Source organism: Kaistella sp. 97-N-M2 (assembly GCF_021513235.1).
Lineage (GTDB): Bacteria > Bacteroidota > Bacteroidia > Flavobacteriales > Weeksellaceae > Kaistella.
In genome coordinates this window covers 2,421,298-2,536,640 of sequence record NZ_CP090976.1, presented here as the reverse complement: position 1 = coordinate 2,536,640, position 115,343 = coordinate 2,421,298, and the positions used below count along the sequence as shown (strand labels likewise).

Sequence of the window (115,343 nt, the reverse complement as noted above, 5' to 3'; positions counted from 1 at the left end):
ACGCAGAGGACACTAATTGTGAAAAATAATTATTTATGCATATTTTGCACTTATAATTCAATAAAAATGCCATTTATATGGATAAACAGTTACTGAAATGGATGCGCAATGTTGTTTTATCGTTTCTGGAGGTTGCGGAATGATTTCCAGCGGTTGATATATCGTTTCTGCACGTTGCGGAATGATTTCTTTACGTTGCGGAATGGTTTCTTTGCCTTGCGGAATCATTTCTCTACGTTGCGGAATCATTTCTACAGGTTGATATACGATTTCTGTGAACCTTTACCATTTTTTTTACAATTCTGTAACCTTTTCCGCGAGGCCGAAAATGTTGCGAAAGTAGAACTTATTAATAGCGTTCGTTCAAACAGCCGTTGGACTAACTTTTATTTCGCCACCAACCGCTTTTAAAACTTTCATAATTGTAGAAAATTGCCCACTCTGCAGCCCTGCTTGAACGGTGCTCTTTTCTACGCAAGGAAGTGAAGCAAAAAAAGCGGGAGTACTTCGACAGGGTCAGTATAAATTCCAGACGGAAATGTCTGCCACAAAAAATCCAGATATAAAAATTTAAAGGATTGCTTCGCTCCGCTCGCAATGACGCCAAACGAAAAAGAACTCCAGCGTTACACTGAAGTTCTTGATAAAATATTTTAGAAAACTTTAAATGTGAATTACCTCGCCGTAAGCGGCGGCAACAGCTTCCATCACGGCTTCCGAAATCGTCGGGTGCGGATGAATAGATTTTAAAACTTCATGTCCGGTAGTTTCCAGTTTACGCGCTACAACCGCTTCCGCAATCATATCGGTCACGCCGTCGCCAACCATATGACAACCGAGCCATTCGCCGTACTTGGCATCAAATATTACTTTGATGAAACCATCGGTATCGCCGTTGGCAGTGGCTTTTCCGGAAGCGGAGAACGGGAATTTACCAACTTTCAGTTCGTAGCCTTTTTCTTTCGCCTGTTTTTCGGTTAAACCAACTGAGGCTACTTCCGGATGCGCGTAGGTACAACCCGGAATATTGCCGTAATCAATTTTTTCTACATGAAGCCCTTTGATCTTCTCTACACACGTGATTCCTTCGGCAGATGCAACGTGCGCTAAAGCCTGAGTGGCCAAAATATCGCCAATTGCGTAATAGCCGGGAACAGAAGTTTCATACCATTCGTTGACCAAAACTTTTCCTTTATCCGTTTGAATTCCCACTTCTTCGAAGCCCTGACCTTCAATATTGGAAGCGATTCCCACAGCAGATAGTAAAATATCTGCTTCTAAAGTAATGTTTCCGGTCGCGGTTTTCACGGTAGCTTTTACGCCGTTTCCGGAAGTATCCACCGATTCGACAGAAGCGTTGGTCATGATTTCGATCCCGGATTTTTTCAGAGATTTCTCCACGTGTTTCGATGTGTCTTCGTCTTCCACGGGCAGAATGTTCGGCATGAATTCCACAACGGTTACTTTCGTTCCCATGGTGTTATAGAAATCAGCGAACTCAATACCAATCGCACCTGAGCCGACAACGATCATGGATTTGGGCTGTTCTGGCAGAACCATCGCCTGACGGTATCCTATTATTTTTTTTCCATCCTGTGGAATGTTTGGCAATTCACGGGAACGCGCGCCCGTAGCGATAATGATATGCTCGCCGGAATATTCCGTGGCTTTTCCGTCTTTATCGGTTACAGAAACTTTTTTGCCTTTTTGAATTTTGGCCGTTCCCATAATAACGTCGATCTTGTTTTTCTTCATGAGGAAGGCGATTCCCCCACTCATTTTGGTGGCCACGCCTCTACTGCGCTGGATGACTTTAGAAAAATCGAAACCGGGATTTTCTACTTTATTTAAACCGTATTGTTCGGCTTGTTGCAAATATTTAAAAACGTGCGCGGATTTTAGCAATGCTTTGGTTGGGATACAGCCCCAATTCAAACAAATTCCACCCAGGCTTTCTTTTTCGATAATGGCAGTTTTAAAACCTAGTTGTGCGGCTCTGATCGCCGTAACATATCCACCCGGACCACTCCCAATGACAATAATATCGTAGTTCATTATTTAAAAATTTGATGCGAATTTACGGAATTTTTTATGAATTTTTCATTCAAAACCGTGCAAGATTTGGAACGAAGAGAGACAATACCTAATGATTCCGATGCAAAAACACGCCTTGACTGCGCAAAAATTTTAAAATTCGAAATTGAGGCAGATATTTTGAATTGATTTAGTTATTCTTCCAACCACTTGCTCCAGAAAACTATAGAAATTTGTGTTTTGAGCGTTGAGTTTTTGCAGTCTGGAGCGGTGCGGCTGAAATTTTTTAAGGATTCCCAAATATACAGTTCTGCCACAAGACTTCCTTACGGGATACCATAAAGCGGTATGTTTTCTCCTAAAATTTAGAATTATTACTGAAAATGCAGGGAAGATATTTTTATATGATTCCCCGATCTTTGCAGATCGCGATTAAATGTTCGTTGCTTTTAGCAGAAAAATTTTCCTTCAGATAATTCAACGTTTTTTCAATTGAACTTAAACTGTTTGGTTTGATCTTTTGCCGCTTCAGCATTTCCGACATATTTTTTTGAAAAACGCCTTCGGAAAGAAGTTTTATAAGGTAAAACTCCATCAAAGTGAGTTCCGAAGGATCCGCCTTTCTTTGTTTGGTCAGCTTCTGCCTGGAAATGCGGGGTTGCTTGTAAGCAATAGAATCGATTGCCGGTTTTGCGTCAGCTTCTTTTGATAAATTGGATACTTCGTCATCATAATAGCCAAAACTTTTTTTTGCAGGTTTTACATCGATTAAATCTTGTGAAACGGTGGAAGTTGCACTTTCGAAATCTTCCGAGGCGGGAACTTTTTGTAGCATATTTTTGTGTTTGAGCGGAAGAAAATCGAGAATATTAATTTTTTTTCCTTGTGTTTACATCAAAAGTAAGATTTCTGTTTCGACAAAAAATACGGTTTTCCCTAATCGCAGATCATTTTTTTTCCTGACAGGCTTTTCATCATCCTGCAAAAAAGGCTTCTTTAGCGGGTTTTTAATTATATTAATTTTTTTTTAGTTTAAATCACACAAAAAAAAGAGCGAAGGACATCCTTTCGCTCTAATATAAAACTCATTTGGTCTCCTCTGACCAACTTTCTTTTAATAAATTTTCGGGAATTTCTCCGGATCTACTTCGTTGAACAACGCATATACTTTCTCCACCATATCATCAACACTTGGTTTGCTGAAATAATCTCCGTCGCTCGCGTACGGCGGCCGGTGATTTTCCGCGGAAATCGTCAATGGATCAGAATCCAAATATCTAAAGGCTTTTTGTTTTTCTAAAATCTGCTGCAAAATAAACGCAGAAGTTCCGCCTTCTACATCTTCGTCGATAACGACCAGACGGTTGGTTTTCTGAATGCTTTTTAAAATATCGTGCTCTAAATCAAACGGAATTAAAGACTGAACGTCGATCACTTCCGCCGAAATGCCAATCTTTTCCAGTTCCAAAGCCGCTTCCATCACCAATCTCCAGGTAGAACCGTACGTCACCAACGTAACATCTTTCCCTTCTTTCGTTACTTCGATTTTTCCCACCGGAACGGTAAACTCTCCTAAATTGTCCGGCTGTTTCTCTTTCAAACGGTAGCCATTTAAGCATTCAACAATTAAAGCGGGTTCGTCGCTCTGCAGCATGGTATTGTAAAATCCGGCTGCAATGGTAAGATTTCGAGGCACCAAAATTAAAATTCCTTTCGAAAGGTTGATAATTCCAGCCATTGGCGAACCTGAATGCCAGATTCCTTCGAGTCTGTGACCCCGCGTTCTGATAATGACAGGCGCTTTTTGTCCACCTTTGGTTCGATACTGAACGGTAGCTAAATCGTCGCTCATTCCCTGCAGACAATATAAAATATAATCGAGATACTGGATTTCGGCAATCGGTCTTAAACCACGCATTGCCATTCCGATCCCCTGACCGAGAATGGTAGCTTCGCGAATTCCGGTGTCGGCAACACGAAGTTCGCCGTATTTTTCCTGAAGTCCTTCGAGACCTTGGTTAACATCGCCAATATTACCGGCGTCTTCGCCAAATACGAGTGTTTCCGGATATTTATCGAAAATTTTATCGAAATTATTTCGAATGACCAAACGTCCGTCCACCATTTCAGAATTTTCCGAATAAACGGGTGCAATTTGTTTTACATTTGTGGCTTTCCAGTCGGAATGGGAATAGAGATGGGACGAATAGTTGTCTTTTTCTACCGTGTAAATCTCCTCGAATTTGGTTTGAAGGTTTTGTCTTTCGGCTGAATTTTTTCCTCTTGTTAAAAGGAGCGATTTTCTAACCAAATGAAAGATGTCTTTTTTTGCAACAGAAATTATTTTTTTGAACTTTTCAATTTCAGTACCAATTTCCGGATTCGCGCTTTTTAAAGCTTCCACCAAAGGAATAACCGAATTTTTGAGGTCTGAAATGGAGTTCTGATAATTTTCCCAGGCTTTTTTCTGGCCTTCTTTTACAAATTTCTTGGCGTCAGTTTCTATTTTTTCGAGCTCGTCGTTCGTTGCAAGCTGTTGTTCAGAGCCTTCGATTTCAATGGAATAATTAAGAATCCACTCTTTAAACTGAACCAGACCGTCGAACTCGGTTTCCCAGGTAAGACGTTCTGTATTTTTATATCTTTCATGCGAGCCGGAAGTTGAATGGCCTTGCGGTTGCGTCACTTCAATCACATGTACCACGACGGGAACGCTTTCTGTGCGTGCAAAATGTTCGGCGCGCGCATACGCATCTAAAAGTGCGGGATAATCCCAGGCTTTTACCTGAATAATTTCGCAACCTTGGTTTTCGCCTTCATTTCTTTGAAATCCGGAAAGCATTTCGGAAATATCGGCTTTCGCTCTTTGATTTTGCGTCGGAACCGAAATTCCGTAGCCATCGTCCCAAATAGAAACAATCATCGGTACCTGTAAAGCACACGCCGCATTTAAGGTTTCCCAGAAATGTCCTTCCGCTGTCGACGCATCACCGATGGTTCCAAAGGCTACTTCATTTCCGTTGCTGGAAAATTTTTCTGACCCTTCAAACTTTACAGATTTATAAATTTTGGAAGCCTGAGCCAAGCCGAGGAGGCGCGGCATTTGTCCGGCAGTGGGCGAAATATCGGAAGAGATGTTCTTTTGTTTCATTAAATCCTTCCAGCTTCCGTCTTCGTTTAAACTTCGTGTGGCATAATGACCGTTCATTTGTCGGCCTGCCGAAGCGGGTTCGCGCGCTACACTTGTATCTGCATATAACTGTGCGAAAAAACTTTCGACTGTTACCGCATTAATCGCTAAGGCAAATGTTTGGTCGCGGTAATAACCGGAGCGAAAATCGCCGTCTTTGAAAACTTTAGCCATCGCTAACTGTGGCAATTCTTTACCGTCACCGAAGATCCCAAATTTTGCTTTGCCGGTTAAAACTTCTCTTCGTCCTAAATAAGACATTTCGCGGGATATTCTTCCCAGTTTATAATCTTCTAAGATTTGGTTTTTGAAGTCCTGAAAAGAAATTTGCTGGGTTTCGATATAGGTAGTTTCCATAGAATGCTGAATTTTTACAAATGTACGAAAATATGAAAACTCTGTAAAGACTAATTATTGGAAAAGTCTCGATGACGAGTAGGCATAAAAAGATTCTTCCGCGAACAAATCGCGGAAGAACCAACACAAATGATGAAAAAAAAATATTTAGTTTAGGGGGTTATTTTTTAGGTGGGGGCGCAATCTCTCCTTCAAGGTTTGAAGTTTGAGAACTATTATTCTCCGTGCTTATATTATTATCTGTATTTTTGGCCTTTACATTATTGGAAGAATCCTGTACTCTTTGTAAAGTTGCTGTTTCTTCCGGGGAAAATACTTCGTCTGCTTCTCTACATGAATTTAATGTAAGTGTAGTAAAAACTACTGAAGCGATAAGTGCTAATTTTTTCATTCGTTTTATTTTTACAAATGTATCACTGTACACCCCTACAAAGCAATAAAACCAACCCTTACTTTATAAAAAATGACAGGAATTTTGTAAATTATATGCAGGATTTTAAAAAAATAAGCAGTATTATTGTAAAACGAATGATGAAAAATGATTTATCTCCCTAACAATCATTTTATTACGGTTTTATGAAGTTGAAATATATTTTCTCCCTCCTTTTCCTTTTAACTGTCAACTTTTTTACAATATTTCATGCTCAAGGTGTGTCAAATTCCAATTTGAGCAATGAAGAGATTGAAAAAAAAATAGATTCGTACAGTAATGATCCTACAAAAATGTGGGAACTAATAAATTTTTATATAGAGAAATCTAAGAAAGATAAAAATAATGAAGCATTATTTTATGCTTATCGCTATGCCAGTATGTCTACTGGTTACCCTTCGAATATTAGATACGCAGACAGCGCGTTAATTACCAGTAAAAAATCAAAACTAAATAAAAATTTAATTGATGCCTACCTTAATCGAGGTAATATTAGCATGTCCGAAGAATTTTATGAAAAGGCACTCGATGATATTTTGGTGGCCAATAAATTATCTCAAAATTCGGGGAATGACTATATCTTTAATAAGACCATCTATTATATTGCTCAAAACAAAATATATCTGGGGCAGTACGAAGATGCCAATAAAGAACTTATAATATGTCTTAAGTTTTTTAAAGAAAATTTGAATAGTACAAAATCTTTAGGCAAAAATTATGAAATGTACTACATCTATTCCTTAATGAGCCTTATCGACTCCAATACAAAATTAGGAAAATTCACGGCAAATAAGTCCCTCTTAAAGGAAGCGTTTAATTACTTAAAAGACAACCAATTACCTCAATATATACCATATTTTATTTCATCGGAAGGTACCAATGCCTATTATTCAAAAGATTACGACACTGCCATCGCAAAACTCTCTGAGGCTATAAGGTTATATAATGATCAGTGGGACCACAATACGGAAGTTTTCTACTTAGGTCTCTCCTACTGGAACACGGGTAAAAAGAAACTCGCCATCAAATATTTAGAGGAAATCGATAAACATTACGATAAAACTAAAAAACTGGATCCTCAGTTCAGGTCAGCCTACGAGATATTGATAAAATATTATAATTCCACAGGCAATACGGCCAAACAGCTGGAGTATATTAATAAACTGATGTTTCTGGACAGATCCTACGAGAAAAATTACAAATATCTTTATCAAAGAATTGTTAAGGAATACGATACGAAAAAGCTCGTCGCCGAGAAAAACCGGATCGAAAATACTTTAGAAACGCAGCGAATCATTTTCATCGCCGTATTTTTGATCCTGGTTGGAGGATTTTTATTCTTTGGGTTACAGATTTATAGGGAAAAACAAAATTATAAAAAACGGTTCGATGAAATATTTGCGCAGCAAAGCGATGCAAAACATCTGGATGAAGTTAAACCAACTCCAGATTCGGCCGATTACGAAGATCAGCAAAAAACCGACTACGAATTTTATAATAAAATTGCAGGTCTTAATCCTTTGTTCGTGGAAAACATTCTGAAGCAGCTCGAAATTTTTGAAAACGAAAATAAATATCTCGACACCCAGATTTCCCAAAAATCTTTGAGTGAAGAGCTTGGAACAAATTCAACCTACTTTTCGAAAATCATCAATACCTATAAAGGGAAAAATTTCGCGCTGTATATTAGCGATCTGCGCTTAAATTATATCATCGATCATTTAAAAAGTGATGTTAAATATCTTAATATGGATGTGAAAGAACTGGCTGCAATTGCAGGATTTTCCAGTGCCGAAAATTTCTCGGCAAACTTTAGCAGAAAGTTCGATTTAAAACCATCCGTGTTTATTAAAATGATGAAAGATAAATTGAAACCCGAACACAGCTAAGCCGCAGATTTTTATTGCGAAGGCGATACGACTAACTTCATCACGGTAACAACCATAAAAAAATCGAAATCTTCTGCAAGATTTCGATTTCTGTAAAACGTAAAATTTAAAAAATATGAAATTAATTTTGGAGGTTATCTTTAAGATCTAAATCGCTCTTCTGCAAATAAGCGTCGATGACTTTAAAGGCTTTTTGCTCGTCCTGCAGATTTACCATTAATTTCATGGTGCTTGCAGTAGGTGTTGTAGTGAAAGACATATACTTATCGTTCAAAAAATTGGAAATGTTTTCCGCATCCAGTTTCGATTTTATTAACTGAATTTCTGAAGGTTTTTCGCTTTCAAATACAGACACTCTTGTTTCTCTTTCCATAATTCTTTCTATTTTGAATTTTAAAGTTACAAAAAAATTATTGTTATACTCCAATTTGGAATTAGGAAATATAAAAGAATTTGGGCAAATTCGTTAGGTGATTGCCCAAACGCTTTGCTGTCTACATTCTATTTAAGCAAATATCAAATTTATCCAGGGCCATTTGAATTTCTTCTTTGGTCACATTTAAATGCGGACGGAAGCGGATTGCGCTGGTTCCACAGGATAAAATAATCATTCCCTCGTCGTACAGCATTTCCCGCATACGGTCGCGCTGCTCGCCGGTTGGTAAATCGATGGCGCACATTAAGCCGCGTCCGCGTGGATTTGAAAGCCAATTCGGATATTTTTGCGCAAGCTTTTGCAAACCTTCCAGAAGATATTCGCCGACAATTCTGGCATTTTCGACAAGGTTTTCTTTTTCGATGACTTCCAAAATAAGCTGAAATCTTAAAATATCGATAAAGTTTCCACCAAAAGTGGAATTGATACGGGAACTTTCCCGGAAGACATTGTTGGGAATTTCGTCGAATTTTTCTTTGTTCGCCAAAACACCACAAACCTGTGCTTTTTTACCAAAAGAAATAATGTCTGGTTTTGCACTGAAATGTTGAAACGCCCACATTTTTCCCGTGAGTCCGATGCCGGTTTGCACTTCATCAAAAATAAGTAAAACCTCATTTTGATCGCATATTTCGCGCAGACCAACAAAAAATTCGTCTCGGAAATGATGGTCGCCACCTTCCGCCTGAATGGGTTCGATGATAATGCAGGCTACTTTGTTTGGATTGGAAAGGATTGCCTCTTCAATATTTAACAAGGCAAGATTTTCTTGTTTTATTGTTTCGGCTAAATTCTCTTCGGTTATCGGAAAATTTAAATGGGGATTAATAATTCTGGGCCAGTCGAATTTGGGGAAATACTGATACTTTCGTGGATCTGAAGTATTGGTCAAACTCAGGGTATAACCGCTTCTTCCGTGGAAGGCCTGTTTGAAATGTATACAGATGCCGGCTTCCAAATCCATTCCTTTTTCAAAATTTTTGCGGGTTTTCCAGTCGAAGCAGGCTTTCATCGCATTTTCAACGCCCATGGTGCCGCCTTCGATAAAGAACGCATACTGCAATTCTTTTGGAATAGCAACTCTTTCGAAAACATCCATAAAATCTGCAAATTCTCTGGAATATACATCGGCCAGGGTGGGTTTGTTGACGGCCATTCTGCCAAGCCAAGCCGATTTTTCCATCAGATAAGGATGGTTGTAACCGATGGATGCCGAGGCGAACATGGAGAACATATCAAGATAATCTTTTCCTGTAACACTGTCGTGAATATAGCTGCCGTGGGACTTTTCGAAATCCATCACGAAATCGAAACCGTCGGCCAGCATGTGTCTGGCGAGGGTTTGCTTCACTTCGTTTGTTGGTTGTGGATGACTTGCAATTGCGTCGTTCATATTTTTAGTTTTTTTTGAGCGTTATGAATAATTAAATGATCACTGAATTTTATTTCGAAACCCCATTTGCAGCCCGACCTGAGTGGAGCTCTTTTTTATCCGCCGCGGCGGGTAAAAAAAGCGGGAACGGAGGGCGGAAAAAGCTGCCCAAATTATTGATATTATTTTACAAATCGAATTTAATTCCCTGGGCTAAGGGCAAACTGTCGGTATAATTAATAGTGTTTGTCTGGCGTCTCATGTAATATTTCCAGACATCAGAACCGGATTCTCTGCCGCCGCCGGTTTCTTTTTCGCCACCAAAAGCGCCACCGATTTCCGCACCGGAAGTTCCTATGTTCACATTGGCAATTCCACAATCGGAACCGACCTGAGACAAAAACAACTCTGCCTGCCGCATATCCGTCGTCATAATGGCAGAACTTAAACCCTGCGGAACATCATTCTGCATGGCGATGGCCTCTTCCAACGTTTTATATTTCATGATGTAAAGAATTGGAGCAAAAGTTTCGTGCTGCACAATTTTAAATGCGTTTTCAACTTCCGCGATGCACGGTTTTACGTAACATCCGGATTCGTAATTTTCTCCGTCCAAAACGCCACCTTCCACAACAAATTTACCACCTTCAGCTTTGCATTTTTCGATGGAATCCTGATATTGTTTTACCGCATCCTGGTCGATCAAAGGTCCCACATGATTATTTTCGTCTAAAGGATTTCCTATTTTCAACTGTCCGTAAGCTTTTACCAAACGGTTTTTTACTTCGTCAAAAATTGATTCGTGGATAATGAGTCTTCTGGTTGAAGTACATCTTTGTCCCGCTGTTCCCACCGCACCGAAGACAGCACCGATGATCGACATATTTAAATCGGCGTTTTCGGTAAAGATAATCGCATTGTTTCCGCCTAACTCCAGAATGGATTTGCCAAATCTTTGCGCAACGTTTGTACCGACAATTCGGCCCACTTTGGTGGAGCCTGTGAAGGAAATAAGCGATACATTTTTGTCGTTCACCAGCATTTCTCCAATTTTATGATCGCCCACGAGCATGGTAGAAATTCCTTCCGGAAGCTCATTTTCTTTTAAAACTTCAGTAATTATGTTTTGACAGGCGATTGCACAAAGTGGTGCTTTTTCTGATGGTTTCCAAATGGTTACGTTTCCACAGATCCATGCGAGCGCCGTATTCCAGGACCAAACCGCCACAGGAAAATTAAAGGCGGAGATAATTCCCACCACGCCCAACGGGTGATACTGCTCGTACATTCTATGCCCAGGTCTTTCGGAATGCATCGTATAACCGTGCAGCTGGCGCGAAAGTCCTACTGCAAAATCGCAGATATCAATCATTTCCTGAACTTCACCCAAACCTTCCTGCAGGGATTTGCCCATTTCATAAGAGACAAGTTTACCTAAATCATCTTTATATTCCCGTAATTTCAGACCAAACTGACGCACCAACTCCCCTCTTTTAGGAGCCGGAATCATTCGAAATTCTTTAAAAGCTTCCTTCGACGTTTCTATAACCTTATTATAATCATCGGCCTTGGCCGTCTTAATTTTCGCGATCAGTTTTCCATCGGTGGGCGAATAGCTTTCGAGCAGATCACCATGGGCAAAAAAATCGCCGCCAGAGGAAACGCCGTTATTTTCAGTGGATATTCCCAGATTTTTAAGTGACTGTTCAATTCCGAAATCATTCATTTTTTTGGACATACATATATTTTTGAGTTGTCTTTAAAGATATGAATTTTGCGTAAGGCGAAAAAATCTAAAAGTATTTTAATTTAAATTTAACAGATTTGAGGGTTTCTCGCGCAGTTTATAAGGGAAGACATTGGTTTGATTAACCAATCATAATTATTTAAGACTAAAATAAATAATTATATTTGGGCAAAGCTGTGATATGAAAAATCAACACCCCAGAGACGACAAAAATTCGAAAATGAAAATGTGGTTCAAACGCGTAGGAATTGGCGGTCTGATCTTTTTTACTTTAAAAGGAATCGCGTGGCTTTTCGTGTTTTATTATGGTGCGGAAATGTTTCACGATTGCGCCGGGAAATAATTATCGAAATCGACGGGAGCATCAACTTAATTTAGATGTTAAAACTTCTGCACAGGATTAATTTTAGAAAACTCTTTACTTTCTTCGCAAACGAATGGGCCCTTTTAATTTTGACGGCATGTCCGTTTCCACGACATTTCCCTGCAAAACCTCAAGTTTTCCCGCCGTCACCAGCAGATCGGCCACGTCGCGAACCAAATCCATTTTGCTGCGCCACTCCTCCGGAAACAATTCCCTTGCGACTTCCGACGGACAGTAGGTTTTTCCGAAACCGCGTTCTGCTGCAAACTGAAGATGTGCGTTTTTTATTTTGTCTGCCTCAGATACCATCAATCAGGCTTTGTAACTTCACTTTCACTTTTCAAAACCTTGTCACCGTCTTCCTGTTCAATCAAAAGTGCTTTGTTACCCTTCTCACCGTTACGCGTAACGGTGGAACCTTTGATGGTTTTGGTGATGCTTTCAGTATAAGTTTCAATAACTTTTCCGGTGGCGGTGCCACTGCCCCAATTCCACTTAACTTTTGTGCCTTTTTTAATCATCTTTTAAAATTTAGATTTTAAAAATTATGGGATTTTAATGAAGTTTCAGTTTCCAGCTTTCTTTTTGAATTTTAAAAACAACATTTATTTTTGGATCCTCTCCAAAATAGGCGACTTCTTCTTCCCCCACATTTTCTGCGCCCAACCTTTCCATGGCTTTTATAGAGCGGATATTGGTTTTTCCAACGTGGAAAATCACGGTTTCAACAAATTGAAAAATATAATCTAACATTAATTTTTTAACGCCTGAATTGATGTTCTTACCCCAAGATGAAGTCCCGTAAAACGTATAGCCGATAAGAATGCTTTTATTTTTTTCGTCGTAATCGTAAAATCTTGTACTTCCCAACACTTCCTCCGTTCCTTTATCGAGGACTAAAAAGGCACCTTTGCTTTCCATCGCACCCTGAAAGAAATTTTCGAATACTTCTCTTTTGTACCGCTCTTTGTTAGGATGTTGTTCCCAGACTGTCGGATCTGAAGCTACATCAAACAACTCCTCGAAATCATGTTTTTCCAGCGGAACCAAACTGATTGTTTCATTTTCTAAAGTGGGTTGGACGGAGAAATTCATAAAGATGTTTTTTCAAAGATAAAAATTAGTTCGGGCAGAAGCCAATAAATTTCGAAAAAACAAAGCGGCTGAGGGCTTTTAAAAGTCAATAATTGAGATAAGGGAGCGAATTCCCATAATTAAATGATGCATTTCATACTTCTAATTCAACAATATTTAAAACCCGATTTGCTGCAAATGAAACATTTTGGTAACCATAGATACAAGCAAATAACACTAGTGCGCTATGCTTAAGATTTAAAAAAGAATGGCTTTTTCCAATTCCAATAACTTCTGTTTCCGCCAAATGCCACCTCCATAACCGGTTAGCGTGCCGTTACTGCCTATCACTCTATGACACGGTATAATTATGGAAATTTTATTCATGCCGTTGGCGTTAGCAACCGCACGAACTTTTTTCGCATCTCCCAAAAATTCTGACTGTTTTCTGTAAGTCCAGGTTTCACCATAAGGAATTTCCATCAGAGCTTTCCAAACACTTTTTTGAAATGCTGTTCCCACGGGAGAAAGAGGAACGCTGAAGCGGGTTCGTTCACCAATAAAATATTCGGAAAGTTCTTTTTCCAGAGTCTGAAAATGTGGATTTTCACCCAAAACAATGGTCGCGTTGAGAGATTTTGCCAAATCTTTAAATTCGGTTTCCAACATTTTGCGGTCCGTAAATTCGAGCATACAAATTCCTTCTTCAATCGCGGCGGCGTACATGGTTCCAACAGGCGTTTCGATACGTTTTAAATCGATAATTTTATAGGATTTGGAGTTTTTCGGAGACACACCAAAAATTGTTTTAAAACTTTCGTTAAAGCCGCTTAAACTTTCAAAACCACTGTCGTACGCAGTTTCCATAATATTTTCACCTTGCTGAATTTTTTTGAAGGCAGTATTCAGGCGAAACATTCTTTGAAATGCATGAAACGTCATTCCGTGGTTTTTTTGAAACCACCGTCGAATCGTAGCGGGTTCTATTTCGCGCTGAACCAAATCGAAATCTTTAAATTTTAAGGAAGGATCTTCGCGAAGTTCTTTTAGAATTTGCTGAATATATTCCGGCGTCCCGTTAATGTTTTCCAACGGCCTGCAGACTTTACACGGACGGTAGCCTTTCAGGATAGCTGCTTTTGTGTTTTGAAAGAACTCTACATTTTCAGGTTTTGGTTTTCTGGCCGTGCACGTTGGACGGCAAAATATTCCCGTTGTTTTTACGCCCATCCAAAAAACGCCCTCGAAATCGACATTTTTTGTGAGCGATGCTTCGTACATAAGTTCATTGGAAAGTTCCATGGTATAAATTTAAAGCAAAAATAGGTACAGGAAGATTATCAGACAACCGAAAAATGGACAGGTATTTTTTTGATGATGGCGATGGGTGATGGTTTATGGTTTATCGTTTATCGTTTATCGTTTATCGATGATGTAATAAATGAGATTAAAAAGATTAGATGGTCACACTGATGATTACCTCAGGAAAAATCGAAAAATTAATAAAAAAGTGAACCGAAGTTCACTTTGAATTATTTTTTTGGCGCCGAATCTTTTTCGATCTGTTTAATTTCTTTCAGCTTTCCGACGATTTTCGCGACCATTTCAGGTTTTCCGGTGGATATCGGTAGAACCACTTTCGTCATATCCCATTTAAAAACAAGATCAATCTTATTTTCATCCATTGGATTTAGGGAAACCTCAAAATATTCCTGCTTCTCGGTCATTTTTTGAACGGGAACTGTTATATCCACGACATTGAGTTTTTCGTCGTAGGTAAAAGCGCCCCATTGGTCCGAATCTTTGTTCAGAATTATTTTCCATTCTTTTTCCTGCGGAAGGATAAACAATCCGTATGTTCCCGCCATCACTTCTTTTCCGCCAAAATTAACGGCTTGGCCAAAGGTAATTTTTGTGGCAGAATTTGCACCTGCACGCCAAACTTTCCCGAAGGGTACCAAATCGCCAAATATTGTCCGTCCTTTTACCGCAGGCCGGCCATAATCTACCGAAATTTTGGACATGGAGAATTGCTGTTCTACGCTTTGGCGTGGACTTGCTACGGGAATATTCCATTGCGAATATGCAGAGACAGAAACCGCCATAAAAGCAGCCAGAATTAATTTTTTCATATATAATAGTTTGGTTAAAGATAAGAAAAAGGAAGGAAAACACTGAAGGTTTCTTTAAAATAACAAAGTCACTTCAACCGAAATTGAAGTGACCCCATTAAAAATAAAACTATGAAACTATGGCATTAAGACCGTATCGATTACGTGAATAACACCATTTGACTGATTAACATCTGCGATGGTAATTTTCGCTGAATTACCTTTCGCATCTTTAATATACATATCTTTTCCTTTGGTCCAGAAGGTTAGTTCTTCGCCTTGAACTGTTTTTGTCATATATTTTCCGCCATTTTTTGCGGTCCACATGGCAAGATCTTTTGCAGAAATTCTTCCCGGTACAACGTGATAGGTAAGAATTTTGGTAAGCATCGCTTTGTTTTCGGGCATTACCAACATTTCTACCGTACCTGCAGGCAGTTTATCGAAGGCTGCATTGGTAGGAGCAAAAACCGTGAAGGGTCCTTTGCTTTGTAACGTTTCGACCAATCCTGCTGCTTTTACCGCGGCTACCAAAGTAGTATGATCTTTAGAATTCATCGCATTTTCTACGATATTTTTTGTGGGATACATCGCTGCTCCACCAACCATTACCGTTTTTTCTTTGTTCGCCATCGACATGTTATTGGCATTACATCCAATTGTTAAAGTCATGGTCAGGGCGAGCGCGGCCGTCGTGATTTTTGAGAAGTTCATAATAAAAAATTTTAATGTTTATATATTGATTTGTGTTACTATCATTTACGAAGGCTGGTTTCGTTTGGATTTACTTTTGTGATTTATTTAACGGTTCGAACTCCAGTGAAATCGAATTCATGCAGAATCTTTTGCGCGTAGGTTTTGGTCCGTCGTCGAAAACATGGCCTAAACGCGCATCGCATCGTCCGCATAGCACTTCAGTTCGTTTCATATTATAGGAGTCGTCCCTTTTAAAAATGACCGACTGCGGACGGATGGTTTCGAAAAAACTGGGCCAGCCACACGTACTGGCAAATTTGGCATCTGATTTAAAAAGTGCATTGCCGCAGGCCGCGCAGTAATATGTTCCGAGCCCATCGAAATTATTGTATTTGCCGGTAAAAGCCATTTCGGTATTGTTCAGTCTGGAAACAGCATACAGATTTTCATTCAGTACTTTTTTCCAGTTTGCATTCGAGACTTTTAGGATTTTTGTGTCGGTGCGGGAATAGTAAGGGTTAACGCTATTTTTACCGTTTACTTTTTGAATCTTTTGCGCGTCGATTTTTTGAAAACTTAAAGTTCCTAGTAAAAGCGCTGCAGATATTTTGAAAAGATATTTCATTTTGATGATTATGAATAGATATACGCAAAATTATTCGCAATGGTTTTTGAAGATAAATTAAAAAGAACTATTTTTGAGGGCGATTAACTCCATTGAAAAAAGAATCCCTTTCCACAGAAGAACTTCTGTCTTTATTATTGAATAGAGATGAACACGGCTTTAATTATCTGTATGATAATTATGCCGGTGCTTTGTATGGGGTAATTTTTCGGGTAGTACAATATCAGGAGGAATCGAATGAAGTGTTGCAGGACGTGTTTGTGAAAATCTGGAACTCCGTTGCCAGCTTCGACCAAAGCAAGGGTTCACTTTATACGTGGATGCTGAATATTGCAAGAAATGCTGCCATCGACAGACTGAAATCCAAATCTTTTCAAAACGATCTGAAAAACCAAAGCATCCCCGACTTCGTAAATAATGAGGTAAACCTTTCTACAGAGCAGAAACATGAATTCAACGAAGTTGAAAGAGGTGTGAACACCCTGCGGGAAGACTACAGAATACTTATTAATAAAGCTTACTTCGGAGGTTTTACGCAGGAGGAAATTGCTGAAGAATTGGGAATTCCGCTTGGAACCGTAAAAACAAGAACAAGAGCTGCTTTAATAGAATTAAAAAATATACTGAAAGATTTTAAAGTAATCATTTTATTTTTCTTTCTAAAATAATCGTGGATATAAAAACTTACATATCATCAGGCGTCATCGAAGCTTATGCCATGGGAACAATTTCTCCTGAGGAAGCCGCGATCTTGGAATGTGTGATGATTAATAACGCTGAAGTTAAAAAAGCAGTTTTAGAAGTGCAGCAAACAATAGAAAGATTGGCCACGGAGCAGGCCATACAACCACCCACTTATCTTAAAGCCGAAATTCTGAAAAAAATAGAATTTGGTAAACCCGCGCAGACCGCCGCGAAAATTATTCCACTGAATTCCGAGAGGAACGAAAAAGACAGAAATTACGCTATTCCGGTTTGGATGAAAGCAGCGTCTGTTGCTCTGTTATTCGGCTTGGGATATCTTGGATATGAAGTGAATTCCAAAAACGCCCAGTTGGAGCAGATCGCGAACAACAATACGGAACTGTCCACGAAAATTTCGAGCCTGGAGGAAATGAACGCAATTTTAAAAGATGCGAAGAAAATTCAGCTGAAAGGCGTTGAAAACCATCCCGATATGCTCGCTGAAGTCTACTGGGACACTTCAAAAAAGGTATATCTCGATGTTAAGAATTTACCCGCAGCACCAAGCGGAAAACAATATCAGCTTTGGGCCATCGTAGATGGTAAACCGGTGGACATGGGAATGTATAACCCACAGGATAAATCTACCGTGCAATCCATGAAATCGGTGGAGACTCCGCAGGCATTCGCGATCACTTTAGAAAAAGAAGGTGGAAATGCGACGCCAACCATGGAAGAAATGTACGTTATGGGAACCATTTAATAATCGTCCCTTTTTAACAAACATAAAACAATCCGTCCCGAAAATTTTCGGGACGGATTTTATATTGTACTGACGATTTCTACAAACTTCTGGAATCATTAGAATACCATCTGTCATAAGTATCACGTGCATCTTCTTCATGTCTCGGTTTGAATCCCATGTAGATTCCGCCGTCTTTAATATCGTCTCTGTATCTCGTCGCTTCTTCTTCCGGAACACCCATTCCTGTTAGTGCGCCAATTAAACCGCCTGTGGCCGCTCCCGCTCCTGCTCCTGCAAGTCCTGCTGCTAACGGTCCGGCTATAATTAAACCTAAACCAGGCAATAATACATTTGATCCGATTGCTGCAATAGCCCCAACTACGGCTCCAATACCACCACCAATCAAAGATCCGGTTTCTGCATTTTCAGCAACTTTATTTCCGAGTTCGGAATCGTTATTGTTGTGATCTTTGAAATATCGGTCTCTGGTGCTGTCAGACATCATTACATTGATGTCATCTTTCGAATATCCTCTGTCGTACAGGTGATTGTAAGCTTGGTCTGCTTCTTCTCTGGTGCTAAAAACTTTGGATACATAGTCGTTTCTGTAATCTGGTCTGTAGTTCGTTGAATTTTCCATAATTAAATTTTAATGTTAGTGTTATATTTAAAGATGGAAATGGAGAGACAATAAAAATGCCACAGGCGTTTATTGCAAGCAACTTTAACAAATTTTAAGAAATTTTTACTCATATATATTTATTGTAAACGATGCTGTAATTTTGAGCATTATATAAGGATTCGACGCGCAAAATTAATTAGCCTTTACTGAAAGCGGTCTCCTGAAATTTGAAAGTTGCAAACTGTGGGCATTCAAATTTAAAGTTCTAAAAGATGCGTAGCAAGAATTTCGGCTTCCGGTCTGGAATGAGTAACCATCACAAAAGTAGTTTGTAATTTTTGATGAATATCCTTTACTAAAAGCTGCAGTTTATCGCGCGTTTCGCTGTCTAATGCCGAAAAAGGTTCATCCATTAAAACTATTTTCGGATCGTGCGCGATGGCGCGGATGATGCCGACGCGCTGTTTTTGTCCGCCGCTGATTTCATCGGGGAATTTAGGTAATAAATCTTCTTTAAGGCCAACCAAAGGAAGCAGTTCCGCAATTTTTTCTTTACAAAAAACATCTGATTTCTTTAAAATTTTTAAGCAGTAGGCCATATTTTGGAAAACGGTGAGATGCGGAAAAAGGGAATTTCCCTGCAGCACATAACCCATTTCCAGTCGTTTTTGAATGAGATTTTCGGGAGTTAAAAGGTCGTTTTCAATTTTCACGCTTCCATCCTGCGGAAGTAATAAGCCATTAATGATACGCAACAAGGTTGATTTCCCGCTACCGCTTTCCCCCAAAATGCAGGTAAAACTTCCCTTCTCGAAATCCGCCGAAAAACCGTCCAGAATTTTTTGGGAACCATAGGAAAAACTGATATTTTCAACAGAAATTGTTTTGCTGTTTTCCATTTTAATATTTTAAAGTTTTTAGAAACTCTTGGGCAACTTCTGCCGGACTTTTCTTTAGAATTTCCACTTCGTAATTCAGTTCTTGCATTTTTTCGGTGGAGATTTTCCCTTTTAAATCGAATAAAAGCTTTTCCACTTCAGGGTATTTTTTAATGATTTCTTCTCGGATTACAATGCCGGCTTCGTAGCTGGGAAAGTAATTTTTATCATCGCTTAGAACTTTCAAATTTAATCTTTTGATTTGCGCATCGGTGGTGAAAATGTCGACAGCATTAATTTTTCCCTGTTTGAAAGCCTGATACCGAAGATTGATATCCATTTCTTCTAGACTTTTAAAGTGAAAAGGATAAACTTTTTTCAAACCGGGAAAAGCATCGCTTCTTTCAAAAAAATCGAATTCTGCACCGAAAATAAAATCCTTACTTCTCGCCGCGAGATCGGAATAAGTTGTAATACTTTGGCTTTCTGGATGATCTTTTCCGATGGCTAAACCGTACGTATTATTAAAACCCAATAGTCCGAGCCATTTCAGGTCGTAATTTTCTTCATATAGCTTACCCAGTTTTGTGAAATCGATGAGATGATTTTCCGGCAAGTCTTTCTTTACGACATTTAACCAAGCCGTTCCGGTGTATTCTACATACACATCCAAATCACCGGACAGCATTGCAGGCTGAATATTGGTTGTTCCGCCGCCGATCCCAAACTTCCGGATGACCTGAATATCGGTATTATTTTCAATACGCTGCGCGATTATTTCGCCCAGAATAAACTGTTCGCTCGTCGGTTTTGAGGCAACTACAATGGTTTTGCTGTTCTCCTTTTCTAAAGGGTTTAAATAAATCAGCGCGCCGAGGGTGAAAATTAAAACCAATACTGTTGGGAAAATGATCCTTCTTTTCTGTTTTGGAGTTGCATTTTTGGAAATGAGGTGAAGTAAACTTGCCTTTTTTTCAAACTGGCCGATCCATTGATCGCCTAAAATGGCAAAGAGCGAAATTCCCAAAGAACCAGCGACGATCAGTCCTGTATTCATGGTATTTAAACCGCGAAAAATGGCCTGTCCCAAACCGCCCGCACCGATGAGTGCTGCTAAACCTGTTAAGGCCACAATCATAACCACAGTAATTCGTAAACCCGATAAAATCGACGGCAAAGCAAGCGGAAAATAAATATTTCTGAAAACCTGTGTCGGCGTGGAACCTAAACCTTCTGCGGCTTCCACCAATTGTTCAGGAACTTCTTTCATACCGGAATAGGTACTTCGGACCATCGGAAGCAAGCCATATAAAATTAGAACAATCAAGGCATTTTTTAAACCAATTCCCACCAAAGGAATGAGCAAACCAAACATGGCGATGGACGGAATGGTGTACAAAAAGTTAATTAAAGGAAGAATTATTTTCCGGCTTTTGGAGGAATAAAAAACAAAAACGCCGATAAGAATTCCGAGGAAAGTCACCGCTACCAGTGAACCCAAAGACAGGAGCAAATGTTCTGCGGCAAGATTGAGAAAATAAATGCGGCGTTCCCAAAGATTCATGAAAAAAGATTTTATACAAGGTATAAACAAAATTTTATATTAAAAGGAAAAACAACTAATTCAACAAAAAAAACGGGAGAATTTCTTCGCCCGTTTTCTTTTATTAATGTCTATGAAATCACATCTGTTTTTACATCATCTCCATTTTAAAACTCATACTTTCAATCACCTTCAAAATTGCTTCCACCGTATCCATTGAAGTTAAACAAGGAACGCCATTTTCGACAGAGGTTCGGCGGATCTGGAAACCGTCTCTTTCAGACTGTTTTCCTTTGGTCATGGTGTTGACGATGTACTGAACTTTTCCGGTTTGAATTAAATCGATCAAATTGATTTCTGGATTTTCTTCAATCTTATAACCGATTTTTGTGCGGACGCCGTGTTGTTCAAAATAGTTTGCGGTTCCTTCCGTTGCCCAGATTCTGAAACCGATTTCCTGAAATCTCCGGGCGAGTTCGCAGGCTTCTTCTTTGTGTTTATCGGCAACAGTGAAAAGAATTGAGCCATGTAAAGGCATTTTTCTTCCCGCACCAATCAAACCTTTGTACAAAGCTTTTTCTAAAGTCGTGTCTTTCCCCATCACTTCTCCGGTGGATTTCATTTCTGGTCCGAGGGAAATATCAACTCTCGTTAGTTTTGAAAAAGAGAAGACCGGAACTTTTACGTAAACTCCATCTTTCACTGGAGCCAAACCGTTTTTGTATCCGAGATCTTTTAATTTTTGTCCGAGTATTACTTTCGTGGCTAAATTCGCCATCGGAATTTCAGTGATTTTTGATAAAAAAGGAACGGTTCTACTCGATCTTGGATTGACCTCAATCACATACACTCCGCCTTCAAAAAGGACATATTGAATGTTCATTAAACCGATTACATTCAACCCTTTTGCTAATCTTTCGGTATAATCTACCAAAGTTGCGATCTGTTCAGCGTTAATATTTTGGGGCGGATAAACGGCAATCGAATCTCCAGAGTGAACTCCAGCTCTTTCGATATGTTCCATAATCCCTGGAATCACCACGGTTTCACCATCGCAGATCGCATCAACTTCAACTTCTTTTCCGGTTAAATATCGGTCAATCAGAATCGGATGTTCCGAATTTTCTTTCACCGCATTCGTCATGTAATGAGAAAGTTCATGCTCATCATAAACAATTTCCATGGCTCTTCCTCCCAAGACATAACTCGGACGAACCAAAACCGGGAAACCGATTTCATTGGCAATCACCAACGCTTCTTCTTTTGTAAAACAGGTTTTTCCTAAAGGTTGCGGAATTCCCATTTCCTGAAGTGCGGCTTCAAATTTATTCCTGTTTTCAGCACGATCCAGATCTTCCAAAGAAGTTCCCAAAATTTGAACACCGTGTGCGGCTAATTTATCTGCTAAATTAATTGCGGTTTGTCCGCCAAACTGAACGACAACTCCTTTCGGCTTTTCCAGATCGATGATGTTCATTACATCTTCTTCGGTCAATGGTTCGAAATAGAGTTTATCGGAAATCGAGAAATCTGTAGAAACCGTTTCCGGATTATTATTAATGATGATCGCTTCGTAACCCATTTCTTTAATCGCCCAAACCGAGTGAACCGTGGCGTAATCGAATTCCACCCCTTGACCAATCCGAATCGGACCCGAACCGAGAACGATGATTTTTTCTTTATTGGAAGGAACACTTTCGTTTTCCTCTTCGTAAGTTCCGTAGAAATATGGGGTTTCACTTTCGAATTCTGCAGCGCAGGTATCGACCATTTTGTAAACCGGCATGACGTCGTTTTCTTTCCGAAATTCGAAAATTTCTTTTTGAGTTGATTCCCATAAAGTCGCGATACTCATGTCGGAAAATCCTAATTTCTTGGCTTCAAGTAAAGTTTCAGTGTCGAATTTATTTTCCGCAATTACTTTTTCGAAATCGATGAGTTTTTTAATTTTCCAGATGAAGAATTTATCAATCTTGCTCCACTCTACTATTTTTTCCCAGTCGTAACCCCGTCGCAAAGCATCACCAATAATGAACAAACGCTCATCATCACAAACCCGGATTCTTCTTTCGATTTCTTTATCCGTTAAAGCAGCGGCATCTTTTGATTTCAGCCCGATATGTCTTAAACCTGTTTCCAGAGAACGGATGGCTTTCTGCAGAGATTCCTCGAAATTTCGACCAATCGCCATAACTTCGCCGGTTGCTTTCATTTGTGTTGAAAGACGTCGGTCAGCAGTTTCAAATTTATCAAATGGGAAACGCGGGAATTTCGTCACCACATAATCCAAAGCAGGTTCGAAACATGCGTACGTTTTTCCTGTTACCGGATTCATGATTTCATCTAATGTCAAACCGACTGCAATTTTAGCAGCAATTTTCGCAATCGGATAACCGGTTGCTTTACTCGCCAAAGCCGAGGAACGCGAAACCCGTGGATTCACTTCGATGATATAATAATCGTAAGAATTGGGATCTAAAGCCAACTGAACATTGCACCCACCTTCAATTCCAAGTGCGCGAATAATTTTTAACGAAGAATTTCGCAACATCTGATATTCCCGGTCGGAAAGTGTCTGCGAAGGCGCCACTACAATTGAATCTCCGGTATGAACTCCAACTGCGTCAATGTTTTCCATATTACAAACCACAATCGCATTGTCGTTTTTGTCGCGCATTACTTCGTACTCGATTTCCTTGAAACCGGCGATAGATTTTTCAATCAAACACTGACGAACTGGACTATATTTTAAACCGAAACTTGTGATTTCTTTCAATTCGTCATCATTGTGAGCAATTCCACCTCCAGTTCCACCCATGGTAAATGCAGGACGAACAATCACGGGATAACCGATGTTGTGCGCGAATTCTAAAGCCGATTGAACGTTATTTACAATATCAGAATCCGGCACAGGTTCATTTAATTCACGCATCAAATTCCGAAATAAATCACGGTCTTCTGCTTGATTGATGGCTGAAAGTTTGGTTCCGAGAACTTCAACTTTGCATTCTTCCAATATCCCGGCGTTTTGCAGTTCCACCGCCATGTTTAACCCGGTCTGTCCACCCAAAGTTGGCAAAAGCGCATCGGGTCTTTCTTTGCGGATAATATGACTTACGAATTCTAATGATATTGGTTCGATGTAAACTTTATCGGCAATTTCCACATCGGTCATGATGGTTGCCGGATTTGAATTGATGAGGATTACTTTGTAGCCTTCTTCTCTTAAAGACAAGCAAGCCTGAGTTCCTGCGTAATCAAATTCTGCGGCTTGTCCGATGATAATTGGACCACTTCCGATAACTAAAATTGTTTTTATATCTGTACGTTTCATATAATTAGTGTAACAATTTATCAATGTAACAGTGTAACAAATTGTGATTGAGAGTTAAATATTGTGAGGAATATCTTTAGATAAACTTGTGCTTAAAATTTTATAAATAATTTTACCTATTTCGGTAATTTGAGTTTCCAGTTTTTCATCGAAAGGATATGATTTGGAATGTTTGCACAGAAAGAGCCAATATTTTGTTTCTTCAACTTCTTTTGCAGCAATTTTTATCTTATGAATAAAATCTTTTCTGCTGTATGGATTTTGCGCTTCAAATGAATTAGCGCCAATGCTTGTTCCAGATCGTAATAATTGTTTTGCAATTACAAACTTCCTTTTCTCTTCTAGTAATTCACAATAATCAATAATATCTAAAGAAAATTGAACCGTTTTCTGAAGTAATGGATTATTTTCGAAATTGATCATGTTGTGAAACTTAGATTGTTAAACTGTTACATTCTTAAATTGTTCCATTAATTGAATAAACTCATCAAACAAATAATTCGCGTCTTCCGGGCCTGGACTTGCTTCCGGGTGATATTGCACAGAGAAACAAGGATGAATTTTATGTTTCAAACCTTCATTGGTTCGGTCATTCAAAGCGATGTGCGTTTCTTCTAAATCGGTGTTTTTCAAAGATTCCTGATCGACGGCATAACCGTGATTTTGAGAAGTAATCGCGACTTTATTTTTCTTCAAGTCCAAGACCGGATGATTTCCACCGCGGTGTCCGAATTTTAGTTTAAAAGTTTTTGCACCACAAGCCAAACCAATTAATTGATGTCCCAGGCAAATTCCAAAAATTGGAATTTTTCCTAAAAGATTCTGAATCATTTCAGTTGCTCCATTTACATCTTCTGGATCACCAGGACCGTTGGAAAGCATTACTCCATCAGGATTAATCAACAAAATTTCTTCAGCGGTGGTATCCTGAGAAACTACGATCACGTCGCAATCTCTTTGAGCAAGTTCGCGTAAAATTCCGAGTTTTGAACCGTAATCGACCAAAACGACTTTCAAACCTCTTCCCGGATTTGCGTATGATGTTTTGGTAGAAACCTGCGCCACCTGATCGGTCGGTAAAACAGAAGCTTTTAAATCTTCAATAACTAAATTTTCGTCAGCATCTTCACTCACAATTTTTCCTTTTACAACGCCTGAATTACGAAGAACTCTCGTTAATCTTCTGGTGTCAATTCCAGAAATTCCAGAAAGATTTCTCTTTTGGAAAAATTCATCCAAATCCATTTGAGTTCGGAAATTGGACGGAAAATCACAAACTTCTTTTACGATTAAACCTTTAATCGCCGGTTCGATGCTTTCATAGTCATCACGGTTTATTCCGTAATTTCCGATGAGCGGGTAGGTCATGCAAACAATTTGTCCGCAATAGGAAGGATCCGATATCAATTCCTGATAACCGGTCATTCCCGTATTAAAAACGATTTCACCTTCAATATCCTGATCGGCTCCAAAACCTTTTCCATGGAAAATTTCACCGGATTCTAATATTAATTTCTTTTTCATTTATACTTTTTACTAGATCTCTAATTTTTATTTTTAAGGCAAAAACGAAAGAATTTCTTTCATTTATACTGTGTAAATAAAGGTCGAAATGCCGTTTAAACTTTGCGATTTTTATAATTTTTTATTTAGTTCGAACTCGAATCCTTTGGCCTCAAGAGCTGTTTTCAAAATAGCCATTCTGGCGAAAACTCCGTTCTCCATCTGTTTGAAAATCCGGGAACGTTTGCATTCCACAAGTTCATTTGCAATCTCAACACCTCTGTTAATGGGGGCCGGATGCATAATGATGGCTTTTTTCTTCATCGCTTTTTCGCGTTCTAAAGTCAAACCAAACTTTCGGTGATATTTTTCTGAAGAAAGTTTCAGCTTTTCGTCGCTTTCGTGCCTTTCATGCTGAATTCTCAAGAGCATCAAGACATCCACTTCCTTTACCAAATCGTCTATGGATAAATAAGTTCCGTTGATTATGGTGCCTTCATCAAACCATTGCTCGGGACCGGAAAAGTATACTTTTGCTCCCAATTTTCTTAAAACTTCAGCGTTAGAATTCGCCACGCGGCTGTGTTTCACGTCACCAACAATACCGACTTTCAAACCCTTAAACTTCCCGAATTCCTGTTGAATCGTCATCAGATCTAGAAGGTTTTGAGAGGGATGATTTCCGGTTCCGTCGCCACCATTAATGATCGAAATGTCAATTCCTTTAAACTCGTCATAAAATTTTTCTTTTTTATGGCGGATTACACAAAGATCAATTCCAATACTTTTTAAAGTTTTCACGGTGTCGTACAGCGATTCTCCTTTATTAACAGAGCTGGCGGAAACATCGAAGGGCACCACGTTCAATCCTAATTTTCGTTCAGCCACATCAAAACTCGTTTTTGTTCGGGTACTGTCTTCAAAAAAGAGATTGGCAACATAAATTTCAGTTTTGGCTTTCAGGACTTTCCCTTTGGAAAATTCGTCGGCTTCCTGAAGTAATTTGTTAATTTTCTCGACGGACAGATCAGATGTTCTAAGCATATTTTTAGTTTTTGAATAAAAAAAAACGAAGCCAAAAAAGCTTCGTTGTTAATAAATATCGTCATTATCGGCATTGCTGCCTTTGTGTAAATCGTCTAATGGAAATATTCTTTTCATTAGGTGCAAAGATAGAAATTTTATTCAGATCTAAAAATTGAAGGACGAAAAACTTGTTTATCTTTTTAAAAAATATGATGTTGAAAAATATTTAATTAAATTTAACCAAGAAAATTAGAGGAATGAAAAATTACGTGATAGACGATTTGCCCGATTATTTTAAACAGTACAAAAAATCCATTAAAAACCCGAAAAAATTCTGGGACAAAATCGCCGATGAGAATTTCGTTTGGTACCAGCGATGGTCTAAAGTGGTGCGGTACGATATGGAGGAAGCCAGGATTGAATGGTTTAAAAATGCCAAACTCAACATAACGAAAAACTGTATTGACCGGCATTTGAACGAACGTGGCGACAAAACCGCGATTATTTTTGAACCGAATGATCCGAAAGAGGAGGCGCAGCATATTTCCTACAGCGAACTGCGCGACAGGGTGTGCAAAATGGCAAATGTGTTGCGGGATTTAGGCATCAAAAAAGGCGACCGCGTTTGTATTTATCTGCCCATGATTCCGGAACTGGCAGTGTCGATGCTGGCGTGCGCACGGTTAGGTGCCGTGCATTCCGTAATTTTCGCGGGATTTTCCGCGCAGGCAGTGGAATCCCGCGTGAATGATTGCGGTGCGAAAATGATCATCTGCTCGGATGGAAGTTTTCGCGGCACAAAATCCATCGATCTGAAAGGAATTATCGATGAAGCCGTAGAAAAATGTCCGACCGTGGAAAAAGTTTTGGTGGTGAAAAGAACCGGAAGCGAAGTTAAAATGAAGGATGGAAGAGATCTTTGGCTGGAGCCTCTGTATGAAAAAGCGCCGTCGGATTTTATTTCAGTCATCATGGATGCAGAAGATCCGCTGTTTATTTTATACACGTCTGGCTCCACCGGAAAACCAAAGGGAATGTTGCATACGACAGCAGGTTACATGGTTTTTACGGCTTACACCTTTAAAAATGTTTTCAATTATAAAGAGAACGATATTTATTGGTGCACCGCAGATATTGGGTGGATTACGGGACATTCTTACATTCTGTATGGTCCGCTTGCCAATGGCGCTACAACGGTCATCTATGAAGGAATTCCGACGTATCCTCAACCCGATCGCTTTTGGGAAGTCATCGAAAAACATAAAGTGACGCAATTTTACACAGCGCCAACAGCCATCCGTTCTTTAGCAAAAGAATCTTACGAATGGGTAGAAAAACATGATTTGTCGAGTTTAAGAGTGATTGGCTCCGTAGGAGAACCGATTAATGACGAAGCGTGGCATTGGTATAACGATCATGTTGGCAAGAAAAAATGTCCGATTGTTGATACGTGGTGGCAAACTGAAACCGGCGGAATTATGATTTCGCCTCTGCCTTTTATCACGCCAACGAAACCGACCTATGCGACTTTACCGTTGCCCGGAATTCAGCCTGTTTTGATGGACGATAAACGCAACGAAATTACCGGAAATCAAGTCGATGGGAATTTGTGCATCCGTTTTCCGTGGCCTGGAATTGCGCGAACAATTTGGGGCGATCATCAAAGATATAAAGAAACCTATTTCACGGCTTTCCCCGGAAAATATTTTACCGGAGACGGCGCTTTGAGGGACGAAGTTGGCTATTACAGAATCACCGGACGTGTTGACGATGTAATTATTGTTTCCGGACATAATCTTGGAACGGCGCCGATTGAAGACAGCGTAAACCTTCACCCCGCCGTCGCAGAATCCGCAATTGTGGGTTATCCGCACGATGTGAAAGGATGCGCACTTTATGGCTACGTAATTTTAAAAGATACCGGCGAAAGTCGCGACAAAGAAAATCTGCGAAAAGAAATCAACAATTTAATTGCAGAAACTGTCGGACCTATTGCGAAACTGGATAAAATTCAGTTTGTTTCTGCCTTGCCGAAAACGCGTTCCGGTAAAATCATGCGTCGTATCTTAAGAAAAATTGCGGAAGGTGATTTTTCCAATTTCGGTGATACTTCTACACTTTTGAACCCGGAGATTGTGGAAGAGATTAAGAATGAGAAGATTTGATGAACTTTTTTTTTGAAAATATTTAATGTTAGTAGAGAAACCTTGCGGAAACGTGAGGTTTTTTTGTTTACAATAAATTGTATCTTTCTTTTTTAAAATTTAATTATGAAATATATTTTCCTTTTTGTTTCGCTGTTTCTGATATTATCTTGCGAGAAAAAAGATCTTACAGATCTAGAAATATTAGAAATAATTCACACAAATGAAAACTATAATAATTTAAAACTAAAGACAGATTTCTTATATGGTGAAAATTTCATCGACTCAATCAAATCCTTTAGAAAAATAATTGCGACCGAAAATCTAAAACCAATATTTAAAGCCGCTTTGAATGGTGATGGGAAACAGGATTATTTAGTAAACTTAGAATATGAAAAAGACACTTTAAATCAAATCGTTGTAAGACCATTTTTTGGGGAAGATTCAAAAAACTGTATAGTCGTACTAAGCAGTTCATCTGGCTACAAAATTTTAAATGCAGGTAGTAAAAGGGTTTACGATATCTTTTCTGCCAAAATAATAAACTACAAAGGGCAAAATTTAATCAAGTTACTAAATTTCAAACCACGATTTGATGACCTAAATGATATCCTGAAGTTTGATACGTTAATGGTTAGAAATAATCAACTTACAGAATTTGTAAAAACAAGAAGTAACAATAATATTTCAGAAATTAAATTCACCCAGTTTGGAGGCTATGTACCTGGAATTCACTTCACGTTGTCTTTAAAAAAAGATTCCATCATTTTAAATTCAAAATTTTACAAAAAATTACAAGGAAGATATTTTGGAAATAATAATCAGGATTTTGGAAATCTAGCATTGTATTTAAATGATATTGATTTCAAAAATTTAAAAGAAAGATATTCTATCGGATGCTGCGATCATTCTGCCATAGAAACTAAAATAGTATACAATAATGGAAAAACAAAGACAATTTATGATTACGGCGAGAAAGGTTCTCTTGGTCTATTAAAATTTTATGATGCGATTCACTCCATAACGGAAAAGCAAAAATGGCAAAAAATAGAATAGAATTTCTACACCGTTTTTCGAAATGATTTTTTAAGATAACTGATATTTTTTTGACCTTTTTACTGTGATTTTTTCCTACATTTAAATAAAAAATTGGCAGATTTAAAATATGATTCCGAGGTCATTATTATTGGTGGCGGTTTGGCAGGTTTAACAAGCGCGATTCACCTTTCCAAAATGGGTGTTAAAGTCATTGTAATTGAAAAGAATCATTATCCAAAACACAAAGTTTGCGGCGAATATATTTCCAATGAAGTCCTTCCCTATTTTAAATGGCTCAATGTAAATATTGAAGAATTAAAGCCCACGCATATCCAAACTTTACAATTTTCATCAGAGTCTGGGAGAACGATTAAAACAAAACTTCCGCTCGGTGGTTTCGGGATCAGTAGATATACTTTGGATCATGCCCTTTATTTAAAAGCCCTAGCTCAAAACTGCGAGATTATCGAAGATCAGGGCAATGAGGTTGATTATAAAGATGATCTTTTTGAGGTTCATTTGGCTTCCGGGAAAGTTTTGACCTCGAAAGTCGTTTTAGGCGGTTTTGGAAAAAGATCCAATTTGGATGTGAAAATGAACCGTGATTTTTTAAAAGATAAATCTCCTTGGTTGGCGGTTAAATCTCATTACAAAGGGAATTTTCCGGATGATGTTGTGGGTTTGCATAATTTTAAAGGCGGTTATTGCGGCGTTTCGAAAGTAGAAAATAATTTGCTCAATATCTGTTATTTAACCAATTTTAAATCCTTCAAAAAATATAAAAACATCGAAGATTTCCAGGAAAAAGTGGTCGCTCAAAATCCACATTTAAAAAATATTTTAGAAAATTCTGAAGCCGTTTTTGAAAAACCATTAACGATCAGTCAGATATGTTTTGAGAAAAAAGATAATGTAGAGAATCACATTTTAATGATGGGTGATACGGCGGGATTAATTCATCCTTTGTGCGGAAATGGAATGGCCATGGCGATTCACAGTGCAAAGTTAGCGTCGGAACAAACCATAGACTTTTTAGCTGGAAAAATTTCGCGAAATGAAATGGAAAAAAGTTATTCTTCAAACTGGAATAAAAATTTTAAACAGAGATTATGGTATGGCCGAATTTTAGGTAGTATTTTAGAACATTCAAAACTCTCCGAAGTTTTAACGAATTTTATAACCCATCTTCCTTTCCTGCTTCCTATTATCATTAGAAAAACGCACGGAAAAGAAATCAAAATGACTCCAAATTAATGGCTTTAGATACCACTTATAGGACAGATCTCGAAGAATCAATGGACGATTTTTCGATGGATAATGACGGATTGGTCACCGCTTTGGATGACATTGCCAGAATTAATCAGTTCCTCGGTGGAAACTCGGTGACTTTAGAAGGCGTACAACATTTGATCAAGGATTTTCCCAAAGACCAAACCATCACCATTATGGATTTCGGTTGCGGAAGTGGCGATATGCTGCGAATGCTGTGGAAATTTGGAAAAGAAAATAATTTAAAATTTCAACTAATTGGAATTGACGCCAATGAAGCCACGATTCGTCACGCGGAAAAATGTTCCGTCAATTTTATAAATATTACCTATCTCGCTGAAGATATTTTTTTATACGATTTTTCAAAATATAAAATTGATATCGCATTGATCACCTTGACTTTACATCATTTTAAAGATGATGAAATTTTTAAAATAATGAGCGTTATTTTAAATTTGGTCAAAAAAGGCATCGTCGTCAATGATTTACACCGAAGTAAAATCGCCTATCGCTTGTTTCAAATGATTATCTTTATTTTCAGATTAAAAAAAATGACCGCACAAGATGGCTTGATTTCTATTTTAAGAGGGTTTAAAAGAGAAGATTTAGAAAAGTTTTCAAAAGAATTAGCATTAAAAAAGTACAGCATAAAATGGAAATGGGCCTTCCGTTACCAATGGATTATTCAAAAAATTAATTAAAAAAGTTACGGATTGCTTTCTCGAATTCTCGGGACAAGCTGTACCTCGCAATGATATATGAGTGTAAAAATAATTACCGTTGCCAAGCAACTCCCCAAATATTCCCGAAAAACTTCCGAAGTTTTGCCTTTTTTGGATCAATGGCTTGTCGGCCAGGAAAGCAGGTTTATTCGTAAAGTCAAAAAAATATTTGAAGGCGCCGCCGTTGATGAACGATATTCCATAATGGATCCAATCGAAGTTTTCACTGCGACTTCTTTTGAAGATAAGAATGATATTTATGCCCGCGAAGTCGTGATTTTAGGCGAGCAGGTTTTAGATAAAACTTTAAAAAAAGCCGCTTGGGATCCACAATCCTTGGATTATATTATCACCGTAAGCTGTACCGGAATTATGATTCCCTCGCTAGATGCTTATCTCATCAACAAACTGGATTTACGCCAGGACATCGTTCGTTTGCCCGTTACAGAAATGGGTTGTGCTGCCGGAGTTTCCGGAATTATTTACGCGAAAAATTTCCTGCAGGCAAATCCTGGAAAACGTGCCGCAGTTATCGCGGTAGAAAGTCCGACCGCGACTTTTCAGTTGGAAGATTTCTCCATGGCGAATATTGTGAGCGCCGCGATCTTCGGCGACGGCGCTGCGTGTGTTTTACTTTCCTCTGATGAAGATGTAGAAGGTCCGGAAATTCTCGCCGAAGAAATGTATCATTTTTATAATAATGAACACATGATGGGTTTCAAACTCACCAATTCCGGGTTGCAGATGATTTTAGATATCGAAGTTCCCGATACAATTGGCGAAAATTTCCCCAATATTATTCATCCGTTTTTAGCCAAACAAAATTTAGAAATTAAAGATATTGACCATTTGATCTTTCATCCGGGCGGAAAAAAGATTGTCCAAATGGTTGAAGGATTATTTTCAGATATGGGCAAAAACATCGACGTAACAAAAGAAGTTTTGCGACTTTATGGAAATATGTCGAGCGCAACAGTTTTGTATGTTTTAGAAGAAATTATGAATCGAAATCCGCAGAAAGGTGACAAAGGTTTAATGCTGAGTTTCGGGCCGGGCTTTTCTGCACAAAGAGTTTTATTGCAATGGTAAGAAGGTTTGAGAATAAGAATTACTGGGCTTTAATTCTGGGCGGAAGTTCTGGTTTAGGATTAGCTTCAGCGAAAAAATTGGCAGGCGAAGGAATGAATATTTGTATCGTTCACCGGAATTCCCGCGCAGAAATAGAGGCTATTAATAAAGAATTTGACGCAATTAAAAACGAGAACGTAAAATATTTAACTTTAAATAAAGACCTTTTAAACCCTATCATACAAAAAGATATAATTTCTGACTTAAAAATTGCTTTAGGCGCAGAAGGAAAAATCCGCTGTCTGCTGCACAGCATTGCAAAAGGAAATTTAAAACCGATGATCGGGTCAGAAGGTGAAATTCTTTCCACCGATGATTTTAGCATAACGCTTCAGGCGATGGCCACGAGTTTATACGACTGGACGAAACTTCTGTTTAATGAAAAACTTTTCGCAGAAGACACCAGAATTTTGGCTTTTACGAGTCAGGGCAGCACAAAACCGATGCCGTTTTATGCGGCCGTTTCCGCTGCAAAAGCGTCGTTGGAAGCGATTTCCCGAAGCATCGCTTTGGAATTTGCGCCTTTCGGTCTGCGATCGAATTGCATTCAGGCCGGCGTTACCGACACGTGGTCTTTGCAGATGATTCCGGGGAGTGAAAAAATAAAGGAAAAGTTCTTGGAACGCAATCCTTTCAATCGCTTAACGCAACCCGAAGATGTGGCGAATGCAGTGAGTTTGCTTTGTCAGGACGAAGCTGCCTGGATCAATGGCTGTGTAATTCCCGTCGATGGTGGCGAACATTTGGGTTAGATGGATATTATTGATATTTTAAAAAAACTCCCCTATTCTTCACCATTTTTATTTGTGGATGATTTGGTGAGCATTGAGGAAAATGGCGTAATCGGAACTTTCACTTTCAAAGAAGGTTTAAATTTTTATAAAGGACATTTTAAAAATAATCCAATTACTCCAGGCGTAATTCTCACCGAGACAATGGCGCAGATCGGATTGGTTTGTCTGGGAATTTTTCTAGTGGGAAATGATTTGACTGAAGAAAGCCAAATTGGTCTCACATCAACCGAGATCGAATTCCTAAAACCAGTTTTTCCGGGCGAAAAAGTGACGGTGATTTCGGAGAAAATTTATTTTAGATTTAGTAAATTGAAATGTAAAGTAAAAATGCTGAACGAAAAATCGGAAATCGTGTGTGAAGGAACCATGGCGGGAATTATTAAAGTAAATTAAATGGAAAGAAGAGTTGTCATCACAGGTTTAGGCATCGTCGCGCCAAATGGCGTTGGATTGGGTGATTTTCGGTCAGCTTTAAAGGAAGGCCGTTCCGGAATTAAATTTGACCAGCAACTCGCTGACCTTCATTTTTCCTGTCAGGTTTCCGGCACACCGCCCATTAATAAAGATACTCTCAATCAATATTTTACCGATTTAGAATTAAGAAATTTCAGTTCAACCGGAATTATGTACGGCGTCATCGCCGGGTTAGATGCCTGGAAAGATGCAGGTTTAGAAATTTCTCAAGATGAAAATCCGGATTGGGACAGCGGAACTATTTTCGGCGCGGGAACTTCCGGCATTGAAAAATTTCGGGAAAGTATTTATAAGATCGATGCCCTTCAAACCCGACGATTAGGCAGCACGGCGGTTTCACAGACGATGAACAGCGGAATCAGCGCTTATTTAGGCGGAAAATTAGGTTTAGGAAATCAGGTGACAACCAATTCTTCCGCATGTACAACCGGAACAGAAAGTATTTTAATGGCTTTTGAGCGCATAAAAGCCGGAAAAGCAAAACGCATTTTAGCCGGAAGTACAAGTGATTCCGGGCCATATATTTGGGCGGGTTTTGATGCCATAAAAGTTTGTAATTATAAATCGAACGACCGACCGGAAAAAGCTTCGCGTCCGATGAGCGCTTCTGCTGCGGGATTTGTTCCCGGAAGTGGCGCTGGAGCTTTAGTCATCGAAGATTTGGAGTCGGCATTAGCGCGGAACGCTAAAATTTATTGTGAAATTCTGGGCGGAAATCTAAATTCTGGCGGACAACGCGGCGGCGGAAGTATGACTGCACCAAATTCTACAGCCGTCCAAAAATGCGTAGAGGACGCAATTCTAGAGTCAGGAATTGAAGCAAATGATATCGATTATATCAGCGGGCATTTAACCGCAACTTCAAAAGACAGTACGGAAATTCAAAATTTAGCTGAAGCTTTACAACGTTCCGGGAGAGATTTCCCGTATATCAATTCACTCAAAGCTGTGACGGGACATTGTCTTTCCGCCGCGGGCAGTATCGAAGCTGTGGCAACGGTTTTGCAATTGTCGGAAAACTTTATCGCTCCCACTAGTAATTGTGAAGATTTGAATCCGGAAATTTCTGCAATAATCGATGCCGACTGTATTCCGATGAAACTTTTAGAAAAAGACATTAATATTGCGGCAAAAGTTAGTTTTGGGTTTGGCGATGTAAACGGATGTGTTATCTTTAAGAAATATTCCAACTCCAATTAAAAGAAACCTATGAACCGGGACGAAGCCATTCAAAAACTAAAAGCCATTGTAAAACCTTATGTAAAAAATGGGGCCGCATTGGAAACAATAAATGAGACCACCGATTTCATCAACGATTTAAATATCAATTCCGCCAATTTGGTGGATGTAATTTTAGATGTGGAAGAAGTTTTCGATATTGAGATCGACGCCGACTCAATGGAAAAGATGCGCGACGTGAAATCTGCGCTTGCTGTGATCGAGGAGAAACTCGCCGCAAAATAAGTTGAGTCGTATAGAAATGAACTCATTAATAATTGTTAAAAATTATATAATCGAGCCTCATCTCAGATAGTTTTCTAGGTTACGAAATAATTAAAAAAACTTATGATTTTTATCAATTATACGCTATATCAGTAAATATTAACACAAATAATGCGTTTTTAAGCGTAGATTTGTATAATCAAAAGATTTAAAAAATGACAACAATACTTATTGGATTATTCCCAACTCAAAAAGAAGCAAAAAAATTAGCGACAGATCTGGAACTTGCCGGTTTTAAAAATGAAGATTATATTATCTACATCAATCAGGTTGAAGAACAGAAAGAAAATTTCTGGAACCGGATTTTTGGCGGAAGAACACCGCAGATCAATACCAACGATATCGATAAATTAATTGCAAGCGTATCCATTAAAAATGAAGAACAACTGCTTGCAGCCAAAGAAGTTTTCACCACGCACAGCGCCGTACATTTATACGAATTTGACGACATTTCGCTGAAGGAAGCGCAGTCTTTGGATTATTTGAAAACCAAAGTTGCCTTAAGAGCAAAATCTGAAGTATATTCTTCCTCTTTAAAAAACAAAGATTCTGCCCAAAAAATGCACGCAGCTACAACACCTGTTGTGTTCGAATAAATTTGCGATACTAAATGAAATTTTTAAACCGGACCAGCGTTCGGTTTTTCTATGCGCGGGAACCGATAATATTTGGTTAGTGGTCTGCAGATAATTACCTTTGCGCAAACAAAAAGTAATATGAAATTTTTTATCGACACGGCTAATCTGGCGCAAATTAAAGAAGCCCAGGATTTAGGAATTTTAGATGGCGTTACCACCAATCCATCGTTAATGGCAAAAGAAGGAATCAGCGGGAAAGAAGCGGTTCTCAACCATTATAAAGCCATTTGCGACATCGTAGACGGCGATATTTCTGCCGAAGTTCTCAGCACAACTTATGAAGAAATGATTAAGGAGGGCGACGAACTGGCCGCAATTCATCCCAATATCGTGGTTAAAATTCCGATGATTAAAGATGGCATTAAAGCTTTAAAATATTTTTCCGATAAAGGAATTAAAACAAACTGTACGCTAATTTTCTCTGCAGGACAGGCACTTTTGGCGGCGAAAGCCGGGGCAAATTATGTTTCTCCGTTTTTGGGAAGGTTGGATGATATTTCTGTTGATGGCATGAATTTGATCGAAGAAATCAGAATTATTTTTGATAATTATATGTTCGATACAGAAATCCTCGCAGCTTCCATTCGTTCGCCGATGCACATTATCAACTGTGCGAAAATTGGCGCAGATGTAATTACTTCTCCTTTGGATTCAATTCTTAATTTAATGAACCATCCTTTGACAGATAAAGGTTTAGCGCAGTTTGTAGCTGATGCTAAAAAAATGGGATAGGAATATTGTCTTAATTAAACTAAAAAACCGTCTGAATCTTCAGACGGTTTTTATTTTGTGCAGTTTTAAATAGAACTAAAATATTGTAAGCAGCGTAATATTTTAATTTTTAATCAGTTTTTTCGACAGAATTTCGCCGCTTTTCAGTTTTACTTTCAAAATATAATTTCCCTGCGGCAGATTAGAAGTGTTGATATTTTCCACATTTGATGAAAACAATATCCTTCTTCCTTCCAGATTATAAAGACCAAAACTTTCCGCATTTTCGGCATTTTTAATTCTTAAAAAATCTTTTACCGGATTTTCAACCATTATCTTCTTTAGCGCGCTGGTGGCGGTCGAAAGTTGCTCCTGCGTCACTAAATATTTATCGATTTTTACGCGCGTGCCATTTTGATTGTTTGCCGGCAAGATTGAATTGACCAAAATATAATTGTCTTTCATTTCAATCTCCTGCCCCGAGAGAAGCTTAAAGTCTCTTTCGCTGTTAATCTGTACAGGAGTGCCTGTCGCCGAATACGCATTCAGTGCTTTCTGATTTGATTTTTGATTTAAAACCACAAAAATATCCTGGGAAAAACCACTGTCTAAAAATTCTTCGTTGTTTTCTGAGGTTACAAAACCCGTCCCATTAAAAGTAGAATCTAACTGTTCATTTTTGATGACGACGAGGCGGCTAAAATCCGCGAGCGGATAATTTTGGTACTCGAAAACGGAAAATACGAGCCCGTTCGCTGCCATTCTTGTAGACCGGTTTATTTTATTTTGCAACGGAAAGCCGTTGTATTGATGGCAGGCCTGGACATTCAAATCCAGAACGGTGTTTTGGGTTAAAGAATTCAGATTAAAAAAAGAATAAACAGAAGAAGAAAGCGAGCTTACATCGCACGTTGCGATTTTTCCGGCAGAAAACTGGCCAAGGGGAAAATGGTAATCATATACGATTTCGCCGTTATTTCCGAAAGCGTAATCGAGTTGACCGTCTGCTGTAAATTTTTTCGAGTGCGACGTGTTGGAATTCGTCACCATTAAGCTCTGATCTTCCAAAACCAAAACGCTCAAAGCTGCCGGATTTGTGCTTTCTGTGACTTCATTCAAAACGCCGTTGGTGCCAAAGGTCGTATCTAAAGTTCCGTTTGCGTGATATCTCACAATTTTCGAATCTCTATAAAAGTTGTCGTCCATCGGTTTTGGACCAAAGTTGACAATTATTTTATCACCCTGCAGCACTGCATTTAAAAAATTATTTTCGGCCAGCCCCAATCGTCCGCTGTTGGCAAACGCAGGATCTAAGGTTCCATCGGGCTTTAGCTTTAAAATGTAATTTTTATCAGCTTTATTAACGATATAAAGCATTGAGTTGTCGGGTAAGACCAAGACATTGGCATTAATAACGGTTCCGCTGGAATTAAATTCCGCAGTGAAGCTGCCGTTGTTGCCGAAAGAAAGATCTTTACTGATTTTGATCTGAGAAGAAATCTGATTAGCGCATAGGATAATCAGAAAAAAATAGATTTTTTTCATAGCATTTGTGTGTGTGCAAATTTAAAAATAAAATTCGAACCGGCACCAAATGTTTTTAGAAAGTAAAAAAGAAAGTCCGAACCCGAGAGTCGTCACCATTGAAACTTTTCCACAAAAAAAGACCGTCTGGAATTTTCAGGCGGTCTTTATTCCTAAAAAAACCAGCCCAGCTGGTTTTAAAGTCTTATTTCTTAGATTCCTCTACAGAAACTTTTCGGAAATCCTTGAACAGTTTGCTCAATTCTAAGGCAGATTTGCGGGCTCTTGTTCCTGCTGCTTTGTTTCCTTTTTCCGATTGTTGGGTTGATTCTGAAGAGAATGTTTCAAATTCGGCATTAATTTTTTCAATAAGTTCTTTCATATGTATAAATTTAAGCTACAAACATAACATTTATGAGGGATTCAGCCTAATAACAAAGGATAAAGTTTTATTAAATATTGCATTTCCGACTATTATTATTCAATCTTTCAGAAAATCTTTAAATTAAATTGCACACAATATAATTGTTTGCTATATTTGCACTTCAATTTACAATCAAAAAAAATCAGATATGGCCTTATTAGAAGATTTACAATGGAGACACGCAGTGAAAGCTTACGATCCAACTAAAAAAGTTTCTCAAAAAGATTTAAATAAAATACTCGAAGCCGCGCGCCTGGCTCCCACATCGTCGGGATTGCAGCCCTTTCGCGTGATTGTTGTAGAAGATCAGCAGCTAAAAGAAAGGATGGTACAGGGCGCTTTAAACCCCGAAGTTATGAAAGACTGTTCGCAGGTTTTGGTTTTCGCCGCGTGGGACAGCTATTCCAGCGAGAAAATTGATAAAGTGTACGACTATCATACCGATGTGCGAGATTTGCCGCGCGGAAGATTCGGCAGCTATACCGATAAAATAAAAGAACTATATAACGGCCAAACTGCCGAAGACCATTTTGCACACACTGCCAGGCAGACCTATATCGCGTTAGGATTAGCCATGGCTCAGGCAGCCGAATTGAAAATCGACAGCACGCCCGCCGAAGGTTTCAGCAATGACGTGGTCGACGAAATGCTGGGGTTGAGAGCGCTGGGTTTAAAAAGCGTAACACTACTCTACCTCGGGTACAGAGATCTGGAAAAAGATTATCTCTCCCACATGAAAAAAGTACGGATTCCGATGGAGGAATTCATTATTAAAAAATAATACAAAACACAAACTTTCGAATGATCGTAAATGATGAAACTCCAAAGCTTGGAGACCAACTCTGTTTCCCGCTGTATGTTATTGCGAAAGAGATAACGGGAATGTACCGTCCTTTTTTGGAGGATTTAGACATTACGTACTCTCAGTATTTAGTTATGATGGTGCTATGGGAAAACGAAAGATTGACCGTGAACCAAATTGGGCAAAAACTCTATCTGGATAGCGGAACTTTAACGCCTTTACTAAAACGTCTTGAAGCAAAGTCCTACATCGTTCGGCATAGAAAAAAAGAAGACGAACGCGTGGTAGAAGTTTTTTTAACAGAAGAAGGCAATCAGCTTCAGGAAAAAGCCTGCGGTATTCCGCGGCGAATGCAGGAAAAGCTCAACTTAACAGAGAACGATCTTTTGGAACTTAAAGAATCAGTCACAAAATTAATGCAAATAATAGGAAAATAAAAAAAATGAAAACATTATACACAACAAGCGTTACCGCAAAAGGCGGAAGAAACGGACATCTTAAAAGTGATAACGGCATTTTGGACCTCGAAGTTCGGACTCCAAAAACTTTAGGCGGCGCCAACGACGATTACGCCAATCCCGAAATGCTTTTTGCAGCGGGTTATGCCGCCTGTTTCGACAGTGCTTTAAATCTTGTTATCAGCAAATCTAAAACACAGACCGGAGAAACTTCCGTTGTCGCGAAAGTCAGCCTTGGTTCTATCGAAAATGGCGCGTTCGGATTGGCAGTGGAACTGGACGTTAATATTCCGGGAGTATCTTTGGAAGAAGCGAAATCCTTAACGGAAAAGGCCCATCAGGTTTGTCCCTACTCAAATGCGACGAGAAATAATATCGACGTAAAACTGGAAGTGACCAACAATTAAATTATACCATTCCCTTGAAAACACATTCATATATATAGAAGATTAAATTGACATCACGTACCATTTAATCGAAAACTGAAACGGCACCTTTAAAAGGCGCCGTTTTTTTTTTGCGTTATAATTCCTAAGAAAAAAATTCATCAAGGATTAAAACTTACATCAACGAGAATCAGGCTGTTGACGCGAATTCGCCTTTACCTTCTCTTTTAGTCTGGTGTTTAAATAGGTGCACAAACATTAAAATGGTAATAATAAAAGATACGAATCCGCCAATGATGAACACGGCTGTTGTAATACTTTGAAAAAGAACTGTTTTTTCGATAAAATGTACGCGAAAAAACCGGTTCCGTCCATTGTTTTAACCTCCAGTTTGTGTGAACTTTGTCTTTACTCATCTTAGCATAAATTAGACACACAATTGCTCCTCGCCTGTTGGCTAAAATCCGGCTCTTATTTCTTCTTATTTGTAACTTATTCCGCCGCGCAAAAAGATGATTTGAACGGTTGTCTTATAAATAAACGAAGATCTTTTTACTGCACGGTGGTCAAACCAATCAACTCCGCATTTTGTACATTAATTTCTTTTTGTTGCGCTAAAAGCTGCATATTACTTTTTTGTTTCAGGCGATAGCGACTAAATACCACCATAAACAGCACTAATAGGACCGTCGCAATGGCAGATAAATATTCTTTCGACTGTGAAGATTTTTGAAGTTCTTTCTTTTGAAGTTTATCTTTCGAACGCAGTAAAGCAAGATCTTTCTCTTTCTCCGCAGTTTCGTAAGCCACCTCCATTTCAGCCAACTGTTTGCTTTTCTTTTCATTAAATATAGAATAGTTCAAACGCTTATGAATTTCGTAATGATTGATCGCAGAGAGATACTTGCCCGCGGCAGAATCAATTTTGAAAAGAAGAAGAAGATGGACCTCTCTCAAAAAGACATGCGCTTTATTCAAGACTTTCAGTGAAAGAGGTATCGTACTTTCTTGGGTTTTCAGATCCATTTCATTTCAGTAAATTTTTCAAAAATGAAACAGGAACAAATTTTACCGAATTTAAGGAATATTCCCTGGCAATTGTTGATGATGACCGCGAATATAGTAATTTTAAGTAAGATCTGTAATGATGAGTTCCGAAATGAATTGAGGCTCAGGTAAATATCCTTGTCCGCTTATTTTTGTAACTTTAATTGTTCTAACCATTACAGTATCAAAAACCAGTCGTTGGAATCAAAAATAATCAGCGTCCCAATAAAATCTTCAAAATGAAAATAAAAAACTGGCCGGTTCTATCGTTCGAAAAGGCAAAGGACACCTACATGACGATCCATCTTTGGACCCAGATCTTGGTAAAAATCAAGATAAAAAAACTGCCCTGGATTAACCATTCCTGGCACGTCACTTTATACGTAACGCCCGAGGGGCTTACTACCCGGAACATTCCCTACAACGACGAACATTTCGAGATCAATTTCGATTTTTTGCAGCACCAGCTTCACATTCGGACGAGTAATAATGCCGAGCGAAAATTTGCGCTTGAAGGACTGTCGGTTGCGGCTTTCTATAAAAACTTGATGGATAACTTAAATGAAATGGGAATTCATGTGACAATTAATCAAACTCCTAACGAACTGGAAGAAGTTATCCCTTTCCAGGAAGACGATGCGCACAATACTTATATTCCGAAACATGCATCCGATCTTCATTTGGCATTTTTGAATGCGAACGAAATTTTTATGGAATTCAGATCCCGGTTTACCGGTAAGTGCAGTCCCGTTCACTTATTTTGGGGCAGTTTTGATCTGTCGGTGTCACGATTTTCGGGCGAAAAAGCACCTTTGCATCCCGGCGGAGTTCCTCATTTACCCGATTGGGTTGCGCAGGAAGCGTATTCTCACGAGGTTTACAGTTGCGGATTTTGGCCCGGCAACGAGGCTGTTCCGTTTGCGGCTTTTTACGCTTATATTTATCCCGAACCCGCGCTGTTCTGCGAGGTGAGAACGGAAGGAAAGAAATATTTCTACGATAAAAATCTCGGCGAATATCTGCTTCCGTACAGCGAAGTGCAAAAATCCGATGATCCCGTTGAAGTGGTTCTCGATTTCCTTCAGACGACTTATGAAGCCGCGGCAAAACTGGCTAAATGGGATCGGGAAAAACTGGAGAAATAACATTATAACATGCCTCCATACACCATTAATGGCGACGGACGAAAGATTTGAATTTTAAGGTCATTTAAGTATTAATGAAATAGTTATTTGACATAAAAACAAAAAAGGATAAAAAATTAATTTTATCCTTTTTGTGTGACCGCGAAGGGATTCGAACCCCTAACCCTCAGAGCCGAAATCTGATATTCTATCCAGTTGAACTACGCAGCCATTTTTCAAGTCAGCAGTTGAGTTTTGTATGATTGAGTTTTTAAGTTTTAAACGAATGAAATATTTGTATCAAACACTTCCATCTCAATTACGCGCCATTCTTCTACTCTTTAAAAGGAAATTTTAACTCCGCCCAAAATCTGTGCTCCCAAAACTTTATAACTTTTGTAAGTTTGATACCGGGTGTTGAGTAAATTGTTTCCGAGTGCGAAAATACTGAAATTTTTGTGAACTTTGTACTCTGCAGACAAATTTAAATCCGCAAATCCACCAACTTTGTCATTTATGTCTTCAGAAGAGAGAAAAACGTTCGGATTTATCCCTCCATTATTCACTTCAAATGAATTGGTCGTCTGGTCCGTCGCAAAAAACGCTTTCGCGCCCAGGTTCAGTTTTTTATCCAGCATCGAATATTTTCCGCCCAAACTTGCTCTTACCAAGGGCTTATTAAAAATGTTTTCGAAATTATCTAAACTGTATTGTTCAAATTTCAGTTCGGCGTCCAAAGAGAGATTGGCCAAAGGAAAATACTGCACGCTTGCTTTTGCCTCACTAATGGTTCCGTTATCATAAACCGAGGAAAACGTGTTGGCATAATCATACGCCGGACGGTCATAATTCACGTCTTTGTTAAATAAATCGTTGGCGCGGAAAAATAAAATATCGTTCATCTTTCCGAAACCACCGCTAAAATCATATTTAATGTTTTGATCGATATCGCCGCGCAAACCGAAATAGAATTTATATTTTGTTTCCGTTGGACGTAATTCCTGATCCGAAACCAAATAAGGATTTTGCTCCAGCAAATTAGCGTAGGTATTCAGTTTCAAACCGCCTTCGATTCCGGCGTAGAACTTGAATTCGTCCGCCGCCGCAAACTGCAGTTCTGCTTTGGGAAACCAGTACGTCTTATTATTTTTTACTTGCTCAGTAACAATCATATTAGAATTCTTTGCATTTAAAAATGAAAAGTCGGAACCGATCATCACGTAAGATTTACCTTTGAAAAACGTAATTTTTGGCGCTACTGTCGCATTTAAAAACTCCGAAGAATTTTTATCGAGCAAATCGAAATCGGATTGGACGGTTTCCAAATTCAAACCTAAATCACCGTTGAAAAGCACCTCATCAAAAGCAGGCAAGTCGACGCCGTGCTTCGATAAATTAACCAAAACTTCCGCCTGATTTTCTTTTGCGCCAAAATAATCGCTCAGAAAAGAGGATTTCACGCGAACATCATTTAATATTTCGTTCGAATAAAAATCGTAATAACCGTTCACTTTCACGCGGTTGGTTTTCTGTTTTAAATCGATATTCCCGGAAGCCGGCGTTAAAGTATAAATGCCGTAATAATTATAATTGTTCAGTCCATAATCTGCGTTAACACTCAGTTTTCCCTGCTCTCCATAAGAATTTAAATAAACTCCAAGGTCCGCAGCACTTTGTTTGGAATCCCAGGCGTAAACTTTTTTCAACCCGTCGGTCGAAAGGAAATGAACATCGGCGCCGACTTCCATTCCGCTTTCCAGTTGCGTGGAAATATTTCCGTCTGCCAGGATTTTCCCGTAATTTCCCATCCCGAGCTGGAAATAGTTGTTCTGATTTTCGGCATCGAATTTCGGCGAAATATCTTCAACCTGAATTAAGGAAGTTTTGAAATCGGAAGACGCCGGAACATTTGTAATATCGTAGGTTGGCGGATTCGCGGACTTTTCTTCGGGCGGATAATTTTTTTCCGCTTCGATGGACGTTTTCTTCTTTTCAATTTTTTTGACTTCCGGTTCGCGTTTCCGGTCCAGGATTAATTTTTCTTCCTTGATCTGGGAAAAGGCAAACTGGGAAAAGCCTAAAAATAAGAGCGATAATATTTGAATTCGTTTATTCATTAATTTTATTTTTTAACCGACGTTTCGCGGCTTCGCCGCTTCCTGCGTATTTACTTTTTTTGGGCTTTAAGTCGATCTCCTCTGGAGAGGAATTTAGGGTAAGGACCACTTTTCCTTGCCCGGAACTTAGCTGACTATTTTTTAATTTGTTTCTTTAAATCTTTCGCCTCCGCCACAATATCCGGGAAATCCTGATAATTAGCGATGATTTGATCCGCTGTATAGCTCGCCTGGTAATTATCCTTCAAACCGATATAATTTCTAACCATCAAAACCAAAGATTTCGCGCCCCAATATTCCTCTGAAGCATAATTATTGGCCAGTTTAAAAATGGTTTCGTTCGATGATTTAAAGGCTTTGCCTTTGTTTTGATAATAGGCCTTGGCATACAAAGCTTCGGCTGCAACTTCCGTGTTCGATGATTTTTCTAAAGCCGCATAAGCCGTCTTTGCCTCGGTGTCTTTACCATTGTTCATCAAGCTGCGCGCTTTGATGACTTTCGCAAGTTCGTTTACGGAAGAGGAATTTTTTGGATTCTGCAAAACAAAGTCAGCCAAAGTTTCGGCTTTTCGGAAATCTTTTTCGTCGGCGTAAATTTTCATCAATTCCACATTGGCAAAGTTTTTCACGTTGGCGTTCGTAGAATTGGAAAGCGATACCAAATACTTTTTGGCTTCGTTGCTATTGTTTTGCGCGATATAGATTTGTGCAATTCTGGTTTGCGCGTCTTCCTGATAATCGTTCTGGACATTCGCTACTTCCTGTAAAACCAACAAAGCTTTTGCCGGATTCTGCGTCTGGAAATAACTTTCACCCAATTCATACTGCGCCTGGTATAAACCTTCGCCGGTCGGATTTTGAATTAAATATTTTTCAAAAAGCGGAATGGCATTTTTGTAATCTTTGCCTGCGTAGAAAGTTTTCGCGCGGTTCAGATTAATCTCATCAATTTCGGAGGCATCGATTTTTACGCCGATATTTTGGGCAAAACTTTGATAACCCGCGACATCATTATTTTTAATGAAAAGCGGACGCGCGGCCTGCACAATTTTGCTTGCAAACGCCGTGTTTTTATACTGATTTCCAAGAGACTTTAATTCTGATAAAGCTTTTGCATCTTCGTTTTGATCGATGTAGTTCTGCGCACGGTAAATCTGTGCATTGGCGACTAAATCTTTATCAGTGCTTGTTTTAATGACTTGTGAAAAATAATCGTTGGAGCTTTTATAGTCGTCATTTGCCGCGTAAGCAGTCGCGATCTCAAATTGCGCATCATCGAAATATTCCGAATTTTTATACTGATTTAAAAGTTTTTTAAGTTCAGTGATTTTTGCTACGGTGTCGCCCTTAAATCCAAGAGCCATGGCTTTTTGGAATGGCGTATAATCGTCGGCGCTTTCCGTTTTGTCATAAATGGCGATGGCCTCGTTCAGATCATTGTTTGCGTAATATGTATCTGCCAGGCGAAGTTCAGCATCATTTTTAAATTCCGGTTTCGGATCTTTTAAATAGGCCGTAAAATAATCTTTGGCTCTGTCGAATTTTTTAGATTTGAAATAAGCGTAACCCAAATCGTAATTCAGCTGTTGTTTCTCCGGGAAATTTTCTGATTGGAGTTTCTCAAAACGCACGATTGCGGAAGGATAATTTCCCTTTTGGTAGTACGTTTGCGCCAACCAATAAGTGGCTCTGGAATTAAATTCTTTGTTGATATTGAATTCAAGACTTCTTAAGAAATATTTTTCAGCAGCGTCTACATTTCCTTTGTTGAATTCCTCCGTTCCCAATAAGTACGAAACTTCCTGATCTACTTTATCGGTTTCCGGTGTCGAATTCGGCATTTTATCAATCGCGGCCAAAGTTCCTTTATAATCGCCGGAATACAGATAAGATTTCACCAAAAGCGATTTCATTTCTTTGGTATCCGGACTGTTCGGGTATTTTGAAATATAACTTTGAATCACATTTGAAGCAGATTCAAAAGGATTTCCAAGCTCGTAACTCAGTTTTGCATACTGTAAATGCGCGAGTTGCTGCACTTTCGGATCGTACGTCATTTGATACGAGGACCGAAAGGCAGAAAGCGCTTCCTGTTTTTTACCAACCTCCAGATACGCATTTCCTAGCTGGTAATAAGCGTTTTGAGCGGTTGCCGAATTGCTGTTCAACAGTTGATTATAATAAGAAACGGCTTCGTCGTATTTTTTCAGATGTGCTGAGACAAATCCCATTTCATACAGATCGCTTTCGGACGGGGTTTGTTTACTATCCAGATAAATTTTTAAGTGCGGATAAGCCGAATCGTAATCGCCTTTCATAAAATAACTTTCGCCAATCATTTTATGAACTTCCGCTTTATAATCGGCGGAAATATCTTCATTTAACAAAGCATTGCCTTCCACAATTGCCTTATCGTAATCTTTATCGTTGAAATACAGTTGCACATAATAAGGTTTTACCACGCGTGCATATTTCTCGTTGTCTTTAATATTATCGAAAAACGTAAACGCTTTGTAGTTTTGTCCGTCCGCATAATACAAATGCCCCAACATGTAGGCGATGTCGTTTTTATCGGAACCTTCTGTGGTTTTATAGGCTTCTTCCAAAGCTTCAATCGCGCCCTGAGAATCACCCGTCATGAATTTCGCATAGCCGAGTTTCATGATATACTGCGTGTTCTCTTCTTTTGAAAGTTGGTATTGGTTTACGTTATTCAACGTTTCCAAAGCTTTGTCAAAATTTTTCTGCGTTAAATAGAAGTCTGCCAAAGGCAAATTCGCCTGTGCAAAATACGCCGAGTTCGGATATTCCTTAATAAAAGCATCCAGGCCTTCTTCCGCATGATTTTTACGCAAAATAACGCCGATGACGTTATCGAAAAACTGCGCTGCTTCTTTGCGGGATGTAGACAGGTTTTGGTTGTAAAAATACTGACGCGCATACTCGAACTGGGATGCGTTGTAAATTTTATTTTGGTACAAATTTTCCGCGAGGTTAAAGCGGTAATTTTCGCGGTCGCTGAAGAATTGAGATTGTTGAGCCTCGGATAAGCCGAAATAGAAAATCGCCGTTGCGATTAAGATTTTTTTTGAATTCATTTAATCCTGTTTTTCGGTAGATTTTGGCAGCGCTGTTAGAGCTTGAAGCTCTAACAGCGCTATCCACATTTAATCAACGAAAATAGAGAAAAGTTATTGTTTCTCCAAACAAATTTGCTGGTTGTGGAAATGTGGATAACTTTGGAAAAACCCGAAAATCTTAAAAATTTATATTTTGAGCACTCTCAAAATTCCAGGGAAATTTAAATTAATTCATCATACTAATAATGGATTCAAAACAATATCTGGTATGCAGTTAATTTCGATTCTTCAAAAGGATCCAGCCTTGTCGCTGCTCCGTTTTTTGCGTTACCGCATCATACCATGAAACTGCATACCAATAAGAAGAAGTTGGCAGCGCCCGGCCGTTCTGTTTTCCGTCCCATTCTGTCTGATTGGGATTCGTGGATTCAAAAACTTTCCTTCCGTTGCGGTCCACGATCACAATCGAAACCTTTTCCATTTGGTCGAGATTTTCAATGCGCCAGAAATCATTGATGCCGTCTGAATTTGGGGTGAAAGCATTGTTGATCTTAATAAAGTAGACTGTTTTTGGCGGACCGAAACATCCCGTTGCAGATTCTACCTGAATTTCATAAGAAGAGGCAGTTGGATTTTGTAAAATATTTGAATTCTGCGGAACGCCGTTAAAATAATATCGATACGGTTTTACACCACCGTTTGCAATGACTTCTATGGAAGTATTTGTTTGATTAATGACTTCAATTTTAGGCTGATTCTCCTCAGAAATAATAAAATCGTGCGTATAAAAACAGCCGTTTGAATTCGTGAGTGTTACGGAATAATTCCCGGGAGCCATAAAGTCTACCGTTTGACTTGTTTCGCCTGTACTCCATTGCCAGCTGATGTTCTCAGCACCTGCGTCAATGGTTACTGTTTCTCCATAACAAATAAAATATTTATTGAGGAGTGTTGACGACTTCGTTGGCGTATCGACTTTTAAATCTATTTGCCCAGCAGACGGACAGAACCCGGGTAATGTTATCCGAACAAAAACCGTTTGCGCAAAAGCCGTTTCATTCGTATAACTTGCAGCGATCGGCTGACTGAACGCAGCGTCTTTAAAATATTCAAACGTCGCAGAAGGATCAGGGGTAAAGGTAGATTTCACATCATCCAGATTGAAATCTGTTTTACCGTCAAAGTCTGTATCGCATTTTGTGATAGCTGCGGAATTATTTAGCAATACGGAATTTCCTCCTTTAATGAACGTTACGTTTTGAACATCGGAAAGACAGCCTGTGGTAGTGTCTTTCATTAAAAATTTAATGGTTTTAGGCAAAGTGGTAACGTCAAAAGTGTTCGGCAAAGGATTTCCTGAGTCATCCGTAAAGGTATAATTGGCCGAATTATTAGTGACTGCATTCTTAAAACTCTGCAAAGAATACGTTGTTTCCGAACAGATTAAAATAGTGGAAGTACTAGCAACAGGTTTTGGATTGTAGGACAGATTGACCGTAACCGTATCGCTACAGGTAGTATTGTAAATAACTTTGATGTAGGGATTTAGTCCAAAAACCCCGGCATCGTAATTCGAAACTTGAGCGGCCGTTAATAGCGTTCCAGTAGTCGAATAATATTCCAGATCTACAGTGACAGGCGCTTGAGCATCGGTCAATAAACCGGGAGCCTGCGTTAGATCGAAAATTGAATTCCCTACACAGTTTGCTTTCGGTATAGAAGTAACCAAAAGATTGGGCTTGTGATAAACGAGCAGCGTAATGGAGGGATGATCTGGAGAAACACAGCCTGTTAAATTATTTACGGCCCGAATGAACAGCGTGGTATAATTCAGTCCACTTCGAAAATTGTAGTTCACGGGATCTTTGCCGGATTCGGCATCCCCTAAATTATTATGGAAAGTAACAGTCACATTTGGATCAGCATTTATCTCCGGAATCAGCGACGCGAGATCAAAAGTTTGCGTTGAACTCGCACATTGCGGAGGTAACTGGGTGGTTGGCGTGTTTGCCAGAACTTTTGCGTCTTCCGTAAAAACAATTGTTGAAGTTGTTGTACAGTTTGAATTTATTGAATTCTTCGGAACGATTTTCACCCAGACTTTCGGAAAGAGTTTTGGATTAAGGACTGCACCCGCAGAATAATTAACACCATCGGTGGAATACTGATAATCGAAAATATTAAAATTAATACCACCCAAATCCGGAAGGTATTGTGAAACATCAATGGAAGTTTCACCAAAACAGTATTTCTTTGGCAAATTATTAATTGCCGCAGGTAAAGCATCGAACCGAAGGGTAAAACTGGTATTTATGCTGCACCCCGAAACCGGGTCATTTACTGCAATAGTAATGGTCCTCGTTGTATTGCCGGCAATCTGAAAATTAGCCGGATCGTTAATTGCGGTTCCATTCTCGCTGAAAACTAAAGTATATTTGGTTGGATCTGCGGGATAATAATCGTATAAATTAAGTATTTTGGTAGCTGCACCCGTTGTGTCACAATAATTAAACGGTGTATTGGCCGCATTAAAAGGCGGGATCGTCGAATTTAAATTAACTGCAACAGGATTAGAATCTACGGAACATGTAGGGCTTAATTTTCGCGAAATCCGTACAAAATAATTTCCTGTTTGCGTCGCATAGTAAGAATTAGAGGTTCCTAAAACGGTTGCACTTCCAACCAAAAACCACTGATAATTGACGTCTGCATCATTAGGCACCGTTAAATTAACACCACTAACGCAACCTCCCGGGCTGCTGGCGGTGATAGTAGGCTTCTGTAGTTTTTTAAAAAGAACCTCGTCGGAAACGGCATTTCCAACCTGAGCGCCTGCACCATCGTGATAGGTAACTTCTACTTTCAGAAGATCGCCGTCGTTGGGTGCAAATCCCGACAAAGTATTGGTGGTTTCTCCTAAGAGCACCGCATTTTGATACCATTTGAACTTTGGCGTCAGGTTTTGATTGGGCGTGAAAATCCACGCAATGCCCTCCGATTTCCAAGGACCATTATTATAGTTAGAACCGGAATTACTGTGGTCAGGAATTCTACGTTTCGACGCATCGTCATTTTGAAGTCCCAAAATTGCATTGTAAGTGTCTTCCGTTTTGTTATTCACATAAATGATAATTCTGCCATCTTCTACCAACAAAACACTGCTGGTATAAGCAACACTGGAAAAACCGCCTGTTCCGTCACTTCGAATTTGATTTTGATAAGAAATCAAAAGTGCATTAACGCCGCCAACCGTTACCGTTTTATAATTATACGTGATGCTGTTGTTTTGAGGTCGCGAGACTAAATCGGTGTAGCCGAAGAAGATTTGGGCTAAATTCAGTTCCTGCGTAGGATTGTTTTTGTAAACTTTGTTATAATCCGTCGAAGGCAGCGCGGAATAAGTGTTATAATTTGGGATCCCGCTGAAAGTTCGGTCCGTATAAACATTAATATCATTGAGGTTATTGAGCTGCACATCGTTCGTAAAAACCAGTCTGCCGTTTGTTCCGGCGACGACTTTCGTGTAGTTTTTACCATAAAAACTAAAATTAAAGCCAATAGGAATCGCTGTGCTGAATTTATTGGTACCCGTTACCGGAAAAGTGATGGGGGTTCCGCCCGCAGCAAGCGGAAAAGCGGCCGGCGTGCCTTCACTTATTGCATAGTCGCCTGTTGAAGAAGCTACAGCATCTACCTGCAGGTTGAATGTTTCTCCATTACAAAAATAAAGTTGAGACGGATACATAATATTATCCGCAGGATTAAAAAGGTTCACAGATTGTGCGAATCCGGAGACGAACGAGAAAAGGAAAATGATAAAAGAAAAATTCCGCATTCAGTATATTTTTAGCAAAAATAAGCCATTATTTATAACCCGCATTATCGCGATTTTAGTATATCAAACCTAAAAAAAATTAAATTTCTCAAATTTTCTTTTACATTTGTGTAAATTAAAATTAATATGAATCAGCTATTCCGACGAAAGAACTATAATAACAACAACCATTCATCCGGTCTTTCACGCGTTTTAGGAGTCTGGGATATTGTATTTTTCGGAATAGCGGCGATCATCGGTGCCGGCAGTTTCAGCAGTTTGGGCGAAGCTGTTTTCCGCGGCGGCCCCGGCGTTATTATTCTCTACATTATTTGCGGCTTTGCGTGTGGTTTCACGGCACTTTGTTATGCTGAATTTGCCAGCAGAATCCCAACCGCAGGTTCTGCATACACCTATGCCTACGCAAGTTTCGGCGAATTGATCGCCTGGGTTATCGGCTGGGCTTTGATTATGGAATATTCTTTTGGAAACATTTACGTAGCCTTTTCCTGGAGTGATTATTTTACAAGTTTTATGGGTCGACTCGGTGTTTTTATTCCCGCCTATTTAACCTGCAGCTATCCCGAAGCACATAAAGCGGTGCTGAATGGTTCGCAAAATTTAGAATTACTTAACGCCTGGAAAAATGCGCCGCTTATAGGAAATTTGCGAATTATCCTTGATATTCCGGCGTTGGTAATCAACGGGTTAATTACGTGGTTGGTTTATCGCGGCGTTCGCGAAAGCAGAAACTTTAATAATGTTTTGGTTCTTATGAAACTGGCCGTTATTATTTTAATCATACTGGTAGGTATCGCTTACATTAACGTGGATAACTGGACGCCGGTTAATACCGTAACAAAAGTTTCGTCCTTTATGCCCAACGGTTTTGCCGGAGTCATGAGTGCTGTTTCCGGCGTATTTTTCGCCTATATCGGTTTTGATGCTTTAAGCGTTCTTTCTGAAGAAACAAAAGATCCTCAAAAGAATCTGCCGCGAGGGATGATTATCTCTTTGGTCCTATGTACCGTTATTTATATCATTTTAACGTTAGTACTCACGGGAATGGTAGATTACAGGAGATTCGACGGTATTGGAGATCCTTTATCCTTTATATTTGAAAGATCCAACGCAAACCTTCCGTGGATGGAATTAACCGTCTCTTTCGTCGCCATTATCGCCATTACCACTGTACTTTTGGTTTTTCAAATGGGACAGCCCAGAATTTGGTATGCCATGAGCCGCGACGGTTTAATGCCGAAAAAATTCATGGAAATTCATCCAAAACATAAAACACCCTCTTTCGCAACTATTATTACAGGCGTTGTAGTTGGTGTACCAATTCTATTTACGGATAAATCCTTTATTCTTGACTTCACGAGTATTGGGACCATTTTTGCCTTCGTACTGGTCTGCGGCGGCGTATTGTTACTGCCTTCAAAAGAAAAACTGCCGGGAAGATTTCACATGCCTTACATTAACTCAAAAATTATTTTCCCTTTTATTTTTCTGGGCGGGTTATTCTTCTTCTACTGGTGGCAACCGGAGTTTTTCCAGACTTTGATGGATTGGAATCACCCGACAGAAGGTGAATTTCGTATTTCTATGGTCCTTTTCATCATCATCAATGTGGGGCTGTGCATTTTGGCATTTGTAAAAAATCTTTCTTTAATACCTCTTATGGGATTAAGTTCCTGTCTCTATCTTTTAACGGGAATGAGCCATAATAACTGGTTTTGGTTTATCGTGTGGTTCGGCATCGGAATGATTATTTATTTTTCTTACGGCTACAAAAACAGCAAACTAAATAACGATCTGAATGGTGATTTAAAGTAAAATCTTATATAAAGGTTTCTAAAACATCGCTCTCGTCCTAAAAATCTAAAATGCCCCGCAAAAGTCGAACACTTGGCGGGGCTTTTTTCCGAAAACGTGATTAATAAAACACGTTTTAGTTTCTCTTTCTGCAATTACAGAAAATGGTAAATTATTGCAGCACAGCTTTTTCAACATTTAAGAATTGTCTTAGAACGCACTCGGATTTTCTATCAATATATTTGTCTGTGACGAAAGCATCTTAACTTTAAATTTAATTTTGAAAAGAATACACCAAAAATCACGTGCTGCGCAGATGTGGTTTTAATTTAAGGAACTCAGAAACCATTTAATAAAAAATCCCCTCCATAACTGAAGGGGATTTCGTATTGATAAAAATTAGTTTACATATACGCTTCAATTGGCGCGCAGGTACAGATTAAATTTCGGTCGCCGTAGGCTTCATCTACTCGGGAAACGGTAGCGAAAAACTTGTGATCGCGCACCCAGTCCAATGGATATGCCGCTTTTTCGCGGCTGTAAGGTTTGTCCCAGGAATCCGAGATCACCACCTGTTCCGTATGCGGTGCATTTTTCAACACATTGTTTGCTTCGTCTGCCTCGCCGTTGGCGATCTCATCGATTTCTTTTTTGATGGAGATCATGGCTTCCGCAAAACGATCCAGTTCGCGTTTGCTTTCAGATTCTGTTGGTTCAATCATCATGGTTCCGGCCACCGGAAAACTCACCGTTGGTGCATGGAAACCATAATCCATCAACCGTTTCGCAACATCTGCAACTTCAATTCCGATGGATTTAAACTGCCGGAAATCGATGATACATTCGTGCGCCACTCTGCCGTTGGCATTGGCGTAAAGAATTGGGAAATGCGGAGACAAAACTTCTTTTAGATAATTTGCGTTTAAGATGGCGTGTTCTGTCGCTTTCATCAAACCGGAAGTTCCCAGCATTTTAATGTAGGCGTAAGAAATATTCAAAACCAAACTGGAACCGTAAGGCGCAGCGGAAATGGCTTCAATGGACTCTTTGCTGCCAATTTTAATATTTGGGTTGGTTGGTAAAAACGGAACCAAATGTTCCGCGACGCAGATCGGTCCAACACCGGGACCGCCGCCGCCATGAGGTATAGCGAATGTTTTGTGCAAGTTGAGGTGGCAAACATCGGCACCGATATTTCCGGGGCTGGTAAAGCCAACCTGGGCATTCATATTCGCACCATCCATATAAACCTGGCCGCCGTGACTGTGGATCAATTTGGTTATTTCTTTAATATTTACGTCAAATAAACCATACGTTGAGGGATAAGTAATCATGATGGCCGAAAGATGCTCGCTGTGCAATTCTGCTTTTGCCTTTAAATCTTCAAAATCGATTTCGCCGTTTTCCAGATTCTTCACTACCACGACTTTCATTCCGGCAATCACTGCGGAAGCTGGATTAGTTCCATGTGCCGACTGTGGGATTAAGGCAATGTTCCGGTGACCTTCGCCGCGCGATTTATGATACTCGCGGATCACCATCAAACCTGCATATTCGCCTTGCGCACCGGAGTTTGGTTGTAAGGAAGTTCCGGCAAATCCTGTAATTTCTGCCAAATCTTTTTCGAGTTCTTTAATCAGGATCTGATAACCTCCTGCCTGTTCTGTGGGAACAAACGGATGGACACTGCCCCATTCTGCCCAGGAAAGCGGCAACATTTGCGTTGCAGCGTTCAGTTTCATGGTGCAGGAACCGAGAGAGATCATCGAGTGCGTTAAGGAGAGATCTTTTCTTTCCAAACGTTTGATGTAACGCATCAATTCCGTTTCGGTGTGGTATTTATTGAAAACATCGTCCGTTAAAATGGCATCTTTTCGCAAAGAGCCGGCTGGAATCTGAATATCGTTTTTGATGACCAGTTTAAAACTCTGTTTGTCTTTATATTGCGCAAAAGCATCGAATAAGCACTGAAGTTTTGCTTCTGTAGAAGTTTCGTTGAGGGAAATGCTAATGACGCCTTCGGAAAAATAATTGAGATTAATCCGGTGATCACGCATCAAACGCATCAAAGCATTCTTTTCTTCTTCGTGAATTCTAAATTTCACCGTATCGAAAATAGGTTCGTCCACAATATCGTAGCCCAACATTTTTAAACCGTCGTGCAGTGCATTGGCTTTAAAATGAATTTGATCGGCAATAAAATTCAAACCTTTTGGTCCGTGATAAACGGCATACATTCCGGCCATGACGGCCAGAAGAACCTGCGCTGTACAAATATTGGAAGTCGCTTTTTCGCGTTTGATATGCTGTTCGCGTGTCTGCAAAGCCATTCGCAATGCGCGCTTGCCGTAAACATCCTGAGACACGCCAATAATCCGTCCCGGTATATCGCGTTTGTACTCTTCTTTACAGGCAAAAAATGCCGCGTGAGGGCCACCGTAACCCATCGGAATTCCAAACCGTTGCGTGGTTCCCACGGCACAGTCCGCGCCCATATCGGCAGGCGATTTTAATTTCACCAAGGCCATTGGATCGCACGCGACCACAACCTGTAAATAGTGTTCTTTGTAATAGGCAATATTTTCGGTGTAGTCGATGATGATTCCGTTTTTGCCGGGATATTGAAGTAAAACCCCGAAATACGTATCGTTGAACTGATGATTTTTATAGTTGCCGATAATGATATCAATACCTAAACCTTCTGCTTTCGTTTTAAGAACAGCGATGGTTTGCGGCAAAACAAGATCGGACACGAAAAATTTCTGCGCGCCGCTTTTTTTCTGGGTTTTGGTGCGGCTTTCGAAAAACATGTGCATTGCTTCGGCCGCGGCGGTAGATTCGTCCAAAAGAGAGGCATTCGCCAGATTAAATCCTGTTAAATCGCAAACCACGGTTTGAAAATTCAGCAACGCTTCTAATCTTCCCTGTGCAATTTCTGCCTGATAAGGCGTGTAAGCGGTGTACCAGGAAGGGTTTTCCAAAATATTGCGCTGTATGGCGCTGGGCAAAATGGTGTTGTTGTAGCCAAACCCAATGTAATTATCATACATGATATTTTTCGAGGCCAAATCTTTCGAGTGCGCCAGCATTTCGTATTCTGAAAGTGCCGGAGAAATGTCTAAATCTTTTTCTAAACGAATTGAATTGGGAATGGTTTGGGAGATTAGTTCATCCATATCCGCAACACCAACTTTCTCTAACATCGCCTGTTTATCGGCTTCATTTAAAGAAATATGGCGGTTAACAAACTGTGTAGTGTCCATAAATTTTTACTAGATTTTATTTTGAAATAGAGGTTCGTAAAAATACAACTTTTTAATAAAATCAGCAGTGATAAATATCATCAAAAAGACAAAGGGTCACCGAATTATTAGAACGGCTTCTTCTCTATAAAATCTATCTTTGCAGAATGATTGCGCCCCTTCTGCCTTCTAAAGTTCCGCCTTTGGTAAGTTACTCCGCGAACCGCGAAGAAATTTTTTGCGGTAAAAAAAAATGCTGTAAGAAATACAAAAAAGGAAAACGCTGTAAAAAATGTCCCAGCCGTCTAAAGATTTCCTGAGTATCGAATTGTTCTTAGGTCGAAAAAGTTTTGATCAGAAGTAAAATCGCCACCACCGCAAAGAGCACTGCCAGTCCGATCCGCAAAAATTTCGACTGTCCGCCGGGGTTTGTTCGCGTGGGTTTTTGAGGCTTAAACATTTCTTCCACCTCATTTCGGAATTTTTCTTTGTCATTTTCAAAAACTTCGGTGATCGTGATGCCACGCACGAGCGTTTTGTTGAGCAACGTATTTGTGGCATGCAGTAATATCTGAAATTTTCCGTCCTTAAATTCGGTAATCTTAAAAACCCGTTCGCCATAACCTTTTTCCAGACCAAAAGGCAGGATTTTCACGGTGTCTGCATTATGAGTTTGCCAGGTGACAATAACTTCTTCGCCTTTTTGAACACGAACTTTATTCGCGGTGAAGGTCTTGATGGAGGGCGGCAATGTTGGGCGGTAACTGCGTTGCTGGTGCCCTAAATTTTCGTCGTAGATCCGGCGGTTTTCCGGGTCGCCCAGCATTTCGTAGGCTTCCTTGATTTCCATAAAACGCTGGGCGAAAAAGTCGTCGTTGTCGTTTTTGTCGGGATGATATTTTAGGGATAATTTTCTGTAAGCTTTTTTAATGTCTTCCTCCGAAGCATTTTCTTTGACGCCGAGAAAATAATAGTAATTCTTCATTCTTAAAAGCAAACACAAAAATAAGGATTTTAAATTTCGCCCAGAAAAAAACGGAAAGAATAAATCTCTCCGTTTCAAAATAACTGAATAATTGGACTTAGTTATGCTTCCGCACGTTCTTCTTTCCAAACTCTTTTGCAGCAGCGGTGCGACGCGAATTTCTGCTTGATCTTGCTTTTGAGTTCTTCGTACTTCTCGTCGTCGAGCTCGCGAATTTTGTCGGCGAACGCGAAAGGCGTTCTGCCTTTGATGCCGTACTCCTCGAAAATACCTTTCACTGCCCTTTTTCTGTTCGCCATTTTTTTCACTGCGATCGCCACGCCAACGGCTGCCAGGACACCAAATACCCCTTTTAAACTTGAATTTTTCATTTTTTTAAATTTTACGTTTTACATTATCTTCTATTAAAGTCGGGCTGATCCCGTTTTTACTTTAATGTTTTATTTTGAAGCACTGCTCTTTTTATTGAAGACGCTTAGAATTGAAATTTACTTTAATGACGACGATAATTTTTAAGTTTTGGCTCAATCCTTTTATATCTAATAAAGAAAAAGCGGGCTAATGCCCGCTCTCAATAACAATTCACCAATTTATCTTAACATTTGTCCCGAAAGAAACCGCGGTCGCACCGTTGCTTCCACATTTCTTTAAATTTTTCCTTTTCCTCTTCGGACATTCCGTTCATTTTCGCTTCTTTCATGCGGCGAAATTTCTCTCTGCCGAAACCTTTCTTGCCGGCAAAACCACCGAAAAGTATTTTCGACAAAACTAAAATCCCGATCGCCTGCCAAAAATTTATGGATTTCACGCCTACAATATCGGGCAGCAGCCAGTTCCAAAGCACCATCACCACGGCCGAAACTGCAAAAAACATTGCAACGGCAAACAAGGCGAAGAGCAACATTTTTCCTCTGAATTTATTTTTCATTTTTTCTTCTTTTATTCGTTTAGATCTTTATATAAAATCGACATTCGTTTTCGTAAATGTTTAACCGCGTAATTTTTTCTGCTGATGATGGTTTTAATGTTTTCACCTTGTTCATCGGCAATTTCCTGAAGTTTTTTGCCTTCGATCTCGCTTTCGACAAATGCGAGACGCTGCTTCGGCGGAAGCTCTTCCAGCGTGGCGAATAATTCTTTCCAAACTTCTTCGCGAAAGGCCAGCAATTCGGGATTTTCGGAGTCGTCCAAAAGCAGAATATCTTTGATGGAAAAACTGCCCTCTTCGTCTTCGTAAACAAAATCTTCCAAATTTTCCGTTTTTTTCCGGCGATAACTGTCTGTGATTTTGTTGCGCGAAACCGTGTAAAGCCAGGCGCTCACATTCACAATTTCGGAAATATTGGTTAAATTACTGAACTGGTACCAAACTTCCTGCAAAATATCTTCCGCATCTTCGGCATTATTTACTTTCGGACGAATAAAGGACAGCAACTTACCGCCATAATTTTTTACGGCATGCGAAATGAGGCTGTCTTTTTCGCGTTGTGACATATCGATAACTTCCACGTCCATATTCGGAAGGACGCGGATAAGTGGTTTTTACTTTAAAAAGGGGGTAAAAAAAGAAAAAGATTTCCGCCACATTATTTTTCCGCCAGGTCTTTTAAAAACTCAAGACCTTTGTTGAAACCCGTATTCATCATACTTTCCATATCTTTACTGGAATGCATAATGATGCGAAGTTCTGTCGTATTGGCATCGATGGCTCTTAAAAAATATTTTTCCTGGGCACCGCTCCATTCTTCAACCAGGCTGCTTTTCACATCTTCCACGCCATCTTTTATCATCCCTAAATGACTGAAAATTACTTCGTAGGGTTCATTGAGTGTTTTAATCGTCGAAACCATGCCATCGCCTTTAGCATCCAAGAAATAAGTTTTGCCGTCGATCTGCCAGTCGGTTTTTAGTTGTGAACCTTGCATGAAAAATTGCGTCCACTGCGGATAGGTCTTATCGTCCCAGAGTAAATCCCAAAGTTTTTGAATGGGCGCGTTGATCACTTTTTCGTAGTTTAAAGTTTCCATAATCAGAGTTTTAATTTTATAAATCGTTTTCGGCCAGTTGCTTAATTTTTCTGAAATTTTTCACATCACTTATCTTTTGGAAAGCCGAAATAACGGTACAATTTTAACGGCCAAAGTAAATTCGATGGATGAATTTGTTGATTATTTTAAGGGCAACTATTGAGCAGCTTCATTTTTTTCTTGTCCTTACGAGGCGTTGTACGCTTTTTCCAGATCTGAAATGATAATCTTCTTCATGTTCATCATCGCCTCCATGACTTTTATACCTTTCATGCGGTCTTCGCCATTCATCAGCGCCAGTAATTTTTTCGGTACGATCTGCCAGCTCACGCCAAATTTGTCTTTCAACCAGCCGCACCTGGATTCGCGCCCACCATCGGCACTCAGTGAATTCCACAAATGGTCCATTTCCTCCTGATCATTGGTCATGACAACAATTGAAATCCCTTCGTTAAAATCGAATTCATGATTGACAGAATTATCCATGCAGTAAAAGCTGTAACCATCGAGGGTAAAGTGTGCGTGCTGCACATTTCCTGGAACCTCCAGCGATTCGTCGCCAACGCCGTCGCCATATTTCAGCACGCCTTTGATACCGGAGTTCGGGAAAATTTGGGTATATAAATCCATGGCTTCCTGTGCTTTGCCGTTGTTATCGTGAATGAACATCAGCGTCGGAACAATTTTCTGCTCCTCGGAAGTTTCTCCCAGATAAAGTTGCCACGTAACGCCATATTTATCGCGGACCCAGCCATATTTTTTACTCCAGGGATATTCGCCAAGCTCCATTAAAACGACACCGTTTTTCGACAGGGCTGCCCAGTATTTTTGAACTTCCTCTTCCCTTTCGCACAGGACCGTAAACGAAATAGATGCGTTTTTTGTGAACTGAGCGCCACCATTTAAAATCATTAACTTCTGTCCGAACAGATCCATATTGACGACGGCCGGCGTGTCTGCGGTAATTCTGCCGCCAAAAGTGTGGCAGTAAAAAGCTACAGCCTCTTTTCCGTTGCCGTCAAACCAAAGACAGGGGAAGATAGTTGTATTCATTCTTTTGGTATCTTAAATTTGAATTAACTTTTAGAAATTCATAATCCACGGCTACTATTAATCGGCGTATTGTTCGAGAGAGTTTTTGAAGTGCAAATATTCCTTCTTATACTTCTCTAAATCTTTTTCTGCAATGTATACAATGCCGAAAATCATGTTAATGTTGCCTTCCGTTTCCGACGAAGATTCGTACGACCGAAAATAAGTGCCGTTTTTGGCCTGGATGGTCCATCTATTAATCCGTAAACCATCAACCACGGCGGAAGTGGAATCTGTTTTTATTTCGGAAGCTTTTAAATTAATGTCCGCGGGTACTCCGCTCCACTGCGGCGAAAAAACATAAAACTGAACTTTGTCATCACCCGAAGTAAAGATTGCGGAATCGAAGCCTTCCTTCTTGGTGAGTGATTTTTGCGAATTTTTTACCGAAAAACCGGCCGGATAATCAATCTCAAACCAGGCTCCGCTATATTTTTTGTAGGACGGTTCAGCGCCCGATTTGCGATCAATATTTAAGGAATTAGCTTTCCCCGATCTAGCTGAATCTTCGTGCTCTGCAGTGTTTTTAACTTCTTTCGAACAGGAATACAGAAAAAGAACGGAACCGGAAAATGCCCAAATCAGGTTAGTTATTTTCGACATATTTATGAAAATTATTTAAAATCGCATACCAGGCATCGCGCTGCATTTGGCGGGAATACTGCTCTTCGGGTTCAAAAATCTGCGTTACTTCGGTGGTATTTGGATCGATAGCGCGAAAGTGTACTTCGATTAGTCTTCCATCGTCCAATTGGCTTTTCACATGTTCCTGATCTTTAATTTCAGTTATGTTTCCGGAGAAATTATACCCAAAACTTTTGTCTTTGCATTCCAAACGGTAGTCAAATTTTCCACCTTCGCGAAAATCGATTACCGCTTTCGGGCAATGCCATTTTGGGGTCGTAAAATTCCACTTTACAATGTGCTTTGGAATGTAAAAATAATCCCAAACCTGATTTATAGGTTTTAAAATCGTAATATTAATCGTAATGGGCTCCATATTTAGTAATTTTTTTAAAAATACGGATTAATTTTTAAACTTTTCCTTGGGAGCGTTGCGGTCTAATTGTTTTCGACGTATTTATGAAAGTTATTTAAAATTCCGTACCAGCCTTCGCGCTGCATTTGAGGCGGTTGTTCCGGATCCGGTTCGAAAATTTCTGTTACTTTGGTCATATCAGGGTCGAGGCTTTCAAAAATAACCTCGACCTGTCTGCCATCATCCAGATGATAATTTATTTTTTTCAGCGGTACAATCTCATCAAAAACTCCGGTATAATCGAAGCCGAAGCTTCCGTCTTTGGCTTCCATACGGTAATCGAAAGCGCCGCCGACCTCAAAATTATTTTTGGCAGCAGGACAAACCCACTCGTCGGTCGCGAAATTCCATTCTGTAATATGTTCAGGTTTAGTAAAATAATCCCAAACCTTGTCGACGGATTTCAAAATGGTAATATCAATAGTAATAGGACTCATGTTTTTTTTTGTTAAATTTAAGCAATCCATTTTAATTAGAGCCGTTACTGCATCGAATGAATCCCGAATGTATTGCCTTCAGTATCCGTAACGATGGAACAGAACCCGTATTCGCCGAGCGATGTTTTTGGTTGAGAGATCTTTCCGCCTGCGGATTCGACGCGGCTTTCTTCAATACTGCAGTCTGTACTGAAAAAATAAACCATTGTGCCACCACCGCCGGCTTTCATTCCTTCCATTTTAACTAATGTTCCCGAAGCACCGGAGGTGAACGGGTCGCCGGGAAATGCTTTCATAATCATTGCCTCATTCGTGGGATCCGACATTTCCTGTAATTTGATTTGAAGAATTTCTTCGTAAAATTTCGTGGCGCGCTCCATATCGTCTACGTAAATCTCAAACCAGACCACCGGATTAAATTTTTGATTTTCCATGATAAGTGTTTATTAATATTATTTTTATTGAATTTTTTTAATTTAAATTTTAAGAATGACTCCTTTTTTAGCTGGAATTACAGACAGCTGTTAAGTACTTCAAAATATGTTTAAAGATAAAGCCATTTAAAGAAAGGGAACTTGCCCTAAGACAAGAAAATGAAAAGTTGAAAATTTAGATCCGAAGTTGGGGAAGAATTCTACGTTCTTTTATGATATCTCCGGAATTGGCACAAGCACGTTGCCGTAATCCGGAGGAAAGAGCGAACTGCTTGCCAGCAATCCGTAAGATCTACGGTTTCCCCCGCAACAACAGCCTCTTACTTAAAACAGAGAGAGTTGAATGGCTTTTTGATTATGTGGTTTTTCGGCCTCACCGAAAACCGTTCTGCCGCCATATTTCCAGGAATTGGCGCGTTCTTCTTCAATCACCTCATTAATATCAAAGTTGGGGTGAAAGCTTTCTTCTGCTTTTGCGATCATCTGATGCAGTTTTTCCACCGATTTCAGCTGGTCCGAATTCCCGAGTTTAGACTTTTCGATCCCTTTTTGTAAGATCGAAAGTGTTTCGTCGTAAATTTTTAAAGGCACAGGAAACGGATGACCGTCTTTTCCGCCGTGCGCAAAGGAAAATCTCGCAGGATCCTGAAAACGGGAAGGCGAACCGTGAATAACTTCGCTTACCAAAGCCAAACTTTGCAGCGTCCGCGGGCCAACTCCTTTTAACAAAAGCAATTCTTCAAAATTCTCTGGCTGTGTTTCGCGCGTTTTATAAAGCAATGCACCCAAACGTTTCAGATCTACATCAGAGGCCTGAACATCGTGATGTGCGGGCAAAATCAAACGGGCAAAATCCGCCATTATTTTTTCGGAATTGGTGTGAGAAATCTCTAAAATTCCGGAGCGGCTTTCTTTGGCCGCCTGCGCGGTAAGATTTAAGATTTTTCCTTGATTAATTCCTTCAATTCCGGTGTGCGGCTCTTCAACAAAAGATTTCAAATTTTCCGAATGCCAATGATAGCGGCGTGCGGTTTTATCGTTTACATTCATTCCCTGCTGAATAACGGCCCACTTTCCTTTATCGGTTAATATAAAGTTATGCGTGTACAACTGATAGCCATCCTGAACCGCCGTATTATCTACTTTGGCGGAAAGTTTACTGGCGCGCACAAGTTCATTACCGTTTAAACCGGTGTTTTCAGAAATTTTTAAGAGTTCTACAGGTGTTTGTATGGATGATTTTCCTTTACCGCCGGCGATATATATGCCAAGAGATCTCGAATTTGGATTGATGGATTTTTTTAAAGCACCCAAAACCGACGTGGTGATGCCGGAAGAATGCCAATCCATTCCCATGACGGAACCGAAGCACTGAAACCAAAAAGGATCACTTAATCTGCGGATGACTTCATCTTTTCCGTAATCGCTGAGCAAAACTTCGATCACCGAAAGGCCCAGTTTCGACATTCGCTCATACAGCCACGGTGGAACGGAGCCGTAATGAAGCGGTAAATCTGAAGAACCGGAGCGTTTCATTTACTAAAAATTTTGTGTGTTTAATTTAAAAAAAAAACCTTGTCTAGTTTTGAAAGCAAGACAAGGTTTAAAAAATTGATCCTTAGATTTTATTTTAAAGCATTCAATGCATTTTCATAATTAGGCTCCTGCGCAATTTCCGGCACTTGTTCCGTGTAAACCACCTTGCCATTTTCGTCTGCTACAATAACTGCACGGCTTAAAAGTCCCGCCATTGGCGAATCGGTGATGGTTACGCCATAATCCTCGCCGAAAGTTCCGCGGAAATCGGAGAGCGTTTCTACATTTTCAATTCCTTCTGCGGCGCAAAAACGACTTAGCGCGAAAGGCAAATCTCGGGAAACATTCAAAACTACGGTATTGTTCAGTCCTGCAGCTTCTTCGTTAAATTTTCGTGCAGAGGCGGCACAAACACCGGTATCAATGCTCGGGAAAATGTTGAAAATGATTCTTTTGGACGCGAAATCTTCGTTCGTTTTGTCTTTTAAATCGCTGCTGACCAATTTAAAGTTTTTTACGGTGCTTCCAATTTCGGGTAAGGATCCTGAAGTCTGCACCGGGTTTCCGTGTAAGCTAATATCTGCCATAATAAAAATTATTTTTTTGTTTCTCAAAAATAGGGATTTTAGGCTGGAAAGGATTTTAAACAAAGGTTAAATTTGTCTTAAACTTTCCGGCGAATTCAACTTTATTTAGTTTTCCCCTCCTTTAAAAATAGTAAAACAGATTTTTTTTGAAGTAATCGATGCTAAGGTTGATTTCCATAAATTTTTCAATTTCCTCGGAATTTTTCTGCCCGCAGAAACACTTTCGCCAAAATCTCCTGTGGGAATACCTTTAAAAATTAAATTTTGAGTAAATTTGTGATTCTCGAATTTAAATAAAAAAATAAACATAATGTCAGAAAATTCCAAGATCGTCTATACTTTGACAGACGAAGCGCCAATGTTGGCTACTCATTCTTTTTTACCCATTGTAAAAGCTTTTACGAAAACCGCAGCGATCGAAATTTTAGCAAAAGACATTTCCCTGGCAGGCAGAATTCTGGCCAATTTTCCGGAGTTTCTTAAAGAAGATCAAAAGGTGGAAGATGCACTGGCAGAACTGGGCGAACTTGCGACAAAGCCTGAGGCGAATATTATAAAGTTACCCAACATCTCGGCCTCTGCACCGCAGCTGGACGGGGCGATTGCTGAACTGCAAAAACATGGTTTTGCAGTGCCTAATTATCCGGCAGAACCTAAAAATGACGAAGAAAAAGCCATCAAGGCGAAATATGCTAAAGTGTTGGGAAGTGCGGTAAATCCGGTACTTCGCGAAGGGAACTCCGACCGAAGAGCCCCGAAAGCGGTAAAAAATTACGCAAAAGCCAATCCGCACCGAATGGGCGCCTGGAGCACAGATTCGAAAACGAAAGTGGTGCACATGAACCATGGCGATTTTTATGGGACCGAAAAATCGGTGACCATTGAAAAAGAAGGCCAGTACAAAATAGAATTTTTTGGTAACGATGGTTCCGTAAAAGAACTGAAAGGATTTGCCCCTTTGAAAGCAAAAGAAATTATCGACGCGTCGACGATGAGTCTTTCTGCCTTAAAAACCTTTGTCGCAGATTCGATCGCCGAGGCCAAAATTGATAATGTTTTGCTTTCGGGCCACTTAAAAGCGACGATGATGAAGGTTTCTGATCCCATTATCTTCGGTGCAATGGTTCAGGTGTATTTTAAGGACGTTTTCTTAAAATATGCAGATTTTTTTAAAGAACTTGATATTAATCCGAACAACGGCCTGCAGGATCTTTTCGACAAGATAAAAGGGCACGAAAAAGAAATGGACATCCGTGCAGATCTTGGGATCGCTTTCCAGTACGGACCGGCAGTTGCCATGGTAAATTCCGACAAAGGAATTTCAAATTTCCACGTACCGTCCGATATTATTGTAGATGCTTCCATGGCCGCCCTCATCAGAGGTGGCGGTAAAATGTGGAACAAAGATGGTAAGGAAGAAGATACCATCGCCATGATCCCGGACCGTAGCTATGCAGGTTTTTATCAAGCGGCGATCGACGATATGAAAAATCACGGCGCGCTGGATGTAACCAAAATCGGGTCGGTACCAAATGTTGGATTAATGGCTCAAAAAGCCGAGGAATACGGTTCCCACGATAAAACTTTTCAGATTTCAGCGGAAGGAAAAGTAAAGGTTTCCGATGCAGAAGGAAATATTTTATTGGAACAGGAGGTGCAGTCGGGCGATATTTTCAGAATGTGTCAAACGAAAGATGCGCCTATTCAGGATTGGGTAAAACTCGCCGTTAACAGAGCCAGACTTTCCGATACGCCCGCCATTTTTTGGCTGGATGATCAAAGAGCGCACGACCGCGAAATGATTAAAAAAGTAGAAAAATATTTGAAGGACTACGATACCAGCGGTTTGGATATTCAGATTTTGAACATCGAGGATGCAATGACCTTAACTTTGGAACGCCTTAGAAAAGGTTTGGACACAATTTCGGTTTCCGGTAACGTTTTGAGAGATTATTTAACCGATCTCTTTCCGATCCTGGAACTGGGAACGTCTGCAAAAATGCTTTCCATTGTGCCATTGATGAACGGGGGTGGTTTGTTTGAAACCGGCGCCGGCGGATCGGCCCCAAAACATATCGAACAGTTTATTGAAGAAGGTTATCTACGCTGGGACTCTTTGGGTGAATTTATGGCCCTGCAGGCAAGTCTGGAACATTTAGCGCAGACGCAAAACAACGGCAAAGCTCAGGTTTTAGCAGATGCGTTGGACCTTGCCACAGAGAAATTTTTAGCCAATGACAAATCACCTTCCCGCAAAGTAGGTTCCATCGATAACAGAGGTTCTCACTTCTATTTAGCACTTTACTGGGCCGAAGCTTTAGCGCAGCAAACTAAAGATGCAGAACTCGCAGCAAAATTTGCTCCTGTGGCGAAAGCGATGCTGGAAAATGAAGAGAAAATCAATTCAGAACTCATTGGCGCGCAGGGAAAAACCCAGGAGATTGGGGGTTATTACCAACCTAATTTTACGAAGACAGACGAGGCCATGAGACCTTCGGCTACTTTAAATACGATTGTAAACGGAATTTAATCAATTCCCGAATTAGTTTAAAACAAAGACTTCCCGATAATTTCGGGAAGTTTTTTTTGATCTTGAAAATTCATTAAATTTCAGAAAAAAACCTTCAGGCAAGAGAAGGTTTTCTATTTTTTGATTTGAATTTAAGAACTCATCATTTTTAAATTATTGACTTCCAGTTCAGTCAGGATCCGCCAGTGTCCACGTTTGATGTTTTTCTTCGTTAGTCCTGCAAACATAACGCGGTCCAACAACTCAACTTCGTAGCCCAATCTTTGGAAAATTCTGCGTACTACTCTGTTCCAGCCGATGTGGATTTCGATGCCGACTTCGTTTTTGGGTTTGCCTTCGATGTAAGAAATACTGTCGACTTCGGCAACGCCTTCTTCCAAACGAATTCCTTCTGCAATGGCGTTAAGATCCGCACGATCCAATTTCCGGTCCAGCGTAACGTGATATATTTTTTTCATGTTGAAAGACGGATGCGTCAGCTTCTTAGTCATGTGACCATCATTGGTCAACAAAATAACGCCGGTTGTCGAGCGGTCCAGTCTACCCACAGGAAAAACGCGGTACGGCGAGGCATTTGCGACGAGATCCATCACCGTTTTCCGGGCTTTCTCGTCTTTCGTCGTGGAGATATAACCTTTCGGTTTGTTCAGAAGAACATATACGGGTTTTTCCGGCGTAATGCCCTGTCCGTCGAAAATTACTTTATCGGTTTTTTGCACCTGGTATCCCATTTCGGTCACCACAGCGCCGTTAACCACAACTAAACCTTGAGTTATAAGCTCGTCTGCCTCTCTTCGGGAACAAATCCCGGAGTTGGCAATATATTTATTTAAACGGATTGTCTCTTTCGGAACTTCTTTCGCCAGTTTATCGAATCTTCTTTTTTGAACGAAAGATCTTGTCTTTTCACCTTCGTCTTCCGGTCTTACGTAATTTTTGAAAAGCTTTTTGCCGCCAAATTTGCTGTCGCCTTTCACGTATTTGTCGCGCGTATCAAATGATTTTCCGGATCTTTTTCCCGTAGGCTTAGACGTTCGGTCAAATGATTTTTCGTAGCTTTTGGCTTCAGATTGCGACATTAACCGCGGTTCTTTGGGCGCTTTCGGTTCTTTAGACTCTTCGGATTTTTCAACGCGTGGTCGTGCAGATTTTTGGGTACGAGGTTTGGAAGGACTTCCGGAATTGGAAATCTTGCTTATTCGTTTCGGTTTGCTCTTACTGTTTCTATCTCTGCTCATTGTCTGAAAAATTTATCTGCAAAGATAAGGTATTTTTAGAAGTAACAATAAATGGCGAAACAGAAGTACAATTTTTCCCTATTAAATTTGTGGATAAAAAAAATTAACGTGAAAGACGCTTTAGAATCTGTTGATCAATCCGTCGAGCAGCATGGCGAGAATCCCAAAGAAAACCCAGACGCGGAGAATATTGAGGACGAAAAAATTGTGTTTTTTCTGCTTGCCCAAAAGTAAGTAAAGCGCAAAAACAAGTACGAAAAGACCTACGGCAAAATACAAGTTCATGATATTGTGAATTCCTTCGCGTCTAACGATTAACATCGAAATCATCATTAAAACAACGGTAAGAACGCTCAAAATAATCTTAGAAACTGAATTTCCGAAGACATTTGGAACGGTTGCGTACCCGAAAATCTTGTCTGCGTTCTTTGTTAAGAGATCTTTCACCATATCGATCATAATCAAAATGAGAAAAAGAAAGACGGCCATTAGAAAAATTTTAGCCGAAAAAGTTTGGTAATAAACCCACATTCCAAAAAAGGGATACACGGTTAAACTAACGAAGGTTAAATTATTTATAACAACAATCTTGCTGAGTTTATGGCTGTAAAACCACATGAGAAACTGGTAGATAAGAAAAAAAAGAAAACGCGCGGCGAAATTAAAAACGCAGTGCCAAGCGAAATTAAATTTAAAATTAAATAGGCGTAAAGAAAATATTTCTGCTTTAAAAAACTTTGGATTCTCGTCCGAAAAGGCTTCGTGAGCTGGTCTTTCTCGCGGTCGTAAAACTGGTTGATAATCCCCCCGCCAAAATACTTAATACCGTGCAAAATATGATCCCGTGAACTTTAAAATCGAAAACAAAATTGCGCAAACTCTCTTCGGTGTTGAAAAGAAAAAAAGTGGATACATAAAGTGCAAAAGTGAGCAGTAAGGCAACAAAAACACGGGCTCCCAAAAGGAAACCTATAAGTTGTGAAATACGGTAAAATAAAGGGTTTTTCATAAAATTAAGCCGAATAAGAATAAAACAATTTTCAAATATTCCGACTTAGTTTTTAGAATCTGTAAATCACTTCTTTGTGAAAGCCGTCCAGCATTTTTTCAGCTTTTTCATAATCTTTGGTAAAACCTAAAATATAACCGCCACCTCCGCTTCCGCAGAGTTTCAGATAATAGGCGTTCGTATCGAGACCATTTTTCCAGGCCTTGTAAATACTTTCGGGAATCATCGGTTTAAAATGTTCGTACGCCCAAACGGAAAGACTTTTTAAATTTCGGAAGAGCGGCGTCATTTCTTTTTTTAGAAAAGCGTCGATACAAGCGTTGTTGTAGCGAATGAACTCTTCTTTCATTGTTTTGCGGAATCCTTCGGTTTTCATTTTTTCGAAGAAAATCTGTACCATTGGTCCGGTTTCGCCCGTCATTCCAGAATCGATTAAAAAAATCGCGCCTTTTCCTTCTTCACTCGCCGGAATAGCAACTTTATTAACGTTTTCGCGGTTTTCAATAAGAATGGGAAGATTCATGTAGCAAATCAGCGGGTCGATGCCCGAACTTTTTCCGTGGAAATAACTTTCCATTTCGCCAAAGACTTTTTTAAGATCTTTCAGTTCGTCCTTTGATATATGTTCCGGGAGATACGTTCGAATAGAATATCTTTCGAAAATAGCGGCAACTAAGGCACCGGAACTTCCAACGCCATAACCTTGCGGGATATTCGAATCGAAGAAAAGTCCGGCACGAATGTCTTTCTGGAATTTGGAAATGCTGATCTGGTAAGACTCGGGAAGTTTTAAATCCTTTAAGTAAACGGCGTAATTTTGAAGCGAAACATTAGATTCTTTTTCAAAATCGTTTTCGAGTTCGGAAAATTTTAGTGCACCTTTATAAAAACTGTACGGTAAAGTAAGCCCCTGTGAATCTTCAATAATGCCGTATTCACCGAACAAAAGTATTTTTGCGTAAAATAAAGGATTTGTCATGTTCTAATTTAATCCACTGATTTTCAGTTGCAAAGTTAAGAAAATTTTTATTAGCTGAAGTACGGTGTGTTTAGCAAAACAGAGACCATTAGTGCTGATGATTATCTGCTTAATTCACCGCTGCTTCTTTGTTCATTTTCACTTTTAAAAACCGAATCAAAATCAACCCAATAAAGAAAAATAAAGACATCGACAAGGCTGCGTACCGCATATTATGATATTGTTCGATCATGGTTGCAAAAATAAACGTTCCTAAAATAATGGCTAATTTTTCGAGTACATCATAAAAACTGAAGAACGTCGTATTATCCATCGAGTCTTCCGGCAACAGTTTGGAATAGGTGGAACGCGACATCGCCTGCAAACCGCCCATCACAAGACCAATAATTCCGGCTATCACAAAAAACTGCGTTTCGACATTCGGGTTTTCTTTGTTCAGGAAATAGGCTGATAAACACGCCACAATCCACAATACGATTGCGATAGAAATTACGTTTTTGTTTCCAATTTTTCGGGAAAGCCATGAAAAAAACAACGCACCGATTATCGCTTCAATCTGAATGAGCAAAAGCGTTAAGATTAATTTATCCTGCTCCAGATTGATTTCGCTTTTTCCAAACAACGTCGCCATCAAGAAGATCGTCTGCATTCCAACGCTGTAAAAGAAGAAACTCGAAAGAAAAAATTTCAAATTCCGGTCTGCGAAAAGCGTTCTTCCAACTTTGAAAAGTTCGTGAAAACTTTCTTTTACAACATCCAGATAAAAATTAACGTTATCCTTCAGTACTGCCCAAACACCACCCTGTTCTTCGTGCGCCTGAAAAATGTTTTTGTAATTCAGCAATACCAAATCTTTCGGCAGCTGATCTTTCACATTGCCAAACTGTGGCAAATGTTTGAAGGTATATTGGGAAAAACCAAACCACCAGGCTCCGGTGAGCAGAAAAGAGATTCGTGTGTATAATTTTGCTTCTTCCGGATTTTTTGCAAAAACCTGTATCAGGACCAAACAGATTACCACCAATACTACCGACCCGATATAACCGTAAACATAGCCTTTCGCGGAAAGCGCATCCTGTTTATCCGGCGTCGCAATATCGGGAAGAAACGAATTGTAGAAAACCAAACTCCCCCAAAAACCGACACTCGCCGTAATACTGAACAGCAAACCGAGGAAAACGTTTTGCATACCTGTAAACATCGCCAGTCCCATACAGGATGTCGCGCCCAGATAGCAGAAAAACTGCAGAAAAGATTTTTTGTTTCCGATGGTGTCTGCCAGCGAAGATAGGATGGGAGAAAGCAAAACCACAATTAAAAAGGAAATGGTGAGAGAGTACCCGTAAATTGCATCTGGTTGATATTCTTTGCCAAAAACGGTGATCATGTGGCGCACCGGAACTTTAATCCAGTGGCCTGTTTCCTTTACATACTCACTCCGTTCCGAAGCGGTGGTTAAAATGGAATAATAAATAGGGAAAATGGTGGAAGTAATGACGAGAGAATAAACAGAATTTGCCCAATCATACAAAGCCCAAGCTTTCATGATTTTTGGATTATTCTTGATGTTTGGCGTCTGCAAATCTGCGTTTTCTGGCATTTTGGAAAAAATTAGTTGAACAAAAATAAAAAAACCATTAAGAATTCAGGATAAAAATCACTGCTTATTCTTAATGGTCTGATTTTAAAGCTTATAAAAATTAAATATTCTCTATAACGATGGCACTTGCGCCGCCGCCGCCGTTGCAAATTGCAGCAGCGCCGTATTTACCGTTATTCTGCTTCAAGATATTGATGAGCGTTACAATAATTCGGCTGCCCGAACTGCCCAGTGGATGACCCAGCGAAACTGCACCTCCGTTTACATTAACTTTGCTGGCATCCAGTCCCAGGATTTTATTGTTGGCTAAACCTACTACTGAAAAAGCTTCGTTGAATTCGAAAAAATCGATATCGCTAATTTCGAGTCCGGCTTTTTTCAAGGCGATCGGTAAAGCTTTTGAGGGCGCGGTGGTGAAAAATTCGGGTTCGTGCGCTGCATCTGCGTAAGAAATAATTTTTGCCAAAGGTTTCATGCCTAACTCTTCCATTTTTTCTTTAGACATTAAAACCAAAGCGGAAGCGCCATCATTCAGCGTTGAGGCATTTGCTGCGGTTACCGTTCCATTTTCCTTTTGAAAAACGGTAGGCAAAGACGGGATTTTATCAAATTTCACGGCTTTAAATTCTTCATCTTGCGAAAAAATAACTGCATCGCCTTTTCTCTGCGGAATTTCTACAGAAACAATCTCATCCTTAAATCTTCCTTCGCTCCAGGCTTTGGCCGAACGCTGGTAAGATTCTATCGCAAAATTATCCTGGTCTTCGCGCGAAAAACCATATTCTGCCGCACATTTTTCGGCGCAAACGCCCATATGTACTTTTCCGTAAACATCAACCAAACCGTCGAGAAGCATTCCGTCCTGCATTTTCACATCGCCTAACTTTGTCGCATTTCTGGCGTTATAATAATGCGGCACCGAGGACATATTTTCCATTCCTCCGGCAACAATAATATCCTGATCACCGGCCTTGATGGATTGGGCAGCCATGGTAACGGCTTTCATTCCGGAAGCGCAGACTTTGTTGATGGTTGTGGAAGGTGTTTCGTTAGACAAACCTGCGCCCAGAGCTGCCTGGCGCGCTGGGGCCTGGCCCTCGCCTGCCTGCAGAACATTGCCCATATAAACTTCCTGAACCAATTTCGGATCGAGATTTATTCTTTCTAATGCGCCTTTAATGGCTGTTGAACCTAATTTTGTAGCCGGAACCGTTGCCAAGCTACCCAGAAAACTTCCCATGGGTGTTCTTACGGCCGATACGATAAATACTTCTTTCATTACCTTTTATTTAATTTTATTGAGTACGCAAATTACAAAAAAAAACACACTTTTCGAAAAGTGTGTTTTGATCGTTTTTTAGTATCTTTTTTCTAATGTCGTACTTCTGCAAGAACTGCCGGATCATGTTTATGCTTGAACATTACAGCAAACAAAACCGCGATAACCAAAGCGTAAGCGGCAAATACGAGCCAGATTTCGTGCCACATTTTATCGCCATTCGGGAGAGAAAAATATTTTTGAATGAGCCAACCGCTTACCAAACTTCCGGCAATGGCGCCAAAACCGTTTGTCATCATCATAAAAAGCCCCTGAGCGGAAGAACGGATTTTATAATCGGTTGTAGTTTCTACAAAAAGAGACCCCGAAATATTAAAAAAGTCGAACGCCATGCCATAAACGATACACGACAGGACAATTAATCCGAGACCAAAGCCCACCGGAACGCCATAAGCGAACAGACCGAAGCGCAAAACCCACGCAAACATGGAGATGAGCATCACGTTTTTAATTCCGTATCGGCTCAAAAAGAAGGGAATTGCGAGAATGAAAAGTGTTTCGGAAATCTGGGAGATAGACATAATTAAAGTTGATCTTTTCACCACGAAACTGTCTGCATATTCAGGGATCTTCCCAAAATCCGACAGATACGTATCTCCATACATATTGGTCAACTGCAGCGCAGCACCGAGGAACATGGAGAAGAAAAAGAACAAGGCCATTTTGTAATCTTTAAACAAAGAGAAAGCATTTAGGCCTAATTTTTCAGACAAACTCGCATTTGCGGGAATCAAATTCTGGGGCGGACATTTCGGTAATGTAAAGGCATATATTCCTAAAATGATAGCGACCACAGCGGCGATATAAAACTGGTTTCCGGATGCTTTGTTACCGGTTAAATTGGTGATCCACATGGCTGCAATAAATCCAATCGTTCCCCACACGCGAATGGGTGGAAAGACTTTTACAACATCGTAATCGTTATTTTTTAAAACGTAGTACGCAATTGAATTGGACAGCGAAATGGTGGGCATATAGAACATCATAGCAAGAAGCATGACCCAGAAAAAGTTGTCGGGAGTTGTTACGGAAGGCAGGAAAAATAAAACAATACCGTATAAAATATGTAAAATACCAAACAGTTTTTCTGCATTAATCCAGCGGTCAGCAATAATACCGGTTATTGCAGGCATTAAAAGAGAAGCAATTCCTAAAGTTGCAAAAACTTTTCCGAATTCTTCGCCGCCCCATTGTTTTGTGCCGAACCAATAAACTCCGATGGTAATGAGCCAGGCTCCCCAAACAAAAAACTGCAGAAAAGAGAGTACGGTAAGTCGTAATTTTAAATTCATAATTTCTTTATCAAATTTTATTCTATTTTTTTATTTCTTCTTTTAATTTCCTGTTGAATTTCCAGCGCTGCATCGAAATCTTCATCTTTCACCGCATCCTCCAGGAGTTTATGGAGATCTTCCAAAGGAAACGATGCCAAATTGCCTTCAGCCTCCAGCGGAGAAAAATTCTCGTCTATCGTTGCAGGATTATCCAGTTCCAAAAGAATTCCGGCCTCACTCAAAACCTGTTGCGTTGTGTAAATGGGTACTTCAAAACGAACTGCCATCGCCACAGCATCCGAAGTTCGGGCATCCAATATAAGCTCCTCCTCGTTGTCGTTATTTTTGAAATTGATATTGGAAAAAAATACGCCGTCGATGATCTGGTAAATAATAACAGAAGTCAGCGTATAATTGGCAGAGGTTACAAATTTTGCAAACAAATCGTGTGTTAAAGGGCGTGGAGGGTGAATATCTTTTTCTAAACCTAAAGAAATTGACTGCGCCTCGAAATTTCCTATTACTACGGGCAATTTAACGTTGCTTTCTTCGTGCTCTAAAAGGAGCGCATAGGCTCCAGACTGTGTTTGGCTGTAAGAAATACCGCGTATGATTAGTCTTTTGTAATCCATAGCTACAAATATAAATGATTTTTTAGATTAGGGATTTAAATTCAATAATTTAATTGGAATCTTTTTCCAATTTCTGAGAAACATCAGGCTTTACGTATTTTATCAGCGTCAAAATCGATGGTATAGGAAGTTCCCCGGTGGTCGCTTACTTTATTCAGCACCGCTTCCAGAAAAGTGATGCGGGATTCGATATTATTTAAACCAATGCCGTTCGAGAACATTTTCGGGGAAAAACCTTTGCCATTGTCTTTCACACTAATGGTCATTTTCGAAGAATAATTTTCGATAAGGACCTGCGCAGAACTGGCTTCAGAATGTTTTACAATATTATTAATGAGCTCCTGAAGAATGCGGTAAATATGAGTTTCGTTGGCGGTACCGAGGTCGATCTTTTCCCCCGAAAAAGCAAAATCTATTTTGATGTTGTAGATCTTCGCCGCTTTTTTACAATAATCGTGAACTGCCTGCAGGAGACCAAAATTGGTTATGGTTGAGGGCGACAGATTATGGGAAATCTCGCGGATCTGGACACATGATTTATCGATAATCTGCGAAATTTCCGTCAGAATTTCTTCGTACTGCGCACCATATTCCGCACGATTTAAATTGGCAACATTAAATTTAAGGGCAAATAAGTCGCCGGCAATTCCGTCGTGAAGTTCCGCCGCAATCCGGTTTCTTTCCTTTTCTTCGCCCTCCAGCAATCCTTTCAGTTTGCTGATCTGCTGCTGGTGTTTATGTTTTAAAACCAGATTGCTTACCCTGTTTTTTTCATCATTTATCAATTTAATTTTAAAGGCAAGGCCCAGACTAAAAAAAATGGTCTCGAAGACAATTCCCACGTAGAAAAATGAAATTGGATTTTTGATGTGTAAGGATGGAATAAAAGTGCCGAAAAAGGCGACAAGCGCACAAAAGACGTACGTACAAACGCCAAAGAGAAAATATTCCTTATGCTTCCCGGAATGCTGCAACGCGCGTACAACGCTGATGAAAAATACGCCCAGCATCACAGGAAGAAAAATAAAGGAGTAAAGACCGATATAGAGATTCGGATTTTTCAGGATAAAACAAACCACCGCAAAAAGGAAAAAAACCGCGATTAATGCGCGAAGAATCCAGATGACTGTAAAGAAGAATTTTTTAACTTTTTTATCCAGGTCAAGAAAATAAAGGGCGAAAATACTGTACAATGCATAAAACACAACCTGAATAAAAAAATTGAGCAGGTGCATAAACACTTCAGCATTCGCCGTGCCCATAAAATCTGAAATGATATGTTGAAAATTGTAATAATTGGAATCATTGCGGCTTAACAAATACAAAACGAGGCATATGTTGTAGAGAACATAATACTTGAAGCTTTTTTCGCCGATATAAATAAAGATGACTCCACTTATAACGATAAAAAGCAGCTGGAACGAGATTGCCATGTTCCAAATAAACACGTCCATCGGAAAACTTTTAATTAATCATTCGGTTCTTACGTAAAATTAATCTTTTTTATCCGTACTTAGCTAAATATTATTTTGGAAGCCAAAATCCAACTCCTTTAATTTAGGATATAAAAAAACGTCGGATTTCTCCGACGTTTTCAATACTGTTACCAATATTTTTTTATCCTTTTAACGCTTTAATTTTCTGCGTTAATTCGGGGATGATTTTAAAGGCATCTCCTACTACGCCATAATCTGCAGATTTAAAGAAAGGTGCTTCCGCATCACTGTTAACGACGACAATCGTTTTCGACGAATTGACGCCCGCCAAATGCTGAATTGCACCTGAAATTCCGACCGCAATGTAGAGATTAGGAGAAATTGCTTTTCCAGTTTGTCCCACGTGTTCGGAGTGAGGTCTCCAACCAATATCGGAAACCGGTTTTGAACACGCTGTTGCCGCGCCCAAAAGTTCCGCTAAATCTTCGATCATTCCCCAGTTTTCCGGACCTTTCATTCCACGGCCGGCAGAAACCACAATTTCTGCTTCCTTTAGATCTAATTTTCCGGAGCTTTGTTCGTGAGAAACTACTTTTGTGTCTTCATTTGCAACAGACAGTTCTTTCACTTCTTCCGACCCGGACACTGCGTTTTCCTTTACGCCATAAGCATTCTGAGAAACGGTTACAATTACCCCTGCTGCATCAGCTTTGGCGTGCATGAATCCTTTTCCGGAGAAAGCCCTTCTTTTCACCTGAAAGGGCGAAAGACTTTCCGGTGCTTCCAAAACGTTGGTAATTAAAGAAAAATCTTTCATAATTGCCAGCATCGGTGCGATGGATGACGCGTCTGTGGTGTGGGGAAATACGAGTGTGTTTCCGTTTGCCACTTCATTAACCGCCTGAGCGTAAGCTTTAGCACTGAAATTTTTTAAACCATCATCTTTAATTTTGATGACGTTGGTTGCACCGTACTTATATAATAAATCGGAAGAATCTGTGGGATTTACGGTGATTGCCGTCACCGTATCACCGGCTTGATCTGCAATCGCCTTTGCATAAGAAACCGCTTCAAAGGCTGCTTTCTTGTAAATTCCGTTTATATTTTCCGCATATACGAATATTGCCATTTTGTTGAATTTTAAATTTGAATTTTACCTTAAATTACTTTTGCCTCTTCGTGAAGTAATCTCACAAGTTCGTCGAGATTATCTGCAGAAACCATCTTTACAGCTGCTCTTTGCGGAACCGAATCGTACGAAACCCCTTCTACTTTCACTTCCGAAGACGATGCTTCCAAAACCTGTAAAGGTTTCGATCTCGCCGACATAATTCCGCGCATGTTCGGGATGATGAGATCTTTTTCGTCGACCATTCCCTTCTGTCCGGCGATAACAGCGGGCAGTTTTACGGAAATTGTTTCTTTTCCGCCTTCGATTTCGCGAACAGCAGTGGCTTCAGCGCCATTCACCTCCAAACCAACGCACGCGTTTACAAAAGGCTGACCGAGCAGTTGAGCGACCATTCCCGGCGCCGAACCGCCATTATAATCGATGGATTCCTTACCACAAAGAATCATATCATAACCGCCTGTTTGCGCCACATTCGCAATTTCTTTTGCGACAGAATAACTGTCTTTAGGTTCTGTATTAATTCTTACCGCATCGTTCGCCCCAATCGCCAGCGCTTTTCTGATCACAGGTTCTGTAATGGCCTCGCCCACATTGAGTACTGTAACTGTCGCACCTTGCGATTCCTGTAATTTAATAGCTTTCGTTAGGGCAAATTCGTCCAAGGGATTAATTACCCACTGAATGCCGGTTTTGTCGAACGCAGATTTGTCTGCCGTAAAGTTAATTTTTGATGTAGTATCCGGGACACTACTGATACACACTAATATTTTCATTTGTCGAAGTTTAATAAATTTTCGTCGGAATAGACCTTTCAATTTTATTTTGGTTCTATTCTTTTAAGTTTTGTAAAGATAAAAAATTATACTATGCATGCATAATATATTCTGCAGAAAATATATTATTTGCATAATAAAGAAAAAGACTAATTATTTGGTTTAGAGGGTCTAATTTCGATTTTGCTGGGTAAAGACCGTGGATTCATTTTGAAAATATCCAGGACTAAATTTCCTAAATCTTCGGGTTGAATTTTCCAGGAATCTTTTTCAGAGGGTTCATTGCCGTTAAAATTGGTCGAGACCGAGCCCGGCATGATGGTAGAAACTTTAATATTATATTTCCGGAGATCGATCATGGCAGCCTGCGTAAATCCTACCGCGCCAAATTTGGACGCGTTGTAACCCGAACCTTTTTCGAAAAAGTTTGTGCCTGCCAAACTGGAAATGCTGATGAAATAGCCCTCCGATTTCTTTAATTCTTCTACGGAGGCTTTCAAAGTGTAGAAAAGTCCTGTCAGATTAGTTTCAATCATGTCGTTCCATTCTTCTACTGAGAGTTCATCCACGGGTTTGAAAACGCCCATACCGGCGTTAGCAACCACATAATCGAGCTGACCAAAATGGTTTTTAATTTCCGAAACCGCTTTTTCTTCCGCCTCGAAATTCCTTACGTTTGAAACAATACCTAAAACTTTCGAAGCATCACTGGAAATTTCTGCAGCCGCTTTTTCCACATCTTCTTGTTTTCTGCCGCTGATCGCGACTCTAATTCCCTGATTGGACAGAATTTTTGCAATTCCAAATCCTATACCTTTTGTGCCGCCGGTAATGTAAGCTACTTTATTTTGAAACATGATAATAATTTAATTCTTAAATATAAAAAAAACGCCTCGAATAGAGGCGCTTTTTAACAAACATTATATGTTTAATTATTTCTTGATGAATTTTTCAGTCTGCGTACCTTTTTCAGTTTCAAACTTAACAACGTAAACTCCTTTCGCAAGGTTTCTTACATCTACCTTGTTGGTCGCTGCTTTTGCTGAAGAAACGTTTCTTCCGGCAGCATCAAAAATCTGAACTGATTTTACATCAGCACTAAAATATAAATAATCCGAAGTAGGGTTAGGATAAAGTGCCAGTTTTGAAGTTGAAGAATCGCTAACCGCTAAACCTGGACGGTCTACAGAAAATGTATCAATACCGATGATATCTGAATTGTTACCGCTAGGACCTCCACTTGTTACAAAATATCTAAACGCAAATTTGGTAGCAACCGGAGTGGCACCTACACCAGCAACGGTGAAGGAGTACTTGGTCCATACTTGCGGATAAACGAAACCTGTTTGTAAATTCGGATTAACCGTTACTCCAAGGTTTGTAAAAGATCCCAGACCTGCGCTTCCTCCACTAGGATTTACCGTTGTAGCGGCAGTGCTGTAGCGAAGTTCCAAACGATCTGCATAATCGGTAGCTCCATCGGTTCCTTTTCTTGTGTAGAAACTTACAACGTCACCATCCTGTACGTTTACTGTAGGGGTGATTAGCCAGTTACTTATCGTTCCTGCACCTGATGTACTGGTATAATTCACGATCGCGAAGGTGTTGTCGGTACCGTCCTGTCCTTTCGGAAGCGCAGGTGGCGTACTTCCAAAAATAGCAGCCGATGTTGAAGTGTAGGAAGCTTTGGACCAAAGTGTTGAGGTGCTTGGGGAACTTTGATTTGTTAAAGTCCATTGGGCGGTAAAGGCCGCATCAAAACCATAACTGTACACGTTGGTTTGAGCACTTGCGAAGGATAATCCAGCTAAGGATGCAATAAGTAAAAGTCTTTTCATAATAAATTGATTTAAATTTCATCAAAAATATAAAAAATATTTGATTTACGTGTCTATTACACATTATTTGATGAAAATATATTTTCTGGAACAAGTTCAAAAAAAAACGCCTCTAATCGAGGCGTTTCCTAACAAACATTATCTGTTTAATTATTTCTTGATGAATTTTTCAGTCTGTGTACCTTTTTCAGTTTCAAACTTAACAATATAAACGCCTTTTGCAAGGTTTCTTACATCCACTTGGTTGTTTGTTACTTTTGCTGAAGAAACATTTCTTCCCGCAGCATCAATAATCTGAACTGATTTTACTTTCGCGTTAAAGTTCAGGTAATCTGAAGTTGGATTAGGTGAGATACTTACCTTGTTAGAATTGTAGATTTCCCCTGTTCCTAGTGCTGTTTCACCTTCAATAGTGAAAGTCAAACCATCAAAAGATGCATCCTCTGTTAATTCAGAAATATCTGTCCAATTTGTTGCGCCTGCCTGAAATGCATCGCTCGGATCGATTAGTTTCGCTTTATTACCAACTCTTGCCGCTGTATACCAGTTAAATCTGGTTGCGCCTGTATAAGCTGAAAGATTTGTTTTTGCGGCAAAAACCAACCAGTACGTTGTATCTTTATTTAAGGATATGCCTTTTCCTAAAGCCAATGGAATATTAACGGAGTAAGCATAGGTGCTGCCTGTTTTTACTAAACTGTATGCAGGAGAAGATTTAGAAAGATCGATCTTAGCAACTGGTGTTTGTGCTGCATCGGTGGGGTTTCCAGAAGGCATTCCGTTTGCATCGGTGTAAATGTACATGATCAAACCAGTTGAAACTACCGTTTCTAAATTTCCTTGATTTTGAAAACCAGTAACGGTAATCCGGGAAACCACACTGTTATCAGTTAAGATAAAATCGTCTGCGGCCGCAACGTAATTGCCATTGCTTAACACGTCGGAAACAATTCCAGAGGTACCCTCAATTGGCTGCGAATAAATAACTCCAGGAGCTTTAGTCGGCGAAACATTAGATGATGGGGATGAACTAACCGCAGCAAATTCTTGTGCATTAGCAAAAAGGGCAAAAAAGACTGCGCCTAATAAGTAAACTTTTTTCATAATAAAGATTTTGTTTTTTATTGAGCACGAAAGTATTAAAAAAAAGTTGAAAAACACAATGTTAATCAACTTTTATCGAGATTGGTGTAATTTTTAGTTTAAACTGTCGCGTAATTCTCAAAGAAAAGCGGAATACTTTCAATTCCTTTATAGAAGTTGTACAGCCCGTAATGTTCGTTTGGTGAATGAATGGCATCCGAATCCAAACCAAAGCCCATCAACACGGATTTTGCTTGCAAAACCTCTTCAAACATGGCCGTAATCGGAATACTGCCGCCGCTTCTGTACGAAAGGACTTCTTTTCCGAAGGCAGTTTCCATAGCTTTTTTAGCCGCGCGGAATTCTTTCGTATCGCTGGGCAAAACGTATGGCATGCCGCCATGGTGCGGCGTTACCTTAACTTTCACATTTGCAGGCGCTATTTTTTCAAAATATTTCGTGAATTTTTCGGTAATCTCCTCCGGAGTTTGATACGGAACCAATCTCATGGAAATCTTCGCAAAAGCTTTGGACGGAATCACCGTTTTCGCGCCTTCGCCGATGTAGCCACCCCAAATCCCGTTGCAGTCCAACGTCGGGCGGATTGAAGTTCTTTCTAAAGTAGTGTAGTTTTTTTCGCCTTCTACTCCATTTAAACCAATTGATTTTTTAAAACTTTCGGAATCGTCTTTCAGTTTGTTCATTTCCGCTCTTTCTTCCTCGGAAACCACATCCACATTATCATAAAATCCGTCGATTGTAATGTGTCCATTTTCATCGATCAAGTTTGCGATCATGCGCGAAAGCACATGGATTGGGTTCGGAACCGCGCCGCCGTATAAGCCGGAATGCAGATCTCTGTTCGGTCCTTCCACCGAGACTTCTACATAGCTTAAACCACGAAGCCCTGTCGTAACCGTGGGTTGTTCGTTAGAATAAATATGTGTATCGGAAATTAAGATCACGTCGCAAGCCAGTCTTTCTTTTTGCTCTTTCACAAAAGCCTCCAGACTTTTGGAGCCTACTTCTTCTTCGCCTTCCAAAATAAACTTAACGTTACATGGTAAGGTATCTGTTTTCATCATCGCCTCAAAGGCTTTAATATGCATAAAAAACTGTCCTTTATCGTCGGCCGATCCGCGGGCAAAGATGGCTCCTTCGGGATGAATTTCTGTTTTCTCAATATACGGTTCGAAAGGTGGTTTTGTCCATAATTCCAACGGATCCGGTGGCTGAACGTCGTAATGACCGTACACCAAAACCGTGGGCAATTTTGGATCGATCAGTTTTTGCCCAAAAACAATCGGATAACCCTCAGTTTGGCAAACTTCAACGTCATCTGCACCCGCATTTTTCAGGTATTTTGCTACTTCGTCGGCACATCTCAAAACTTCATCTTTATAGGCAGGATCTGCGGAGATCGAAGCAATTTTTAATAATTCAAAAAGTTCCTCAACATAACGCTGCTTGTTCTCCTGAATGTAATTTAAGGTTTCTTTCATTTTAATATTTTAAGAATTTTAAAGTCGAATCTTGTAAAAATAAAAAAAATGTCCCGCCGAAGCAAGACATTAAGGTTTTATCTTATTTTTAAATATTCTATTTCGCTTCGGGCGCGGCAGTAACGGAAGTAGGTGTTACGATTTTTGCGGAATCCATTTTTGCGGGTGCTGTTTGCATCCCGGTAGCTTTTGTAGTGTCGTTCGATGCTGCATTTGCACTTCCATGCATCGCGTCATATTTCGCTGTAGCTTCGTCGCTCATTACATCATCGCTGTATCTTCCCGCGTTTTCTTCTGCTTTTAACACACCGTGATTTGAACCGGCCTGAATTTTTTTACAGCTAACAACAACACTCGCGAAAGCTACGCCTACAATTAATTTTTTCATTCTAAAATTTTTGATTGCCCAAAAGTAAGGAATATTGCCCCTTTCTACAAAAAAATTATTGAGATTTTAAAATAATCTTTCCTTTCTGCGTTTGCGTAAAAATTAAATAGAAATCTCCGCCATCAGAAATTTTGTATTTCTTTTTAATTTGGTCCGGCGTTAAAGGATAATTTTTCGAGATGATGTTGTACTTCCCGCCTTTGCTAATGTCTTTAGAATCCACGGTGTCAATCTTTAAAATTCTACCCGGAAAATGATTCAACACAACATCTGAGGTATAAAAATGCGTGTTGGGATGAAGTTTTTTCAGGCTGAATTTTTCGGAAACCAAGTTGAAAGCGCCGGATTTTAAAACTGTATTATTTGGAATATAAAGAAATTGTTTGGGCTCCGAAAAGAGGGAAACCGCCGTTTTTTCTTCCTGAAAATTAAACGTAAAATCCGCGTCGTCACTTTCCAGATTGATGCAGGAAATTTTTACATCGTGTAATTTCGCATCACCTTCTATGTAAACCAGCAATTCTTTAACCTCATTTCTTAGGGCGATAATTTCGATTTTTGATATATTTTTCAAAACAGAAATCAGGTAAGAAATATCAATCAACGGGGAAAGTTTGCTGATCGTTTGCGATGATATTTCGGCAAGTTGACCCTGAATCTCGAGCAGATTGGGCGAAAGATCTTCGAGCAGGAATTTTTTGTTTTTGTTATCGTCTCTGCGGGCCGGATCAACATAAACGACATCGAATTTTGCCGTATTTTTCTTTAAAAATTCCTCCAGATTTTCGTTGAGGAAGGCGGCTTTTCTTTCTAAAATCGTCCAGTTGTGTTTTACGGTTTCCAAAAGCGGGCTATTTTGTTCCACCAATGTTACTTCTGTAAAATTTTGAGACAGAAAATACGCGTCGATGCCAAATCCTGTGGTAAGATCCAAAAATGTTTTGCCCTCTACATTTTTCGCTTTGTATTCTGCGGTGGATTGCGAGGAAGCCTGTTCTAAATTCAGATTCGGCGGAAAGACGATTCCTTCTTTAAGTAAAAAAGGAAACTTTTTTTGCGCCACTTTTTTTCCTTTAATCTGCTGCACAATTTCGTGCATCGAAATTTCGGGAAAGGGCGATTTTTTCAGCAACAAAGAATGCAAATCGGAGTGTAGATTTGCATCGATAAAGATTTGAACTTCCGGAGTGAGAATTTTTTTCTCCACTTTTATTTTTCTAATATTTTGCTGGGGATTTCACGCGATTTCTTGTGCCACGGATGCAAGAATTGCTTGATGCGGAAGAGAATTATTAATTTCTAATAATCATTCACGAATTAGGTAGTATTACTAATAAATATGCGCATTCGTGATAAACTTATTCGAACATTTCCGCCAGCCGCATGGGCTTAATCTCACTGCTGTCGTACATTTGCGCGGCAGTCTTCTTTTTTCCAGTGTAGGATAAAGATTCACACCGATGATTTTTATTTTGCCTTCTTCCACCCAAATCTGCTCTTTTAAAGCTTGTTCGTAAATGGTTTTTTGAATTTTACCGGATTTCAGAAGTTCGCAGTATCCGCCTTCTTCTTCCATTTTCAGAAATACTTTCCAGGCTTTTTCTGCAAACTGCTGCGTGAGATCTTCGATATAGTAGCTTCCGTTCCCGGCATCATCGAAAACATTAATTATACTTTCATACGCTAAAACAATCTGCTGCTTAAAGGAAATTTCTTCAGACAGCGAGGATGAATTTTCAATCTTGTAATTATTCGTATAAACCGCGTCTGCACCTCCGATCATGCCGGCAGAAAGTTCCAGCGTGGAACGTATCAGATTGTTTTCCGCATCGGCCGTCGATTTATTTCGCAGCGAAGTTTCTGCAAAAATGTAAGGGATTTCATCCAAACCAAATTCTTTGGAAAACTGGTTATATAGTAATTTTAGGGCTCTGATTTTAGCGATTTCAAAGAAATAGTTTCCGCCAAGGGCAACTTTAAAAATAATTTTTGTTAAAATTTCGGCGCCAAAAATTTCCGTTATGTCTTTTGCTTTTGCCAGGCCTACCGCCAATTGTTGCGTGATAGTTGCGCCTGCGTTCTGATGGAGGGCAATGTCGATGCAGATATTTTTTTCAAAATTTTTCGCCAAAAGTTCTTTTCCCAACTGTTCCCTGATTTCCCCGCTTTCGTCCTCCGAAAAAATGTCGATTAAAGAAAAATAGCGGTTCGTTTCTACCACAGAAATATGTTCCGCGAGATCCTTATTATTAACAAAAATCACTTTCTCCGTTAAATTTTCGACGTTATTGTTGAGCAGAAATGCAAAAACATTTTCTTCCGAACTTTCGTGATAATTGGAGACAAGATGCGTAGACTCTTCAATTTTAGGCAGATTATTTAAGGGTTTTGCCACCGAAGCGTAATAGGGTTTAACCTGAATTCCTTCCAGATTTTCTTTGGACAGAACAGCATAAATATCGTCTGTTTTCAGTTGCTTCTGAACAATATTTTCCCAGTCTCGAAGTGTAATATTTTTAAACATTTGCGTAAATTATTAAAACTATAAATATTAAGATATTCAGAACTTCTTCTCTAAAGAATGTTACCACACTTTCTTCTTAATGTTAATTATTAAAAGCATCAGAACTGCAGCAGAAATAACTGCCGACTTCAATAATTGCGAATAAAAAACAGCGTTAAAAACATTTTCTTTTTCGCCGAATCCGAGGTAATGGTTGATCACCAGTCCGATCAACGTAATAGAGAAAAATACGGTGAAGAAGATTAAATGTTTTTTAGTGATAAATGCCATCAACTTTATTTTCTAGATCAACGCCGATTTTATAGAGTTTCTGCGTTTATTTTTTCTTTAGATTACTGGAATCCACCACCAAAATAAAGATTTCTTCATTCGGTTTTTTCATAAAATAATTTTCGCGCGCAAATTTTTCCTTTTCAGATTTATTGTTCATCAACTTCTTGTAGAACTCGTCATTTTTGCGGTACTCGTCTTTGTAATAAGCCAACTGTTCTTCGTACCTGCTTATTTCCCCATTGAGCTCATTAACAACTAAAAACGACGTATTATCAAAGAAAACCATCCATATTAAAAATAAAAAAACAGTCACAAAATATTTGGTCAGAACATATTTCTGAAGAAATTTAACGGCAGGCGTCTTCGGCTTTATTTCTTTAATTAATTCTTTCATCGGTGCGGTATTATTCCTAAAAAACAGAATGAAATCTTTACTAAATTTAATGCGTTTTCTTTAAAGTATTGTTAATTACCGTCGAAAGAAAATCGATCGCCACGGTATTTTGCTTCATATTCGGTACAATAAGATCCGCTTCATTTTTCGACGGTTCGATGAATTCCTGATGCATGGGTTTTAACGTGGTTTGATAACGATGCAAAACTTCCTGCAAATCGCGGCCCCGTTCTTGAGTGTCGCGGCGGATTCTACGGATCAACCTTTCATCGGAATCCGCATGAACAAAAACTTTTAAGTCATATTCTTTTAAAAGTTCTTTATTGGTAAGCACTAAAATTCCTTCCACAATAAGTACATTTTTCGGATCAATCAAAACGTGATCGCCCGTGCGCGAATGCGTTACGAAAGAATAAATCGGTTGTTCGATATGATTGCCGCTTTTCAGATCTTTTACATGCCTGATCAGCAAATCGAAATCGATGGATTTTGGATGATCGTAATTTAAAACTTCTCTTTCGGAAAGGGTAAGGTGTTGATTGTCATGATAATAATTGTCCTGCGAAAGCACATTAACTCCCTCTGCATTTAGTTGTTGAAGGATTTTATTAACAACCGTGGTTTTTCCAGAGCCGGTGCCACCTGCAATTCCGATAACGAGCATAAAATTTTAATTTGTACAAATATAGGTTTTTGTGTAGATTTTCAGAAAAATAAGACGAAAGAATTTTCCCAAACTTGCTTAAACAGAAGCTTTGTTCTCAATTCCCAACAGATAAAAAATAACTGCGTAAACGCGCGCCAAAAATTCCCGCGATTGATTTCTGTAGTAACTTTCATTGCTCAAAACATCCTGCGCATCGAAACCCAGCGCATTCATGTCGTTATTGCGGGCATAAAAGAGGGCGCGCAGATTATGAAAACCCTGGGAGACGATGATTACATCATTTTGTTGATAAATGTTTTTGCAGTTGTTGATGCTGGTCTGGGTTTTAAAACCTTTCGGATCTTCGGTGATAATGCTTTCGGGAACACCTTCCTGATAAACAAGATAGTTTTTCATGGCTGAAGGTTCGTCGTAGCCCCGGCTTTTTTCGCCGCTGACAATGATTTTTTTTATTTTTCCGTGGTGATACAGAAGAGCAGCTGCATCCATGCGGGAAGTAAAATAAGGATTAGAGACGCCGGATTTCATTCTCGGCGACGTGCCCAAAACGAGAGCCGTTTCGCGCGGCGGGATTTTAGAAATCTTCGTAAATGTTCGTCCATTGGTGCTGGCAAAAACCCAGACATTCGCCAAAATCATAAGCAAAACCCCAATTTCCACCAGAATAAAAAATGATTTCAGTATGTCTAAAATTCTTTTCAAATGATCAAATTAGGTCGAAATTTATTTTTATTTTCTTGCTTAAAACTACCGACATGCACGCTAAAATTTTCCCGGCTTTCTCTTCCTTTTCCGTTAAATACTCATTCTCCAGCAGTTCTACCTCGCCTTCTTCCAGAATACATTCGCAACTTCCACATATTCCGGATTTACAGGAATAAGGCACGGGAAATTCCTGAATCAAAAGCTGTTGCAGCAGTTTTTCCTTATTGTTTTCTAAAGTTGTGCTGTAATTGTTATTATAAAGTTTAAAATCCAGTTCAATGTTTTCTATAAGAGGAAAGTCTTTTTCGACGGGATAAATATCTTCATTATATTCCTCAAAAAGCTCAAAATGAATGTTTTTCTTTTGAATTCCGTTATTATAGCAGGCGTTCGCAATAGCTTTTATCATATCGCCTTTTCCGCAAATTAAGACTTCATCAACCGCATCCCAAATGGTACTTTCTTCATCGGTATCATCCAAATGCAAAATTTGATTGATGATTAAGCGTACTTTCTTCTCGTCTAACCTGCCATAAAATAGATGATCGCTGGGGATTTCCTGGGAGAAAAAGTAGAAAATCTGCAGCCGGTCATTATATTTTTTTGCCAGCGCATCGAGTTCATCCCTAAAGGCAATCTCTTCCGTTTTGCGGTTTCCATAAAAAAGGAAAAGCCGCGTTCGCGGTTCGGTATGAAGCAAATTTTTAAAATGGCTGAGAATGGGTGTAATTCCAATACCGCTTGCAAACCCAATGATGGTACGAAATTCGTGCGGTTTGGCCACGATGGTAAAGCGGCCCCGCGGTTCGGATACTTCTACTTCGTCGCCAACATCCAAATTATTCAGGAAATCCTGCGTGGAACTTTTCTCGTAATTAATCTTGATTCCTAAAGTAATTTTCTCTTCAAAAGGTGCCGAAGTCATGGAGAAATCATTCTGAACCACTTCACCCTTCGAAGTATAATTTAAGGTGACATACTGCCCGGCTTCAAAGCGATAATTGGGTTTCAGCATTTCGGGAATTTCGAATTCCAAAGCGAAGATGTTTTTGGTCAACTGTCGTTTTTTCGCTAATTTTAGCCGGTGAAATTCAGTCTGCTTCGCTTTTGGTAAGAGTTTTTCCATAATTAATAATGATTCAAAAATAATAAAAATATAATGAAAAAAGTAATTTTTGGTTTGATGGTTCTGGCAACAGCAGCTTCTTGTAAGAAAGAAACAAATGTTGTAGAAAATGCAGAAAACAAAACTTCAGATTCAATAACGGTATCCGAATCCAATGAAGCCAGCGCAGCAGTTGTACCTTTTAAGAAAGTAGAACTTTCGCCTGCCGAAGCTTCCAAATTTATGGGCAAACAAAATAACGATACGCTTTATGTGAACAACTTTTTTGCAACGTGGTGCGGCCCATGCATGCAGGAAATTCCGCATTTCAAGAAAAAGATGGAAGAAATGAAAGGCCAGCCGGTGAAATTTACCTTTGTCGATTTGGACCAAAAAGAGGACTGGGACACGAAGGTGAAAAAATTTGCGGAAGAACAGGGATTGTCCAATCACGTTGTGCTTTTAGACGGCTCTAAATTGACCCCGGAATTTTTCGCATCGACTTTTAAAAATTGGAACGGCGGCGCGATCCCCTTTACTTACATGAGAAAAGGCGATAAAACCGACGAAACTTTAGGTTCGATGAGCGAAGAAATGCTCACCGAAAAGCTAAATTCTTTTAAATAGTTATAGCGCCCTTATTTATAGAAGACATCTTTTTAGAAGGTGTTTTCTTTGTTTAAAAATCCAAAAGATTTATGACTAAAAATTTCAAAATTACCGCCATTTTCATTCTTATCGGAATTGTTATTTCGGTTATTGTGAACTTGAATATCGGTTTTTTAAATTTGAATTTTTCGGATTTTTTCTCTGCTTCTTCCGAACATTCCCAGATCGCAAAGTTGCGCATCAACCGGGTTTTGGTAATGTTACTGGCGGGGATTTCCATTCCAACCTCCGGATTTTTGTTGCAGGAATATTTTCAGAATCCTTTGGCCGGACCGTCGGTTTTAGGCATTACATCTGTGGCGAGTTTAAGTGTGGCTTTTTATATCTTTTTTTCGCAGGATATGGTCTTGCCGGAGTTGCTCCAAAACAGTTTTTTAAGCCTTACGGCTATCGCCGGAAGTTTAGTTTTGATGGCGATTCTGCTGCTTTTTTCAGGCAGATTTCAGGACAAATCTTTTCTTATCATTTTTGGTTTTTTAGTTTCAGCATTGGCCGGCGCCGTGGTTTCTATCTTACAATTTTACGCGGAAAATCAAAGTTTAAAAAATTATATTTTGTGGAGTTTTGGCGCGAACAATCAGGTTTCCACGAATCAGATTATGGTGCTGTCGGTGATTGTAGCGCTCGGTTTATTCTTGACTTTTAAAACCATCAAACCTCTAATTGGAAATTCATTAGGAACAGCTTACGCGCAGAGTTTGGGTGTCAATTTGAAGCAGTTGAAATATCTGGTCATCATCGCCTCTTCCCTGCTTTCTGCGTCGGTAACGGCGTTTTTAGGACCTATTTTATTCATCGGAATTGTGGTTCCACATTTTTGTCGAATGCTGTTTAATCCTGCACAATTATGGCAGCAATGGATTTTGAATATGATCTTAGGCATTTTAATTATGGGATTTTTTTCTATCATTTCCGAATCCACGCAGTTTCCTTTGAATGTGATCACGTCCCTTTTTGGAATTCCGGTTATTTTAATGATGATGTTGAAAAGTACGAGGGTCAAATAAACCTACAAATCTGCATAAAACGTGAACGCAAAATAAAAATGTTTTTAGAATTAAAAAATACAGCAATCGGTTACAAGACACCTTTAATAAAAGGCGTTAATGCGGCGCTGGATTTAGGCGACATCAGTCTGTTGATCGGCAATAATGGCGTGGGAAAAACGACCTTAATTAAAAGTATTCTTCATCAGATCCCTGGTTTGGAAGGTGAAATAATGTTGGGCGGAAAAAGCGTAAAATCGCTTTCGAACAAAGAAATCGCGGAGCAGATCGCGGTGGTATTCTCTAAATCGCCTGTACCTGCGAATTATACGCTGAAAGATCTTGTTTCGCTGGGCAAATACATTCATTATCCGTATTATTTTGAATTGAGCAATTCCGATAAAAGAGAAGTTGAAGAGATCGTCGAAAGCTTAAATTTAACGCAGTACCTTGATTTTCCGTTACACCAATTATCCGATGGAAATCTTCAGAAAGCATTTATAGGTCGGGCTTTAGCCCAAAACTCTCCGTTAATAATTCTGGATGAACCGACGACTCACCTTGACGAAGAAAATAAAATCATCATCTTGAAACTTCTGCGGAAGCTCGCAAAAACCCACAATAAACTAATCCTTTTTTCCTCGCACGACTGGCGTTTGGCGAAAGAATTTGCGGACAAAATGTGGATCATCCACAACAAAAAACTGGACGGCGGTATTACGGAAGATATCCTCTTAAAACACGATGAACTTCTGAACCCGCAGCTTTTCAACTTCACGAAATCATTTCTTCCGCCACGGATTTCTGCGCCCGCGTTGGAAAAAGAAATGCTCTATTCTTTCCTTCAAAAAAACTTCGAAAAAGACTTCACGACCTATCATTTTGAATGGAAAGGTTCCTTTTGGGCAATTTCAAATCACACTTTTCAACATACGTGCCATTCTTTTGCAGAGATCGCGCAAATGTTGCATAACCTTCGCTAAATCCGTATTCAAGGCACTTCCCATAAATACTATGCATGCATAGTATTATGCATTTCATATATTTTAAGTACCTGAACCTGAGTAATTAACAAAAGTTTAACAATTTAAATATACTATGCATGCATAATATTTTTTATATTTGACATAACCACATTACTATTTATTATGACAAAAAAAACACCCGAAAAAGTTGAAAATGTAGATCTAATTTTAAAATCCACGTGGCTTGCAGTGTCGAAAATGTACTCAGAATTGGCACAAGACCACGATGCAACTGCTGTTCAGGCTTTAACCCTTTTAAAAATTGACCCGAAAGAAGGAACCAGAAGCACAAATCTCGGTCCCAAAATGGCGATCGAACCGACTTCTTTGACCCGAATTATTAAGCTTTTGGAAGATAACGGCTACATCTACAAAGAAAAGACGCTCAGTGACAAACGTGAAGTAATTATTAAACTTACGGATAAAGGGCTCAACAGCCGTAATTTATCTAAAGAAGTGGTGGTCAACTTTAATAAAAAAGTAATTGAAAAAATCTCCGACGAGAAAATGGAAATTTTCAAGGAAGTGATGACCGACATCCTGAAAATTGCCAACGAATTAAACAATAAAAAATAAATAATATGAAAAGAAGAATCAAACACGTTACGGTTCTTGGTTCAGGGATTATGGGAACCGGTATTGCGGCTCACTTTGCCAACATTGGCGTTGAAGTGCTTCTGCTTGATATCGTACCCTTTGAACTTTCCGAAGCCGAACAGAAAAAAGGTCTTACGAAAGAAGATAAGGTTGTAAGAAACAGGATTGCTACAGAAAACTTCGTCAAATTACAGAAATCAAGTCCGGCGCTTTTATATTCCCCGAAATTTGCGGAAAGAATTACCGTTGGAAACTTCGATGACGATTTAGAAAAAATTAAAAAAACAGACTGGATTATTGAGGTTGTGGTTGAAAGACTCGACATTAAAAAATCAGTTTACGAAAAGATTGAACAGTTCAGAAAACCGGGAACTCTGGTTTCATCAAATACCTCCGGAATCCCGATTCATTTCTTAATTGAAGGCAGAAGCGATGATTTCAAAAAATATTTTGCCGGAACGCATTTCTTCAATCCGGTAAGATATTTACCACTTTTAGAAATTATTCCAACGCCGGAAACGGATCCTGAAATCGTGAAATTTTACATGGAATACGGCGCAAAATTCTTAGGAAAAGCTACCGTAGAAGCGAAAGATACACCCGCATTTATCGCCAACAGAATCGGAGTTTTCTCGATGATGAATCTGCTTCATGAAGTTCAAAATTTAGGCTTAAATGTTTCTGACATTGATAAATTAACCGGTCCTGTAATCGGTCGTCCGAAATCTGCAACTTTCAGAACTGCGGATGTGGTTGGTTTGGATACTTTGGTGATGGTTGCAAACGGCGTTCGCGACAGCAAAGTGGAAGCAAATGATTTTAACGATGTTTTTGCACTTCCGAAATACATCCAAATCATGGTTGATAACAAATGGTTGGGCTCTAAAACGGAACAGGGTTTTTACAAAAAAGTAAAAAATTCTGCGGGTAAATCTGAAATTCAAGGTTTGAATTTAGAAACCATGGAATATGAACTTCAAGGGAAATCATCTTTTCCAACTTTAGAATTGACGAAAAATATTGATAAAACAATAGACCGTTTCAAGGTTTTAATCGGTGGAAAGGACAAAGCCGGCGAATTATACCGTAAATCTTTAGGGGCATTATTCGCTTATGTTTCCCACAAAGTTCCGGAAATTTCGGATGAAGTCTACAAAATCGATGATGCGATGAAAGCAGGTTTCGGCTGGGAAAACGGACCATTCGAAATCTGGGATGCAATTGGCGTCCAAAAAGGAATTGAACTGGCTAAAGAAGCCGGTTATGAAGTTTCTGATTGGGTGAAAAACGTAGAGACTTTCTATAAAGTAAACGACGAAGGTCAAAGTATTTACTTCGATAAAAACTCTGGAAACTACAGCAATATTCCGGGTCAGGAGGCTTTTATCATTCTTAATAATATCAGAAAAAACAAAACCCTTTGGAGCAATTCAGGTTCTTCCATCCTTGATTTGGGAGACGGAATTATCAATTTTGAGATCCATTCAAAAATGAATTCTTTAGGAGGCGAAGTTTTAGATGGTTTAAACAGAGTCATTGACTTAGCAGAAAAGGAATATGAAGGTTTGGTGATCGGAAATCAAGGTGCCAATTTCTCTGTTGGAGCCAATTTAGCCATGATTTTAATGATGGCGATCGAACAGGATTGGGACGATTTGAATATGGCAATTGCCTATTTCCAAAAATCCATGATGAGAGTTCGTTATTCTTCAATTCCTGTCGTAGTCGCTCCTCACGGAATGACTTTAGGAGGTGGTTGCGAAATGACGATGCATGCAGACCGCGTAGTTGCAGCAGCAGAAACTTACATTGGTTTGGTAGAAACCGGAGTCGGCGTAATTCCTGGCGGTGGCGGAACGAAGGAAATGGCCTTGAGAGTTTCGCGAGAATTCCACAAAGATGATGTGAAAAATAACCGTCTGCGGGATATGTTTATGAACATTGCGATGGGAAAAGTAGCGACTTCAGCCTATGAAGCCTACGATATGGGAATTCTGGAAGAGCATAAAGACATTGTGGTGGTGAATAAAAACCGTCAGATCAAAACTGCAAAAATGCTGGCTTTAAGTTTAGCGGAACACGGTTATACGCAACCAATCGAACAAAAAGTAAAGGTTTTAGGACGTGATGCTTTAGGAATGTTCCTCGTTGGAACCGATCAAATGCTCACCGGAAAATACATTTCAGAGCACGACAAGCTGATCGCAGACAAATTAGCGAACGTACTGGTCGGCGGAAATCTTTCCGAACCAACAGTCGTAACAGAGCAATATTTATTAAATCTGGAAAGAGAAACGTTCCTGCAGCTTTGCGGCGAGAGAAAAACTTTGGAGAGAATTCAACACATGTTGACGAAAGGAAAACCGTTGAGGAATTAATCACGCGAAACTCCATAGGAGCGACCTGTTAATAGAATTTTAAGATATTCGCATAAAGCTCCGGAGGAGCGCCCTGTTAATAGAATGAATAACAAACGTCAATAAAGCCTCATAGAGGCGACCTGTTAATGAATAAACCAAATTAATTTACAAAATTAATTTTATGGCAAACACCTACACCCAAATTTATATTCAGATCGTTTTCGCGGTGAAAGGAAGACAAAACCTTATTGCAAAAGAGAACAGAGAAGAATTACATAAATTTATTACGGGGATCGTGTCAAACAGAGGTCAGAAATTATTTGCTGTTTTTGCAATGCCCGACCACGTTCATATCTTGGTTAGTATCGGTCCAACCATTGCACTTTCAGATTTGGTGAGAGACATAAAAGCGGGTTCTTCAAAATTCATTAATGATAAAAAATGGATGACCGAAAAATTCAGTTGGCAGGAAGGATATGGAGCGTTCTCTTATTCTAAAAGCGGTGTTGATTCCGTTGTGAAATATATTTTAAACCAAGAAGAGCATCACAAAAACAAGTCTTTTAAAAACGAATATTTGGATTTCCTGGAAAAGTTTGAAATTGAATACGATTCAAAATATTTGTTTAACTGGATTGAAGATTAACAGGTCGCTCCATCAATTAACAGATCGCTCCTCCGGAGCTCATAAAAACAATTAATAAAAAAGGCTATTAATAGTAAGCCTCTACGAGGCAAAAAATTAAAATTAATTTTTAAAAATTAAAAAATGTCAAAACAAGCATATATAATTAAAGGGTTCAGAACCGCAGTCGGAAAGGCACCAAAAGGAAGTTTGAGATTTACCAGACCCGACGTCTTGGCAGCAACCGTTATCGAAAAATTGATGGCGGCTGTTCCACAACTCGATAAAAACAGAATCGACGATCTCATCGTTGGAAACGCAATGCCGGAAGCCGAACAAGGCTTGAACGTCGCGCGTTTAATTTCTTTAATGGGATTAAACACCGATCAGGTTCCGGGCGTAACGGTCAACAGATATTGCGCCTCCGGATCTGAAGCGATCGCAATCGCATCAGCAAAAATTCAGGCGGGCATGGCTGACTGCATCATCGCAGGTGGAACAGAATCGATGTCTTATATTCCGATGGGTGGTTATAAACCTGTACCGGAAAGCGACATGGCAAAATCCAATCCAGATTATTATTGGGGAATGGGCTACACCGCAGAAGAAGTGGCGAATCAGTATAAAATCTCACGGGAAGAACAGGATCAGTTTTCATTTGAATCACATCAGAAAGCTTTAAAAGCCAATGAAACAGGAAGATTTAAAGATCAGATCGTTCCTATTCCGGTTGAATACAATTATCTGGATGAAAACCAGAAAATGCAGACCAAAAAGTTCGACTTTGCTCAGGACGAAGGTCCGAGAAAAGACACGAGTCTGGAAGGTTTGGCAAAATTACGTCCTGTCTTTGCCAATGGCGGAACGGTAACGGCTGGAAATTCATCTCAAATGAGCGACGGTGCAGCTTTCGTGATTGTCATGTCGGAAGAAATGGTGAAGGAATTAGGACTGGAACCAGAAGCAAGATTAGTTGCCTACGCAGCGGCAGGTTTAGAACCAAGAATTATGGGAATGGGTCCCTTATACGCAGTTCCAAAAGCTTTGAAACAAGCAGGTTTAGAATTAAAAGACATTGATTTAATTGAACTGAATGAAGCCTTCGCTTCCCAATCAGTGGCGTTGAAAAAAGAATTGAATCTTAATCCAGACATATTAAATGTTAATGGTGGCGCAATCGCACTCGGACACCCACTCGGTTGTACGGGAACCAAATTAACCGTTCAACTCCTGGACGAAATGCGCAAACGCGGCAACATGAAATACGGAATGGTCACGATGTGCGTGGGAACGGGACAGGGCGCGGCTTCGATCTTTGAACTTTTATAAAATTTTAGATTTTAAATTATAAATTTTAGATGATATGAGTTTCAAACAAGACAACTTGATACAAATTAAAACATTTGAATTTGCTCTTGAGATTATTAGATTTTATCTCGAATGCAAAGCTCAAAATGAGTATGTTTTATCAAAGCAAATTCTTCGTTCCGGAACCTCGATAGGAGCAAACGTTGAAGAAGCAATTGCTGCTCAGTCAAAAAAAGATTTCATTTCAAAACTATCAATTGCAAATAAAGATGCAAGGGAAACGAAGTATTGGTTGCGACTTTATCATTCTTCAAATCTCGTTGAAATTAATATGGAATCTTATTTAAAGGAAATCGAAACCATCATCAATATCTTAACTAAAATCATTAAAACCTCATCTGAAAATTTATAACAGCGAATCTTAAACACAATAATTTTAGATTTTAAATTATAAATTTTAGATGAAATGCATTTCAGGAATGAGACCTTTCACTTATCGTAATTGAAAAATTAAACACATCTAAAATTTGTAACAGCGAATCTAATTTAAAATCTATAATCTAAAATTTAAAATCAAAATAATGAGCGATACTTTAAAAGGCGGCGAATTCATCATCAAAGATATTCCTGCAGCAGAATTATTCAGTCTGGAAGAACTTTCCGACGAGCAGAAAATGCTTCGCGAATCTTTAACCGAATTTATGGACCGCGAGGTAATCCCGAAGAAAGACCGTTTCGAAAGTAAAGATTACGCTTTAACGGAAGAAACAATGCGAAAGTTAGGCGAACTCGGAACCTTGGGAATCGCCGTTCCGGAAGTTTATGGAGGTCTTGGAATGGGCTTTGTCAGCACCATGTTAACCTGCGACGTTGTTTCCGGCGCAAACGGTTCGTTGGCAACGGCGTACGGCGCGCATACGGGAATCGGCACGCTTCCGATTCTTCTTTATGGCACGGAAGAGCAAAAACAAAAATACCTTCCCGCTTTAGCGACGGGTGAAAAATTCGGCGCCTATTGCCTGACAGAACCTGATGCAGGCTCCGATGCGAACTCCGGGAAAACGCGCGCGAAACTGACGGAAGACGGAAAACATTACATCATCAACGGCCAAAAAATGTGGATCTCTAATGCCGGATTTGCCGATACCTTCACTTTATTCGCCCGTATTGAAGATGATAAAAATATCACCGGATTCGTGATCAACCGGTCGGAACTGGAAGATCCAAACAGCATGACGTTCGGTGAAGAAGAGCACAAACTCGGAATCCGCTCCTCCTCTACGCGTCAGGTTTTCTTTAACGATATGAAAATTCCGGTGGAGAATCTTTTAGGCGAAAGAAACAACGGTTTCAAGATCGCTTTGAATGCTCTGAACGCCGGCAGAATTAAATTAGCCGCCGCAAACATCGACGGACAGAGAAGAATTACAGGTTTAGCCATTAATTATGCGAACGAAAGAAAACAGTTCGGCGTTTCAATTTCTACGTTCGGTGCCATCCGTAAGAAAATCGCAGAAATGGCCACCGGAATTTTCGTTTCTGAAGCCGGAGCGTACAGAGCCGCGAAAAATGTTGAAGATAAAATTGAAGAATTCGTAGCCGCAGGTTCCACGCACGAAGAAGCAGAATTGAAAGCGCTGGAAGAATACGCGGTGGAATGTTCTATTCTTAAAGTATATGTTTCCGACCTAACGCAGCACATCGCCGATGAAGGAATTCAGATTTACGGCGGAATGGGATTCTCCGAAGACGCACCCATGGAAGCCGCCTGGAGAGACGCGCGTATCGGCAGAATCTACGAAGGAACCAACGAAATTAACCGTTTGTTGGCCGTAGGAATGCTCATCAAAAAAACCATGAAAGGCGAATTGGATCTCTTGAAACCAGCCATGGCAATAGGAAAAGAACTGATGGGAATTCCTTCTTTTGAAGTTCCGGATTATTCAGAATATATGTCTGAAGAAAAAGCCATTCTTCACAACCTGAAAAAAGTATTTTTAATGGTTGCGGGAGCAGCACTTCAGAAATACATGATGGAGATCGAAAAACAGCAGCATCTTTTATTGAATGCCTCGGAAATTCTGAACCAGATTTATATGGCAGAATCGGCAGTGTTAAGAGCTGAAAAACACTTCTCTGCAGATTCCGTCGAAGCAGCCATGGCGCAGTTAAACCTTTACAAAGCCGTGGAAGCCATTACCGCTGCCGCGAAAGAAGGCATTGTTTCTTTTGCCGAGGGTGACGAACAGCGCATGATGCTTTCTGGTTTGCGACGTTTTACAAAATACACCAATATGCCAAATGTAGTGGCGATCACCGAAAAGGTAGCCGCACATTTTGTGGAAAAAGGATCTTACTAGCAATAGTTTGATATGTGGTTTGAACGCTCTGAGAAATCGGGGCGTTCTTTTTTTACATCTTTACAAACTTAAAAAACAGACTAACTTTTCTATTTAAAAAGTCTGACCTAAAATCCTATTTTGCCCCGCCGCTTTCCTTATATTATTTCCCAACCACTTTAACCAGTCCGTTAAGTCGAATTTTTTCTGAAGTGAACTTCCTCCAAAACATTTTCAATTCATATTTTGAATGACCGCTAATCATTATTCTTAAAACGGCAGCGGGTTTTTGGAACAGATATTGGCATGAACGGCCTATAAAAAAATTTTTATGAGCAATACAACCAAATCATCTTCAATAAAAAGCGTTAATCCTTTTAATAATGAAGTAGTAAAAGAATTTGAAGCCATGTCGAAAGAACAGGTTTCCTCAATCATCGATAAAGCAGACGAAGCCTTTAAAAAATGGAAACATTCTTCCATGGAAGAACGTTCGACAATTATGCATAAAGTGGCTTCGCTTATGCGCGACAAAAAAGAAGAACTTGGCAAATTAGCCACGCTGGAAATGGGCAAAGTTTTAGCCCAGGCCATTGGCGAAGTGAAAATATGTTCCGCCATCTTCGATTATTATGCAGACAACGCCGCGGAATTCCTTGCGGATAAACCCCTAAAAGTTCCACACGGCGAAGCTTTCTTAAGTTACGAACCGATTGGCGTTATTTTAAGCGTTCAACCCTGGAATTTTCCCTTTTACCAGATCACACGATCTGCGGCCGCACACATCACGGCAGGAAATACGATGGTTTTAAAACATGCTTCGAATGTGCCGCAGTGCGCCCAGATGATGGAAGATATTTTCAGGGAAGCCGGTTTGCCGGACGGTGTTTATACGAATTTATTTGTTTCCGGAAAAGATATCGAACCGATTGTTGCGAATCCTAAAATTAAAGCCGTAACGTTAACCGGAAGTGAGCCTGCTGGCGCAAGTATCGCCACAGCTGCTGCGAAAGTCGTAAAGAAATCGACATTGGAACTGGGCGGAAGCGATCCTTTTATCGTTTTGGAAGATGCTGATGTTGCCTTAGCAGCGAAAACGGCCGTACAAGGCAGAATGGCCAATGGAGGCCAGGTCTGTACCTCGCCGAAAAGAATGATCGTCGCAGCCAGCATTTACGATGAATTTTTATCGAAAACCAAAGAAGCCTTCGAGCAGATTAAAGTAGGAAATCCAATGGATGCTGATACCACTTTAGGTCCGTTGAGTTCGGAGAAAGCGGCGGAAGATGTTTTGGCACAGATTCAGAAAGCTGCGGAACAGGGCGCGAATATCGCCTTAGGCGGAAAAAGAATGGACAGACCCGGCGCTTTTTTGGAGCCGACTTTGGTTACGGATATTACGCAGGAAATGGATATGTATGTTGAGGAAGTTTTCGGCCCCGTGATGATGCTGTACAAATACGAAACCCTTGAAGAAGCCTTGGAAATCGCCAATGCTACACCTTTTGGTTTGGGTGGAACCGTTTTCGGAACCGACACCAAAAAAGCTGTCGAGGTGGCCAGAAAAGTAGATTCCGGAATGGTTTACATCAACCACGCAACCAGCGTTGCGCCGCAATTGCCCTTTGGTGGTACCAAACATTCGGGTTACGGACGCGAACATGCAATTGAAGGACTGCTCGAGTTTGTCAATATTAAAATGATCCGCACTACATCACCCGATAAACCTTTTTAGTTTTAATAAATAGTTTTTAAGGATCGCTGATTCCGGTGAAATTTATAAACCGTCTTAAAGTTTCATACTTTGACGCGGTATTTTTTTAATGATAAACTATGTTAAAAATTGGTGCATCGAATTTATTCCCCTTAGTTTTGCCAAAATGAAAAGATTTTTTCCGGCGCGAATAATCTGCAAAACATTCGGTATACTGGTACTCATCGTTGTACTGGGATTTTCTTCATGTGGAATAAAAAAGTCGCTGAAACAGGTTTTCAATATTGAAAACATTTCATCAAATGGCCTTAAAACGGGTGCTTCGTGTCAATATACGTCAACTTCAACGTTGCAAACAACGCAACAAGTTGCGGTAATCAGACAGGATTTTGAAAATCTAACGGTTAAGTTCGCGCACGCAGCGGCTACTATTGTAAGCGATTATGAGGGCGTTCGAAAAGCCAGATCGGTTCCACTTTATATTCTTTATCAGCAGCTACGCACTTCCTTAATGTAGTAGGTTTAACGCGCTTTTCATTCTCGCGCAAAATGGCAATTTTTCAATGTGAACTTAATAGAATCGTTCTCAATACTCAAACAAAAAATATAATGAAAAAAGTTTCAAATATCATCTTTATTGTCTTAATCCTCTCCATGATTTTCGTGCCGGAAGTGAAAGCCACCATGCAGCAAGGTTTAATGAAATTAGGGTTTTTCAGCCCTGATTTAAAGGAAAGCACACTTTCTCTAAACCTTCCAAATTCAACCAAATCTGAAAAAACTGAAGATTATAAATTGAATCTTGTCGACCAGAAAGGAAACAAAACTTCTCTGGAAGATATGAAAGGAAAAGTGGTCTTCATTAATTTCTGGGCAACCTGGTGCGGGCCGTGCATCGCAGAAATGCCCTCTATCGAAAAGCTGCGGAATAAATATAAAGATAATTCGCAGGTCGTTTTTGTGATCCTGGAAGTGGAAGGCAATAAAGCGAAAGCGACAAAATTTATGGAAAGCCGCAAACTGAATTTACCGGTTTATTATCCGGACAGCGAAATCCCCACCGAATTTTTCGAAGGAAGATTACCCACAACCGTGATCTTGGATAAAGCGGGAAACATCGCCCATATTACGGAAGGAATGACAGATTATTCCGGACAGGATGTGGTCGATTTTATGGATAAATTAATCGCGATGCATCCTTAATTTTAAGATTTTCAAAAAGGAAATCCAGGTTTTAGAAGCCTGGATTTTTTTGTTCCTTTTATCAAATACGTCTAACGCTTAATGATTCGTGGGATATCTGCAGACAATCGCGTGAGCAGTTCGTAATTTAACAGATTGGCATAATCGCTGAAAGACGAAACCGACAGCACCTTATCCGCCTGGGTTCCAATTAAAACCACTTCATCTCCGCGCTTGATGTTTTCCAGAAATGTCACTTCCACCACCATCATGTTCATATTAATGCTGCCAATAACAACGCAACGCTCCCCGTTGATCAGTACGCGGCCGATATTGCTCAAACTTCGGCTGTAACCGTGCGCATATCCCACGGGAACGCAGCAGATTTTCATATTTTCATCTGCCATAAAACTCGTACCGTAACCCACAAATTCGCCGCGTTTCACTTTTTTCACACTCATCACGCTGCTTTTCCAGCTGATGAGGCGTTTCAACGGATCTTCCTTTTTTCTCTTTGTATTATAATAATTCACCAAAACCTCCGGACTGGGCCAATAACCGTATTGCATAATGCCGATCCGCACCATATCCATCTGCGTCTCAGGATACATCATGGCGGCGGCGGAACATGCGGCATGACGCTGTTTGGGTTTCAAGTCTTTCGCGCAAAACTGCTTATAAATTTCGTCGTACCGCTCGATCTGCTTTTTGATGCGGTAATAATTTGCGATGCTTTCCGCTCCGGCAAAATGCGTACAAAGCCCTTTAAATTCAATAAAATCTTTGTTTTTTTGGAGAAAATCCTGCACCCATCTCAAATCAGCAGCATTAAAACCGGTGCGGTTCATGCCCGTTTCCACTTCGATGTGAACGATGGCTTTTTTGCCTAATTTTTTGGCGACCGCTAAAGCCGCAGTTAATCGGGCCCGTTCAAAAGCGAAAAATTCCACCTGATTTTGGATGATCCACTCCAGATCTTCTTCATTGTTGAGCCAGCCCATGATCATAACGGTGGCTTTATTGCCAGTCACGGCGTGTACACGGCGCGCTTCCTGACTGTCGAAAACTGAAAAATGTTTCACATTTTCTTCCAGAGCAATTCCTACAAACTTTTCGATGGAATGGCCATAGGCATTTCCTTTCACTACGGAAGAGAAGAGAACTCCCTTTTGGAAATGCTTTCGCAAGAAATCAATATTAATTTTATAGGCTTTCGCGTCGAGTTCGAGGTATGAATTATTGTGCATCTATTAATTGACTTATTTTGTAAAATATATCCGCACCGGTTTCTGTAATTTCGTCCGGCCAGTCGTAGTCGGGATTATGCAGATTTGGTGTACTTATGCCGCTTCCTAAACCAAACATCGCGCCTTTATAATGTTCGGTGAAAATTCCAAAATCTTCGCCCCACTGAAAAGGAACTTCTCTTTCGGTCAACTCAAGCTGAAGTGCTTTTGCCGCTTTCCGAACAAAATCCACCACTTCCGGATCGTTTTCATTCGCGCTGAAACGCTGCGTCCAAGATATTTCGGCTTTCAAATTGTATTTTCGCGCGGCATTGGCGGCTATCTGTTCCAGTTCTCTTTCAAGCGCTTTTATTTCACCGTTGGCAGCGCGCCGGATGGTGTAATGAACTTCGCCATAACCCGCTGAGATTCCATAATCCTGTGTGCCCATTGTTAAATAGATGGGTGTTAATACCGTGAATTTTTCTTTTTTGAGGTCAGGTTGTATTTTTTTATTGAATTCTGTAATAATTTCTGCAATCGCAAGCGCCGGGTTATCGCCATTTTCCGGTTCTCCGGCGTGCGCGGTTTTGCCCTGAAGTTTTATAATCATCGAATTCACCGCGCATGTAAAAGTGTGATTTTTAACGACAATTGCATGATGGTTGTACCCGGGAAGATTATGCAATGCAAAAACTTTATCGGGATTTAAATTTCTGAAACGTTCGTCGTTATAGATGGCAAGCGCTCCTTCCCCATTTTCTTCGGCAGGCTGAAAAAGCAAAAGAACTTTAGTATTCTGCAACTTTTTGGTCGACAATTTTTTCGCCAGCGCCGCCATAATCGCCATGTGGCCGTCGTGGCCGCATTTATGCGACACCTCTTGAACAAGGGACCGATGCTCAAAGCCATTAACCTCCTGAATGGGCAAGGCATCGAGTTCGCACCGAAACATAATCGTCTCTTTTACCTCTTTTTCGGGATGATAAACCGCAACAATTCCAGTTCCATGACCCAAATTTTCAAGCAGGACGTCGGGTGAATACCTGCGCAGAAAAGCGGCAATTGTTTTCGCCGTTTCTCTTTCAAACCCTGATAGTTCGGGATTTTGATGAAGTTCTTTACGAAGCGTAATAATATCGTTCATGCTGATTTAGTTTGAATTGAGTTGCTTAAGAAAAAGCAGTCCTTCAAAATAAGGAATTTTATTTTAAGCATTAAAAAATACTGCTTTTTAATACCTGATGCTTTTAAATACTCCGTTTTAATTGCGTAACCTACTGAGCCAAACATCTTACTTTAATTCGCTATTTTTGCAACCTCAAAAAAATGCGCATCTTATTCGGCGCAAAATTAACGTTAAAACTTTCGGGTCGTCTTTAAAATCCGATAAGAATCAAAATCATTACCGAAATGCGTGCGGCGATCTTTAACACCACGCACAAAATTAATTGCATGAAATTAGCCCTAAACTTGTTCGATTTCTCTCAGAAAGTAAATTACAGAACCGAAATTTTAGCCGGATTAACTGTGGCCATGACCATGATCCCGGAATCTTTATCCTTTGCTATTCTGGCAGGCTTTCCGCCGCTTGTCGGTTTGTATGCGGCCTTTATAGCGGGCTTAATAACTGCCGTTTTTGGTGGACGCCCAGGCATGGTGTCGGGCGGGGCGGGCGCTACGGTTGTCGTATTGATCGCCTTAATGCGCTCGCACGGCATTGAATATGTTTTTGCAGCTGTTGCGCTCGCCGGAATCATTCAAATACTGATCGGTTTATTTAAATTCAGTAAATTTATAAGACTTGTGCCGCAGCCTGTGATGTACGGCTTTGTAAATGGTTTGGCAGTAATTATTTTCATGTCGCAGCTCGATCAGTTTAAAATGATTACGAATGACGAGGTTTCCTGGCTTCAGGGAGAATCATTAATGATCATGGCCGGTTTGGTGGCTTTAACCATATCGATCGTCGTTTTCTTTCCGAAGGTCACGAAAAAAATTCCCTCGTCTCTCGTCGCCATTATCGTGGTTTTTGCTTTGGTGGTTGGCTTTGGGATTAACACGAAAACAGTGCAGGATATCGCCTCCATCGAAGGCGGATTTCCTCCCTTTCATATTCCTCAAATTCCTTTTTCAGTAGAGGCTTTTAAAATCATCCTGCCTTATTCTTTAATTTTTGCGGCGGTAGGTTTAACGGAAGGCCTTTTAACTTTAAATCTGGTCGACGAAATGACGGGAACAAAAGGCAACGGAAACCGCGAATGCATTGCGCAGGGTACGTCGAATATTGCCAACGGTTTTTTCTTCGGAATGGGCGGCTGCCCCATGATCGCCCAAACTTTAGTCAATCTATCTGCCGGCTCCAGGGCGCGACTTTCCGGCATTATTGCTTCGGTCACAATCCTGTTGATTATTCTTTTTGGTGCTCCCGTTATCGGCAGATTACCCATGGCGGCACTAGTGGGCGTTATGATTATGGTCGCGCTGGGAACTTTCGAATGGGCAAGTTTTAAAATCATCAACAAAATGCCGAAACACGATATTTTTATTGGTATTTTGGTCGCAGTGATTACCGTTATTCTGCACAATCTGGCACTGGCGGTCTTAATTGGGGTGATTATTTCTGCCCTCGTTTTTGCCTGGGAAAGCGCAAAACGAATCCGGGCAAGAACGCATATCGATTCCAGCGGTGTGAAACACTACAATATTTATGGACCGTTGTTTTTTGGCTCGACGATGAATTTTTCGGAAAAATTTAAAATTGAAGAAGATCCTGCAGAAATTATCATCAATTTTCAGGAATCAAGGGTGGCAGATATGTCTGCAATTGAAGCTCTGAATGCCCTCACGAAAAAGTACAGTGATGCTGGCAAAAAAGTTCACCTCCAGAATTTAAGTCCCGACTGCATCAGACTTTTGGATAATGCGCAGGCGGTTATTGACGTTAACATCATTAAAGATCCGGAATATCTGGTGGCGGTTGAAGATTAAACCCCTTTTAAAAATAAAAATTTTTTAAATATTTTCCCTTAATTTTAGTATTTTTACGAAAAATTAGTAACTAAAAATAGTTTATGGGTAAATTTATTATCACCAAAAGGAAAAACGGCGATTATCAGTTTAATCTAAAAGCGGTTAATGGCGCCGTTATTTTAACAAGCGAAGGATACAAAGCAAAATCGTCCTGCGAGAAAGGAATTGAATCGACGCGGAAGAATTCTGCGGACGATTCCAAATTCGAAAAGAAAACGTCGAGCGACGGCAAATGGTATTTTACGCTTAAAGCGGGAAACCGCGAAATCCTTGGTTTGAGTGAAATGTACGAGAGCGTGCGCGGCATGGAAATCGGCATGCAGTCCGTTAAAACCAACGCACCTACTGCAATAATTGTCGAAAATTAAGGTCGGGAAATTAATTCCAGAAATACGTCGAAAGAAAATTGACGAAGCGGTTCATATCCTGACGCATCGAAAATGCCAAAATATATTTTAACTGAAAAAGAAGCGGCTCAAATCCATTGGCCAGTTTCATAAAATCATGTTCCGAAATGCGTCCGTAGCACTTTCCTTTATGCATGATATCGAGCGCATGATCGCCCAAAGACACCGTTATACTTCCTAACTTTTTATAGAAAGTATGGTCGCTGATTTTAACAAAGCCATCTTCAAGCATTTCTGAAATAAGTCTGTTAACAACTTTTTGCCCTTCCGGTGATAGATTCATGATTAAAATAACTCCCGTAAAATTAACAAAAAACACAGAATAATAATACAACGGTGCGCGAAAATTTCCGCACCATTTCAAAACATCAGGACCATCAAACGACAAGTCCGAAACTGCACGAAATGCCGCCCAGAAAAGCTGATAAAATAGAAAAAAACTTACAGTAGCGCGAACTTATTTAAAAATAGAATCTGTCTTTTTAAAATAGACTAAAAATTTTTTCCAAACTGCTTAACCTTTGTTGACTAAATACCGGGGCAATGCGCGAAGAAAACTGTCCGGTCTTTCAACCAACGATGCCGACCGCCTTAAAGTCACGATTCAATTCTTCGTTCGGGTACAGTGGTTGGTCGGTTTTCACTTATCCACGTACCAAATCCTTTTAAAAAAATTCTTTCGAAAATCCGCTGGCAGGAAGTTCTAGAGGTTTTCATTTTATTCTTCGCCTTCGTTTTTTTTCGCAGCAAAAGAGCCGAAATATCCAATTCTTCCACAACTGTGTCAGGCAAAAACCTTGTGTATAAGCGCGGGAATTGGGCTGACCTTTAATTAGGTTTTCCTACAGGCTTTCCTGCTGTTTTTTTCGTCAATTCAAGCGGAAAGTTAAGTCTGGACCAGGCGTTGGGAGCCAACTGTCGAAATTCTTTTCGCAATTGTCATTACAGGAATAGGCCTGATTGTCCTGGTTCTTTTACAAAGGTTTTGTCTGCAATAATTGTAATATTTTAAAAAAGTTTCAGAAAAATCGCTTATATTTCCTTCTCTTAACATCCCGAATCTTAGAAAAATGACCAAATACGAACTCTTAAACAAAGCCATGAAAATTGCGCAGAAAGCTCATAAAGGCCAAACCGACAAATTTGGAGCGCCGTATCTTGGGCACGTGATGCGCGTGATGAATTACGGAAAAACGTTTGACGAAAAAATAGTGGGCGTTTTGCACGATGTAATCGAAGACTGCCCGGACATCACACTGGAAGATCTTTTAGAGGAAGGTTTTCCGAACGATATCGTTTTCGCAATCGAGTGTTTAACGAAAAATCCGGCCGACCAGGATTATACAGAATTTGTTCACCAAACCGAGAAATCACCGCTTGCCGTGGCCGTAAAACTTAATGATCTGCGCGATAATATGGATCTGCGAAGGTTTAACCACCTTATTACAAAGCGCGACATGAAAAGACTGAATAAATATCTGAAGGCTTACCTTTACTTAAAGGAAAAATACTAATCCACGGTTTTGTCGGAATCTCCCACCAATCGGTCCAGTTCCTGTAATTCCGCCTGCGTTAGATCGCGCCATTTCCCGACGGGAAGATCCAGTTTAATGTTCATAATGCGGATGCGTTTCAGCTTTTTTACTTCATAGCCGCAATACTCGCACATGCGGCGGATTTGGCGGTTTAAGCCCTGCGTTAAAACGATTCGGAAAGACAAATTATCAATCTGCTCCACTTCGCACTTGTTCGTCACCGTATCCAGGATTGGAATTCCGCCGCGCATCTGCATGAGAAATTTCGGCGAAATCGGCTTGTCGACTCTTACGATATATTCTTTTTCGTGGTTATTTTTGGCGCGCAGAATTTTATTTACAATATCGCCGTCGGAGGTCAGCAGAATCAGGCCTTCACTGGGTTTGTCCAATCTTCCAATGGGGAATATTCTTTTTGGGTGGTTAATGAATTCAATGATGTTATCGAGTTCGCGTTTCGTATCGGTGGTGCAGACGATTCCGACGGGTTTGTTGAACGCGATATACACATTTTCTTCCTCCGTTTTTTTGATGGAAACGCCGTCCACAAAAATCTCGTCTTCCTCGGAAACCTTTGTTCCGAGTTCCGGAACGGCGCCGTTGATCGTTATCCGGCCCTGCTCCAGCAAACGGTCGGCTTCGCGGCGCGAACAGTAACCTACTTCTGAAAGATATTTGTTAATCCTCGTCTTTTCCATACTTATTGTAATTTTTATTGCTGAACAAAGTTACGCCGTAAAATGCGCCCACAAAAACAACTCCGTTATTTCCCAACTGCTGTCCTTCGAAGAAAAACCCTGCCTGCTGACTTAAACGCTTTTCGTAAGAAAGCAGCACGCCTGCTTTGATGCCCCAAAAATCGGCATCGCTGACGGCCGATTTATTGAGCTGAAAACCGTAAGTCAGATCGATAAAATAAGGATCATCATCCAGATTAAAAAGAATTTTGGGTTGAACAATTCCGTACAGAATATGATAATTATCTGCCGTGTACATGTATTTTAGGCCGCCACCTAAAGCGACATTCGGAACAAAATGATAGCCTGCGACTGCTGAAATTCCGTAGGAAAAATTATTCGGATAATCGTTGTTATACAGATAATTAGGATCGGTTTTTTTATCACGATCGCTTTTGATGATGTTGGATAAATTGAATCCCGCGCTAATTTCCGGCGCGAAATAAAAACCCTGAATGGGTCTTTTTTCCGTCTTTTTCTGACTAAAAGTAAAGATGGATAACAATAGAAGCAGAAGAGAAAGTTTTTTCATAATTGGATTTTATTTGAACACTAATACTTTCAGAATTTATATGATTGACCATTAAGGTTTATTGAAAAGTTAGGCGGCTTGCAATTTCCTACGAAATAAAAAAAAGATCAAAAATTCACCTTTTTCGACACGGTATGAACGACTTATTTTTTCTGATCAAAATTTTCGAAGCGGTAATCGTTTTCCAGATAGTCTGCGCTCGCATCTTCGATGCTGTATTCCCCGATTTTGGTGCGGCGAAGATTTGTAAGATAGGCGCCAACTCCCAATTCCTGACCGATGTCGTGGGCTAAACTGCGGATATAGGTTCCTTTGGAACACCCAACAGTAAAACGCACAAAAGGCAGGTCGATCTCGATATCCCGAATGTAATTGATTGTTGTTTTGCGGGATTTCATTTCAACTTCGTTTCCGGCGCGCGCCAAATCGTAAGCGCGGTTTCCTTCAATTTTGATAGCGGAAAAAACGGGCGGTTTCTGGTCGATCTCGCCCAGGAATTTTTGCAGCGTTTCTTCGATCTGTTCTTCTGTTATTTTTGAAATATCCTGGGTCAATATTTCGGGTTTCTCGGTATCGTAAGATTCTGTCTGAACGCCGATTTTTATTTCGGTGAAATATTCTTTTGGTGCATCCTGAATTTCCGGAATGATCTTCGTAAATTTTCCCGTGCAGACAATCAGCAAACCGGTGGCACGCGGATCTAAGGTTCCGGCGTGTCCTATCTTGAACTTTTTCGGAAGATTAAATTCGCGCTTGAGCTTGTATTTGAGTTTATTGACGGCCTGAAAGCTCGTCCAGTCCAAAGGTTTGTCGAGGAGGATAATTTGTCCGTCTAAGAAATCGGTTTCGGTCATTTTTGAAAACTAAATTTGGTAAAAAATTTCCCCGCCGCAGCCCGACCTGAGTGGAGCTCTTTTTGCCGCAACGCAGTGGAGACAAAAAAGCGGGAACGGAGGGCGGAAAAAGCTGCCCAAAAAATGAAGCAACTTTCGGTGCAGAATTATTACTGAAACTGCGTGAAATAAATCAGCAAAACGATTCCGACGATAATCCGGTACCAACCCCAAGGTTTGAAGCCATATTTGTTCAACAAGCCGATGAAGGATTTTATGGCGATTAAAGCCACCACAAAAGCAATGATATTTCCCACGATAAAAGCGGTAATGTTGTCTGCGGAAGATAAAATCATTTCATAACCTTTCAGCGGTGTGGCGGTGGTTTTTCCCCAGGTTTTTACAAAAACGGAATACACCGTAACGGCCAGCATGGTAGGAACGGCAAGAAAGAAGGAGAATTCGGCGGCGGCTTTTCGCGTCAGGCCCTGCGTCATTCCACCGATAATGGAAGCGGCACTTCTGCTCGTCCCTGGCATCATGGCAAGACATTGCCAAAAACCTATGATGATGGCTTTTTTATAAGACATTTCTTTTTCATCGTGAATCGTGGGGTTTTTGAACCAGGAATCGGCGAACAGTAAGACGATTCCACCCAGAACAAGGACGGCAGAAATGGCGATTTGGTTGCCCAAAACCGCTTCAATTTTATCGTCGAACAGATAACCTAAAACCAAGGCGGGAAGTACGGCAAAGGCGAGTTTGTAATAAAACTTAAAATTCTGAAAGTCGAAAAACTTTTTCCAGTATGCGGCAACCACGGCCAAAATGGCACCGAATTGTATGGAAACCTGAAACATCTTCAGAAATTCAGTTTCTTCCATGCCCATTAAATTGGCGGCAAATCCCATGTGTGCGGTGGAAGAAATGGGCAGAAATTCGGTTAAACCTTCGATAATGGCAACGATGATCGTTTTGATAAGATCCATTGATTGAGCGTGATATTAAAAAAACTTTGTCAAAGTACTGAAACTTTGACAAAGTGGTTAATGGTGTTAAAAATTACTTAAGCTTTGTTTCTCTTCAGGATGGCATAAACTTCTACAGCGAAGCCCGCAATCACCAGAAAAGGTGCAATTCGGATTCTGCGGATGGAGAAAATATCTTCGTTCCAAAGATTCGGATCATATTTTCCATCTACGGTATTGGCGTCGGGCCCTATCATGAGGAGGAAACCTACAACAATGAGGGCTAAACCTATCATCATAAATTTATAATTTTCTTTGCCGAAATAGAATACATTCTGCGCCGGTACTTTTTCTTCCTTTTTTCCAATGGTATCGGCCTGGAAACTTTTATATTTTTTTGCCATTTTCTAAGAATAATAAAGATCATCCACATTCGACCGTAGAAATCTCCACGTGGCGAAAATGGTACTTAAAACCGTGATAAGAACACCTAAAAGGAAAATGCCGACAACTAAAATAATAAGTTGATTATCGTCCTGCGCAAAAGGCGTCCCAATTTGGGTTATAAAATAATACCACACACCAAAAAGTACCGCCAAACCGAGCACAGCGCCGATAACACCCAGAACAATTGCTTCTTTAATGAAAGGCTTCAGGATAAAACGGCGTTTCGCGCCTACGAGCTGCATGGTTTTAATAATGAATCTTTTGGAGAATATTTTGAGTCTGATGGAATTGTTAATGAGAACGACTGCCAAAAATAAAAAGAGCACGGAAAAACCGAGAATCCATTTTAGAATATTGTTCAGATTATTGTAAACCTCGACCATCAGCGTGCTGTTGTTCTTTACATCGACAATACCGGGCGTTGATTTGATTTGTTTGATGGCTTCATCAATTTTCGCGGGATCCACATAGTCGGGTTTCAGTGCCACTTCCACGGAAGACGGAAAAATATTTTCCTCGAAAAGGGCGCTGGTTTCAATTCCCATGCTTTTTCTGGCTTCTTCAGCCGCCATTTCGCGGGAGATGTATGTTGCACGTTTTACCGGCGTCAGTTTCTGGATTTTTTGGAAGGCTTCGTTTTCCCGCTTCACAATTTTCGCGGAATCTTTCGCATCGTAATTTTCATCAAAATAGGCGTTGACGACGAGCTGTTCCTTAATATAATCGGAATATTTTTGCGCATTGATGAGGATGAGTCCCATTAATCCCAGTAAAAACAAAACCAGTGCAATACTGATTACCACGGTGATGTTGCTGGAGCGGAGGCGCCTTTTGTTAAAATCTTCAACTGTCTTAGCCATTAAATAAAAAATTTCTGCTAAAATAGAAAAAAACTTCCGTAATTTGCCGGGAAACCCAGAAAATCGGTGTTAAAAAAAACATAAGGAAATCCTCTTAACCCGTAATTTTCAGTATTGAATTTTGAATTTATGAGCGTAAAAGCCAAAAAATATCTCGGTCAGCATTTTTTGACCGACGAAAATATTGCCAGAAATATTGTAAATGCGCTCAGCGTCGACGGTTACGCAAAAGTGCTGGAAGTTGGTCCTGGAATGGGCGTCCTCACGAAGTATCTTTTAGAGAAAGAAAGCGAAATTTTTGTGGCGGAAATCGATCGCGAATCTGTGGAATATCTGCAGAAACATTACCCGCAACTTCAAGAAGAACACATCATTGGGGATTTTTTAAAATTGGATATCGCCGAGATCTTTGAAGATCAAGTGGCGATCATCGGAAATTTTCCGTACAATATTTCCTCGCAGATCTTATTTAAAATCATTGATTTTTACGACCGCGTTCCCGAAATGGTGGGCATGTTTCAGAAAGAAGTCGCCGAACGAACGGCAGCGGTTCCCAGAACGAAGGCATACGGCATTTTGTCGGTGCTTGTTCAGGCTTTGTATGATGTGGAATATTTGTTTACGGTTCACGAAAATGTTTTTAATCCACCGCCCCAGGTAAAGTCGGGCGTTATTAAACTCACGCGAAACCCGAAAGCAGGTTTGGTGGGAAATGAAGTTTTGTTTAAACAGATTGTGAAAGCGGGGTTTGGTCAACGGCGGAAGAAACTGTCGAACTCTTTGAAAGCTTTAGAAATTCCGGAAGCTTTGCAGACGCACGAATTTATGGAAAAACGTGCCGAAGAATTATCGATTCAGGATTTTATTGCGTTTACGGCCGCGTGGAAAAACGCGTGGAATTTCAACTAAATCTCCCAACATTTTTGGCAAAAATTTATACTTCTGCAATGAAAATTAAATTCTTATTTGTGTTTTTTATTGTTTACGCGGTCGCATGTAAACAAAAAGAAAATTACACCGAGGTAAGAAAAACATTGGAAAATATTTTGGAAGACGATCAAAAATACAGAAACCCTGTTTATGACTGGAAAAAACAAAACCCCCTCGATCGAAAGAACATTAAAATCGTAACAAAGATCATAGATAGTTTGGGCTGGTTAGGTGCCGAAAAAATCGGGAAAAATGCTAATCTTGCCTTTTTCGTTGTAATTCAACATTCACACGAATTATCAACAATGGAGCGCTATCTGCCCGTGATGGAGGAAGCGGCCAAAAAAGGAAACGCAGACAAAAGACAACTAGCGTACTTAATTGATCGAATTGAATTACTGAACAACCGCAAACAGATTTATGGGACGCAATATTCCATCAGAGAAAACGGAGCGTTTTTTATCGACAATTTAATTGATTCGTCCCAGGTTGATGTCCGAAGGAAAACTATGAATTTAGAACCTCTAAATAATTATTTTAAAGTGCTTAAATCCGCAAAAAACTAGATTAATAAAATATCAAAGTATTTCAGCTAAGATGAAAAAGTTTTAGGTATTTTTTTTTGAATTTTCCGCACTGTCATTTTTCAGGTCCTGCAGCTGTGCATGCAGTTTGGCGATAACCTCGCGCATTTCGCGGATGTCGCTCTTATTGGAGGAAACATGACTTTTCAGCATCACGTTCTTGGCGCGTTCGTTGTGGTCTTCTTCATCTTCATCTTCCGCAATATCTTCAATATCTTCCTGAATATCATCGATATCCACGCTGATTTCCTCAATGTCTTCGCTGATTTCCTCAATATCTTCGCTGATTTCTTCGATATCATCCTGAATTTCTTCAATATCTTCGCGAATATCTTCAATATGCTCGTGACTTCTGTTCACGGACATCTGAATGAATATGGCGAGATAAATGGCTTCCAGCGAGAGAACGGTTGTTAAAACCAACAGCATTTTATCTACAGCGACAATTCCGAAAACGGGCAGCAGAAAAGCCACCATAAAAACAATCGAATGCACAATTAGTGAAGGAATGGAGCCGATCCACCACATCACCCAATCCGTGACTTTTTCTAAAAACTGTATATTTTTTTCGCGAACTTCTTCTCGGCTCATGGGGCTTGAATTTAGCGCAAATTTAGTTAAAAATCCCTGGAAACTCCCAAGCCAAACAAGGCGAAGTCGTATAAAGCCGGATCTTCTGCGTTAAATTTCCGCAGCGGCACATCCATTTCTTCCACGGTTTTCCAGTCGTTTTGTTTTCTTTGAATGAGGTTAAGTTTTCGGGAAATATTTCCCGTGTGCACGTCCAGCGGCACCGATAAATATTTTGGATCGATGTTTTGCCACAGACCGAAATCCACACCTTTTCTGTCTTTCCGAACCATCCAGCGCAAAAACATCATCAGTCTTTTAGCAGAAGAATTTTTGTATGTAGAACTCACATGCTTCGTGCTGCGGTGCAAATCTTCCCCAATAAAATTCCCGCGAAACCGGTG

At 39.9% G+C, this 115,343-nt stretch carries 112 protein-coding genes, 1 tRNA gene and 1 pseudogene (1 of these 114 running past the window's edge); 39 read left to right on the top strand and 75 right to left on the bottom strand.

All coding sequences use genetic code 11. The features are described 5' to 3' along the window. Window positions 1-57: 57 nt before the first annotated feature. The 5 genes from L0B70_RS11845 to L0B70_RS11825 form a co-directional block, all read right to left on the bottom strand. Window positions 58-249, bottom strand: a complete 192-nt coding sequence (locus L0B70_RS11845; RefSeq protein WP_235141979.1) for a hypothetical protein — start codon at window positions 247-249, stop codon at window positions 58-60. A 414-nt stretch (window positions 250-663) separates the two neighbouring features. Then, the gene (gene lpdA, locus L0B70_RS11840) at window positions 664-2,055 is read right to left on the bottom strand and encodes a dihydrolipoyl dehydrogenase (protein ID WP_235141978.1); all 1,392 of its coding nucleotides are present in this window, start codon (window positions 2,053-2,055) and stop codon (window positions 664-666) included. Window positions 2,056-2,434: 379 nt separating this feature from the next. Continuing rightward, complete coding sequence (locus L0B70_RS11835; protein WP_235141977.1) at window positions 2,435-2,869, bottom strand: hypothetical protein; 435 nt, start codon at window positions 2,867-2,869, stop codon at window positions 2,435-2,437. 279 nt (window positions 2,870-3,148) lie between these two features. Beyond that, entirely contained in the window at window positions 3,149-5,581 is a 2,433-nt protein-coding gene (locus tag L0B70_RS11830; protein ID WP_235141976.1) for a thiamine pyrophosphate-dependent enzyme, read from the bottom strand. A gap of 160 nt (window positions 5,582-5,741) precedes the next feature. Beyond that, the gene (locus L0B70_RS11825; RefSeq protein WP_235141975.1) at window positions 5,742-5,972 is read right to left on the bottom strand and encodes a hypothetical protein; all 231 of its coding nucleotides are present in this window, start codon (window positions 5,970-5,972) and stop codon (window positions 5,742-5,744) included. A 536-nt stretch (window positions 5,973-6,508) separates the two neighbouring features. Between L0B70_RS11825 and L0B70_RS11820 the strand changes: the two genes are divergently transcribed. Beyond that, entirely contained in the window at window positions 6,509-7,900 is a 1,392-nt protein-coding gene (locus L0B70_RS11820; RefSeq protein WP_235141974.1) for a helix-turn-helix domain-containing protein, read from the top strand. A gap of 121 nt (window positions 7,901-8,021) precedes the next feature. Here the strand turns inward: L0B70_RS11820 and L0B70_RS11815 are convergent, their stop codons facing one another. From L0B70_RS11815 to L0B70_RS11805, 3 genes are all read right to left on the bottom strand, one after another. Continuing rightward, entirely contained in the window at window positions 8,022-8,273 is a 252-nt protein-coding gene (locus L0B70_RS11815) for a DUF2007 domain-containing protein (RefSeq protein WP_235141973.1), read from the bottom strand. 121 nt (window positions 8,274-8,394) lie between these two features. Then, window positions 8,395-9,729 carry an L-lysine 6-transaminase gene (gene lat, locus L0B70_RS11810; RefSeq protein ID WP_235141972.1) on the bottom strand — a complete coding sequence of 445 codons (1,335 nt, stop codon included), beginning with the start codon at window positions 9,727-9,729 and terminating at the stop codon, window positions 8,395-8,397. A gap of 166 nt (window positions 9,730-9,895) precedes the next feature. Next, a complete protein-coding gene (locus tag L0B70_RS11805) occupies window positions 9,896-11,446 on the bottom strand; it encodes an aldehyde dehydrogenase family protein (RefSeq protein WP_235141971.1) in 1,551 nt (516 codons plus the stop codon). Window positions 11,447-11,636: 190 nt separating this feature from the next. Between L0B70_RS11805 and L0B70_RS11800 the strand changes: the two genes are divergently transcribed. Continuing rightward, the gene (locus L0B70_RS11800; protein WP_235141970.1) at window positions 11,637-11,798 is read left to right on the top strand and encodes a hypothetical protein; all 162 of its coding nucleotides are present in this window, start codon (window positions 11,637-11,639) and stop codon (window positions 11,796-11,798) included. 75 nt (window positions 11,799-11,873) lie between these two features. On the opposite strand, the gene L0B70_RS11795 is transcribed toward L0B70_RS11800, so the two are convergent. The 7 genes from L0B70_RS11795 to msrB all read right to left on the bottom strand — a co-directional run bounded on the left by L0B70_RS11795 (window position 11,874) and on the right by msrB (window position 16,325). After that, the gene (locus L0B70_RS11795) at window positions 11,874-12,128 is read right to left on the bottom strand and encodes a DUF3253 domain-containing protein (protein ID WP_235143598.1); all 255 of its coding nucleotides are present in this window, start codon (window positions 12,126-12,128) and stop codon (window positions 11,874-11,876) included. Then, a complete protein-coding gene (locus L0B70_RS11790) occupies window positions 12,128-12,340 on the bottom strand; it encodes a DUF2945 domain-containing protein (protein ID WP_235141969.1) in 213 nt (70 codons plus the stop codon). The genes L0B70_RS11795 and L0B70_RS11790 overlap by 1 nt, the downstream gene beginning before the upstream one ends. A gap of 34 nt (window positions 12,341-12,374) precedes the next feature. After that, window positions 12,375-12,914, bottom strand: a complete 540-nt coding sequence (locus L0B70_RS11785; RefSeq protein WP_235141968.1) for a GNAT family N-acetyltransferase — start codon at window positions 12,912-12,914, stop codon at window positions 12,375-12,377. A gap of 237 nt (window positions 12,915-13,151) precedes the next feature. After that, on the bottom strand, window positions 13,152-14,195 hold the full coding sequence (locus L0B70_RS13495; protein ID WP_311195388.1) for a methylated-DNA--[protein]-cysteine S-methyltransferase: 1,044 nt from the start codon (window positions 14,193-14,195) through the stop codon (window positions 13,152-13,154). Window positions 14,196-14,425: 230 nt separating this feature from the next. After that, window positions 14,426-15,025: a DUF2911 domain-containing protein gene (locus tag L0B70_RS11770; RefSeq protein ID WP_235141967.1), complete on the bottom strand. Its 600-nt coding sequence runs from the start codon at window positions 15,023-15,025 to the stop codon at window positions 14,426-14,428. A 117-nt stretch (window positions 15,026-15,142) separates the two neighbouring features. Beyond that, the gene (locus L0B70_RS11765; RefSeq protein ID WP_235143596.1) at window positions 15,143-15,676 is read right to left on the bottom strand and encodes a fasciclin domain-containing protein; all 534 of its coding nucleotides are present in this window, start codon (window positions 15,674-15,676) and stop codon (window positions 15,143-15,145) included. Between the two features lie 112 nt (window positions 15,677-15,788). After that, window positions 15,789-16,325 carry a peptide-methionine (R)-S-oxide reductase MsrB gene (msrB, locus tag L0B70_RS11760; protein ID WP_235141966.1) on the bottom strand — a complete coding sequence of 179 codons (537 nt, stop codon included), beginning with the start codon at window positions 16,323-16,325 and terminating at the stop codon, window positions 15,789-15,791. A gap of 92 nt (window positions 16,326-16,417) precedes the next feature. On the opposite strand from msrB, the gene L0B70_RS11755 reads away from it, so the two are divergent. Both L0B70_RS11755 and L0B70_RS11750 read left to right on the top strand, forming a co-directional pair. Beyond that, window positions 16,418-16,993: an RNA polymerase sigma factor gene (locus L0B70_RS11755; protein WP_235141965.1), complete on the top strand. Its 576-nt coding sequence runs from the start codon at window positions 16,418-16,420 to the stop codon at window positions 16,991-16,993. Between the two features lie 2 nt (window positions 16,994-16,995). Beyond that, a complete protein-coding gene (locus tag L0B70_RS11750) occupies window positions 16,996-17,772 on the top strand; it encodes an anti-sigma factor domain-containing protein (protein ID WP_235141964.1) in 777 nt (258 codons plus the stop codon). Between the two features lie 79 nt (window positions 17,773-17,851). Here L0B70_RS11750 and L0B70_RS11745 read toward each other — a convergent pair whose 3' ends face one another. The 7 genes from L0B70_RS11745 to L0B70_RS11715 all read right to left on the bottom strand — a co-directional run bounded on the left by L0B70_RS11745 (window position 17,852) and on the right by L0B70_RS11715 (window position 26,678). Continuing rightward, window positions 17,852-18,394, bottom strand: coding sequence for a hypothetical protein (locus tag L0B70_RS11745; RefSeq protein WP_235141963.1), 543 nt, complete (start codon window positions 18,392-18,394; stop codon window positions 17,852-17,854). A 239-nt stretch (window positions 18,395-18,633) separates the two neighbouring features. Then, the gene (locus L0B70_RS11740) at window positions 18,634-19,275 is read right to left on the bottom strand and encodes an ABC transporter ATP-binding protein (RefSeq protein ID WP_235141962.1); all 642 of its coding nucleotides are present in this window, start codon (window positions 19,273-19,275) and stop codon (window positions 18,634-18,636) included. 1 nt (window position 19,276) lies between these two features. After that, window positions 19,277-20,818 (bottom strand): ABC transporter permease/substrate-binding protein, encoded by a 1,542-nt coding sequence (locus L0B70_RS11735; RefSeq protein ID WP_235141961.1) that lies wholly within the window; start codon window positions 20,816-20,818, stop codon window positions 19,277-19,279. Between the two features lie 130 nt (window positions 20,819-20,948). Continuing rightward, complete coding sequence (gene carB, locus L0B70_RS11730) at window positions 20,949-24,131, bottom strand: carbamoyl-phosphate synthase large subunit (RefSeq protein ID WP_235141960.1); 3,183 nt, start codon at window positions 24,129-24,131, stop codon at window positions 20,949-20,951. A 54-nt stretch (window positions 24,132-24,185) separates the two neighbouring features. Further along, the gene (locus L0B70_RS11725) at window positions 24,186-24,554 is read right to left on the bottom strand and encodes a four helix bundle protein (protein WP_235141959.1); all 369 of its coding nucleotides are present in this window, start codon (window positions 24,552-24,554) and stop codon (window positions 24,186-24,188) included. A gap of 18 nt (window positions 24,555-24,572) precedes the next feature. After that, window positions 24,573-25,655, bottom strand: coding sequence for a carbamoyl phosphate synthase small subunit (locus tag L0B70_RS11720; RefSeq protein ID WP_235141958.1), 1,083 nt, complete (start codon window positions 25,653-25,655; stop codon window positions 24,573-24,575). A gap of 111 nt (window positions 25,656-25,766) precedes the next feature. Further along, window positions 25,767-26,678, bottom strand: a complete 912-nt coding sequence (locus tag L0B70_RS11715) for an aspartate carbamoyltransferase catalytic subunit (RefSeq protein WP_235141957.1) — start codon at window positions 26,676-26,678, stop codon at window positions 25,767-25,769. Between the two features lie 239 nt (window positions 26,679-26,917). Here L0B70_RS11715 and acs point away from each other — a divergent pair, with 239 nt between their 5' ends. From acs to fsa, 11 genes are all read left to right on the top strand, one after another. Further along, window positions 26,918-28,825, top strand: coding sequence for an acetate--CoA ligase (acs, locus tag L0B70_RS11710; protein ID WP_235141956.1), 1,908 nt, complete (start codon window positions 26,918-26,920; stop codon window positions 28,823-28,825). A gap of 105 nt (window positions 28,826-28,930) precedes the next feature. After that, a complete protein-coding gene (locus L0B70_RS11705) occupies window positions 28,931-29,860 on the top strand; it encodes a hypothetical protein (RefSeq protein WP_235141955.1) in 930 nt (309 codons plus the stop codon). Window positions 29,861-29,953: 93 nt separating this feature from the next. Next, complete coding sequence (locus L0B70_RS11700; RefSeq protein WP_235141954.1) at window positions 29,954-31,096, top strand: NAD(P)/FAD-dependent oxidoreductase; 1,143 nt, start codon at window positions 29,954-29,956, stop codon at window positions 31,094-31,096. After that, complete coding sequence (locus L0B70_RS11695) at window positions 31,096-31,812, top strand: methyltransferase domain-containing protein (protein ID WP_235141953.1); 717 nt, start codon at window positions 31,096-31,098, stop codon at window positions 31,810-31,812. Before L0B70_RS11700 ends, L0B70_RS11695 begins: the two co-directional genes overlap by 1 nt. A 57-nt stretch (window positions 31,813-31,869) precedes the next feature. Further along, the gene (locus L0B70_RS11690; RefSeq protein ID WP_235141952.1) at window positions 31,870-32,922 is read left to right on the top strand and encodes a type III polyketide synthase; all 1,053 of its coding nucleotides are present in this window, start codon (window positions 31,870-31,872) and stop codon (window positions 32,920-32,922) included. Beyond that, window positions 32,916-33,713 (top strand): SDR family oxidoreductase, encoded by a 798-nt coding sequence (locus tag L0B70_RS11685; RefSeq protein ID WP_235141951.1) that lies wholly within the window; start codon window positions 32,916-32,918, stop codon window positions 33,711-33,713. The genes L0B70_RS11690 and L0B70_RS11685 overlap by 7 nt, the downstream gene beginning before the upstream one ends. After that, window positions 33,714-34,148 (top strand): 3-hydroxyacyl-ACP dehydratase FabZ family protein, encoded by a 435-nt coding sequence (locus L0B70_RS11680; protein ID WP_235141950.1) that lies wholly within the window; start codon window positions 33,714-33,716, stop codon window positions 34,146-34,148. Then, complete coding sequence (locus L0B70_RS11675) at window positions 34,149-35,429, top strand: beta-ketoacyl synthase (protein WP_235141949.1); 1,281 nt, start codon at window positions 34,149-34,151, stop codon at window positions 35,427-35,429. Window positions 35,430-35,438: 9 nt separating this feature from the next. Then, window positions 35,439-35,693, top strand: a complete 255-nt coding sequence (locus L0B70_RS11670) for an acyl carrier protein (RefSeq protein WP_235141948.1) — start codon at window positions 35,439-35,441, stop codon at window positions 35,691-35,693. Between the two features lie 194 nt (window positions 35,694-35,887). Next, window positions 35,888-36,328 carry a hypothetical protein gene (locus L0B70_RS11665; protein ID WP_235141947.1) on the top strand — a complete coding sequence of 147 codons (441 nt, stop codon included), beginning with the start codon at window positions 35,888-35,890 and terminating at the stop codon, window positions 36,326-36,328. A 120-nt stretch (window positions 36,329-36,448) separates the two neighbouring features. After that, the gene (fsa, locus tag L0B70_RS11660) at window positions 36,449-37,102 is read left to right on the top strand and encodes a fructose-6-phosphate aldolase (protein WP_235141946.1); all 654 of its coding nucleotides are present in this window, start codon (window positions 36,449-36,451) and stop codon (window positions 37,100-37,102) included. A gap of 102 nt (window positions 37,103-37,204) precedes the next feature. Here fsa and L0B70_RS11655 read toward each other — a convergent pair whose 3' ends face one another. Continuing rightward, the gene (locus L0B70_RS11655; RefSeq protein WP_235141945.1) at window positions 37,205-38,626 is read right to left on the bottom strand and encodes a T9SS type A sorting domain-containing protein; all 1,422 of its coding nucleotides are present in this window, start codon (window positions 38,624-38,626) and stop codon (window positions 37,205-37,207) included. Between the two features lie 184 nt (window positions 38,627-38,810). Next, window positions 38,811-38,987, bottom strand: a complete 177-nt coding sequence (locus tag L0B70_RS11650) for a histone H1 (protein ID WP_235141944.1) — start codon at window positions 38,985-38,987, stop codon at window positions 38,811-38,813. Window positions 38,988-39,177: 190 nt separating this feature from the next. Here L0B70_RS11650 and L0B70_RS11645 point away from each other — a divergent pair, with 190 nt between their 5' ends. Genes L0B70_RS11645 through L0B70_RS11635 form a run of 3 tightly spaced genes read left to right on the top strand, consistent with a single transcriptional unit; the run spans window position 39,178 to window position 40,696 of the window. Beyond that, entirely contained in the window at window positions 39,178-39,810 is a 633-nt protein-coding gene (locus L0B70_RS11645; protein ID WP_235141943.1) for an NAD(P)H-dependent oxidoreductase, read from the top strand. Window positions 39,811-39,830: 20 nt separating this feature from the next. Beyond that, the gene (locus L0B70_RS11640) at window positions 39,831-40,268 is read left to right on the top strand and encodes a MarR family winged helix-turn-helix transcriptional regulator (protein WP_235141942.1); all 438 of its coding nucleotides are present in this window, start codon (window positions 39,831-39,833) and stop codon (window positions 40,266-40,268) included. A gap of 5 nt (window positions 40,269-40,273) precedes the next feature. Further along, window positions 40,274-40,696 carry an organic hydroperoxide resistance protein gene (locus tag L0B70_RS11635; protein WP_311195387.1) on the top strand — a complete coding sequence of 141 codons (423 nt, stop codon included), beginning with the start codon at window positions 40,274-40,276 and terminating at the stop codon, window positions 40,694-40,696. Between the two features lie 531 nt (window positions 40,697-41,227). Here the strand turns inward: L0B70_RS11635 and L0B70_RS11630 are convergent. Continuing rightward, window positions 41,228-41,701, bottom strand: a complete 474-nt coding sequence (locus tag L0B70_RS11630) for a hypothetical protein (protein WP_235143606.1) — start codon at window positions 41,699-41,701, stop codon at window positions 41,228-41,230. Here L0B70_RS11630 and L0B70_RS11625 point away from each other — a divergent pair. Together L0B70_RS11625 and L0B70_RS11620 are read left to right on the top strand one after the other, a co-directional pair. After that, window positions 41,662-41,811, top strand: a complete 150-nt coding sequence (locus L0B70_RS11625) for a helix-turn-helix domain-containing protein (RefSeq protein ID WP_235141941.1) — start codon at window positions 41,662-41,664, stop codon at window positions 41,809-41,811. The genes L0B70_RS11630 and L0B70_RS11625 overlap by 40 nt on opposite strands. Before the next feature lie 150 nt (window positions 41,812-41,961). Then, window positions 41,962-42,867 (top strand): DUF5996 family protein, encoded by a 906-nt coding sequence (locus tag L0B70_RS11620; protein WP_235141940.1) that lies wholly within the window; start codon window positions 41,962-41,964, stop codon window positions 42,865-42,867. 136 nt (window positions 42,868-43,003) lie between these two features. Here L0B70_RS11620 and L0B70_RS11615 read toward each other — a convergent pair. From L0B70_RS11615 to L0B70_RS11600, 4 genes are all read right to left on the bottom strand, one after another. After that, window positions 43,004-43,077: transfer RNA gene (locus L0B70_RS11615), tRNA-Arg, on the bottom strand. Window positions 43,078-43,187: 110 nt separating this feature from the next. Next, entirely contained in the window at window positions 43,188-44,963 is a 1,776-nt protein-coding gene (locus L0B70_RS11610; RefSeq protein ID WP_235141939.1) for a TonB-dependent receptor, read from the bottom strand. A 134-nt stretch (window positions 44,964-45,097) separates the two neighbouring features. Further along, the gene (locus tag L0B70_RS11605) at window positions 45,098-48,061 is read right to left on the bottom strand and encodes a lipopolysaccharide assembly protein LapB (RefSeq protein ID WP_235141938.1); all 2,964 of its coding nucleotides are present in this window, start codon (window positions 48,059-48,061) and stop codon (window positions 45,098-45,100) included. Window positions 48,062-48,317: 256 nt separating this feature from the next. Beyond that, window positions 48,318-51,878: a T9SS type B sorting domain-containing protein gene (locus tag L0B70_RS11600; protein ID WP_235141937.1), complete on the bottom strand. Its 3,561-nt coding sequence runs from the start codon at window positions 51,876-51,878 to the stop codon at window positions 48,318-48,320. Between the two features lie 126 nt (window positions 51,879-52,004). Between L0B70_RS11600 and L0B70_RS11595 the strand changes: the two genes are divergently transcribed. Further along, complete coding sequence (locus L0B70_RS11595; protein WP_235141936.1) at window positions 52,005-53,693, top strand: APC family permease; 1,689 nt, start codon at window positions 52,005-52,007, stop codon at window positions 53,691-53,693. Between the two features lie 383 nt (window positions 53,694-54,076). On the opposite strand, the gene gcvP is transcribed toward L0B70_RS11595, so the two are convergent. The 13 genes from gcvP to tpx form a co-directional block, all read right to left on the bottom strand. After that, window positions 54,077-56,935, bottom strand: coding sequence for an aminomethyl-transferring glycine dehydrogenase (gcvP, locus tag L0B70_RS11590; protein ID WP_235141935.1), 2,859 nt, complete (start codon window positions 56,933-56,935; stop codon window positions 54,077-54,079). Window positions 56,936-57,248: 313 nt separating this feature from the next. After that, complete coding sequence (locus L0B70_RS11585) at window positions 57,249-57,899, bottom strand: J domain-containing protein (RefSeq protein WP_235141934.1); 651 nt, start codon at window positions 57,897-57,899, stop codon at window positions 57,249-57,251. Window positions 57,900-58,000: 101 nt separating this feature from the next. Then, window positions 58,001-58,270 (bottom strand): hypothetical protein, encoded by a 270-nt coding sequence (locus L0B70_RS11580; protein WP_235141933.1) that lies wholly within the window; start codon window positions 58,268-58,270, stop codon window positions 58,001-58,003. A gap of 224 nt (window positions 58,271-58,494) precedes the next feature. Further along, window positions 58,495-58,827 (bottom strand): hypothetical protein, encoded by a 333-nt coding sequence (locus L0B70_RS11575; protein ID WP_235141932.1) that lies wholly within the window; start codon window positions 58,825-58,827, stop codon window positions 58,495-58,497. 11 nt (window positions 58,828-58,838) lie between these two features. Next, window positions 58,839-59,414, bottom strand: a complete 576-nt coding sequence (locus L0B70_RS11570) for an RNA polymerase sigma factor (RefSeq protein WP_235141931.1) — start codon at window positions 59,412-59,414, stop codon at window positions 58,839-58,841. Window positions 59,415-59,485: 71 nt separating this feature from the next. After that, on the bottom strand, window positions 59,486-59,926 hold the full coding sequence (locus L0B70_RS11565; protein ID WP_235141930.1) for an SRPBCC domain-containing protein: 441 nt from the start codon (window positions 59,924-59,926) through the stop codon (window positions 59,486-59,488). Between the two features lie 186 nt (window positions 59,927-60,112). Next, on the bottom strand, window positions 60,113-60,979 hold the full coding sequence (locus tag L0B70_RS11560; protein WP_235141929.1) for a VOC family protein: 867 nt from the start codon (window positions 60,977-60,979) through the stop codon (window positions 60,113-60,115). A gap of 57 nt (window positions 60,980-61,036) precedes the next feature. Then, window positions 61,037-61,621 (bottom strand): hypothetical protein, encoded by a 585-nt coding sequence (locus L0B70_RS11555; protein ID WP_235141928.1) that lies wholly within the window; start codon window positions 61,619-61,621, stop codon window positions 61,037-61,039. Beyond that, window positions 61,605-62,018 (bottom strand): SRPBCC domain-containing protein, encoded by a 414-nt coding sequence (locus L0B70_RS11550; RefSeq protein WP_235141927.1) that lies wholly within the window; start codon window positions 62,016-62,018, stop codon window positions 61,605-61,607. Before L0B70_RS11550 ends, L0B70_RS11555 begins: the two co-directional genes overlap by 17 nt. A 62-nt stretch (window positions 62,019-62,080) precedes the next feature. Then, on the bottom strand, window positions 62,081-62,494 hold the full coding sequence (locus L0B70_RS11545) for an SRPBCC domain-containing protein (protein WP_235141926.1): 414 nt from the start codon (window positions 62,492-62,494) through the stop codon (window positions 62,081-62,083). 44 nt (window positions 62,495-62,538) lie between these two features. Further along, entirely contained in the window at window positions 62,539-62,928 is a 390-nt protein-coding gene (locus L0B70_RS11540) for a VOC family protein (protein WP_235141925.1), read from the bottom strand. Window positions 62,929-63,252: 324 nt separating this feature from the next. Further along, window positions 63,253-64,464, bottom strand: coding sequence for a DUF763 domain-containing protein (locus tag L0B70_RS11535; RefSeq protein ID WP_235141924.1), 1,212 nt, complete (start codon window positions 64,462-64,464; stop codon window positions 63,253-63,255). An 89-nt stretch (window positions 64,465-64,553) separates the two neighbouring features. Beyond that, entirely contained in the window at window positions 64,554-65,051 is a 498-nt protein-coding gene (gene tpx / locus L0B70_RS11530; protein WP_235141923.1) for a thiol peroxidase, read from the bottom strand. A gap of 310 nt (window positions 65,052-65,361) precedes the next feature. Between tpx and L0B70_RS11525 the strand changes: the two genes are divergently transcribed. Next, on the top strand, window positions 65,362-67,581 hold the full coding sequence (locus tag L0B70_RS11525) for an NADP-dependent isocitrate dehydrogenase (protein ID WP_235141922.1): 2,220 nt from the start codon (window positions 65,362-65,364) through the stop codon (window positions 67,579-67,581). Between the two features lie 131 nt (window positions 67,582-67,712). Here the strand turns inward: L0B70_RS11525 and L0B70_RS11520 are convergent, their stop codons facing one another. The 22 genes and pseudogenes from L0B70_RS11520 to L0B70_RS11415 all read right to left on the bottom strand — a co-directional run bounded on the left by L0B70_RS11520 (window position 67,713) and on the right by L0B70_RS11415 (window position 89,493). Further along, a complete protein-coding gene (locus L0B70_RS11520; protein ID WP_235141921.1) occupies window positions 67,713-68,819 on the bottom strand; it encodes a pseudouridine synthase in 1,107 nt (368 codons plus the stop codon). Between the two features lie 120 nt (window positions 68,820-68,939). Next, a pseudogene (locus L0B70_RS13565) lies at window positions 68,940-69,828 on the bottom strand (UbiA family prenyltransferase). Window positions 69,829-69,880: 52 nt separating this feature from the next. Continuing rightward, window positions 69,881-70,807 (bottom strand): mevalonate kinase, encoded by a 927-nt coding sequence (locus tag L0B70_RS11510; RefSeq protein ID WP_235141920.1) that lies wholly within the window; start codon window positions 70,805-70,807, stop codon window positions 69,881-69,883. Window positions 70,808-70,916: 109 nt separating this feature from the next. Continuing rightward, the gene (locus L0B70_RS11505; RefSeq protein WP_235141919.1) at window positions 70,917-72,407 is read right to left on the bottom strand and encodes an MFS transporter; all 1,491 of its coding nucleotides are present in this window, start codon (window positions 72,405-72,407) and stop codon (window positions 70,917-70,919) included. A 100-nt stretch (window positions 72,408-72,507) separates the two neighbouring features. Further along, window positions 72,508-73,686 carry an acetyl-CoA C-acyltransferase gene (locus L0B70_RS11500; RefSeq protein WP_235141918.1) on the bottom strand — a complete coding sequence of 393 codons (1,179 nt, stop codon included), beginning with the start codon at window positions 73,684-73,686 and terminating at the stop codon, window positions 72,508-72,510. Window positions 73,687-73,778: 92 nt separating this feature from the next. Further along, window positions 73,779-75,038: a nucleoside permease gene (locus L0B70_RS11495; RefSeq protein WP_235141917.1), complete on the bottom strand. Its 1,260-nt coding sequence runs from the start codon at window positions 75,036-75,038 to the stop codon at window positions 73,779-73,781. Between the two features lie 17 nt (window positions 75,039-75,055). Beyond that, window positions 75,056-75,652, bottom strand: coding sequence for a bifunctional nuclease family protein (locus L0B70_RS11490; RefSeq protein ID WP_235141916.1), 597 nt, complete (start codon window positions 75,650-75,652; stop codon window positions 75,056-75,058). 83 nt (window positions 75,653-75,735) lie between these two features. Further along, a complete protein-coding gene (locus L0B70_RS11485) occupies window positions 75,736-77,106 on the bottom strand; it encodes a sensor histidine kinase (protein WP_235141915.1) in 1,371 nt (456 codons plus the stop codon). Between the two features lie 163 nt (window positions 77,107-77,269). After that, complete coding sequence (locus L0B70_RS11480) at window positions 77,270-78,217, bottom strand: electron transfer flavoprotein subunit alpha/FixB family protein (RefSeq protein WP_235141914.1); 948 nt, start codon at window positions 78,215-78,217, stop codon at window positions 77,270-77,272. 29 nt (window positions 78,218-78,246) lie between these two features. Next, a complete protein-coding gene (locus tag L0B70_RS11475; RefSeq protein WP_235141913.1) occupies window positions 78,247-78,993 on the bottom strand; it encodes an electron transfer flavoprotein subunit beta/FixA family protein in 747 nt (248 codons plus the stop codon). Window positions 78,994-79,142: 149 nt separating this feature from the next. After that, window positions 79,143-79,850, bottom strand: coding sequence for an SDR family oxidoreductase (locus L0B70_RS11470; RefSeq protein WP_235141912.1), 708 nt, complete (start codon window positions 79,848-79,850; stop codon window positions 79,143-79,145). Window positions 79,851-79,925: 75 nt separating this feature from the next. Continuing rightward, window positions 79,926-80,831: a T9SS-dependent choice-of-anchor J family protein gene (locus L0B70_RS11465; RefSeq protein WP_235141911.1), complete on the bottom strand. Its 906-nt coding sequence runs from the start codon at window positions 80,829-80,831 to the stop codon at window positions 79,926-79,928. 150 nt (window positions 80,832-80,981) lie between these two features. Beyond that, complete coding sequence (locus L0B70_RS11460; protein ID WP_235141910.1) at window positions 80,982-81,935, bottom strand: T9SS type A sorting domain-containing protein; 954 nt, start codon at window positions 81,933-81,935, stop codon at window positions 80,982-80,984. 98 nt (window positions 81,936-82,033) lie between these two features. Then, a complete protein-coding gene (locus tag L0B70_RS11455; protein WP_235141909.1) occupies window positions 82,034-83,416 on the bottom strand; it encodes a dipeptidase in 1,383 nt (460 codons plus the stop codon). Between the two features lie 97 nt (window positions 83,417-83,513). Next, a complete protein-coding gene (locus tag L0B70_RS11450; RefSeq protein WP_235141908.1) occupies window positions 83,514-83,804 on the bottom strand; it encodes a hypothetical protein in 291 nt (96 codons plus the stop codon). A 55-nt stretch (window positions 83,805-83,859) separates the two neighbouring features. Beyond that, window positions 83,860-85,011 carry a class I SAM-dependent methyltransferase gene (locus L0B70_RS11445; RefSeq protein WP_235141907.1) on the bottom strand — a complete coding sequence of 384 codons (1,152 nt, stop codon included), beginning with the start codon at window positions 85,009-85,011 and terminating at the stop codon, window positions 83,860-83,862. A gap of 123 nt (window positions 85,012-85,134) precedes the next feature. Then, window positions 85,135-86,328 carry a methylmalonyl-CoA mutase family protein gene (locus L0B70_RS11440; protein WP_235141906.1) on the bottom strand — a complete coding sequence of 398 codons (1,194 nt, stop codon included), beginning with the start codon at window positions 86,326-86,328 and terminating at the stop codon, window positions 85,135-85,137. A 60-nt stretch (window positions 86,329-86,388) separates the two neighbouring features. Beyond that, window positions 86,389-86,598 carry a hypothetical protein gene (locus L0B70_RS11435; RefSeq protein WP_235141905.1) on the bottom strand — a complete coding sequence of 70 codons (210 nt, stop codon included), beginning with the start codon at window positions 86,596-86,598 and terminating at the stop codon, window positions 86,389-86,391. 46 nt (window positions 86,599-86,644) lie between these two features. Further along, complete coding sequence (locus L0B70_RS11430; protein WP_235141904.1) at window positions 86,645-86,995, bottom strand: septum formation initiator family protein; 351 nt, start codon at window positions 86,993-86,995, stop codon at window positions 86,645-86,647. 46 nt (window positions 86,996-87,041) lie between these two features. Next, entirely contained in the window at window positions 87,042-87,659 is a 618-nt protein-coding gene (gene udk / locus L0B70_RS11425; protein ID WP_235141903.1) for a uridine kinase, read from the bottom strand. 78 nt (window positions 87,660-87,737) lie between these two features. After that, entirely contained in the window at window positions 87,738-88,301 is a 564-nt protein-coding gene (locus L0B70_RS11420; RefSeq protein ID WP_235143594.1) for a vancomycin high temperature exclusion protein, read from the bottom strand. Window positions 88,302-88,368: 67 nt separating this feature from the next. Next, window positions 88,369-89,493: a flavin reductase family protein gene (locus L0B70_RS11415; protein ID WP_235141902.1), complete on the bottom strand. Its 1,125-nt coding sequence runs from the start codon at window positions 89,491-89,493 to the stop codon at window positions 88,369-88,371. Between the two features lie 33 nt (window positions 89,494-89,526). Here L0B70_RS11415 and L0B70_RS11410 point away from each other — a divergent pair, with 33 nt between their 5' ends. From L0B70_RS11410 to L0B70_RS11355, 12 genes are all read left to right on the top strand, one after another. After that, the gene (locus tag L0B70_RS11410; RefSeq protein ID WP_235141901.1) at window positions 89,527-90,099 is read left to right on the top strand and encodes a TlpA disulfide reductase family protein; all 573 of its coding nucleotides are present in this window, start codon (window positions 89,527-89,529) and stop codon (window positions 90,097-90,099) included. A 71-nt stretch (window positions 90,100-90,170) separates the two neighbouring features. Further along, window positions 90,171-91,148 (top strand): iron ABC transporter permease, encoded by a 978-nt coding sequence (locus tag L0B70_RS11405; protein WP_235141900.1) that lies wholly within the window; start codon window positions 90,171-90,173, stop codon window positions 91,146-91,148. 38 nt (window positions 91,149-91,186) lie between these two features. Further along, complete coding sequence (locus tag L0B70_RS11400; protein ID WP_235141899.1) at window positions 91,187-92,110, top strand: ABC transporter ATP-binding protein; 924 nt, start codon at window positions 91,187-91,189, stop codon at window positions 92,108-92,110. Window positions 92,111-92,275: 165 nt separating this feature from the next. Continuing rightward, on the top strand, window positions 92,276-92,728 hold the full coding sequence (locus L0B70_RS11395) for a MarR family winged helix-turn-helix transcriptional regulator (protein ID WP_235141898.1): 453 nt from the start codon (window positions 92,276-92,278) through the stop codon (window positions 92,726-92,728). Between the two features lie 5 nt (window positions 92,729-92,733). Further along, the gene (locus L0B70_RS11390) at window positions 92,734-95,127 is read left to right on the top strand and encodes a 3-hydroxyacyl-CoA dehydrogenase/enoyl-CoA hydratase family protein (RefSeq protein WP_235141897.1); all 2,394 of its coding nucleotides are present in this window, start codon (window positions 92,734-92,736) and stop codon (window positions 95,125-95,127) included. A gap of 163 nt (window positions 95,128-95,290) precedes the next feature. Next, entirely contained in the window at window positions 95,291-95,755 is a 465-nt protein-coding gene (gene tnpA, locus L0B70_RS11385) for an IS200/IS605 family transposase (RefSeq protein WP_235141896.1), read from the top strand. 123 nt (window positions 95,756-95,878) lie between these two features. Further along, window positions 95,879-97,063 (top strand): acetyl-CoA C-acyltransferase, encoded by a 1,185-nt coding sequence (locus L0B70_RS11380; RefSeq protein WP_235141895.1) that lies wholly within the window; start codon window positions 95,879-95,881, stop codon window positions 97,061-97,063. A gap of 34 nt (window positions 97,064-97,097) precedes the next feature. After that, window positions 97,098-97,454: a four helix bundle protein gene (locus tag L0B70_RS11375; protein ID WP_235141894.1), complete on the top strand. Its 357-nt coding sequence runs from the start codon at window positions 97,098-97,100 to the stop codon at window positions 97,452-97,454. Between the two features lie 169 nt (window positions 97,455-97,623). Further along, entirely contained in the window at window positions 97,624-99,402 is a 1,779-nt protein-coding gene (locus L0B70_RS11370; protein WP_235141893.1) for an acyl-CoA dehydrogenase family protein, read from the top strand. A gap of 310 nt (window positions 99,403-99,712) precedes the next feature. Beyond that, complete coding sequence (locus L0B70_RS11365) at window positions 99,713-101,116, top strand: NAD-dependent succinate-semialdehyde dehydrogenase (protein WP_235141892.1); 1,404 nt, start codon at window positions 99,713-99,715, stop codon at window positions 101,114-101,116. 145 nt (window positions 101,117-101,261) lie between these two features. After that, window positions 101,262-101,612, top strand: a complete 351-nt coding sequence (locus L0B70_RS11360; protein ID WP_235141891.1) for a hypothetical protein — start codon at window positions 101,262-101,264, stop codon at window positions 101,610-101,612. Between the two features lie 92 nt (window positions 101,613-101,704). Continuing rightward, window positions 101,705-102,298 carry a TlpA disulfide reductase family protein gene (locus L0B70_RS11355; RefSeq protein ID WP_235141890.1) on the top strand — a complete coding sequence of 198 codons (594 nt, stop codon included), beginning with the start codon at window positions 101,705-101,707 and terminating at the stop codon, window positions 102,296-102,298. Between the two features lie 71 nt (window positions 102,299-102,369). On the opposite strand, the gene alr is transcribed toward L0B70_RS11355, so the two are convergent. After that, entirely contained in the window at window positions 102,370-103,524 is a 1,155-nt protein-coding gene (gene alr, locus L0B70_RS11350; protein ID WP_235141889.1) for an alanine racemase, read from the bottom strand. Beyond that, window positions 103,514-104,650 carry an amidohydrolase gene (locus L0B70_RS11345; protein WP_235141888.1) on the bottom strand — a complete coding sequence of 379 codons (1,137 nt, stop codon included), beginning with the start codon at window positions 104,648-104,650 and terminating at the stop codon, window positions 103,514-103,516. The genes alr and L0B70_RS11345 overlap by 11 nt, the downstream gene beginning before the upstream one ends. Before the next feature lie 308 nt (window positions 104,651-104,958). Between L0B70_RS11345 and L0B70_RS11340 the strand changes: the two genes are divergently transcribed. Together L0B70_RS11340 and L0B70_RS11335 are read left to right on the top strand one after the other, a co-directional pair. Next, on the top strand, window positions 104,959-106,494 hold the full coding sequence (locus L0B70_RS11340) for a SulP family inorganic anion transporter (protein WP_235141887.1): 1,536 nt from the start codon (window positions 104,959-104,961) through the stop codon (window positions 106,492-106,494). A gap of 83 nt (window positions 106,495-106,577) precedes the next feature. After that, the gene (locus L0B70_RS11335; protein WP_235141886.1) at window positions 106,578-106,904 is read left to right on the top strand and encodes a YegP family protein; all 327 of its coding nucleotides are present in this window, start codon (window positions 106,578-106,580) and stop codon (window positions 106,902-106,904) included. Between the two features lie 10 nt (window positions 106,905-106,914). Here L0B70_RS11335 and L0B70_RS11330 read toward each other — a convergent pair whose 3' ends face one another. Then, entirely contained in the window at window positions 106,915-107,226 is a 312-nt protein-coding gene (locus L0B70_RS11330) for a hypothetical protein (protein WP_235141885.1), read from the bottom strand. Window positions 107,227-108,013: 787 nt separating this feature from the next. Between L0B70_RS11330 and L0B70_RS11325 the strand changes: the two genes are divergently transcribed. Continuing rightward, complete coding sequence (locus L0B70_RS11325; RefSeq protein ID WP_235141884.1) at window positions 108,014-108,457, top strand: phosphohydrolase; 444 nt, start codon at window positions 108,014-108,016, stop codon at window positions 108,455-108,457. On the opposite strand, the gene rluF is transcribed toward L0B70_RS11325, so the two are convergent. From rluF to L0B70_RS11295, 6 genes are all read right to left on the bottom strand, one after another. Then, complete coding sequence (gene rluF, locus L0B70_RS11320) at window positions 108,454-109,176, bottom strand: 23S rRNA pseudouridine(2604) synthase RluF (protein WP_235141883.1); 723 nt, start codon at window positions 109,174-109,176, stop codon at window positions 108,454-108,456. The two genes, L0B70_RS11325 and rluF, sit on opposite strands and share 4 nt — an antisense overlap. Continuing rightward, window positions 109,157-109,747, bottom strand: coding sequence for a hypothetical protein (locus L0B70_RS11315; protein WP_235141882.1), 591 nt, complete (start codon window positions 109,745-109,747; stop codon window positions 109,157-109,159). The genes rluF and L0B70_RS11315 overlap by 20 nt, the downstream gene beginning before the upstream one ends. A 143-nt stretch (window positions 109,748-109,890) precedes the next feature. Beyond that, window positions 109,891-110,601: a tRNA pseudouridine(55) synthase TruB gene (gene truB / locus L0B70_RS11310; RefSeq protein WP_235141881.1), complete on the bottom strand. Its 711-nt coding sequence runs from the start codon at window positions 110,599-110,601 to the stop codon at window positions 109,891-109,893. Window positions 110,602-110,750: 149 nt separating this feature from the next. Next, window positions 110,751-111,569: an undecaprenyl-diphosphate phosphatase gene (locus L0B70_RS11305; RefSeq protein WP_235141880.1), complete on the bottom strand. Its 819-nt coding sequence runs from the start codon at window positions 111,567-111,569 to the stop codon at window positions 110,751-110,753. A gap of 77 nt (window positions 111,570-111,646) precedes the next feature. Then, window positions 111,647-111,952 carry a DUF3098 domain-containing protein gene (locus L0B70_RS11300; protein ID WP_235141879.1) on the bottom strand — a complete coding sequence of 102 codons (306 nt, stop codon included), beginning with the start codon at window positions 111,950-111,952 and terminating at the stop codon, window positions 111,647-111,649. Window positions 111,953-111,955: 3 nt separating this feature from the next. Next, window positions 111,956-112,855, bottom strand: coding sequence for an ABC transporter permease (locus tag L0B70_RS11295; RefSeq protein ID WP_235141878.1), 900 nt, complete (start codon window positions 112,853-112,855; stop codon window positions 111,956-111,958). A gap of 129 nt (window positions 112,856-112,984) precedes the next feature. On the opposite strand from L0B70_RS11295, the gene rsmA reads away from it, so the two are divergent. Together rsmA and L0B70_RS11285 are read left to right on the top strand one after the other, a co-directional pair. Next, a complete protein-coding gene (gene rsmA / locus L0B70_RS11290) occupies window positions 112,985-113,764 on the top strand; it encodes a 16S rRNA (adenine(1518)-N(6)/adenine(1519)-N(6))-dimethyltransferase RsmA (protein WP_235141877.1) in 780 nt (259 codons plus the stop codon). A 38-nt stretch (window positions 113,765-113,802) separates the two neighbouring features. Then, window positions 113,803-114,351, top strand: coding sequence for a DUF6624 domain-containing protein (locus L0B70_RS11285; RefSeq protein ID WP_235141876.1), 549 nt, complete (start codon window positions 113,803-113,805; stop codon window positions 114,349-114,351). A gap of 42 nt (window positions 114,352-114,393) precedes the next feature. On the opposite strand, the gene L0B70_RS11280 is transcribed toward L0B70_RS11285, so the two are convergent. Continuing rightward, on the bottom strand, window positions 114,394-114,960 hold the full coding sequence (locus L0B70_RS11280; protein WP_235141875.1) for a hypothetical protein: 567 nt from the start codon (window positions 114,958-114,960) through the stop codon (window positions 114,394-114,396). Window positions 114,961-114,986: 26 nt separating this feature from the next. Then, window positions 114,987-115,343: the 3' end of a TIGR02757 family protein gene (locus L0B70_RS11275; RefSeq protein WP_235141874.1), read on the bottom strand. It continues 408 nt past the right edge of the window; the window shows 357 of its 765 coding nt (coding positions 409-765); its start codon lies off the right edge, out of view — the gene reads right to left on this strand; its stop codon occupies window positions 114,987-114,989.

Excerpts from the sequence above, each read along its gene's own strand:
- udk (WP_235141903.1), bottom strand. The coding sequence starts at position 87,659 with ATGCTCGTTATCGGAATTGCAGGTGGCACCGGCTCTGGAAAAACCACG.
- L0B70_RS11405 (WP_235141900.1), top strand. The coding sequence starts at position 90,171 with ATGACTAAAAATTTCAAAATTACCGCCATTTTCATTCTTATCGGAATT.
- L0B70_RS11800 (WP_235141970.1), top strand. The coding sequence starts at position 11,637 with ATGAAAAATCAACACCCCAGAGACGACAAAAATTCGAAAATGAAAATG.
- L0B70_RS11650 (WP_235141944.1), bottom strand. The coding sequence starts at position 38,987 with ATGAAAGAACTTATTGAAAAAATTAATGCCGAATTTGAAACATTCTCT.
- L0B70_RS11550 (WP_235141927.1), bottom strand. The coding sequence starts at position 62,018 with ATGGAGCCCATTACGATTAATATTACGATTTTAAAACCTATAAATCAG.
- L0B70_RS11540 (WP_235141925.1), bottom strand. The coding sequence starts at position 62,928 with ATGGAAAATCAAAAATTTAATCCGGTGGTCTGGTTTGAGATTTACGTA.
- L0B70_RS11475 (WP_235141913.1), bottom strand. The coding sequence starts at position 78,993 with ATGAAAATATTAGTGTGTATCAGTAGTGTCCCGGATACTACATCAAAA.
- L0B70_RS11520 (WP_235141921.1), bottom strand. The coding sequence starts at position 68,819 with ATGAGCAGAGATAGAAACAGTAAGAGCAAACCGAAACGAATAAGCAAG.
- L0B70_RS11480 (WP_235141914.1), bottom strand. The coding sequence starts at position 78,217 with ATGGCAATATTCGTATATGCGGAAAATATAAACGGAATTTACAAGAAA.
- L0B70_RS11495 (WP_235141917.1), bottom strand. The coding sequence starts at position 75,038 with ATGAATTTAAAATTACGACTTACCGTACTCTCTTTTCTGCAGTTTTTT.
- L0B70_RS11655 (WP_235141945.1), bottom strand. The coding sequence starts at position 38,626 with ATGAAAAAAATCTATTTTTTTCTGATTATCCTATGCGCTAATCAGATT.
- L0B70_RS11705 (WP_235141955.1), top strand. The coding sequence starts at position 28,931 with ATGAAATATATTTTCCTTTTTGTTTCGCTGTTTCTGATATTATCTTGC.
- L0B70_RS11415 (WP_235141902.1), bottom strand. The coding sequence starts at position 89,493 with ATGGAAAAACTCTTACCAAAAGCGAAGCAGACTGAATTTCACCGGCTA.
- L0B70_RS11805 (WP_235141971.1), bottom strand. The coding sequence starts at position 11,446 with ATGTCCAAAAAAATGAATGATTTCGGAATTGAACAGTCACTTAAAAAT.
- L0B70_RS11845 (WP_235141979.1), bottom strand. The coding sequence starts at position 249 with ATGATTCCGCAACGTAGAGAAATGATTCCGCAAGGCAAAGAAACCATT.
- L0B70_RS11645 (WP_235141943.1), top strand. The coding sequence starts at position 39,178 with ATGGCCTTATTAGAAGATTTACAATGGAGACACGCAGTGAAAGCTTAC.
- L0B70_RS11460 (WP_235141910.1), bottom strand. The coding sequence starts at position 81,935 with ATGAAAAAAGTTTACTTATTAGGCGCAGTCTTTTTTGCCCTTTTTGCT.
- L0B70_RS11295 (WP_235141878.1), bottom strand. The coding sequence starts at position 112,855 with ATGGCTAAGACAGTTGAAGATTTTAACAAAAGGCGCCTCCGCTCCAGC.
- L0B70_RS11715 (WP_235141957.1), bottom strand. The coding sequence starts at position 26,678 with ATGCTTAGAACATCTGATCTGTCCGTCGAGAAAATTAACAAATTACTT.
- L0B70_RS11695 (WP_235141953.1), top strand. The coding sequence starts at position 31,096 with ATGGCTTTAGATACCACTTATAGGACAGATCTCGAAGAATCAATGGAC.
- L0B70_RS11525 (WP_235141922.1), top strand. The coding sequence starts at position 65,362 with ATGTCAGAAAATTCCAAGATCGTCTATACTTTGACAGACGAAGCGCCA.
- L0B70_RS11685 (WP_235141951.1), top strand. The coding sequence starts at position 32,916 with ATGGTAAGAAGGTTTGAGAATAAGAATTACTGGGCTTTAATTCTGGGC.
- rsmA (WP_235141877.1), top strand. The coding sequence starts at position 112,985 with ATGAGCGTAAAAGCCAAAAAATATCTCGGTCAGCATTTTTTGACCGAC.
- L0B70_RS11790 (WP_235141969.1), bottom strand. The coding sequence starts at position 12,340 with ATGATTAAAAAAGGCACAAAAGTTAAGTGGAATTGGGGCAGTGGCACC.
- L0B70_RS11435 (WP_235141905.1), bottom strand. The coding sequence starts at position 86,598 with ATGGCATTTATCACTAAAAAACATTTAATCTTCTTCACCGTATTTTTC.
- fsa (WP_235141946.1), top strand. The coding sequence starts at position 36,449 with ATGAAATTTTTTATCGACACGGCTAATCTGGCGCAAATTAAAGAAGCC.
- L0B70_RS11375 (WP_235141894.1), top strand. The coding sequence starts at position 97,098 with ATGAGTTTCAAACAAGACAACTTGATACAAATTAAAACATTTGAATTT.
- gcvP (WP_235141935.1), bottom strand. The coding sequence starts at position 56,935 with ATGGACACTACACAGTTTGTTAACCGCCATATTTCTTTAAATGAAGCC.
- L0B70_RS11345 (WP_235141888.1), bottom strand. The coding sequence starts at position 104,650 with ATGAACGATATTATTACGCTTCGTAAAGAACTTCATCAAAATCCCGAA.
- L0B70_RS11740 (WP_235141962.1), bottom strand. The coding sequence starts at position 19,275 with ATGGAAAACAGCAAAACAATTTCTGTTGAAAATATCAGTTTTTCCTAT.
- L0B70_RS11300 (WP_235141879.1), bottom strand. The coding sequence starts at position 111,952 with ATGGCAAAAAAATATAAAAGTTTCCAGGCCGATACCATTGGAAAAAAG.
- L0B70_RS13495 (WP_311195388.1), bottom strand. The coding sequence starts at position 14,195 with ATGGAACTTTCCAATGAACTTATGTACGAAGCATCGCTCACAAAAAAT.
- msrB (WP_235141966.1), bottom strand. The coding sequence starts at position 16,325 with ATGAAATATCTTTTCAAAATATCTGCAGCGCTTTTACTAGGAACTTTA.
- L0B70_RS11325 (WP_235141884.1), top strand. The coding sequence starts at position 108,014 with ATGACCAAATACGAACTCTTAAACAAAGCCATGAAAATTGCGCAGAAA.
- L0B70_RS11830 (WP_235141976.1), bottom strand. The coding sequence starts at position 5,581 with ATGGAAACTACCTATATCGAAACCCAGCAAATTTCTTTTCAGGACTTC.
- lat (WP_235141972.1), bottom strand. The coding sequence starts at position 9,729 with ATGAACGACGCAATTGCAAGTCATCCACAACCAACAAACGAAGTGAAG.
- L0B70_RS11765 (WP_235143596.1), bottom strand. The coding sequence starts at position 15,676 with ATGACTTTAACAATTGGATGTAATGCCAATAACATGTCGATGGCGAAC.
- L0B70_RS11510 (WP_235141920.1), bottom strand. The coding sequence starts at position 70,807 with ATGACAAATCCTTTATTTTACGCAAAAATACTTTTGTTCGGTGAATAC.
- L0B70_RS11580 (WP_235141933.1), bottom strand. The coding sequence starts at position 58,270 with ATGAAAAATTCAAGTTTAAAAGGGGTATTTGGTGTCCTGGCAGCCGTT.
- L0B70_RS11640 (WP_235141942.1), top strand. The coding sequence starts at position 39,831 with ATGATCGTAAATGATGAAACTCCAAAGCTTGGAGACCAACTCTGTTTC.
- L0B70_RS11670 (WP_235141948.1), top strand. The coding sequence starts at position 35,439 with ATGAACCGGGACGAAGCCATTCAAAAACTAAAAGCCATTGTAAAACCT.
- L0B70_RS11355 (WP_235141890.1), top strand. The coding sequence starts at position 101,705 with ATGAAAAAAGTTTCAAATATCATCTTTATTGTCTTAATCCTCTCCATG.
- L0B70_RS11305 (WP_235141880.1), bottom strand. The coding sequence starts at position 111,569 with ATGGATCTTATCAAAACGATCATCGTTGCCATTATCGAAGGTTTAACC.
- L0B70_RS11690 (WP_235141952.1), top strand. The coding sequence starts at position 31,870 with ATGAGTGTAAAAATAATTACCGTTGCCAAGCAACTCCCCAAATATTCC.
- L0B70_RS11555 (WP_235141928.1), bottom strand. The coding sequence starts at position 61,621 with ATGTCGAAAATAACTAACCTGATTTGGGCATTTTCCGGTTCCGTTCTT.
- L0B70_RS11535 (WP_235141924.1), bottom strand. The coding sequence starts at position 64,464 with ATGAAACGCTCCGGTTCTTCAGATTTACCGCTTCATTACGGCTCCGTT.
- L0B70_RS11825 (WP_235141975.1), bottom strand. The coding sequence starts at position 5,972 with ATGAAAAAATTAGCACTTATCGCTTCAGTAGTTTTTACTACACTTACA.
- L0B70_RS11570 (WP_235141931.1), bottom strand. The coding sequence starts at position 59,414 with ATGGACGTGGAAGTTATCGATATGTCACAACGCGAAAAAGACAGCCTC.
- L0B70_RS11680 (WP_235141950.1), top strand. The coding sequence starts at position 33,714 with ATGGATATTATTGATATTTTAAAAAAACTCCCCTATTCTTCACCATTT.
- L0B70_RS11465 (WP_235141911.1), bottom strand. The coding sequence starts at position 80,831 with ATGAAAAGACTTTTACTTATTGCATCCTTAGCTGGATTATCCTTCGCA.
- L0B70_RS11675 (WP_235141949.1), top strand. The coding sequence starts at position 34,149 with ATGGAAAGAAGAGTTGTCATCACAGGTTTAGGCATCGTCGCGCCAAAT.
- rluF (WP_235141883.1), bottom strand. The coding sequence starts at position 109,176 with ATGGAAAAGACGAGGATTAACAAATATCTTTCAGAAGTAGGTTACTGT.
- L0B70_RS11410 (WP_235141901.1), top strand. The coding sequence starts at position 89,527 with ATGAAAAAAGTAATTTTTGGTTTGATGGTTCTGGCAACAGCAGCTTCT.
- L0B70_RS11420 (WP_235143594.1), bottom strand. The coding sequence starts at position 88,301 with ATGATTTTGGCGAATGTCTGGGTTTTTGCCAGCACCAATGGACGAACA.
- L0B70_RS11770 (WP_235141967.1), bottom strand. The coding sequence starts at position 15,025 with ATGAAAAAATTAATTCTGGCTGCTTTTATGGCGGTTTCTGTCTCTGCA.
- L0B70_RS11595 (WP_235141936.1), top strand. The coding sequence starts at position 52,005 with ATGAATCAGCTATTCCGACGAAAGAACTATAATAACAACAACCATTCA.
- L0B70_RS11395 (WP_235141898.1), top strand. The coding sequence starts at position 92,276 with ATGACAAAAAAAACACCCGAAAAAGTTGAAAATGTAGATCTAATTTTA.
- L0B70_RS11835 (WP_235141977.1), bottom strand. The coding sequence starts at position 2,869 with ATGCTACAAAAAGTTCCCGCCTCGGAAGATTTCGAAAGTGCAACTTCC.
- L0B70_RS11560 (WP_235141929.1), bottom strand. The coding sequence starts at position 60,979 with ATGAATACAACTATCTTCCCCTGTCTTTGGTTTGACGGCAACGGAAAA.
- truB (WP_235141881.1), bottom strand. The coding sequence starts at position 110,601 with ATGACCGAAACCGATTTCTTAGACGGACAAATTATCCTCCTCGACAAA.
- L0B70_RS11795 (WP_235143598.1), bottom strand. The coding sequence starts at position 12,128 with ATGGTATCTGAGGCAGACAAAATAAAAAACGCACATCTTCAGTTTGCA.
- L0B70_RS11280 (WP_235141875.1), bottom strand. The coding sequence starts at position 114,960 with ATGAGCCGAGAAGAAGTTCGCGAAAAAAATATACAGTTTTTAGAAAAA.
- L0B70_RS11665 (WP_235141947.1), top strand. The coding sequence starts at position 35,888 with ATGACAACAATACTTATTGGATTATTCCCAACTCAAAAAGAAGCAAAA.
- L0B70_RS11470 (WP_235141912.1), bottom strand. The coding sequence starts at position 79,850 with ATGTTTCAAAATAAAGTAGCTTACATTACCGGCGGCACAAAAGGTATA.
- L0B70_RS11285 (WP_235141876.1), top strand. The coding sequence starts at position 113,803 with ATGAAAATTAAATTCTTATTTGTGTTTTTTATTGTTTACGCGGTCGCA.
- L0B70_RS11330 (WP_235141885.1), bottom strand. The coding sequence starts at position 107,226 with ATGAATCTATCACCGGAAGGGCAAAAAGTTGTTAACAGACTTATTTCA.
- L0B70_RS11620 (WP_235141940.1), top strand. The coding sequence starts at position 41,962 with ATGAAAATAAAAAACTGGCCGGTTCTATCGTTCGAAAAGGCAAAGGAC.
- L0B70_RS11545 (WP_235141926.1), bottom strand. The coding sequence starts at position 62,494 with ATGAGTCCTATTACTATTGATATTACCATTTTGAAATCCGTCGACAAG.
- L0B70_RS11390 (WP_235141897.1), top strand. The coding sequence starts at position 92,734 with ATGAAAAGAAGAATCAAACACGTTACGGTTCTTGGTTCAGGGATTATG.
- L0B70_RS11815 (WP_235141973.1), bottom strand. The coding sequence starts at position 8,273 with ATGGAAAGAGAAACAAGAGTGTCTGTATTTGAAAGCGAAAAACCTTCA.
- L0B70_RS11490 (WP_235141916.1), bottom strand. The coding sequence starts at position 75,652 with ATGGATTACAAAAGACTAATCATACGCGGTATTTCTTACAGCCAAACA.
- L0B70_RS11635 (WP_311195387.1), top strand. The coding sequence starts at position 40,274 with ATGAAAACATTATACACAACAAGCGTTACCGCAAAAGGCGGAAGAAAC.
- L0B70_RS11600 (WP_235141937.1), bottom strand. The coding sequence starts at position 51,878 with ATGCGGAATTTTTCTTTTATCATTTTCCTTTTCTCGTTCGTCTCCGGA.
- L0B70_RS11335 (WP_235141886.1), top strand. The coding sequence starts at position 106,578 with ATGGGTAAATTTATTATCACCAAAAGGAAAAACGGCGATTATCAGTTT.
- L0B70_RS11400 (WP_235141899.1), top strand. The coding sequence starts at position 91,187 with ATGTTTTTAGAATTAAAAAATACAGCAATCGGTTACAAGACACCTTTA.
- L0B70_RS11565 (WP_235141930.1), bottom strand. The coding sequence starts at position 59,926 with ATGGAAACTTTAAACTACGAAAAAGTGATCAACGCGCCCATTCAAAAA.
- acs (WP_235141956.1), top strand. The coding sequence starts at position 26,918 with ATGAAAAATTACGTGATAGACGATTTGCCCGATTATTTTAAACAGTAC.
- L0B70_RS11380 (WP_235141895.1), top strand. The coding sequence starts at position 95,879 with ATGTCAAAACAAGCATATATAATTAAAGGGTTCAGAACCGCAGTCGGA.
- tnpA (WP_235141896.1), top strand. The coding sequence starts at position 95,291 with ATGGCAAACACCTACACCCAAATTTATATTCAGATCGTTTTCGCGGTG.
- carB (WP_235141960.1), bottom strand. The coding sequence starts at position 24,131 with ATGAAACGTACAGATATAAAAACAATTTTAGTTATCGGAAGTGGTCCA.
- L0B70_RS11315 (WP_235141882.1), bottom strand. The coding sequence starts at position 109,747 with ATGAAAAAACTTTCTCTTCTGCTTCTATTGTTATCCATCTTTACTTTT.
- L0B70_RS11575 (WP_235141932.1), bottom strand. The coding sequence starts at position 58,827 with ATGAAAAATAAATTCAGAGGAAAAATGTTGCTCTTCGCCTTGTTTGCC.
- L0B70_RS11725 (WP_235141959.1), bottom strand. The coding sequence starts at position 24,554 with ATGATCAATTTCGAAAATAATCCATTACTTCAGAAAACGGTTCAATTT.
- L0B70_RS11450 (WP_235141908.1), bottom strand. The coding sequence starts at position 83,804 with ATGAAAAAATTAATTGTAGGCGTAGCTTTCGCGAGTGTTGTTGTTAGC.
- L0B70_RS11785 (WP_235141968.1), bottom strand. The coding sequence starts at position 12,914 with ATGAATTTCTCCGTCCAACCCACTTTAGAAAATGAAACAATCAGTTTG.
- L0B70_RS11720 (WP_235141958.1), bottom strand. The coding sequence starts at position 25,655 with ATGAAAAAGAAATTAATATTAGAATCCGGTGAAATTTTCCATGGAAAA.
- alr (WP_235141889.1), bottom strand. The coding sequence starts at position 103,524 with ATGCACAATAATTCATACCTCGAACTCGACGCGAAAGCCTATAAAATT.
- L0B70_RS11820 (WP_235141974.1), top strand. The coding sequence starts at position 6,509 with ATGTCCGAAGAATTTTATGAAAAGGCACTCGATGATATTTTGGTGGCC.
- L0B70_RS11430 (WP_235141904.1), bottom strand. The coding sequence starts at position 86,995 with ATGAAAGAATTAATTAAAGAAATAAAGCCGAAGACGCCTGCCGTTAAA.
- L0B70_RS11370 (WP_235141893.1), top strand. The coding sequence starts at position 97,624 with ATGAGCGATACTTTAAAAGGCGGCGAATTCATCATCAAAGATATTCCT.
- L0B70_RS11610 (WP_235141939.1), bottom strand. The coding sequence starts at position 44,963 with ATGAATAAACGAATTCAAATATTATCGCTCTTATTTTTAGGCTTTTCC.
- tpx (WP_235141923.1), bottom strand. The coding sequence starts at position 65,051 with ATGGCAGATATTAGCTTACACGGAAACCCGGTGCAGACTTCAGGATCC.
- L0B70_RS11485 (WP_235141915.1), bottom strand. The coding sequence starts at position 77,106 with ATGGACGTGTTTATTTGGAACATGGCAATCTCGTTCCAGCTGCTTTTT.
- L0B70_RS11505 (WP_235141919.1), bottom strand. The coding sequence starts at position 72,407 with ATGCCAGAAAACGCAGATTTGCAGACGCCAAACATCAAGAATAATCCA.
- L0B70_RS11605 (WP_235141938.1), bottom strand. The coding sequence starts at position 48,061 with ATGAATTCAAAAAAAATCTTAATCGCAACGGCGATTTTCTATTTCGGC.
- L0B70_RS11360 (WP_235141891.1), top strand. The coding sequence starts at position 101,262 with ATGAAAAGATTTTTTCCGGCGCGAATAATCTGCAAAACATTCGGTATA.
- L0B70_RS11365 (WP_235141892.1), top strand. The coding sequence starts at position 99,713 with ATGAGCAATACAACCAAATCATCTTCAATAAAAAGCGTTAATCCTTTT.
- L0B70_RS11585 (WP_235141934.1), bottom strand. The coding sequence starts at position 57,899 with ATGAAGAATTACTATTATTTTCTCGGCGTCAAAGAAAATGCTTCGGAG.
- L0B70_RS11500 (WP_235141918.1), bottom strand. The coding sequence starts at position 73,686 with ATGAAAGAAGTATTTATCGTATCGGCCGTAAGAACACCCATGGGAAGT.
- L0B70_RS11455 (WP_235141909.1), bottom strand. The coding sequence starts at position 83,416 with ATGAAAGAAACCTTAAATTACATTCAGGAGAACAAGCAGCGTTATGTT.
- L0B70_RS11440 (WP_235141906.1), bottom strand. The coding sequence starts at position 86,328 with ATGTTTAAAAATATTACACTTCGAGACTGGGAAAATATTGTTCAGAAG.
- L0B70_RS11630 (WP_235143606.1), bottom strand. The coding sequence starts at position 41,701 with ATGGATCTGAAAACCCAAGAAAGTACGATACCTCTTTCACTGAAAGTC.
- L0B70_RS11340 (WP_235141887.1), top strand. The coding sequence starts at position 104,959 with ATGAAATTAGCCCTAAACTTGTTCGATTTCTCTCAGAAAGTAAATTAC.
- L0B70_RS11735 (WP_235141961.1), bottom strand. The coding sequence starts at position 20,818 with ATGAATCTTTGGGAACGCCGCATTTATTTTCTCAATCTTGCCGCAGAA.
- L0B70_RS11745 (WP_235141963.1), bottom strand. The coding sequence starts at position 18,394 with ATGGAAAATTCAACGAACTACAGACCAGATTACAGAAACGACTATGTA.
- lpdA (WP_235141978.1), bottom strand. The coding sequence starts at position 2,055 with ATGAACTACGATATTATTGTCATTGGGAGTGGTCCGGGTGGATATGTT.